This window comes from Erwinia billingiae Eb661, assembly GCF_000196615.1.
GTDB classification, from domain to species: Bacteria; Pseudomonadota; Gammaproteobacteria; order Enterobacterales; family Enterobacteriaceae; genus Erwinia; species Erwinia billingiae.
In genome coordinates, this window is sequence record NC_014306.1 from 574,809 (window position 1) to 688,478 (window position 113,670).

Sequence of the window (113,670 nt, forward strand, 5' to 3'; positions counted from 1 at the left end):
CTCGACACCTTCGAAGATCACGATCTCATCTTCTTCTTCGGAGGCGATACCGGCAACGATCCCGCGCGCTTTCAATGCTGCTTTGAGTTTTTCATTGGCAAACAGATCGAGCTTCATCTGCTGCTCGCCCTGAATGTTCTCTACGCCGGAGGCGCCGAGAATATCCACCAGACCGGCTTTGTTGATATCACGGTGGATAATCTTCGCGCCCAGTTTGATGGCTGAAATCAGCGCCGTCAGTTCACCTGTGGCGTGAGGAAAGTCGTGTTGCTTCTCGACGATGAATTCGCCTAACGTTTTCATAACACTATCCCTGAATCTGCGGTTGAACAGCAGCCTGATTTACAAACTGCCAACGTATGCGTAAGCAGTCTAGCCGATTGGACACTAAAGAACATAGGGCAAATCCGTTTCTTCCTCGCGATGAGGACGCTACACTGTGCGCCGGACTTTCCTGTTAACGGATCATTTTATGCGTATTCATATCCTCGGTATCTGTGGCACCTTCATGGGTGGCCTGGCCGTACTGGCCCGGGCACTGGGCCATGAAGTGACGGGTTCAGATGCGAACGTTTATCCGCCGATGAGCACGCTGCTTGAAAAACAAGGTATTGATTTAATTCAGGGTTATGATGCTTCCCAGCTCGATCCTGCACCGGATTTAGTGATCATCGGTAATGCGATGACGCGCGGAAATGCCTGTGTTGAAGCGGTACTCGAGCGCAACATTCCTTACCTCTCAGGCCCGCAATGGCTGCATGATTTCGTGCTGCGTGACCGTTGGGTCATCGCGGTGGCCGGAACCCATGGAAAAACCACCACGGCGGGGATGGCGGCATGGATTTTACAGGCGTGCGGCCTCGAACCGGGCTTCGTAATCGGGGGCGTGCCGGGAAACTTCGATGTCTCGGCAACTTTAGGAAAAAGCCCATTCTTCGTGATTGAAGCCGACGAGTATGACTGCGCCTTCTTCGACAAGCGTTCCAAATTCGTGCATTACTGCCCGCGCACGCTGATCCTCAACAACCTTGAGTTTGATCACGCGGATATTTTTGACGATCTGAAAGCGATCCAGCGCCAGTTCCACCATCTGGTGCGGATCGTCCCAGGCCAGGGCAAAATCCTGATGCCGGATCACGACGTCAACATCAAGCAGGTGATGGCGATGGGCTGCTGGAGCGAACAGGAAACCGTTGGCGACTCCGGTCACTGGCAGGCGAAAAAGCTGACGCCGGACGCCTCACGTTGGGAAGTCTGGCTGGACGGTGAGCGCGTGGCGGAAGTGAACTGGGCGCTGGTGGGCGAACACAACATGCATAACGGCATGATGGCGATCGCCGCCGCACGTCACGTCGGCATTAAACCGGAGGATGCCGGTCTGGCGCTGAACGACTTTATCAACGCCCGTCGCCGCCTGGAACTGCGCGGTGAAGCCAACGGCGTCAAAGTCTATGACGACTTTGCCCATCACCCAACGGCGATCCTCGCTACCATGACCGCCTTACGCAGCAAGGTTGGCGGCACCGCCCGTATTCTGGCCGTACTGGAACCGCGTTCTAATACCATGAAAATGGGCATCAGTAAGGACGACCTGGCGCCGGCGCTGGCGCGTGCGGATGAAGTGTTCCTACTGCAGCCGCACCATATTCCGTGGCAGGTTTCAGAAGTGGCGGAAGCCTGCTCGCAGCCGGCGCACTGGAGCCCGGATGTGGATGTGCTGGTTGAGATGATTGTGAAAGTGGCGCAGCCGGGCGACACCATTCTGGTGATGAGCAACGGTGGCTTTGGTGGCATTCATCAGAAGCTGCTGGACAGACTGGCGAAGTAATCAGGCGAAAACCCTGGCAGGAAAGTCTCTTGCCAGAGTTCAGAAGCGCAACAAAAGGGCGGAACGGTTTCCGCCCTGTTTATTTGGCTTCGGCAAGCTCACGCAGATACTGGAAGATCTGGCGGAAGGCTTTTGGCGGTTTATTAGCGGCTTTCTCTTTCTGCGCATTGCGGATCATCGCGCGCAGCTGCTGACGGTCGGCCTCGGGATAGAGCGCCAGCACGTCCGGCACCACCTCATCACCTTCGGCAACCAGACGATCGCGCAGCACTTCCAGCTTGTGGAACAGCGCAACCTGCTGGTTGTGACGGTTCTTCAGCTTATCCAGCGCCAGGCGGATCGGCTCTTCATCGCGGGAGCGCAGCATTTTACCGATCAGCTGAAGCTGACGGCGACGCGCTTCTTTCTTGATCTTCTGAGCCAGCTCAATGGCGGTGCGCAGGTCTTCATCCAGCGGGATTTTATCCAGCGAGTTTTTGCTCAGTTCCATCAATTCTAAACCCAGGCGCTTAAGCTCCTCGGCGTCACGTTTGATTTCACTTTTACTGACCCAGATAATCTCTTCGTCTTCTTCTTCTTTGTCATCTGGTACATCATCAAGCCAGTCGTCAGGCTGTTTGGTCATTGGGGGCTCCCTAAAAAAGAGGCTCATGCTATCAGGTTACGTGGCTACTGCGAAATTGTTCTCTGAGTCTGTTAGACTCAAATGAACCTTAATCACTAAAGAGTCAGGCAATCTGGCGTTTTACCCGCTCCAGAAAAGCCCTCTGTTAATTATATGGTAGGTCGATGAAATTACTCTCCCAAGTTGCAGAACAGCGTAAAACCCTCGAACAGGCGGTAGCAACAGCACTCGAACTGGCAAAAGTCAGCACCGATGGAGCGGAAGTCGCCGTGACCAAAACCACCGGCATCAGCGTCAGCACGCGCTTTGGCGAAGTGGAAAACGTAGAATTCAACAGCGATGGTGCCCTTGGCATCACCGTCTATCATCAGAACCGCAAGGGCAGCGCGTCCTCTACCGATCTTAGCCCGGATGCGATCAAACGCACCGTGCAGGCCGCCATCGATATCGCCAAATTCACCACTGCGGATCCGTTTGCCGGTCCGGCGGATCGTGAGCTGCTGGCCTTTGACGCGCCGGATCTCGATCTGTTCCATCCAACCGATCTCGATCCGGATCGGGCGATCGAACTGGCGGCCCGCGCAGAGCAGGCCGCGCTGAAGGCCGACAAGCGCATCACCAACACCGAAGGCGGCAGCTTTAACAGCCATATCGGCATGAAGGTGTTCGGTAACAGCCACGGCATGATCCAGGGATACTCCTCCAGCCGCCACTCGATCTCCAGCAGCGTGATTGCTGAAGCCAATGGCGATATGGAACGCGATTATGCCTATACCATTGGCCGCGCGATTGAAGATTTGAAATCCCCGGAGTGGGTCGGTGAAGAGTGCGCCCGTCGCACCCTGTCCCGTCTTTCTCCGCGCAAGCTGTCCACCATGAAAGCACCGGTGCTGTTTGCTGCGGAAGTGGCCACCGGCCTGTTTGGTCACCTTGTGGGGGCCATCAGCGGCGGCAGCGTCTACCGCAAATCCACCTTCCTGCTCGATTCGATGGGCCAGCAGATCCTGCCGGAGTGGCTGACCATTCAGGAACAGCCGCATCTGCTGAAAGGGCTGGCCTCGACGCCGTTCGACAGCGAAGGCGTGCGCACCCAGCAGCGTGACATCGTCAAAGATGGCGTGCTGCAAACCTGGCTGTTAACCAGCTACTCGGCGCGCAAACTGGGGCTGCAAAGCACCGGTCACGCCGGCGGCATCCATAACTGGCGCATCGCCGGTCAGGGCGACAGCTTCGATCAGCTGCTGAAGAAAATGGGCACCGGCCTGGTGGTCACCGAGCTGATGGGGCAGGGCGTGAGCGGCATGACCGGCGATTATTCTCGCGGGGCGGCTGGCTTCTGGGTTGAAAACGGCGAGATTCAGTATCCGGTCAGCGAAGTGACCATAGCGGGCAACCTCAAAGACATGTGGATGAACATGGTCACCGTCGGCAGCGATATTGAACTGCGCAGTAACATCCAGTGTGGATCGGTGCTGCTGCCAGAAATGAAAATCGCCGGGCAGTAATTTCGTCATTTTTGCGTATTATTATGGGGTGGCCTTTGGGTCACCCTTTTTTGTCGTGCTTTTCAAATAAAAATTGTCTTACTTCTCATATAACAAGAAGGAAATGAGCAATGCGTAGAGCCTTATTAGCCGTGATGACCGCCTCCCTGTTATTCTCCAGCGTGTCGGCGATGGCCAGCCTGGAAGACGATATGGATACCCTGAATGCAGGTTTACATACCGTCAGTAAAACCGACGATGTCGGTGAGTTTAAAAAAGCCCTGACCAGCATGCGCGGTGCGGCGGAAGATGCCAAAACGCAAACCCCGGATAAGCTGAAAGGCAAACCTGCGGACAGTGCCGAAATCAAAGATTACCACGCGGGCCTCGACACGCTGATTGGTCAGATTGACAGCAGCATGAAGCTGGCCGACGCCGGCGATCTGGCCGGTGCGAAAGCGGAAGCGAAGAAATTTACCGCCACCCGCAATGAGAACCACAAAAAGTTTCGTTAATTTCCCGGGCTCTCAGGAGCCCATTTATTTACGCCGTGACTGCACGCCTGTAAATAACGCCTTTTATCCTGCCGATATTCTCCCGCATCGCGCCATTGTCCTGCTGAACGATGGCTGAAATATCCCTGAGATAAGTTTTTCCTATATCACTGACCTCTTCAGACGCATTTTTCGCTGCAAAAAATTCCCATCAATGCATTGGCTTAGCGAATATCAGCCCTGTTCTGTGACTTTCCTCTCATTTCCTCCTCTTTTATGCATGAATTAACGATTCTGTGGCACAAGCCACACCGCTCGGTGCTATTTCCACTTCGAAGTGGAAAAAGTCGGTCTACACAGTTGCCTGCCGGAGGACTAATTTGTTTGTAACGCGAATAAACCCCGTTTCAGGCCAGAGTCCGAGCGGAACATGAGGAGCAGAGAGTGAATAATGGAGCGGTATCCGTGAGCACGACCGACGACGATCAGGCTATTCAGGCGCTGGCAGGCAAAGTGATGGCGCAGATTGCCGACCTCTTTGCGGCAAAAGCTATCGTCCCTAACGCTGTGCAGCAGCAGATGCTGGCGTCGCATGTTAAGGCCATGGCGCTGCGCTCACTGTCCGGCGAGCCGCTGCCTGAAGTGGAAGAGGAGCTGTTTGACGATATCTCCCCGGAATCCATGGCTCTGGCGCAACAGGTGGTCGATCTGTTTGGCAATTTGCCAAAAGAAGAGGCCTGGCTGCTCTCCGTCCACTTTGAAGTGGCGAAAGAAAACGACTAACTCCGCAGGGCCTGCCAGCCAGGTCCGCTAAAAATTCAACATTGAGGAATTCACCATGTCACAAGTCATCGTAGTAATCGGCGATCGTTTAGGTAAAGGCCAGAAAGTGGCGGCAGGCGTTGAGAAAGCGGGCGGGAAAGCCGTGGTTGTGCCTGGCGTGGCGGCAGATATGAAGCTGGGCGACGTGATGAAAGCGGAAGGCGCCTCTTTCGGCATCTCCTTCTGCGGCAGCGGCGGCGCGGGTGCAATCACCGCACAGAACAAATATGGCTACAAGGCGAAGCACGGTATGCGTTCCGTCGACGAAGGCGTTACCGCCATCAACGAAGGTGCCACCGTACTGGGCTTCGGCTTTATGGACAAAGAAGAGTTGGGCGAGCGTCTGGTTCAGGCGTGGAACAAGAAGCACGGTAGCTGATCGATGAAGGAACAATTCACTACCACGGTGAACGTCAGCGGCAAAGGCGACAGCAAAGAGCGCGCCTTTGCCGATGCGCTAAGCCGGGTTCAGAACACCGTGCTGAAATCGACCAACAAGGTTCTGCTGCGGATTGAACCAGAGGATGTGAAGGTGGTTCAGGCCCGGGAGAGTGTCAGGCAGGAGAAGTTTTTGTTCTTCTTTCTGGCAAGACAACGGCGGAGTTACAGCGTCGAGCTGGATATTACCGTCAACGTAACGGTGATCGACACTGACAAAGTCAGTTTCGTTTCGCAATAAAGCACTGCCTGTAAGGGCAGCAATAACCTGATTTAAAAACGTTGGCGAAAGCCTGAAAGGAAGACTGATGTTTTTAATTATTCTCTTTAAGTCACTTATTATCGGCGGTCTTGTCGGTGTGGGCGTTGGCGCCGGAGCGGCGCGCATGTTCCATGCGCCAATAACGCAGGGGATGGGGGCATTTCGTACACTGGGTGAACTGAATTCCTGTGAAGGCGATCCTGCTTCTCACTTCTCCTTTGGCCTGGGCTTCTTCTTCAACGCCTGGGCATCGTCCGTTGCAGCCGGTTCTTTCACCCAGGACGTTGACCACCGCATCATCCCACACTGGGGCGCGGCGGCACTGATGGTGAAAAACCGCAACGTGGCAGAAACCCTGCACGACCCGAAAAAAATGGCGATTGCCTGCGGCATCATCGGCATGATCGTGGTGGCCTTCCTCAACTCTACCGCCTCAGCGGTGCCGGCCGCGCTGCAGGTGACCGCAGTGAAAGTGCTGGTGCCTGCGGCTAACCTGCTGGTGAACACCGTGATGCCGGTGATCTTCTGGCTGGCGGCGATCGATGCCGGCAAAAAATCGGGCTTCTGGGCCACCATCTTCGGCGGCCTGGCGCAGCTGATCATGGGTAACGCCGTCCCTGGCCTGGTGCTGGGTATCCTGATCGGTAAAGGCGTCGAAGAAGCCGGCTGGAACAAAGTCACCAAGGTGATGATGGCGGCGATTGTGCTGCTGTTCGTGCTGAGCGGCTTCTTCCGCGGCTTCGATATGAAAGTGCTGCAGTCCTTCCAACTGGGCGTCCCAGGCTGGCTGGATATGATCCACAACTCCCTGAGCGGCAAATAAGAGGAACGGTCAATGGAAGAGTCAAAAAGCGGTTTCTGGTATGCCGACTGGTCTTTCCCGATTTTCGTCGGGTTGCTGTCAGCCGGGGTGTTTGCGGGAACGCACATGTACTACACCTATGGCCTGGGCGCGTTTAACGAAGTGGCCTTCGTTTCAATGCTGCGTTCCGGCATGGAAACCGGCGTGTATGGCGCGGTAGCGGCCTTCGGTGCCAGCTTCCTGTTTGCCCGCATCATTGAAGGTTCGCTGGTCGGGATCCTCGATATCGGCGGTGCCATTCAGACCGGCGTCGGCCTCGGCGTGCCGGCGCTGCTGCTGGGTGCCGGGATCGTCTATCCGGTCGCCAACTTTGCCGCCTCGCTGGTGACAGGCCTGGTGATTGGCGTGGCGATTGGCTACCTGATTATCCTCGCGCGTAAGTTCACCATCAACAACAGCGACTCCACTTACGGTGCCGACGTGATGATGGGCGCGGGTAACTCCTCAGGTCGTTTCCTTGGGCCGCTGATCATCCTGTCGGCAATGACCGCATCGATTCCAATCGGTCTGGGTTCGCTGGTCGGCGCACTGTTGTTCTATCTCTGGAACAAACCGATTACCGGTGGCGCGATCCTCGGCGCCATGCTGCTGGGTGCGATTTTCCCGGTCGCGCTCTGATGTAACGGCGGTTTACCCATCTCGGGTAAACCGCTTAATCGGATGTCATCCCATCCGGTGCAAGAAGGAGTTTGTTATGTATGACCTGATTATTCGCCGTGCACGCCTTGCCGATGGCAGCGTGACGGATATCGCCCTGCAGGACGGCAAAATCGCCGCGCTGGGGGAGGTGACGGGCACGGCCACTGCCGAGCGCGATCTGGCCGGACGTTACTGGCTGAGCGCAGGCTGGATTGATTCCCACGTTCACTGCTACCCGAAATCCCCGATTTATCATGACGAAGCGGATCGCATTGGCGTTGATACCGGCGTCACCACCGTCGTCGATGCCGGCAGCACCGGCGCTGACGATGTTGACGAGTTTTACCGCCTGACCCGCAGCGCCAATACCCAGGTGTATGCCTTGCTGAACATTGCCCGCACCGGGATTGTGACGCAAAACGAACTGGCCGATATGACCCAGATTGATAAGGTTGGCGTGCGCGATGCGGTGCAGCGTTTACCGGCCTTCATCATCGGTATTAAGGCGCGTATGAGCAGCAGCGTGGTCGGTGCCAACGGCATCAAACCCTTGCTCCGCGCCAAAGAGATCCAGCATGAGATTGGCGATCTGCCGCTGATGGTGCATATCGGCAACAATCCGCCCGATCTGGATGAAATTGCCGATCTGCTGACCCGTGGCGACATCATCACCCACTGCTACAACGGCAAGCCAAACCGCATCCTCACCCCCGCCGGCGAGCTGCGTGCGTCGGTCAGCCGCGCCATCCAACGCGGCGTGCGTCTGGATGTCGGCCACGGCAGCGCCAGCTTCAGCTTTGACGTGGCCCGCGTGGCGATTGCACGGGGCATTTTGCCGCACAGCATCAGCTCCGATATCTATTGCCGCAACCGCCTGAACGGCCCGGTGTATAGCCTGGCCCACGTGATGTCCAAATTCTTTAATGTCGGCATGACCCTGCCGCAGATTATCGACTGTGTGACCGTTAACGCGGCGGAAGGCCTGCGTCTGCACAGCAAAGGGCGGCTGGAAGTGGGAAGGGATGCCGACCTGACTATTTTTGACGTCAAAGAGGAAACTTGCCTGTTTACCGACTCCGAAGGGCTGTCAGTTTCGGGTGAGAAGCAGCTGGTACCACTGGCCGCCGTGGTTGGCGGTCAGTGGTTCATTACCGACGAAGGGAAAAAGAATCATGTCTTCGATTTATGAAAAATACGGCTTAAAGCAGGTCATTAACGCCTCTGGCCGCATGACTATCCTCGGGGTGTCTACGCCCAGTGCCGACGTGGTTGAGACGGTCAACTATGGCCTGAATCACTATTTCGAAATGAAAGACCTGGTGAACAAAACCGGGGCTTACATTGCCAACCTGCTCGGCTGTGAAGATGCCGTGGTGGTCTCCTGCGCCTCTGCCGGGATCGCGCAGTCCGTGGCGGCAGTGATCGTGAAAGACGACGACTGGCTGCTGGAAAACCTGCACGCCACGCCGCTGATTGTGCCGCACGACATAGTGGTGCCGAAGGGCCATAACGTCAATTTCGGTGCGCCGGTAGGCACCATGGTGGCGATGGGCGGTGGACGCCTGGTGGAGGCTGGCTGGGCGAACGAATGCTCCGCCGATCAGCTTTCTGCGGCGATCACGCCACAGACCGCGGCCATTATGTATATCAAGTCTCACCACTGCGTGCAGAAGAGCCATCTCAGCGTTGAGCAGGCAGCCGTCGTCGCCCGTAAACACGGGGTTCCACTGATTGTGGATGCCGCCGCCGAAGAAGATTTGCAGTGCTACTACCAGTACGGTGCCGATCTGGTGATTTACAGCGGTGCGAAAGCGATTGAAGGGCCAACCAGCGGGCTGGTGATGGGCCGTAAGCAGTACGTTGAGTGGGTTAAACGCCAGTCGATGGGGATCGGCCGCGCGATGAAGGTCGGCAAAGAGGGCATTCTTGGCCTGACCCAGGCGATTGAAAACTATCTGGTCAACGAGAAAGTCTCGGGTGCGCAGATGGTGGAAAAAATGACGCCGTTTATCAACAGCCTGAACTCGCTGAATGGCATCACTTCGCGCGTGGTCTGGGATGCGGCGGGCCGTGATATCGCCCGTACCGAAATTCATTTCGATGAGGCGGTGATTGGCCACACCACCGGCGAGCTGGTGCAGGCGCTGAAAACCGGCGTCATCGCCATCTACTTCCGCGGCTATAAGGCCAACGAAGGCATCGTCGAAGTGGATGTGCGCAGCGTCTCGCCAGAGCAGCTCAACACCATCTATCTGTGCATTAAAGCCCTATTAGCAGGAGAGAAATAAGCATGACGCTGACCCCGAAATTTTATAAAGACCGCGTATGTCTGAACGTGCTGGCCGGTTCGAAAGAGAATGCCCGTGAGATCTGGCAGGCGGCGGAAGGCCATGTGCTGGTGGGCGTACTGTCCAAAAACTACGACAGCGTGGCCAGCGCGGTGAGCGATATGCGTGAGTACGCGGCGCTGATCGATAACGCGCTGTCGGTGGGGCTGGGTGCCGGCGATCCGAACCAGTCGGCGATGGTCAGCGCCATCTCCGCTGAGATCCAGCCGCAGCACGTGAATCAGGTATTCACCGGGGCCGCCACCAGCCGCGCCTTGCTGGGACAGGATCAGACCGTGGTCAACGCGCTGATCTCGCCCACCGGCAAGGTCGGCTTGGTTAAAATCTCCACCGGCCCGCTGAGTTCCAAAGCCGCCGATGCGATTGTCCCGGTAGAAACCGCCATCGCCCTGCTGAAAGATATGGGTGCCAGCTCGGTGAAATACTTCCCGATGGGCGGCCTGAAATCGATCGACGAATTCAAGGCGGTTGCTAAAGCCTGTGCAGAACAGGACTTCTGGCTGGAGCCGACCGGCGGCATCGATCTGGAGAACTACGAAGCGATCCTGCAGATCGCGCTGGATGCCGGCGTACCGAAGATCATTCCGCATATTTACAGCTCAATCATCGATAAAGAGAGCGGTAATACCCGTCCGGCCGATGTCAGCACGCTGCTGGCGATGACCAAAAAGTTGGTCGGTTAAGTGCTCACGGCGGGCGTTCTGCCCGCCGCTTCTGTAGTCCCCTGACATTTCTTTGCGAGGAACACCATGCGTAACTGGTCTTTGATCTCTGCCGTGTCTGTCGCGTTGATGGCGACGGTTCCCCTGGTGGCACAGGCGCAGTTTGCCTGGGTCGGCACCTATAATCCCAATGGTGAAGGCCTTTACCGCTTCCAGGTTAACCCGGCCGACGGCGCGCTGAGTGGCAAAACGCTGGTCAGCCAGCTGGCCAATCCGGCGCAGCTGACGGCGGATGCCAAAGGCAAGACGCTGTATGTTGCCAGCGAGAGCGAGAAGGGCGTGGTGGTGGCGTATGCCATTGCCGCAGATGGCAGTCTGAGCAAGCTGAATGAAGTCAGTACCCACGGTGCAGGACCGGTTTACCTGTCGCTGACGCCAGACGGTAAATTCCTGCTGGTCGCCAACTATGTCAGCGGCAGCAAAGCGGTGCTGCCGGTGCTGGCCGATGGTCGCCTGGCGGAGGCCAGCGACACGCAGCAGGATCAGGGACCGGCAGGCGCCGCCAAACCGGCAGCCGCCGTTGAGGGCAGCTTTGCGGTCAGCGATCATAACGGCCCGCATGCCCATATGATCGCCACCGATCTGAGCGGTAAGTTTGTCTTCTCCACCGATCTGGGGCTGGATCGTATCTATCAGTACCGACTCAGTGCCGATGGCAAGCTGCAGCCGAATACGCCGGCCTGGATCCCGGCTTCGTCAGCCGGTGCCGGACCCCGCCACTTTGTCTTCCATCCCGACGGTCATTCGGTTTATTTGATCAACGAAGAAGCCTCGACGCTGACTCACTATCTGCTGAACCGCAAAACGGGTACGCTTAGCGAAGCGGCGACCGTCCCGGCGCTGCCTGCGGGCTACAAGGGCACCAGCTTTGCCGCTGGCCTTGTGATCGATAAGGCCGGGAAAAACCTCTATGTCGCCAATCGCCTGCATAACAGCATTGCGCATTTCGCCATCGAGGCCAACGGCACGCTGACGCAGAAAGACGATGTCTGGACGCGCGGCGATTACACGCGCACCTTGACGCTGTCTCCAGATGGTAAGACTCTGTATGCCATGAATCAGCGCAGCGATAACATCACCCGTTTCAAGGTGGATCCCGCGAATGGCGCCCTGTCGTTTACCAACGACTACACCGCGGTTGGGGCTCCGTCTCAACTGGTGTTAACGCCGTAATTATTCAGGGGCCGACGCTGTTCGGCCCTCTGCTTCCGCCCCGCAATCACAGGATAAAGAGTGAGATTCCCAAACCAACGCCTTGCCCAACTGTTCGATCTGCTTCAAAACGAGACGTTGCCTCAGGATGAACTGGCGCGACGTTTTGACGTTTCCACCCGCACCGTCCGCACCGATATCACCACCCTGAATGAGCTGCTGGCCGATCACGGCGTCCGTCTGGTGTTAAACCGGGGCGAGGGCTATCAGCTGAAAGTGGATGATGAGGCGCTTTACCGCCAGCTGCAGGATCAGTCACCGTCACATCTCCGCGTGCCGCGCACCTCCGCCGCCCGCGTACACTATCTGTTAACCCGTTTTCTCACTTCAGCTTTTTCCCTGAAGCTGGAAGATCTGGCTGATGAGTGGTTTGTCAGCCGCGCCACGCTACAAAGTGATATGGCTGAAGTGAGAGAGTGGCTGGGGCGTTACCAGCTGGCGATTGAAACCAAGCCGCGTTACGGCATGAAGCTGTTTGGCAGCGAAGTGGCGATGCGTACCTGCCTGACCGATCTGCTGTATAAAATCGCCCAGGAAGACAGCGAAGATCCGTTGTTGAATCTGGAAGCGCTGAACAGCGGCATGTTAGGCACGCTGCAGCCGTTGCTGCATCAGTGCTTCAGCCGCTTCCATATCCGCATGACCGATGACAGCGAGTTCTATCTGCGGCTGTATTGCGCGGTCGCGGTCAGGCGCATCAGCGAAGGCTATCCGCTGTCTGATTTCAGCGCGGAAGACGTCGATGAAGACGTGCGCGATGCGGCGCGGCATATCATCAACCTGATGCGGCCAATCACCGGCAAGGCGATCTCGCCGTCGGAAGAGGCCTATCTGCGGGTGAATATCGCGGCACGGCGCGTCGAGGAGATTGCGCCCAGCGCCATCAGCCCGGACGACGGTGAGGCGCTGGTGGATTACATCCTCAGCTATATCAACAGCCACTACAATTTCAACCTGCAGAACGATCCCCAACTCCGCGCTGACCTGCTGACGCACATCAAAACCATGATCACCCGCGTTCGCTATCAGATAAATATTCCCAATCCGCTGCTGGCCAATATCAAACAGCACTACCCGATGGCGTATGACGTCACGCTGGCTGCGGTCTCCAGCTGGGGCAAGTACACGCCTTATGTGATCAGCGAAAACGAGATTGGCTTCCTGGTGCTGCATATCGGCGTCGGTCTGGAACGCCATTACAACGTCGGCTATCAGCGGCATCCGCAGATCCTGCTGGTTTGCGACACCGGCAATTCGACGGTGCGGATGATCCAGGCGATGCTGACGCGGAAATATCCGCAAATCGTCCTCAGTCATATCGTCTCGCTGCGGGAGTACGAACAGAAGCAGAGCATCGAGGAAGATTTTGTCATTTCTACCGCGCGGCTGAGCGAGAAGGATAAGCCGGTGGTGGTGATGTCGCCGTTCCCGACGGAATACCAGCTGGAGCAGATTGGTAAGCTGGTGCTGGTGGATCGCACCCGGCCTTATATGCTGGAAAAATACTTCGATGCCAGCCACTTCCGCATCATCGACCAGCCGATGACCCAGGCCGAACTGTTCCAGACCCTGTGCCAGCAGCTGGAGCAGGAAGGGGTGGTCGACAGCGATTTCTGGCCGTCGGTGGAAGAGCGTGAAGCGATCGTCAGCACCATGCTGGGCGAGGGCATCGCACTGCCGCACTCCCTTGGCCTGCTGGCGAAGAAAACCGTGGTGTACACCGTGCTGGCCCCACAGGGCATTGCCTGGGGAGAAGAGACCGCCCACGTCATTTTTCTGCTGGCGATCAGCAAAACGGAATACGAAGAGGCGATGGCGATCTACGATCTGTTCGTTACTTTTATGCGCGAAAGGGCGATGACCCGGCTGCGGGACAGTGGCGATTTTGCCAGTTTTAAAGCGGTGGCGATGGACTGTTTAAGTCGGTTGTAGCGGCAAGGAAGGCAGGAATAAAGTCCGCCCGTGCAGAGGGTTGCACGGGCGGTTAGCGTTTACTTAAGAATAGTAAAGGCGGTGGTGACGTGCTTCACGCCGCTCACCCGGCTGGCAATATCAGCCGCGCTTTTCGCTTCAGTATCGGTCACCAGTCCCAGCAGGAACACTTCGCCGTTCTCGGTTGTCACCTTCACATTGGACGATTTCACCTGGTCGCTGGACAGCAACTGCGAGCGTACCTTGGTGGTGATCCAGGTATCCGAAGAGGCGGTGCCGAAGCTGGCTTTGTCGCCGGTACGAATTTCGTTATACACCTCATTCGCGCCGTCGACACCCATGGTGATCTGCTTCGCACGGCTGGCGATATCCGCCGTTGGCGACTGGCCGGTCAGCAGGACTTTGCCCTGATAGGCCGTGGCGACGATATGGGCGTCATTTTTAATCTGCTGGTCTTTGCCAAGCGCATTGCTGACGCGCAGCTCGAGCGTGCTGTCGTCTACCTGAGTCCCAACGGTACGTGGGTCAGTGGCGGATTTGGTCGCTACCGCTGCACTGCCAATCACCGCAGCCACACAGCCCTGTAACATCAGCGCGGTCAGTACCACGGCCAGAGTTGGTAATACCTTCATTTAAGCTCCTTTAAACGTCCTGGTGGGGAAACAAGGTGTTATCGATTAAATCGCACAGGCAATTCACGGTTAACATGTGCATTTCCTGAATCCTCGCGCTTCGGTGCGAGGGGATGCGAATTTCCACATCCTGTGGTCCCAGTAAACCGGCGAGCTCGCCGCCGTCATAACCGGTAAGCGCGATGATGGTCATGTCGCGCGTTACCGCTGCTTCTACGGCCTTCACAATATCACGGCTGTTGCCGCGGGTTGAGATGGCCAGCAGAATGTCGCCCGCCTGGCCCAACGCCCGGACCTGTTTGGCGTAAATCTCTTCATGCAGACGATCGTTACCGATGGCCGTCAGCAGCACGTTATCCGCACTCAGCGCGATCGCCGGCAGGCTTGGCCGCTCCGTTTCATAACGGTTGATCATGCTGGCGGCAAAATGCTGGGCATTGGCGCTTGAGGTTCCATTGCCACAGCTCAGAATTTTGTTGCCGTTCAACAGCGACTGAACCATGGTCATCGCTGCATTGGAGATGGCATCCGGAAGCGCTTCTGCCGCGGCAATCTGCGTCTGAATACTTTCGGTAAAACATACTTTTATTCTTTCCAGCACTTCATTCACCTGGTCAGTCGTTGGTGGAGTGTCTACTCCGCCGAAAAGGCATTGGGTAACCAGTCAACCTGGGTGCCGGTTATCGCAATCACATCAAAACGGCAGTCTGCGCTATCCAGGCTGCTGTTGCGTCCCCGAAGCCACATCGCTGCGGCGCGCAGCAGCTTACGCTGCTTGATGCGGGTCACGCTGGCGGCGGCGCCACCAAACGCATCGCTACGACGATACCGCACCTCGACAAACACCCACGTCAGCCGGTCGCGCATAATCAGGTCAATTTCCCCGACGCGATAGCGGACGTTGGCCGCCACAAAGGTTAACCCTGCGTGCTCCAGCAGGCGGCGGGCCTGAAGCTCATAGCCCGCCCCCGTTTGCTGGCGACTCAGTTTGCCGGAACGATTTGCCCCTGGCGATACTGGTTCCATGTCAACTTCCTGTTGATAACACAGTCCTGAGTTGCGCTCAGGTTGCCGGTTTCCCCTTTCACCTGGAAGCCTGGCAGCTGGCGCATTTCGTTAAAGTGGTTTGCCAGTGTCCAGGCATCCACGCCCATGGCATACAAACGAACCAACGAGTAATCGTTGTTGAAGTTTTTAGCGGCCTGCTGCAGCAGGGCCGGGTTTGAACCGGACAGCAGCGGCGCATCGCTGAACTGCAGACCTTCCATCTCCAGACGGTAGTCCGGGCCGGAACCGGCCTGGAAGCTGCGGGAGCTGGCATACATCTGCACCATGCTGCGGCTGCTGACGCGCATAGAGATCATCGGTTTGATCAGCGCCATTTCACCTTCGGTGGCCACAATGTAGACCGCGTCGACGCTGCCGCCATTGCCCGACGTTGCCGCCACTGGCTCGGGCTGCGTCGGTGCCGGAATGGTCAGCCCGGCAATGGTCACACCCTGCGGCTGAGCCGGTTCGGTGGTAATTGGCGTGCCGGTCAGTTGCAGGCCTGCACCGCTGTTGATGCCCTGCTTCAGTTCACCGGTCGAGCCAAACTGCTGTTGCAGTACGGTGCTGCCGCCCAGCTTCTGCCATTCGGTGGCGAACGCCTTGCTGACGCGGTCACCCAGCGAGCTGCGTGGCACCATCAGCAGTGGCGAGCGCTTGCCCTGATCCCACATATGATGAGCGGCATCACGGGCTTCGTCTTCAGGAGAAAGCGCAAAGTAGCAAAGATTCGGATGGTTCTGTACCGACTCCGGCTCGTTCAGCGCAAGGATATTCAGCGGGGTTTGCAGTGAAGAGAGCTTCTCGACGTTGCTTTTGATCAACGGGCCGACCACCAGCGTGGCGCCATCTTTCTGTGCCTGCGCCAGCACCTGGTCAATCGGCTGGGTGCTGGTGTCATACACCTGGACCTGAGTTGCGCTCGACGGTGGCGCGGTTTGCGCGACGTTGCCGGACTGAGCAGCAGGCTGCGCCTGAGCGGCATTGGCGTCTGGCGTCGCACTGGCGTTCTGATTAGCTTCCACTGGCGCTGCGGATGGGCTGACCGCCGCGGCCGGATCGGCTGGATTGGTCGCCGCCGCCGGCTGTGCGCTGCCATCGGCGGCGGGTGTGCTGGCCGCGGCAGGTGCCGGGGCGGCCGCCTGGGTCAGCACGCCGTTTTTCGCGTCGTTAAAGCCTTTCTGAATGGCGTTGGCAAAGATCTGCGCCTGACCGCTTAATGGCAGCAGCAGGGCAATTTTACCGGTGGTCGACTGCTGGAAGTTCTGCACCTGGCTCAACGCCGTTGGCAGCATTTTCGCCGCCGGGTTAACCGGGTAGCGGGTCTGCCAGTCCTTCAGACCGGCTTTCAGCATGTCGGGATCGTTGCTGTTGGCCTTATACACGCTCAGCAAATCCAGCCAGCCTTGCAGCGTATTCTCGTCAGCGTTGATCACCATGTTGCTGACCTGAGCAGGCGACATCTGCACCAGCGTCTGCCAGGTGGCATCAATGTTCTTCTGTTTGTCGGCCGGATTGGTCAACAACGGCTCTTGCGCGATGTATGCACGCAGCACGTCCAGCGAAGGACGACCCTGGTTCGCGGCAATCTGCAGCTGGTAGTAACGGGCCTGCTGCTCTTTCGATAACGCGCTAACATCAACCTGTTTTAACAGGCCCGCCGCGCCATTCACGTCCTGCTGAGTCAGCTTAACCTGCGCCTGTAACAGCAGCGCTTCCTGACGTTGGGTATCGTTTAACGTCTGCGGCAGACTGGAAAGCTGGTCGTTGGCCTGAGGGAACTTCCCTTCGTTGAGCAGCGCTTTGATTGCGAGTAATTGCCAGTCAACCTTGTTATCATCTGAACTTTGCTGCATTTGCTGCAGATAATAGTCAGAGGTGCCTGTAGCTGCGCCTTGCACATTCGCCTCTGGCGTTTGCGGACCCTGGCTTGAACACCCCGCAAAGAACAGGGCGGCCAGTAGAACAGGCATGCAGCGTCCTGCTTTGTTATGAATGACTTTCGAAGGAAGCATACTGTATCCAGTGATGTTTTTTTCTAAGATGCTCAATATTAAATCGGCAATTCGGATCACACAATGAAACAACGCGATGATATTTCTGCCAGCACGCTCTATATCGTTCCAACCCCGATCGGTAATCTGGGCGATATCACCCAGCGTGCGCTGACGGTGCTTGCGGGCGTCGATCTGATCGCAGCGGAAGATACACGTCATACCGGACTGTTGCTACAACATTTCGCCATCAATGCGCGCCTGTTCGCATTGCACGATCATAACGAACAGTACAAAGCCGAAACGTTGATTGCCAGGCTGCAGGAAGGCCAAAGCATCGCCTTAGTTTCTGATGCCGGCACGCCGTTAATCAACGATCCTGGCTACCATCTGGTGCGTCGTTGCCGTGAAGCCGGTATCCGCGTCGTTCCACTGCCTGGCGCCTGCGCCGCGATCACAGCATTAAGCGCAGCGGGGTTACCGTCCGATCGATTCTGTTACGAAGGATTTCTACCGGCCAAAAGCAAAGGACGTTGCGATACGCTTCGCGAGCTGGAACAGGAACCGCGCACGCTAATCTTTTACGAATCCACCCACCGTCTGCTGGAGAGTCTACAGGATATGGTGACGGTTTGGGGACCGGATCGCTATGTTGTGCTGGCCCGCGAGATCACTAAAACCTGGGAAAGCATTCAAGGCGCGCCGGTGGGCGAGCTGCTGGCCTGGGTTCTGGAAGATGAAAACCGCCGTAAAGGCGAGATGGTATTGATTGTCGAAGGTTTCCACGCCGAGGAAGACGCGCTGCCGCCGGAAGCACTGCGCACCCTGGCGCTGTTGCAGAAGGAGCTTCCGCTGAAAAAAGCCGCGCAATTAACCGCCGAAATCCACGCTGTGAAAAAAAATGCGCTGTATAAATACGCTCTGGAGCAGCAAGAGGGGTGACAAATCGCGCGGGATCCCCTATTATCCGCGCCGAAGCTGACCAGGCAGTCGCCGCTTTGTTGCCGTCCTCCTTCGGGGGAGACAGACAGAGGGGAGGAAAGTCCGGGCTCCATAGGGCAGGGTGCCAGGTAACGCCTGGGGGGCGCAAGCCCACGACCAGTGCAACAGAGAGCAAACCGCCGATGGCCCCCCCAATAGATTTCAGGTTGCAGCAAGGCAGCAATCGCTTGAGTCCTCAGGAGCTTAGGTAACTAAGTGACTGGGGTGAAAGCGAGAAGCTAACGCAGCAGCGGCCTGAAAGATGCAGGGGATGTGGGATCAGGTAAGGGTGAAAGGGTGCGGTAAGAGCGCACCGCGCGGCTGGTAACAGTTCGTGGCACGGTAAACTCCACCCGGAGCAAGGCCAAATAGGGGTTCACCAGGTACGGCCCGTACTGAACCCGGGTAGGCTGCTTGAGCCAGTGAGCGATTGCTGGCCTAGATGAATGACTGTCCACGACAGAACCCGGCTTAACGGTCAGCTTCAACTCATTCAAATAAAAACCCCGCTTCGGCGGGGTTTTTTGCTTTGTGGCCGATGAATGACTGTCCACGACGCTTTTTATGAAAAGAAAGCGGCTTAACGGTCAGCTTCAACTCATTCAAATAAAAACCCCGCTTCGGCGGGGTTTTTGCTTTGTGGCCGATGAATGACTGTCCACGACGCTTTTTATGAAAAGAAAGCGGCTTAAGGAGGAAGTCAGTTTTGAGTAAACACTAAACCCCAGGTTTAGTGTTTACTCAACCTCAGGTTGAATGCGCTTAGGCAACCCTATAGAATAAGCGTACTGCAAGAGCATTCGCAGGGGGCGTCAACCAGTAATTGGCCTTCTGTGCCGGGCAGTCAGATGACTGGTCATCTGCCGGGTAGTTACGACGTCAGTCGGTTTCTGAACCCTATGTGCTAAGGAAATGCTGCGGCTACCAACACATTCCTCTAAAGGCGCTTTTAGCGCCTTTTTTATTTAAGTGTGCCAATCAATACCCCGTGTGCTCTCCGGCTTGTGTACGCCGTCACCACAACATAAATCCACCCTGAATCAGTCTCAGGTGCCTCTCTGGGTTCAAGTATCACAATACCTAATGATGACTTCAAAACTGTCGGCCTGTGTTTCCCACCAGGATGATTAAACTCACAATAAATTGCTGAACCGGGCCGGATGATATCCCGTACAAAACGCACCACATCGTCAACCGTGGTATAGCCTAATCAGGTCAGTTCAGTTTGATGCTCAGCCCATATGTGACGAACGCCAAACCCTCTGTTGGGGCCGGTATGCCTGCCAGCACACAGGAAAATCTCACCGGCAGGAATAACATCACCCTGCGTATTAATTTCGGGAATCCTACCATAACATTCAAGCCCGTCAGGATGGGCTATCGCGCTGTTGGGAGACCCGACAACGCCAAATTCATTAAGAGGCATTTGATGATCCCTATCAAAACCAAGGCAAGCATATTATCAGCAGATGATCCCGGAGTGAAATGGCAGGCAGGTTCCTGATTTAACCCCCAGCTTCAACTATCATGGTGGGTACACTGGCAGCAGATTTTAATAAGGACATGGTTATGCTCAACAAAGACACCCAACTCTGTATTTCCCTTTCCGCCCGGCCCAGCAACATCGGTACCTGCTTTCATAACTACCTGTATCAAAAGCTCGATCTGGATTTTATCTACAAAGCGTTCTCCACCCAGGATATTGAACATGCGGTGAAAGGCGTTCAGGCGTTGGGGATCCGTGGCTGTTCAGTCTCCATGCCGTTTAAAGAGAGCTGTATTCCCTTCCTCGACACGCTGTCCGACTCGGTCAAAGCCATTGATTCGGTCAACACCATCGTCAATGACAATGGGCATCTGACGGCGTACAACACCGACTATATTGCGGTGAAAACGCTGATTGAGAAGAACTTCCCGGACAGCAACCAGACGGTGATTATTCAGGGCAGCGGCGGCATGGCGAAAGCGGTGGTGGCAGCGTTCCGCGACAGTGGCTTTAGCCAGGTGACGGTGCTGGCGCGCAATGAAGAGAAAGGCGCCGCGCTGGCCAACAAATATGGCTTCCGCTGGAGCAAAACGCCTACCGGCGAGCAAGCCGATATCCTGGTCAACGTCACGCCGGTTGGCATGAGCGGTGGCGCAGAACAGGATCAGCTGGCATTCAGCAAAGAGGACGTGCAGGCCGCTACTTTTGTCTTTGACGTGGTGGCCTTCCCGGCAGAAACGCCGCTGATCGTGCTGGCCCGGGAATATGGCAAAACCGTGGTGACGGGTGCGGAAGTGATCGCCCTGCAGGCGCTGGAACAATTCGCCCTGTATACCGGCGTGCGTCCCGATGAAGCCTTGATGCTGGAAGCGTCGGCCTTCTCACGTTCCTGAGCCCAGCGCTCAGCACCGCTGCCTGAACCTTTCCGTCAGCAAAGGGTCTTTTCTGGTAAGCTTGAGCGATTATGGCCGCAAAAATTGAAGGATCTGAGGAGAACAGCATGAACAGTGGACCGCTAAACGAAGAAGAGCTGGAGTGGCTGGATGAGGCGCTGATGAATCACGGCAGTGAGAATTCCGTGCTGGATATCTCCGAACTGGACGGCATGTTTACCGCCATCCTGTCAGGCCCGACTAAACTGCCTTCTTCAGTCTGGTTAACCGCGCTGTGGGGCGGCGAACAGCAGATCCCTCTGTGGCCGAGCGATGTGGATGAAAACCGCTTCAACGACCTGATCTTCCAGCATCTCAATGACACGGCTGAACGTCTTGCGACCGCGCCAGACCAGTTTGAACCGCTGTTTGGCTTCAGCACCATCGATGATGAAGATTACGAAGTTGTCGAAGACTGGTGCTTTGGCTATCTGCGCGGCGTGGCGCTGGATGACTGGTCCGGCTTACCGGACAGCCTGCAACCGTCGCTGGATGCGATTGCGGTCCACGGCGATGAAGAGCAGTTTGCGAAGCTTGAAAAGATGACGCCTGATGAATATGTGCTGGCGCAGCAGGCGATCCGCCCGGCGGCGCTCAAGCTGTATGAATACTGGACCGCGAAGCGCGCGCCTGAGTAACGCTTCACGATGATGCCAGAAACAGAAAACCCCGCTTCGGCGGGGTTTTGCGGTTAAGGACTTTCCCTGATGCCGGCTTAAATTAAACAGGCAAATCAATTACCAGCGCGCGCAGCGGCGTCTCGGCCATCAGCGTTACGCTCACTTCTTCACGAATAAATGCGCCATCTCCGCAGACCAACGCTTCTTTTGCCTGCGTTCCGGTCACCGCATTCAGGCCACCGTGAATCGACTGCAAATAGGCGCGCGGCCCATGAAGTTTAATGGTCTGCGTCTCGCCAGGTTCAAGCACCACATGATGCACCCAAACCTGCTGACGCAGTTGCAGGCTGTTTTCCGCGCCATCCGGCGAGGCCAGCAGCGTATAACGGGCGTTTTCTGGCATCTTCACTCGCTGTACCGCGGCGTTCTCACGCTCGGGACAGGCATCCAGCCAGAGCTGCATACGCGTCAGTTCCTGCTCTTTACTGACGTTAAATTCGCTGTAACTGATGCCGGGTTGCGTCGAAAGCAGCAGCGCTTCGCCCTGTTGTGCGAATGCGTGGTTGCCCTCGCTGTCGCGATACTCTGCCTCGCCCTGCAAAATCAGATTCAGTACGTCGACCTTTGGATAGGTTCTCGGTTGGAAGGAAGCCCCTGGTGCCAGCACTTCCTGATTGAGCACGCGTAACGACGCGTAGCCCAGTAATTTGGGGTCAAAATAGTGGCCAAAGGAAAAGGTATAGCGGGCTTGTAACCAGCCATAATCAGCCTTGCCACACTCTTGCGCGGTGCGACTGGTAATCATAAATCCTCCCCGGTCGATGTGTTTTACCCGACCGTTTATTCTGCATCTATAGTAAGTTTCTGGACGCCGGATTGTTAGCCAGTTAATCTGCTCGGTATATTCAAAATTCCTGACAGAGAACCGCAATGGCTAAAGACCGCGCCCTGACGCTGGAAGCGCTGAGAGTGATGGATGCTATCGATCGCCGCGGCAGTTTTGCTGCCGCAGCGGACGAACTGGGTCGGGTGCCTTCCGCGCTCAGCTACACCATGCAGAAGCTGGAAGAGGAGCTGGACGTGGTGCTGTTTGACCGTTCCGGCCACCGCACCAAGTTTACTAACGTCGGCCGGATGCTGTTAGAGCGTGGCCGGGTGCTGTTGGAAGCGGCAGACAAGCTGACAACCGATGCCGAAGCGCTGGCGCGCGGCTGGGAAACGCACCTGACCATTGTCACCGAAGCGCTGATCCCCAGCGAATACCTGTTCCCACTGATCGGCAAGCTGGCCGATAAAGCCAATACCCAGATTTCGCTGGTGACGGAAGTGCTGGCCGGTGCCTGGGAACGTCTGGAGCAGGGCAGAGCGGATATCGTGATTGCGCCGGACCTGCATTTTCGCGCCTCGTCGGAGATCAACACCCGCAAGCTGTACAGCATGATGAGCGTGATTGTCGCCAGCCCGGATCATCCCATTCATGACGAGCCGGAACCGCTGTCTGAAGTGACCCGCGTGAAATACCGTGGCATCGCGGTGGCGGATACCGCGCGCGAGCGTCCGGTGCTCACCGTGCAGCTGCTGGATAAACAACAACGGCTTACGGTCAGCACCATCGAAGACAAACACCGTGCCCTGCTGGCCGGACTGGGCGTGGCGTCGATGCCGTATCCGATGGTGGAAAAGGATATCGCCGAAGGACGCCTGCGGGTGGTCAGCCCGGAATACACCCGCGAAATTGACATTATCATGGCGTGGCGGCGTGACAGCATGGGCGAAGCGAAGGCCTGGTGCCTGCGCGAAATCCCGAAACTGATGGCTAAACGCCAGAGTTAACCGGCGGCATCATTTCACTGCGTTCCGCGCAAAAAAAACGGCCCCTCACTGAGGTGGCCGTTTTTATTTCAGCAGGCGACGACTAGCGGAAGCGCAGGTCACGGCCGTGCGGCTCGTCCCAGTTAAAGGCGGGTCCGATCGAGATTACCCCGGACGGGTTAATCGTTTTGTGGCTGCAATAGTAGTGATGGCGGATATGCGCCAGATCGACGGTTTCGGCCAGGCCCGGCATCTGATAAATCTCCCGCAGGAAACCGTTCAGATTCAGGTAGTCACTGATGCGGTGCTTATCGCATTTAAAATGGGTGACATACACCGGATCGAAACGCACCAGCGTGGTCCACAGACGCAGATCGGCCTCGGTCAGGCGATCGCCAGTCAGATAACGATGTTGCCCCAGCATTTGCTCCAGACGATCCAGCGAGCTGAACAGGGCGGTGACCGCCTCATCGTAGGCCGGTTGCGAGGTGGCAAAGCCCGACTTGTAGACGCCGTTGTTCACCGTGTCGTACACCCAGCTGTTCACTTCATCAATTTTTTCGCGCAGATCGGCAGGATAATAATCCCCGGCCCGCGCGCCAACCGCATCAAAGGCACTGTTTAACATGCGCAGGATATCGGCGGATTCATTGCTGACGATGGTGTTTTGCTGCTTGTCCCACAGCACCGGCACGGTGACGCGGCCGGTGTATTCATTATCGGCATGCAGATAGAGCTGATACAGGTACTCGTTCTGATACAGGCTGTCGCCGGTGGCCGCCGGGAAATCATCGTCGAAGGTCCAGCCGTTTTCCAGCATCAGCGGATGCACCACGGAGACGGAAATCATCGATTCCAGCCCTTTCAACGCGCGCATAATCAGCGTGCGGTGCGCCCAGGGGCAGGCAAGAGAAACGTACAGATGATAACGGTCTGCCTCAGCACGGAAGCCGCCTTGGCCGGTCGGGCCTGCTTCGCCATCGGCGGTGACCCAGTTACGGAAGGCCGATTCAGAGCGTTTAAAACGGCCGCCGGTGGATTTGGTGTCATACCAGTTATCGTGCCAGACACCGTCAATCAGTTGTCCCATATTTCCTCCAGTCCCTAAGTGAGAAAGCAACAAAGCCCTTAGTTCTCGCGTTGCCGGGGCGTTAGCTGCCTTCCTGCAAATCGAAATCTAAGGGCTATCAGCATCGTCGTCGCTTTGATGCTACTGAGTATAGCGGGTGTTTCTTACCACTTTTTATTCAGCAGGCGATCCAGGCTGATTGCGCCAGGGCCAGTGATGAACAACAGCAGGTAGCCACCGGCGATGCTCAGGTTTTTCATAAAGTTGATCGAGTTACCTTCTACCGAGAAATCGATGTGGAACACCATCGCGGTGATCAGGGTGAAAATAACGGTCACGATAGCGGTAAAGCGCGTCAGGAAACCGAACAGGATGGCCAGGCCGCCGCCAAACTCAAGCAGGATGGTCAGTGGCAGCAAAAAGCCAGGGACGCCCATGTGCTCCATATACTGCTGGGTGCCGGCATAACCGGTGATTTTGCCCCAGCCCGCCACGATGAACAGCACAGGCATCAAAATACGCGCAACCAAAAAGCCGATATCTTCTAATTTTTTCATGATTCACCCTAACAAGTTTTATCTGGCAGGAAACATTCCCAACCGCATTAAGTTCAGGCCTGAAGCGTCTTAAGCGCTTAGTACCGTTCGTTGCAGAAGATAATATTCGCGAATCGGAATCATTGTAAGCGAGATAAACTGTCGATGTTTATCAGGAAAATTGAACAGGAAGGGTAGGACCAGAAATAACTGAGGGTGGTGAGACGGCGGGCAAAAGAAAAGCCCCAGTCAGCGAGGGCTGAAGGGGCTAGCGACGAGGGAGATAGTTGCGGACCATCCGCCAGGTGCTCCACACGCCGATGCCGCGTTTGGCCCAGCGTGAGAGGCGACGCGGATTACGCACCGACCAGATTGCCATCAGGCCGCTGCCGACGGCGACATAGCGACGCAGACCAATCAGCGTCAGCCAGCCGTGATCGTAGCGGGCTGTGCTTTCCAGAAAGCGCTTCTTACCGGCACTCAGGTCAAGCCGCTGCTGCTGGATCTGGCCTAGCAGCTCGGCTTTACGTGCATCACGCTCGCGGCTCATCAGTCATCCTCCAACAGCTGGCGGTCAGACTTCAGTTCTTTACGCGTGGCGCTCAGTAAGGTGGAACGACGTGATTTTGCCAGGGTCCACAGACCGAAGATCAACGCCAGGGCAAACAGCACTGCGGTGGTTATGCCGATCGCCATCAGACGATACTGCGCATCCACAGCCCAGATGATTAACACCATCAGGCTCATCAAGCCAAAAGCGGTAAAGAGCATGGTAAGGCCAATCATCAACAGCATCTGTATCAGATTGGCCTTCTCTTCCTCAAGCTCAACCACTGCCAGCCGCACGCGCGTTTCCACAATCCCCACCAGGGTGGTGACAATGCGCTGTCCAATGTTAATGACCCCTTTGCCGGGGCCGTGGCTTTGCTGAGAATCTGCCATTATTAACGACGCGTCAGCAAGACACCCAGTACCACACCAATGGCGGCACCGATACCTACGCTGGTCCATGGATTTTCACGCACATAGACATCAGCGTGGTCAGCCACTTCGCGAGAGGTTTTGGCAATACGATCGCCAGAGTCACCCAGACGGGCGCGCGTGTCTTTCAATGCGCTCTGTGCTTTGCTGCGCAGTTTATCCAGCTCATTCTTTGATTTCTCGCCGGTGTTGCTCAGCACTTCTTCCAGCGTATCGGCCAGGTTTTTCAGTTCAGCGCGCAGATGTTCAGATGTAGTATCTTTTGACATAACAAACTCCATTGATGTTCAGTAATTAGAGCCCGGCTCAGTAAGGGGCGGCCTGGACTTCTTTCAGTTCATGTTTTGCTTCTGCCAGTTTTTCTTCACGCTTAGCGATTTTTTTACTGTCATCGCCATCCGCTTTTTCCTTTTCCAGCTCTTTCTGACGCTCAACCACCTGCTGCTTGTGGGCAGCAATTTTTTCCTGATGCTGAGCCTTCAGCTTTTCGTCGGTACAGCCCGCTTTCGCTTCCGTTAATGCACGCTCCAGACCGGTCACACGACGTTGGTTGTCATGCTTTTTCGCCAGTTCAATTTCATGCTGGATCCCCTGTTCTTTCTGCATGCACAACGAATCTGCCGCATGGGCAAACGTGGTCAGCGAGAACAGAGCGAGTCCAAGGAGAGTGCGGGTTTTCATGCTAATCGTTACCTTCCGTTGTGTTGGGCCGCAGGACGTCCCGTTAATCCTGTAAACAGTCTTCGGGGATACTGGCATAGTAAGCATAGACAGAAATCCCAAAAAGCTCAAAAAGAGAGAAGATTCTTAGGGATAGCGCCGGAAAGCCGGATAAAAATCAACCAACGGACTGTTTGCGCAGGCTCAGGCGATTCATTAACTGCGAAGAACCCGACGGATCCATCTGGCCAATATCAAAGCCATACGGCAGCAACTGATGCAGCACTTTTTCCGCCGCCATGCTCTGTTCTTCGGTGTCGAAACGGATTACCAGCGAGTCGTTATCCGGGGTAATACTTTTGATGCGGATCCCTTCCGCATTCAGGCGCTGATAGACATAAAACCCGTCCGGCAGCGTGGTGCCCTGACGGGAGGCGCGAATTTGCAGTGCGGTATCGTTGCGAAACAGGGTCGGGATAAAAGCCACCAGCATCAATGCCGAGAAGCACACGACCAGCACGCAGAGTACCCGCGTGGAGAGATAGGGTCTGAGTAGGGCGAGCATTATAAGTTTCCTTTCTCATTGTTCACGCCGCGCTTTTTGCGCCACAGCACGAACAACGAGCCAAACAAACCAAAGACCAGCAGCACCAGCGGCAGCATCATCAGGCAGAACATCATCTGATCTTCGTATTTGCGAAAAATAGGGGTTTTGCCGAGCGCAAAGCCGATAACCGTCAGGATTAATACCCAGAGCAGCGCGCTTACCCAGTTAAAGAACTGGAAACGGGCATTGCTCAGGCCGGAAAGGCCTGCAATGGTCGGCAACAGCGTACGGACAAAGGCGATAAAACGGCCGACCAGCAGCGCGGAAAGGCCGTGCTTATGAAATAACTGGTGGGCGCGGACGTGGTACTGGGCGGGCAGGTGCGAAAGCCATTTTTGCACGGTGGGCGTATTGCCCAGCCACTTGCCCTGAATATAACTGCACCAGCAGCCCAGACTGGCCGCAGTGGTAAGAATAAACAGCGTCATCGGGAAGCTCAGCGTGCCTTTGGCAATCAATACGCCAACCAATACCAGCAGGCTGTCACCCGGTAAGAAAGCGGCAGGAAGCAGGCCGTTTTCCAGGAAAAGGATCATAAACAGGACAAAATAGATTGCCCAGACCAACGTAGGGTCTGAAAGGGTTTCGAAATCTTGTTGCCAGAGGGCGTGGATTAGGGCTTTAAAAATATCCATAGGGTATTCCCTTAAGACCGTCTCAAACGGTAAGAAAAGGCGCGTAACTGTAACAAAATACCGGCGAATGAGACAGGAGAAACGTGTCGCCAACGTTGTTTTACAGGGGCAAGCGAGAAGGGAAAAGAAGCTTTACACAGGCTGACATTATAGCACTGTTTCTGCGGCTTGCTGGGCCACTGTTACGCCAAGAAAAATCCGACTTATCGGCGATTGGGACAGGAAAATGGCTGACCGCCTGATTTTAACCACTTTCACAATTTTACATTGAAAAGGTGATGGCTACATTTCCACCGTTTCGGGTTTTTATACAGGATTAAAACCTGATTTTGTGACCCGGCTGGCAATTAGTCGCTGACAGCAGGGACAACCCTTGCCATACCTCTTAAAGATGAGGGCATTCGTCAGCGCAGGTGATGCGGCTGACTTCGCTTGTTACCCCGATTAAGGATCTGGCAATGTCGACGCTCAATCGCAGGGAGTTTGCTGGCCGGACTCACCCGACAAAAATCATTCAGTTTGGCGAAGGCAACTTCCTGCGTGCTTTCATTGACTGGCAAATCGATCTGTTAAACGAACATACCGACCTGAACGCCGGTGTGGTGGTGGTGCGTCCGCGTAACAGCCAGACCACCCGCAGCCTCAACAGCCAGGACGGGCTCTACACCACGCTGATCCGCGGCGTTAACGATCGCGGCGAAGTGGTCAGCGAACCGCGGCTGATCCGTTCGGTGAATGAGGAAATTCATCCGTGGCGGCAGCACGAGGCGTTTCTGGCGCTGGCGCGGGAAGCGGAGATTCGCTACGTCTTCTCCAACACCACTGAAGCGGGCATCCAGTATGACCCGGCCGATCGGCTGGACGATAAGCCTGCCAGCAGCTTCCCGGCAAAGCTAACCCAACAGCTGTACGCGCGCTGGCAGCACTTCTCCGGCGCGAAAGGGAGCGGCTGGGTGATGTTGCCGTGCGAGCTGATTGATGACAACGGTGAGGCGCTGAAGGCGCTGGTGCGGCGTTACGCGCAGGCGTGGCAGCTGCCCGCAGCGTTTATGCAGTGGCTGGAGCAGGAAAATACCTTCTGCTCGACGCTGGTCGACCGCATCGTCACCGGCTATCCGCAGGAAGCCCGTGCGATTGAAGCCGAACTGGGCTATCAGGATGCCTATCTGGTGGCCGGTGAGGTCTATTACCTGCTGGCGATCCAGGGGCCGGCGTGGCTGGAGCAGGCGCTCTGTCTGGATCGCTATCCGCTGAATATCCGCCTGGTTGACGACATTAAACCGTTTAAGGAGCAGAAGGTTGCGATCCTTAACGGCGCGCATACCGCCATGGTGCCGGTGGCGTACCTCGCCGGGCTGGATACGGTGGATGACGCGATGGCCGATGCCGATATCGCCGGGTTTATCGACCGCACCCTGCGGCAGGAAATCATTCCCACGCTGTCGCAGGATCCGGCTGAATTACATGCCTTTGCCGATGCGGTGCTCAACCGCTTCCGCAATCCGTTTATCCGCCATCAGCTGCAGGCGATTGCCCTCAACGGCATGACCAAATTCCGCACCCGTCTGCTGCCACAAATTCTGGCCAGCTGCCAGCAAACCGGTGAGGTTCCGCCGCGTCTGAGCTTTGCCTTCGCGGCGCTGCTGGCCTTTTATCGCGGTAAACGCGGCGACGAAGTTTATCCCCTGCAGGACGACGCGGCCTGGCTGGCGCGCTTTGCCGAACTCTGGCCGCAGGTCGACAGCGGCAAGCTGGCGCCGCAGCAGCTGGTTGACGCCGTTTTCCGCGACTCTGCTCACTGGGGCTGCGATCTGAATACGGTACCGGGCTTAACCGCTGCCGTCACCGAACACCTGCAACGTATTGTCGGCTGCGATATGCGCCAGGCACTGACGCATTTGAACTGAGGAACACCACCATGCAGCGTTATATCAAAATCCATCCAAACGACAATGTGGCGGTTGCCCTCGCGGAACTCGCCGAAGGGGAAACCGTCAGCGTCGGCGAGCAGAACGTGGTGCTGAAGCAGGCCGTCGAGCGCGGCCACAAATTTGCGCTGCTGCCGCTGGCGGTGGGCGAACTGGTGATCAAATACGGTTTGCCGATTGGGCACGCCACGGTGCCGGTATCGGCAGGTGAAATCCTGCATTCCCACAACACCCGCACCAATCTCAGCGATGTGGACGAGTATAGCTATCAGCCCGATTTCGCCACGCTACCGGCACAGGCCGCTGACCGTGAGGTGCAGCTGTTCCGCCGCCGCAATGGCGATGTGGGCATCCGTAACGAGCTATGGATTTTGCCCACGGTCGGCTGCGTTAACGGCATCGCCAAACAGATGGTTAACCGTTTTCTGAAGGAGAGCGACGACGCGGCGGGCATCGACGGCGTGCATCTGTTTACCCATCCTTTCGGCTGCTCCCAGCTGGGCCAGGATCACGAGAACACCCGCACCATGTTGCAGAATATGGTGCGTCATCCCAACGCAGGCGCGGTGCTGGTGATTGGCCTGGGCTGTGAAAACAATCAGGTGGATGTCTTCCGCGAGACGCTGGGCGAATACGATGCCGATCGCGTCAGCTTTATGGCGTTGCAGCAGCATGATGATGAAGTGGAAGCCGGGCTGGAACACCTGCGCCATCTGTATGCCGTCATGCGCGATGACCAGCGCCAACCGGGCAAGCTGAGTGAGCTGAAGTTCGGCCTGGAATGCGGCGGCTCGGACGGGCTGTCCGGCATCACCGCCAATCCGCTGCTGGGCCGGTTCTCCGACCAGATGATTGCCAACGGCGGCACCACGGTGCTGACGGAAGTGCCGGAAATGTTCGGTGCCGAGCGCATTCTGATGAGCCGCTGCCGCGATGAGCAGACCTTTGAAAAAACCGTCAGCATGATCAACGACTTCAAACGCTACTTTATCGATCACCAGCAGCCTATCTACGAGAACCCGTCGCCGGGCAACAAAGCGGGCGGCATCACCACGCTGGAAGAGAAGTCGCTGGGCTGTACGCAGAAAGCCGGGCAAAGCCAGGTGGTTGACGTGCTGAAATACGGCGAGCGCCTGCATCAGCCGGGTCTGAACCTGCTTAGCGCACCGGGGAATGACGCGGTCGCCACCAGCGCGCTGGCTGGCGCAGGCTGCCATATGGTGCTGTTCAGTACCGGACGCGGCACCCCTTACGGCGGCTTTGTGCCGACGGTAAAACTGGCCACCAACAGCGAGCTGGCGGCGAAAAAGCCGCACTGGATTGATTTCGATGCGGGTGCGTTGATCAAGGGAACCGACATGTCGGTGTTGCTGGAGAACTTTGTCGATACGCTGGTGGACATCGCCAACGGCCGTCAGACCAAAAATGAGCTGAATGACTTCCGCGAGCTGGCGATTTTCAAAAGTGGGGTGACGCTGTAGGGAAGGGAATACGGACCGGCTCGCCAGGCAGCGAGCCGGTTAACGCCATCAGGCGCGTTGCTGTTCTTCCTGACGCTGGTCGGCCATACAGGCCGCCGCGGTAAACAGGATATCCGCTGAGGAGTTCAGCGCGGTTTCCGCCGAATCCTGCAGTACGCCGATAATAAAGCCGACCGCCACTACCTGCATCGCCACTTCATTTGGAATACCAAACATATTACAGGCCACCGGGATCAGCAGCAGCGAACCGCCCGCCACGCCGGATGCACCACAGGCACAGATCGACGCCACCAGGCTCAGCAAGATCGCCGTACTGACATCAACCTGAATGCCCAGCGTATTCACCGCCGCCAGCGTCAGCACGGTGATGGTGATCGAAGCCCCCGCCATACTGATATTCGCCCCCACCGGGATCGACACCGAGTAAGTGTCCTCATCCAGCCCCAGCTTTTTCGCCAGCGCCATATTCACCGGAATATTGGCGGCGGAACTGCGGGTGAAGAAGGCGGTCACGCCGCTTTCACGCAGGCAGGTAAATACCAGCGGATAGGGGTTGCGGCGGATTTTCCAGTACACCAGCAGCGGATTGAACACCAGCGCCATCAGCAGCATACAGCCCAACAACAGGCCCAGCAGATGCGCGTAATCCCACAGCGCGGAGAAGCCGGTGGTCGCCAGAATCGAGGCCACCAGTCCGAAAATGCCCAGCGGCGCAAAGCGGATCACCAGCCGTACCAGCGAGGTCACGGCGTTCGAGGCATCGTTGAGGAAGGTGCGGGTGGTGTCGCTGCTGTGACGGAAGGCGAAGCCGAGGCCAATTGCCCACACCAGAATGCCGATATAGTTGGCGTGCATCAGCGCATCAAACGGGTTAGCCACCATGCTCATCAACAGGCCGTTCAGCACTTCCAGAATGCCGGACGGCGGGACGATCTGCTGGTTAGCGTCGCTCAGCGTCAGGGTTTGCGGCAGTAGATGGCTGAAGACGACGGCCACCACGGCGGCACAGAACGTGCTGAGCAGATAGAGAATGACGATCGGGCGGATACTGGTTTTGCTGCCGTGCTGATGGTTTGCAATCGAGGAGATCACCAGCACCATCACCAGCAGGGGAGCAACCGCTTTCAGCGCGCTGACAAACAGCGTACCCAGCAGGCTGACAGAATGGGCGCCTTCTTTTGAGAACCACGCCAGGGCAATGCCGGCGATCAGACCGATCATAATTTGAGTGACCAGGCTGCCCTGCATCAGACGCTGCATCAGCCCAGGACTTTTTTCCATACGCATAGTAAAAAACCAGTGTTGTTTTCGATAAATAACAATGCGGCGCTTCAGCATCGTGTGTGCTGAATGGGACGGCATTGGTGTGTTTGCGCGGGTGAGTATAAGGAAATGTGATGGCAGGGGAAGGGAAAAGTCGTGAAAAGTTCGGCTGACGAAAAGAAGCGTGCGGCTAAACAGAATCTCCAGCGGGAAATTGACACCGGGCCGCGGTGAAGCAGCCCGGTGTCAGGCAGCGCGTTACTGACTCAGCTTCTTCTGGTCGTTACGGTGATTAACCCAGGCATTAACCAGCAGGGTGATGGCCAGAATGCCGCCGACGGTACCCAGCGAGATCGACACCGGAATGTGGTAGAAATCGACGATCAGCATCTTCACACCGATAAACACCAGCACCACCGCCAGACCATATTTCAGCATATGGAAGCGTTCCGCGACGTTCGCCAGCAGGAAGTACATCGCACGCAGGCCGAGGATTGCGAACAGGTTAGAGGTCAGAACGATAAACGGGTCGGTGGTGACCGCGAAAATAGCCGGAATGCTGTCGACGGCAAAAATCACGTCGCTCAGCTCGACCATAATCAGCACCAGCAGCAGCGGCGTAGCGAACAGCACGCCGTTACGACGCACGAAGAACTTCTCGCCTTCCATGGTTTCGGTCATGCGCATTTTGCTGCGCAGCCAGCGGACGACCGGCTTGTCGCCGACGTTGCCTTCATCGTCACCGCCTTCCATCGCCATTTTGATGCCGGTAAAGATCAGGAACGCGCCGAAGAGATACAGGATCCAGCTGAATTCAGAGACCAGCCAGCTGCCGGCAAAGATCATCCCGGTACGCAGCACGATAGCGCCGAGGATGCCGTAGATGAGTACCCGACGTTGAATGGCGGCCGGCACCGCAAAGTAGCTGAACAGCATCAGCCAGACGAAGACGTTATCCACCGCCAGCGCTTTTTCCAGCACGTAGCCCGTCAGGAAAGCCAGGGTTTGCGTATTCGCGATCTCACGGCCGACATTACCGTCGAGGTACCACCAGAAACCGGCAGCGAACAGCAGAGAGAGGGAGATCCACAGCAGCGACCAGAGTGCCGCCTGTTTCATTGACATGGTTTGGGAGCCGCGACGACCCTGCAAAAACAGGTCGATAGCCAGCATAATAACCACGATTACCGCGAAGCTGCCCCACAGCAGAGGCGTGCCAACAGAGTGCATAGACGTATCCTGTAAAATGAAAAATGGCCGACAGAAACAGGGCTGTTTATTTCATCATAGATGACAAACAGGCCGATTCCTTTAACGCCAGGTCTCACTCACAGCAGAACCCGTGGTTCTGTTGCCCAACGACCGGGTATCTTGGATACCGTGCTGACGATCGGTTGGCGTAAAAGTTACTCCCCTATGCTGCGGCAGAAGATACGGTCCGCCGCGGCACAGGTCAATCATAACTGGACATATTTAGAAATATTTACACAACCACGTCATCTGGCAGCTCATCCGCCGGGAAGACCACGCCGGTCTGGCGACGAATGTCGGTCAGCAGTTTCGCCGTGGTACGTGAGGTTTGCAGGCCCGGATGATTCACTTCGTTGCTCTCTACCAGCCGGGCGAAGGTCTCGGCTTCATACAGCATGGTATTGATATGCTGAGGATGGCTGAGGTCCTGCGAGCGGGCGCCGCGCGGCACAAAGCTGACGCGCTGGCATTCCGAAACGTGCTCAATAACCAGCGATCCCTCTTCGCCCTGGATCTCACTTGGCAGGCCAGACTGGCTGACTTTCGAGTGCAGAAGGGTAACGTCAAAATCGCCGTAATCCATCACCACCGTGCCGTGGGCATCCACGCCGCTGGCCAGCAGCGACGCATTCGCCGACACCTTATGCGGTTCACCCCACAGGCTGACCGCGGTCGCCAGGCAGTAATAACCGATGTCCATAATCGAGCCGTTCGACCAGGCCGGATTAAAGGTATTGGGATTCTCGCCGTCCAGATAGCGCTGATAGCGCGAGGAGTACTGGCAGTAGTTGATCACCGCTTTACGCAGCTTGCCCACTTTCGGCAGGGACGCTTGCAGGATCAGGAAATTGGGCAGGCTGGCGGTTTTAAAGGCTTCAAACAGCACTACCTGATTTTCTCGCGCGCAGGCGATCATCGTCTCGACTTCACGCAGGTTAGACGCCAGCGGCTTCTCACAAATCACATGCTTTTTATGCTGCAGGAAAAGCAGCGATTGCTGGCAGTGCAGGGCGTTCGGGCTGGCGATATACACCGCATCAATGTCGTCCGACTCGGCCATTTGCGCCAGCGAGGTAAACAGATGCTGCACGGGGTAATCGGTGCTGAAGGCCTGAGCCTGGTCCAGTGAACGGGAGTAAACGGCGGTGAGCTTCATTTTGCCGGTTTCATGCGCGGCATCGACAAACTGGCGGGTGATCCAGTTAGTCCCTACAACAGCGAAGCGGATCATGGCGTGTTTTGGTCTCCACACGTTTATGGCGGGAGTGGCGCAGCGCGTTTGCCCTGCCCACGGCGATAACCTTCAGAGTAGCATGTGAGTTCCCGCATGCCGTTTGATTTTTCCTGTATCCTCTTTCACCCTAAGAGGAAAGATTCTCCACCGGGGCACACTGAAAACATGACGACGGGCAGTAAACACGCACTGAACTGGACCAGCATTCTGGTCGCGATCCCGGTTGGCCTGGTGGCGACGCTGGTGACGCTGGGCTTTCGTCAGGCGATTGAGCTGATTAACTCGGTGGTGTTTGGCACCCGGCAGGATGTGACCCAGGCCATCGGCGTCTATCCGTGGTATCTCTGGCCGCTGGTGGTGGGTATCGGCGGGGTGATTGCCGGTTTTTTCCTGCGTTATGCCACGGCGATTGAACAGAAAGAGACGGTTCGCACCGATTATCTGGAAGTGATCAACGCCCGACTGGATGCCGTGCCGACCAAAACCTCGCTGTTCCGCGCGCTCTCCTCGATTGCCAGTATCAGCAGCGGCGCCTCGATTGGTAAAGAGGGGCCGATGGTGCAGCTTTCCGCGCTGAGCGGCAGCCTGATGGGCCGGCTGTGTTTCGCTAAGCTCGCGCTGCGCAACAGTGACATTGTGGCGATGGCCGCCGCCGCCGGGCTGTCGTCGGTTTACCATGCCCCGCTGGCCTCGGCGATTTTCGTGGCGGAGATTGCTTTTGGCATCTCGGCGCTGCAGCGCCTGATCCCGCTGATCATCTCCTCAGGCGTGGCGGTGCTGACCATGTGGACGCTGGGCTACCGTTCGGCGATTTATCCCTTCTCCCATGCGCAGTTTGATTTGACGGTCGGCAACATGCTGCTGACGGTGATCGTCGGCCTGGCGGCCGGTCTGGTGGGCTGGGCGATGATCTGGCTGATCAATCAGAGCAAGCAGCGCTTTGGCCGCATCAAAAACCTGCCGTTCCGGCTGGGATTAGGCGGCGTGCTGGTGGGCGTGATGGCGATTGCCAGCACCAATATTCTCGGCAACGGCTACGAAGTGATTGTCGAAATCATGGCCGGCAGCTTCGTGCTGAAAGGGCTGATTATCCTGCTGGCGCTGAAGATGATTGCCACGGCGGTGTCGGTCGGCTCTAACGCGGTGGGCGGCCTGTTCACGCCCTCGTTGCTGATTGGCGCGGTGCTGGGCGTGGTGATCGCCACACTGGCGAGCCTGGCCGGCTGGCCGGTCAGCAACACCGTGGTATTCGCAGCGGTGGGGATGGGCGCGGTACTGGCGTCGGTCAGTCAGGCACCCTTGATGGCGATGCTGATGGTGCTGGAAATGACCCTCAACAGCAGCCTGTTGTTCCCCACCATGATTGCCTGCGTGCTGGCATCAATGACCGTCTACCGTTTGCAGTCCAGCAGCACCTATCCGGTGATCAAAAACCACTTCAGCCGCTCCGATGCCAAGTTCGATTTTGATAACGGCATCATCTCGCAATTTATCGTTTCTGGCGCGGCGCTGAAGCCGGAAGATACCGTCGGCAAGGCGCTGGCGGTCAGCACGTTAAAACGCGAGCGTTTTGTCTATGTGATCGGTGATGTTGGGCAGTTTCTGGGCGCGGTATCGATTCACGATATTTCCAGAAAAGTGCTGGATAAAGAGATCACGCTGGACTCGCCGGTCAGCTGCGTGGTGGACGAGGCTTTCCCGTTTATCTACGAGAATCAGACCATTACCGAAGGCTGGGAAGCCTTTGCCCGCATCACGCTGGAGCGCCTGCCGGTGCTGAATAATCCGGTGGAAAGGAAATACCTCGGCGCGCTGACCAAAACCAGCCTGATCCAGAAAGCCAAAGACTTCCTGTAAGCAGGGGCGCCCGTGGCGGGAACCCCTTGCGGATTACAGGCCGTCGGCCGGGTATTCGACCTTCTCGCTCACAGTTCCTCCCGCACTTTCATCACCGCCGCCATCAGCTCCGCCACGCGGCGCGCATCGACCGGTTTCCACCACTGTCCGTCTTCCTTCAGCCACTGGCCGATAATCGCGCCATCGGCGGAGGCAAACAGCGCCGGCACCTGAGACGGTGACAGGCCAGAGCCGACAATCACCGGCAGATTGGTGCCGCTTCGCACCTCGTTGACCTCGGTGTCGCTGGTGGGGTTGCCGGTGCGGGTGCCGGTGGCGATCAGCACGTCGGCATCAAACCATTCGGCGTCGGTCGCCTGCTCGGGAATGCTGCGGTCGGCGGTAATGGCGTGGGCGCCAAACTTGACGTGAACATCGGCGAAAATGGCGACATCGCGCGCGTCGATCATCGCGCGATAGCGCATCGCTTCCGGGGCCGGGCCGTTGATAAAGCCTTCGTTAGCGATATAGGCATTGGCCCATTGATTGACGCGCACCCAGCGGGCACCGACCGCTTTGGCAATCGCCAGCGCCGGAATGGCACCGTTGGCGACACAGGTAATGCCGATGGGCGTATCAACGGCATTTCGTACCGCGAGGCAGGCGGCGGTTAACGCGGCCACCGTCTCCGGACCGATATTTTCCGGGCGCGCGAAGGGCAGGTCGCTGGCGTTTTCGACAATAATGCCGTCCACGCCGCCGCGTGACAGCGTCAGCGCATCGGCCACGGCGGCGTCATACACCTCTTTCATCGCCTGGCCGTTATAACGTGGCGCGCCGGGCAGCGGCTTCAGGTGGATCACGCCAATCACCGGTTTCTTCACCTGAAACAGCGTCTCCAGGGCATTACTCTTCTGCGGCAGAACTTGGGGTGCGGCCATATCACTCTCTCTGTAAACGTGCTTGATGGGGTCAGAAGGTCAGCGCAGGCTGGCCTGTTGAAAGGCAGCGAGCTGCTGCCGGTCAGGATAAGAGGGCTGAGCGCCAGCCCGTTCGCAGCTGTAGGTGGCGGCAAACACCGCTTCGGTCAGCGCCGCGTCGGGCGATTTTCCGGCCAGCAGGCAGGCGATAAACCAGCCGGCCAGGCAGTCGCCTGCGCCGGTGGTGTCCACCAGCGTTGGCGTCAGCGGGTAGCGTGCTTCGAGGTGATCCGTGTCGGTGGTGTAGCTGGCGCCTCTGGCACCCAGCGTGGAAACCACCGCGTTTACCCCAGCCGCCAGCAGCTGTTGCACCGGGTTGTCGCCCAGTTGCGCCAGCGCGCGCTGATTGCAGAACACCACTTCCGCACCCGCCAGCAGCGATTCGATCGAGGCAATGCCGTTGCTGAAGGTGGCGGGTTCCAGATCCAGCGACCATTTGCAGCCGCGCTGACGCGCCTGCTCAATCAGCGGCCACGCGCCTTCGCCATACACCGCGGTATGCACCCAGTCGATGCCGTCTAAGGAGAGGGATTGCACCCATTCAAGGGAGGGATAGAGCGACACGCCCGGCTCCAGCAGCAGTCGCTTCTCGCCGTGCGGTTCAATCAGCACGATGGCGCGGCAGGTGCGGCCAGGCATCTTGCGGCTGACGATCTCAATGCCCGCCTGCTGCAGGCTGATCAGCAGGGAGTCGGCAAACAGGTCATCGCCGGTTTCCACCGCCAGCACCGGGTTGCCGCCGGCCAGACGGCAGGCGAGGGCGGCGTTGCTGATCACCCCACCGGCAGATTCGTTATCAATACGCACGTGCAGCTTTTCATCGGGCTGCGGGATGTGGCCCAGCTGCAGGGTGGTGTCGAGGCTGATATCGCCAACAAATAAGGCCTTTCCCGTCGCCATCAGGTGCGCACCAGATCGATGGCGAAGGCATAGCGGTCGGCGCGGTAATGCACCACTGCATACTCCACCGGCTGCTGTTCTGCATCGTGACTGAGGCGGCGGGCGACCAGGCTGGCGGAGCCTTTCGCCACCTTCAGGCGTCGGGCCAGTTCCGAGCTGACCAGCGCGGCACCGATGGTTTCCTGCGCGCCGGTAATCCGGCAGTCGCAATGCTGTTCCAGCCAGTCATACAGCGAATGGCGGTCCAGCTTGTCGCTGCCCGGCGGCGCATGCAGGTCGAACAGGCCGGGTTTCAGCCAGCTGTAGGAGAGCGCCATCGGCTGGTTATCGGCATTGAGTAGGCGCGAGATGGCATAGGCCTTCTCATGTTCGCCCAGCCCCAGCGCGGCGGCGGCTTCTGCGGGCGGCGTCACCATGCGGGCGCTGAGGGTTTTATAGCTGGCGATAAAGCCGCGACGGCGCATATCTTCGGCAAAGCTCGACATCTGGCTCAGCGGCTGGATAACCTGCGGCGGCAAAACGATCGAGCCTTTTCCCGCCCGGCGGCTGATCAGCCCTTCCTGCTCAAGCTTATCCAGCGCTGCTCTGGCGGTGGTGCGGCTGACGCCAAACACCTGATTGAGGGCCGCTTCGGACGGCAACACGTCGCCCTGCTTAAAGCCGCCAAATTCGATTTCACGGCGAAGCCGCTCGGCGATTTGCCACCAGAGAGGTTGAGTACCGGCAACAAGCGCCTGTTGATCCCATTGCATAAACCCGATCCTGTCCGAGTGAAGTTGGCTCGATAATCAAATGACATGACAACCGTGTCAATACGCGGGGGAACGGGGAAAAACGAGAAGAATCAGGCACTTTTGTCGAACTGGTTGGTATGACATTTGCCGCTTTGTCACCAGTTAACAAGCAATTAGCAGCAGACATTCAGCGGCGCTGAATTTGGCGAATATCGGGCAAAAAACAGCCATACGGAATTTGTATGACGGCGCGCGCGATCGACCCTCGCGCGGCCATTTTTTGGCGTCTGTTAAGCCGGTTTGGAGTCCGCCAGCACGCGTCCAAGGAGGTCAAAAATCCGCTTATCCGCGCACTGGGAGACGTTAAAGCGCATAAAATCGCCCGCGTTTTGCAGCTGGCTAAAGGTATTGCCCGGCGCCAGCACCACCCCTTCCTGCAGGCAACGGCGCGAGACGGCGGCGGCATCGGTGCCGGTGGGCAGCTGGCACCATAAAAACATCCCGGCCTGCGGCACCAGCCAGGGGATGATCCCAAGGGGTTTGAGCTGCGCCACGGTGTCGGTCATCGCCTGCGCCAGCCGCAGCCGCACGGTTTCCATATGCCGCCGGTAGCCGCCGTCGGTCATCGCGGTCAGCAACAGTTCGGCCGCCATGCGACCGCCGCTAAAGTTGGTGGCGATTTTGAAATCGGTCAGGCTCTCAATCCAGTCGGCGCGGCCGGTGATAAACCCACAGCGCACCGATGCGGTAACCGTTTTTGAAAAGCTGCCGATAAAAATCACCCGCGACAGTCCGTCAAACGCGGCCAGTCGTGGCGCGGGCGTGACCTCCAGATCGGCAAAAATATCATCCTCGATAATCACCAGATTTGCCGCATCGGCCAGCTTCAGCAGCCGGTGCGCCGTGACCGGAGAAAGCGTGGCGCCGGTGGGGTTCTGGATACCGGAGTTGGTCAGATACAGCCTGGGCGCATGCTGCTGCAACGCCTGACTGAAGGCGGTGAGATCCGGGCCGGTGGCGGTATAAGGAATGCCGACGACGTTGACCCGATGCGCCTTCAGCAGCGCATGGAAATTGAAGTAGCAGGGATCGTCCACCAGCACGGTATCGCCCGGCTCCAACAGGAAGCGGCAAATCAGATCGACCGCCTGGGTGCCGGATTCGGTCAGCAGGATGCGGCTGGCTTCGGTCTCAACGCCTTCCAGCGCCAGCTTGCGCGCCAGAAACTGGCGCATCCCCGCATGGCCCAGCGGCGTGGCGTAATCGGTCAGCAGCGAGGCGTCCGATCTCGCCAGCGTGCGCATCGCCCGACGGATGCCTTCTTCAAACATCCACGAGGGCGGAAGCCAGCCGCAGCCGGGCTTCAGCATACTGTCATCGGCTTCCAGCGACTGACGAGACATCCACAGCGGATCGATATTTCTGTCGAGTCGCGGGCTGATTTGCGCCAGATCCAGCGGTGCCACCGGGCCACTGACGAAAAACCCGGCACCGGGCCTTGCCAGAATCACATTCTCCGCCGCCAACCGTTCATAGCCCTCCACCACGGTCGATACCGACACGCCCAGCGTCTTCGCCTGGGCGCGAACCGACGGCAGCCGCGAGCCGGGCAGATAATTTCGGGCGGCAATTTTGCTGCGCACGTCCTGCATCACCATCGCGATACGCGTGAGGTTTTCCGACATCGGGCACTCCAGACTGTAGGGGAAAGTGAACCAGTACAGTTCGTTTGAATTGTACTTGATTGTCTCTGGCCCGGCGGTTTATTTCAATGCTTCAATGCGGCTATCTGCAACAGGGAGAACGCGTGACATGAATCTGAAATCAAATGGCTGGATCAACGGTTTTATCGGCATGGTGATATTCGCCGGTTCGCTGCCGGCAACCCGCGCGGCGGTGGCCGATCTCGACCCGGTTTTCCTCACCTGTGCCCGCGCCACCATTGCCGGATTACTGGGGCTGGCGCTGCTGATGGCTTTCCGCCAGCGGCGGCCTGCAGGTCAGGATATCGCCTCGCTGGCGATCGCTGCGATGGGCGTGGTGGTGGGGTTCCCGCTGCTGACCGCGCTGGCGGTGCAGCATGTCTCTTCCGCCCATTCGATTGTGTTTCTCGGGCTGCTTCCGCTTTGTACCGCCACCTTTGCGGTGCTGCGCGGCGGCGAGCGTCCCCGTCCGGCGTTCTGGCTGTTCTCATTGCTTGGCAGCGCCGCCGTGGCGGGTTATGCGCTGATCGGCAGCGCGCAGGGATCGTTGCGTGGCGATATCTGCATGCTGGCGGCGGTGATTATCTGCGGTCTGGGCTATGCCGAAGGGGCGCGCTTATCACGCCGGCTCGGCGGCTGGCAGGTGATTTGCTGGGCGCTGGTGCTGTCGCTGCCGGTGATGCTGCCGGCGACATACCTGACGCGTCCCGATTCCTTTGCCAACGTTGGCCTGCCTGCGTGGCTCGGATTTGGTTACGTCTCGGTGTTCAGCATGCTGATTGGCTTTATCTTCTGGTATCGCGGCCTGTCGCAGGGTGGCATTGCGGCGGTCAGCCAGCTGCAGCTGTTTCAGCCCTTTATCGCGCTGGGCCTGGCCGCGCTGCTGCTGCACGAAACCGTCAGCTGGTCGATGCTGCTGGTGACCCTGGCCGCCATTGTCTGCGTGGCGGGCGCGAAGCGATTCGCGGTGTGACGGCCGGGCGCTATTCGCTGTCCCGTCCGCGCAGGGACTGCTCGGTCAGCCACAGGCGGGTATCGAACTCCAGCTGGTGGTATTCCGGCTCCATATGGCAGCAAAGCTGATAGAACGCCTTGTTGTGATCCTTCTCTTTGATGTGCGCCAGCTCGTGCACCACGATCATTCGCAGAAACGCTTCCGGTGCCTGTTTAAAAATGGTGGCGACGCGGATCTCCGCCTTGGCTTTCAGCTTGCCGCCCTGCACGCGCGAAATGGCGGTATGCAGACCGAGCGCGTGCTTCATCACTTTTATTTTGCTGTCGTAGATCACTTTGTTCAGCGGCGGCGCTTTGCGTAAGGTCTGGTTCTTTAAATCCAGCGCGTAATCGTACAGCGCTTTATCGCTGGTGATGCTGTGGCTGGTGGGATAGCGCTTCTGCAGCACTTCCCCCAGACGCTGCTGATCGATCAGCGTTCTGACCTGAGAAAGCAGGGATTCGGGGTAACCTTGCAGGTAAATAAGCGACGACATGCTGACTCCAGGAAAGAAAAAAGTTTACTGTTAGCCCGTTTTAGGGGATAAATCGCGGGAATTTTACCACGCCGGAGATCCCATGAGCCAACTCGAACTGAGCCACCGCACGCTGACGCTGCACCGTTTCCCCCAGACGCGCGAAGAGAGCCCGTTACAGGCCTGGGATGCTGCCGATGAATATTTGCTGCAACATATGGCCGATATTCAGACCAATGGCCCCGTTTTCCTGTTCAACGACACCTTTGGCACGCTGGCATGCGGACTGTACGGTGAAGAGCTTTACAGCATCAGCGACTCGGTGATGTGCGAGCTGGCCACGCGTCAGAACCTGAATGAAAACGCGATGGACGAAGGGGACGTGAAGTTTATCAACAGCCTCGCGCCGCTGACCATCACCCCTGCCGTGGTGCTGATCAAGATCCCTAAAACGCTGGCGCTATTAGAGCATCAGTTACGCTCACTGCGCAGCGTGGTCACGCCTGAAACGAAAATTATTGCCGCAGGCAAAGCGAAAGACATTCACACCTCCACGCTGAACCTGTTTGAACGCGTGCTGGGCGTCACCAAAACCTCGCTGGCGGTGAAAAAAGCGCGTCTGATCTTCTGTGAACCGACGCTGCCGGCGCTGGCCGATGCGCCAATGACCTCGATCTGGCCGCTGGACGACACGCAGTACGAAATCCACAACCATGCCAACGTGTTTTCCCGCAGCGGTCTGGATGTGGGCGCGCGCTTCTTTATGGCGAACCTGCCAGAAGGAATTGAAGGCGAGATTGCCGATTTGGGCTGCGGTAACGGCGTCATTGGCCTGACCGCGCTGGATCAGAACCCGGCTGCTGAAGTGCACTTTATCGATGAATCCTGGATGGCGGTCGCCTCCAGCGAGATGAACGTGGAAGTGAACCGCCCGGATGATCTGGATCGCTGCCACTTCTCGGTGAACCATTCACTGGCGGGCTTCCCGTCGAATACCTTCCATGCGGTGCTGTGCAATCCGCCGTTCCATCAGCAGAACACGCTGACCGACTACATTGCCTGGCAGATGATGCGTGATTCCTATCGCTGTCTGCAGGAAGGCGGCGAGCTGCGCGTGGTGGGTAACCGCCATCTGGACTACTACCGCAAAATGAAGAAGCTGTTTGGCAACTGCACCACCGTGGCCTCTAACCAGAAGTTCGTGATCCTGCGTTCGGTGAAGATGCGCTAGCGCTGTTGCGACAGACAAAAAAGGCGGCACCTGCAACGGGCCGCCTTTTTTTATGCGCTTAATCCTGCCTGCGGATCCACGAAAAACGCTGCTGATAGCCGTGATCGAAGTGGCTGTTGCGGCGGTAGCTGGCCTGCGCTTCCGCCATGCAGTAAGTGCATATTTCGCTCAGTTCAATCTGTGCTTCCGGCACCCCTTCACGCATCGCCATCCTCTTAGCCAGCAGCGGCAGATCAAACCACACTCCACCGGTGGTGCCTTTCGCCTGTGCGCGAACCGCATCGCGGTTAACCGGCTGCACGGTTGAGAAGGCGATCAGCCCGGCGAGATCATGAGGGTTCTCCTGCTGGATGCCCGCAATGCGTTCGTCACCCAGCTCATAGCAGCAGGGACAGATTGCCGGACCAATGGCCATCATCAGGCTGTCCGGCGTGGCGCCGCGTTCACACAGGCGTCGCAGGGTATTGATCAACACGCCGCCCAGCGCGCCGTTCAGTCCGGCATGGACGGCGGCAACCTGCTTGTGTCGGGTATCGGCAATCAGGATCGGCAGGCAGTCGGCGGTATACACCGCGACCGGCCGCGTGCCGGTGCCAATCAATCCGTCCGCCTGCTGGCTTTTGACCGGCAGCGCTTCGGTGTCCAGCACCACGTTGGGGCTGTGACGCTGATGGTTATAGATGCTCTCTTCCGGCGGACGCTCACCGGCGGGCAGAAAAGCGTGATCGAGCCAGCTCAGCGAAGAGAGCAGGGGAGAGCGATAGGGTTGCGGCATGTTCCAGTCCTTTACGTCATCAGCAGGCGAACAATCTCTTCACATTACGGGGGAGATGCTACATTTTTAAGGCGTTAATTCGAAAGCCTTTCTATCCCTTTATTCTGGCAGGAGATCACCACCCTTGAAAATGAAAACCACCACCACCTTAAGTGCCGCCGTGCTGATGGCGCTGGCGCTGTCTGGCTGTGCCCCTCACAAACAGGATGCTGCCAACCAGCTGAATCAGCAGTCGGTGATGGCGCTTAACTGGTTCCAGCAGTCGGGTGAGTATCAGGCGCTGGCGTACCAGGCGTTTAATTTTGCCACGCTGGCGTTTGATAAAGCCCCGTCGCTGACCGGCAAGCCGAAGGCGGTGATCGTCGATCTGGATGAAACGATGATCGATAACAGCGCCTACAGCGCCTGGCAGGTGAAGGCGAACCAGCCGTTTGCCGATAAGAGCTGGTCACAGTGGACCCAGGCAAAACAGGCCACCGCCGTACCGGGCGCGGTGAATTTTGCTAACTACGTTAACAGCCACGGCGGCACCATGTTCTATGTCTCCAACCGCGACAGTAAAGATGCGGCGGCCACGGCGGCAAACCTGACCCAGCTGGGCTTCACCGGGGTGAACGATAAAACCCTGCGCCTGAAGAGCGACAGCTCAAACAAGCAGGCGCGATTTGATGCGATCAAGGCGGAAGGCTTCGACGTGGTGCTGTATATCGGCGACAACCTTAACGACTACGGTGCCGCGACCTGGCATCAGGGCAACGCCCAGCGTCGTGCTTTTGTGAACCAGAACAACCGCCTGTTCGGCACGCAGTTCATTATTCTGCCTAACCCGCTGTACGGCGACTGGGAAAGCGGATTGGGCGAAGGCTATAACAAGCTGACGCCAGAGCAGAAGCTGCAAACCCGTGACGCCAACCTCAAGGCGTGGAGCGGTAAATAAGCCGCTGAACCGCCAGGCAGGATCGCCTCTGCCAGGCCCGTAAAACGCCGTCGTTTAGATCGACAGCGCCAGCTGGGTGCCCTGCGCAATCGCGCGGCGGGCATCCAGCTCCATCGCCACATCCGCTCCGCCAATAATATGCAGCGGCTTACCCAGGCGGGTGAGCGAGGCTTCCAGCTGACGGTTAGGCTCCTGACCGGCGCAAATCACCACGTTATCGACTGCCAGCAGCAGCGGCTCGCCATCGCGCAGAATATGCAGGCCGCGGTCATCAATCTTCAGATACTGCACGCCGCCCCACATTTTCACCGCCCGCATTTGCAGGCTGGCGCGATGGATCCAGCCGGTGGTTTTACCCAGTCCGGCCCCCGGTTTGCCCGGCTTGCGCTGCAATAACCAGATCTGCCGTTCCGCCGTCGGCAGCACCGGCGGCACCAGTCCGCCGGGCTGTTGCAGGGTGCGATCGATGCCCCATTCCTGGCAAAAGGCGGCAATATCCAGGCTGGTGGACGGCCCGTGTTGGCTGAGGTATTCGGCGGTATCGAAACCAATTCCGCCTGCGCCAATCAGCGCCACGCGCGGGCCGACCGGCTTTTTATCGCGCAACACGTCCAGATAGCTGAGCACGGAAGGGTGATCCAGGCCGGGGATGTCCGGCAGCCGCGGGGTAACGCCGGTCGCCAGCACGATCTCATCAAATTCGCTCAGTTGCTCAGCGCTGGCCGCTTCATTCAGCCTCAGAGTCACGCCGGTCAGCGCCAGCTGGCGACGGTAGTAACGCAGGGTTTCGCTGAACTCTTCTTTGCCAGGGATCTGCCGGGCAATATTGAACTGGCCGCCAACCTCAGCCGCGCGGTCAAACAGCGTCACCTGATGGCCACGCGCGGCGGCATTGACCGCAAACGCCAGCCCCGCCGGACCGGCGCCAATCACCGCCAGCCGTTTTACGTTCTGCGTCGGCGTAACCGGCATCTCGGTTTCATGGCAGGCGCGCGGATTCACCAGGCAGGAGGTGATACGTCCTGCGAAAATCTGATCCAGACAGGCCTGATTACAGCCGATACAGGTATTGATCCGGTCGCTGTGCCCGGCGCGGGCCTTGCTGACCCACTGCGCATCGGCGAGGAACGGCCGCGCCATCGAAATCATATCCGCACAGCCCTCATCCAGCAGGGCTTGCGCCACGTCAGGATGATTAATGCGGTTAGTGGCGATCAGCGGAATGCTCAGGTGCTGGCGAAGTTCCCGGGTGACCCAGCCAAACGCGCCGCGCGGCACCGAAGTGGCGATGGTGGGGATCCGCGCTTCGTGCCAGCCGATGCCGGTGTTGATCAGGCTGGCACCCGCGCGCTCAATGGCTTTCGCCAGCCGGATGCTCTGCGGCAGGGTGTTGCCCTGTTCGACCAAATCCAGCATCGACAGGCGGAAGATAATGATAAATTCCCGGCCCACCGCTTCCCGCACCGCCTTAACAATCTCCACCGCAAAGCGCATACGGCGGCTGTCATCACCGCCCCAGTCGTCCTGGCGCTGGTTGGTGCGTGCAGCCAGAAACTGGTTAATCAGATAGCCTTCCGATCCCATGATCTCCACGCCGTCATACCCGGCCTCTTTCGCCAGCGCGGCGCAGTGCGCAAAGTCGCCGATCAGCGCCAGAATATCGTCGCCATTAAGCTCATGCGGCTTAAACGGGTTAATTGGGGCCTGCAGCGGCGAAGGGGCAACCAGCGAAGGCTGATAGCTGTAGCGTCCGGCATGCAGAATTTGCAGCGCGATTTTGCCGCCGGCCTGATGCACCGCATCGGTGACCGGGCGATGATGCGCCAGCTGGTCCGGATGATTAAGCACCGACGCGCCGGCCATCACCACGCCTTCCGCCGACGGCGCAATGCCGCCGGTAACAATCAGCGCCACGCCCGCCGCCGCGCGCTCGGCATAGAAAGCGGCCAGACGGCGCGGTCCGTCCGGGTGCTCTTCCAGCCCGGTATGCATGGAGCCCATCAGCACGCGGTTCTTCAACTGGGTAAAACCCAAATCAAGCGGAGAGAACAAGGAAGTGTTCATAAGACCCTGAAAGTGAGTGGTCGGATGAGTGCTACTGTAGCGATGAAAAGCCCATTGTTAAAGTGTTGTTAACCGGAGTGTGATGTGCCGCCAGGTATTGCGCTTTTTCAGCGGCGTAGCACGAAAGAAGCAACTACACCTAATGCATCCTCTGACTCTTTTCTTCAAGGAATTAGCATGCCTGTAACCATCATAGCGGTTGGTGTGATCCTGCTTCTGGTGCTGATGATCGTCTTCAAAGTGAATGGCTTTATTGCGTTGGTGTTTGTCTCGGCGGTGGTCGGCGTGGCGGAAGGCATGACGCCGCTGGCGGTGGTGGCCTCGATCCAAAAAGGCATCGGCGGCACGCTGGGCAGCCTGGCGATGATCCTCGGGTTTGGTGCCATGCTCGGCAGGCTGGTGTCCGATACCGGCGCGGCGCAGCGGGTGGCCACCACGCTGATAGCCGCCTTCGGTAAAAAGCATCTGCAATGGGCGCTGGTGGTCACCGGGCTGATTGTCGGTCTGGCGATGTTTTATGAAGTGGGCTTCGTGCTGTTACTGCCGCTGGTGTTTACCATCGTGGCGGCGGCGCAGATGCCGCTGCTGTACGTCGGCGTGCCGATGGTCGCCGCCCTGTCGGTGACCCACTGCTTCCTGCCGCCGCACCCGGGCCCGACGGCGATCGCCACCATCTTTGGCGCCAATATCGGCACCACGCTGCTGTACGGGCTGATCATCACCATTCCGACGGTGATCGTCGCCGGGCCGATTTTCTCCCGTTTCCTGAAAAGCTTCGAGCGCGAACCGCCGGAAGGCCTGTTCAATCCGAAGATCTTTGAAGAACACGAAATGCCGGGCTTCTGGATCAGCATCTTTGCGGCGGTGATCCCGGTGATCCTGATGGCCATCGCCGCGATCTGCGAGCTGACCATGCCGAAAGAGAATGCGCTGCGTCAGTTCTTTGAATTTATTGGTAATCCGGCCGTGGCGCTGTTTATCTCGGTCGTGGTGGCGGTGCTGACGCTGGGCCTGCGCAACGGCCGTAAGATGGAAGAGGTGATGGAGATGTGCGGCAGCTCGATTGCCGCCATCGCCATGATTGTCTTTATCATCGCCGGCGGCGGGGCGTTCAAGCAGGTGCTGGTCGACAGCGGCGTTGGCAACTATATCGCTGACCTGATGAAAGGCTCGTCGCTGTCGCCGTTGCTGATGTGCTGGACCGTGGCGGCAATGCTGCGCGTGGCGCTGGGGTCGGCCACCGTGGCGGCGATCACCACCGCCGGGATCGTTACGCCGATTATCGCCATCACCCATACCGATCCTGCGCTGATGGTGCTGGCGGTGGGATCCGGCAGCGTGATCGCCTCGCACGTCAACGATCCGGGCTTCTGGCTGTTTAAGGGCTACTTCAATCTGACCGTGGTGGAAACGCTGAAAACCTGGACGGTGATGGAAACGCTGATCTCGTTCCTCGGCCTCGGCGGGGTGTTGATCCTCAACGCCATTATTCACTGATGATTCCCGCCCGATCTCCCCTCGGTGGGACGATCGGGCAGTAACCCCTAAGGCTTATCCCCCTGGCCATACACCGGCGGCGAGGCGAGTTTCGCTTCCTGCCGACGTTCAGCCACCTGCTTTGCCGTTACCGACGCAGCCGCCGGATTGCCGAACTCGCGGCTGACAAAGTTGGCGACGTCGGCCACCTGTTCATCGCTCAGCTCCGGCGCAAACGGCGGCATAAACACTTCGCCCTGGCTCATCTTGCGGTGGACGCCGTTCAGCACCACCGAAATCAGATTGCGGCTGTCCCACGCGCCGGTGGTGGTGTGGTGGCTGAGCGAAGGATAGGCGCCAAAGCCTGTACCCGATCCGCCGCCCGACGCACCGTGGCAGCTGGCACAGTTGCCGGCAAACACCACTGCGCCGGCGTTCTCACGGCGCCAGGCGTCTGAGCTTCCCCGCAGCTGGCTGACGGTGGCGGTGGGCTGCCCCCAGTCATCGCGAGGCCTGGTCTGCTTATCATCGCCAACCGGCTTCACGCTGCGCAGGTACAGCGCGATATCCTGCAGGTCACTGTCCGGCAGATATTGCAGGCTGTGCTCAACGGCTTCCGCCATCGGCCCGGAGGCGCTGGCGCGTCCGGCAACAAAGCCGGTTTTCAGGTAAGTGACCAGCTGCTTTTCGCTCCAGTCACCGATACCGGCGTTTTTATCCGGCGTGATGTTCCACGCCATCCAGCCGCCCAGATCGCCGCCGGACAGCGGGCTGCCATTATCCATGCCCTTGGTGATATTGCGCGGCGTATGGCAGGTGCCGCAGTGCGCCAGCGCTTCCACCAGATAGCGGCCGTTGTTCCACTGCGGGCTTTGCGCCGGATCGGGCTTAAGCGCGCCTTTGTCCAGGTTCAGCCATTTCCAGAAGCGCAGTCCCCAGCGCTGGTTGTACGGGAAGCCGAGCTGCGTTTCCGGCGAGGCGACATGCACGGCGGGCAAGGCGAGCAGGTACGCGCGGATCGCCAGCACATCTTCGCGGCGCATTTTGCTGAAGGCGTCGTACGGCATCGCCGGATAAAGCTGCTTGCCGCCTTTGCCAACGCCGTCGCGCACCGCCGCGACAAACTCGTCTTCGCTCCAGCTACCGATGCCGTACTCGGGATCGGAGGAAATATTGGTGCCGTAAATCTGCCCGAACGGCGTGCTGACCGCAAAGCCGCCGCCAAAGGGTTTGCCGTTGGTCGCCGTGTGGCAGGCCGAGCAGTCAGCCGCCGTCGCCAGGTATTTGCCGCGCGCGATCTGGGCCGGATCGGCATGGGCGGCAGCGCAGACCGCCGCAGTCAGGGAGAGTGCCAGCAGAGTGCGCTTCATGCGGTTGCCCCCAGGCTCTTCAGCACCGTATCGGCCATCCGCAGTGCCAGCGCGGTGCCGGTCAGCGTGGAGTTCACCGTCGAGGCCGACGGCATAATGCCGGTGCCGGCGATATACAGATTCGGGTGATCGTGGGTGCGACAGTCCGCATCCACCACCGAATCTGTCGGATCGCTGCCCATGATCATCGTGCCGGTAATATGCTGATTGTTATCGTAAACGCCGCGCTTGCTGTACACCGCCTCCGTGCCGCCCATCTCTGCCACCATCTTTTTAAAATCCTGCATCGACTGGTCATAGCCACGGTGAACGTAGTCCGGGAAGCGGTAATACACTTCCAGCCGGGGAATGCCCCAGGCATCCTTTTCGGTTTTGCTCAGCACCACGCGGTTTTCCGGTTCCGGCAGCATCTCCAGCAGGCATTTCAGCTGCACAAAACGTTCGGCCTGCCAGCGCAGCTTGTCGTTCAGTGCCCGGCCGTAGAAGCCCTGTTTCACCAGCCTTTCGGTGAGATAGCGCACCGGCGAGGTGTTCGCCAGATCGACACGCAACGCCGAACGATCCTTGCGGAAGTCACCATCACGCAGGTTGTTGATGCTGCCAGGCCGCATCGGCCCACGGCCAAACCACACCGGCTCGTCGGCATAAAATTCAACGGACGAACCCGGATGATCCATCAGGTTGCGGCCGACCATGCCGGAGCTGTTGGCGATGCCGTTGGGATAGCGATCGCTGGTGGAGAGCAGCAGCAGTTTCGGACTTTCAATGCCGTTGGCGGTCAGTACGAACTGCTTGCCGGTGACCCGATGGCTGGCTTTATTGCGGTCAAGGTAATGCACCGCCTGGATCACGCCTTGGTCGTCGGCCTCAATCTTGTAGACCACCGCGTTGGCGATGATTTTCACCCCGGCATCCAGCGCCTTCCGCGCCGAAATGCCGCCGTGATACTGCGCGTCAATCGGGCAGACCGGCATACAGTTGTTGTTGCCGCAGCAGGCCGGGCGACCATCGTAAGGAATGCTGTTGCGCGCCTGCGGGCCAATCCCCACGTCGTAGCCCAGCGGCGCCAGACGGGCTTTTAGCCGCTCAAAGCCGTAAGGCAGCGGAATGCCCGGCAGCGGATAGGGACGCGAGCGCGGCGAGTTGAGATCGTCATCGCCCGACACGCCCATCTGGGCTTCCGCATCGCAATAATAAGGTTCCAGATCGGCATAGCTCAGCGGCCAGTCGCGCCCGACGCCGTACAGCGTGTTGAGGCGGAAATCGTTGGGCAGCAGGCGAAATGCCTGACCCGCCCAGTGCCAGGTGGTGCCGCCGGTGCCGCGCAGGTATTGCGCGCGATAAGGATCCGGCCCTTTCTGGATCAGATAGTGATTATCCACCGGGATAAATTTGGGCTGCGGTGCCCAGGGTTCCGGCGGATAGGGTTCGGTGAAATCGCCCTTGAACGGCGAGTGACGGAAATACTCCACGGCCTGGTCCCGTTTGATTTCCGGGCCGGATTCCAGCATCAGCACCGAAACGCCCGCCTTGACCATTTTCAGGGCGGCCAGCGAACCGGCAATCCCGGCGCCAATCACCACCACATCTGCGCTTAAATTCTCAGCCATGTGCAATGCTCTCCTTGCCTGGCGGTTGCGTCCAGAAGTTGGCTTCACCCGGCGCATAGCTCGGAGGAAGCAACGAGGTCTGAACCACGCGATAACTGACGATATTCTCAAACGCCACGCATTCCGGCTTCTGGCGGTTCACCACGCCGAGATACCAGCCGGAAACCAGCGTCTGATAGAGTTCCTGCACCGCCGCCGGCTGGTCAGCCATCGCCGCCAGCAGCGCATCGCCCTGCAGCGCAGGCTGGCGATTAAGCAGGTCGCTCAGGCCGATCAGCTGGTTGTCCAATCCGTCGATCCGCTGATGCAGCCAGCTGTACAGGCGCTGCGCCAGCAGTGCATCAGGCCGATCCATGCCGGTCAGCGTTTGCGACAGCGAGACAAAATTTGCGGGCACCGTAATGGCCGACGCCAGCGGCGCACGGGCAAATGCGGGCAGCCACTGGCTCAACGCGCCAGCAACCAACAGGCCCGTCGAGCCGACTAACAGTCGGCGACGTGTAAGCGACATAAGGTGAAATCCTTTGCGGGTTGCGCCTAATTGAGCGCGGTAGCGGCCGACTCTGAGGCCTGATTATCCAGTTCCTGTTTGGGGGTGCTGACGCCAACCGCACCGACAATCTCACCGTGCAGGGTCAGCGGGAAGCCACCGCCAAGGGCGACCGCCTGCGGGATTGCCAGCACGGTGGTTTCGCCCTGTTGCAGGCGCTGCATAAACTTCAGCGACGGCGCGTGGTACAGCGCGGAGGTGCGGGCCTTGCCGATTGAGGCGTTCACGCAGCCCGGCGGCGCGTGATCAAAACGCTGGAAGGCGACCAGCAATCCACTGGCATCGACCACCGCCACACAGCCGGTGCTGTTGGCGGTAGCAAGACTGCCTTTGACGTGGTTGAGCACCTGGTTAGCCTGGGCGGCATTCAGGCCTGCGGCGGCGCAGGAACCTGCCGAGGCCAGCAGCAGGCTGGCGGCGAAAAATAACGGTTTCATATCAGTCCTTAACGTAAATCCGGTCCAGCGTGTGCTGCCAGACAAAGGGGGTAAGCTGTTGATAGTTGAGGTCACGTTGCGCCAGCGCATCGACCAGCCCTTGCTGTGTGGTGACGATGCCCTGGCTCATCGCCGGGACCACGTTGACGTCCTGCAGGGTTTGCACCACTTCGCGCATCTCTTCTGCCCGGCGCTGGCCATGCTCCGCCACCCGGCTAATCAGGTAATCCGGCAGAGCGCCATTCCAGCCCAGCGACGGGAAGCTGGCATGCAGCGAGTCCAGCACCGCCTGTTCCACACCGTACTGACGGGCGGCGCTCAGGCATTCGGTGGTCAGCGCTTCCAGCCCTTTGATCATCACGCTGCGGCACATTTTGATCGCGGAGGCTTCGCCCACGTCGCGGCTGCGGTACTGGCTGTTCATCCCCAGCGAGCGTAGCGTGACGTTCAGGGCTTCCGCCGTTTTGCCGCCAATCAGCAGCGGCGTTTTCAGCCCCGCCGGTGGCACCGGGGCCATCACCGCCACATCGATATAGTCCGCGCCACGGGCCTCAATCAGCTCGGCGGCCGCCAGTTTGGTGGCCGGTGCCACCGAGTTCAGGTCGAGGAAGGTCTGGCCGGGGTGCAGATCGGCGGCGGCGGCCATCGCCACGTTCAGCGCTTCAGAAGCGGTGACGGCCGAGAAGATCAGTGCGGCCCCGTCCAGCGCATCGCCCAGCGAGCGGGCCACGCGCACACCCGCGCCATCGGCTTTCTCCATCATCGCCGCGCGGCATTCGGCGCGATCGAACTTGCGGTCCCACACGGTGACTTCAGCCTGTTTCGCCAGCGCCGCGGCGAGGATCCCGCCCGCTTCACCAAAGCCAATAAAGGTCATTTTTGTCATTACAGCGTCTCCTGTGATGAGGAAAGCGGCCAGACGGACGCCGGGATCATCACCTCACCGGCAAAAATCAGTCTGGCGGTGCGCAGCAGTCCGGCGCCGGTCAGCTGAAGGCGATCATCGCGCTGCAACAGCACGCTAAATTCGCCGCCGGGATGCTCGACGCTCAGCCGCTGATCGCGTGCGGTGCCGACCCGGGCGAGGCCGTTGGCGACGCTGCCCGCCACCAGGCAGGCGCTGGCAACGCTCACCGCGCCCAGCACGCCAATCGAGGCGTGGCAACGGTGGGGAATAAAGGTGCGGCTGTTGATGGTGCCGCCCTGGCGTGGTTCCGACAGCAGCGTCATTTTCGGCACGGTGCGCTGGCTGACGTCGCCCAGATTCATTAACGGACCGGCCTGCAAACGGATGGATTCCAGCCGCTGCTTCAGTTCAGGATCGTTGTCCAGCTGCTCGCGGCTCTCGTAGCCGGTACGGCCCAGATCGGCGGCCCGCAACAGCACCACCGGCATGCCGTTATCGATGCAGGTCACTTCGATGCCGTCGAAAACATTGCGCGGCTGGCCGGTTGGCAGCAGCGAGCCACAGCTGGATCCGGCGATATCGCTGAAATTCAGCAGTACCTCCGCCGCCGTGCCCGGCACGCCGTCGATCTTCAGATCGCCGTCGTAGCAGACTTCGCCGTCTGGCGTGGCGATCTGCGCGACCGCAATCTGCCCGGTGTTCTGCATAAAGATCCGCACTTCGGTGAGCGGATCGCCGGCCTTAACCAGCCCGCGCTCAATGGCAAACGGACCGACCGCCGCCAGCACGTTGCCGCAGTTCTGGCCGTAATCGACGATGGCCTTGTCGACGTTGACCTGGGCAAACAGGTAATCGACATCGGCATCGGCGCGTTCGGATCGCCGGACGATCGCCACTTTGCTGGTCAGCGGATCGGCACCGCCCAGCCCGTCGATCTGGCGGCTGTCCGGCGATCCCATTAGCGCCAGCAGCACGCGATCGCGACGATCCGCGTCTGAAGGCAGATCGCTGGCCAGCAGGCAGGCGGCTTTTGAGGTTCCCCCGCGCATCAGCAGGCAGGGCAGGCGGCGCTGGCGCATATTAGGTCTCCAAATCGTCAAGGGTGTCCAGGTAGCGCAGGCCTTTCTCGGCCAGCCGTGGGCGCATCTGGTAGATGTCCAGACCCAGTTCGCCCGCCGCCATGCGCACGCGTTTACTCTCTTCCAGCGCTTCGCGCTTGCGGGCGCTTTCCGCCACCTGCGCCGCTTCGCCGCGCGCCACCACCACCACGCCATCGTCATCGGCGACAATCACATCGCCGGGATTGACCAGTTGCCCTGCGCAGATCACCGGCACGTTGACCGAGCCGAGCGTTTCTTTCACCGTGCCTTGCGCAAACACCGCGCGGGACCAGACCGCAAAGCCCATCTCACGCAGCGTGCGCGAGTCGCGAACGCCGTGATCGGCAATCAGGCCAATCACGCCGCGCGCCTTCAGCGAGGTGGCAAGCAGATCGCCGAAGAAGCCATCCACGCACGGGGAAGTCGGCACCGCCACCAGAATGTCGCCGGGTTGACACTGCTCAACCGCGACGTGAAACATCCAGTTATCGCCCGGTGCCAGCAGCACGGTGACGGCGCTGCCCGCCACCGATTTGTTCTGCTGAAGGGGACGGATGGTGTGATCCAGCAGCCCTTTGCGGCCCTGCGCTTCATGCACCGTTGCCACGCCGGATGTCGCCAGCGACGCGATATCAATGTTATCCGCGCGCGGGATATTACGCACGACAACGCCTTTTTGACCGATCGCACTCATGCCAGATCCTCCGTCACGCGGGGGAAGATGCTCTGATAGCCCTCGCCGTAAATGATGTCGCGGGCGGCGGTGATACCGACATTGCGTTTCGCCTGCACGCCACGCTGCTGGGCCACGCGGGTGTAGTACTCCCACAGGTGCTCCTGCCCGGCCATGCACTGGATTGCCGCGTACTTTTTGTCCCAGACGCGGGTGATATCCAGCAGCACGTCCGGCTTCCAGTTGCACTGCTCGGGCTGGTGCGGCTCAAAGCAGTACACCGGCGGTGCGGCAACGATCTTCTCGCCCGGACGGTAGCCTTCGGCCTGGGCGATAATTCGCGCTTCCTGCGCCAGATTAGTCGCCATCGGATGGTCGTAGTTGTAGGGATCCTGCAGGGAATGGGTCAGCACAAAGTGAGGCTGCACGCGGCGATAGACGTCCGCCAGGCGGAACAGCGTCTCTTTGTCCGCACGCAGCGGGTAGTCACCGAGATCGAAAAATTCGATGCTGGCACCGAGGATTTCGGCGGCGGCCTGCGCTTCCGTGCGGCGGGACGCTTTGACCTGCGCTTCGGTCATCGACGGCCCTTTACGCCACAGCTTGGCCGATTCGCCGCGCTCGCCAAATGACAGGCAGACGATATGCACCTGATAGCCCTGTTGCTGATGCAGCGCGATGGCGCCGCCGGCACGCCAGACGAAATCGGCAGAGTGAGCGCTGACCACCAGAGCGGTTTTCGGGGAAGTTAACTCAGTCATATTCGGGTTCCTTTGCGTTTTTTTTCATGCTGTCACGCAGGCGTATCCCCGGATAATTCATTTGATTGCAGTGGGTATGCGTTTTATTTATAGTTTGGCTTAGATCACAGGTTGAGAAGGAGCGGAAATGGCACAGGAAATCACCCGGCAGGAACTGACAAACCTGATGCAAATCAGGGCATTTAGTCAGGTTGTGGTTCAGGGAAGTGTCTCAAAGGCAGCCGATGAATTATTTCGTACCCAGTCGGCGATCACCCGCGCCATTCGCGATCTGGAACTCACTTTAGGCGTGCCGCTATTTGAGCGTCATGCGGGCGGTATGCGCCTGACCGACCTGGGAAAATGCATTCTGCCGCGCGCCGAACGGGCGATAGATGAGCTGCACGCCATCCCGTTATTGCTGAGCAAGCTGCAGGGCAAAGGCGGCAGGGCGGAGTCAGAACCGCTGTGGCTGTTCAACGTCCGTCGCCTGCAAATCTTCGTCAGGCTGTGCCAGACCCGGCATATGCAGTCGGTTGCTCAGCAGTTGGGGCTCAGCCAGCCGGCGGTCAGCGCCGCGCTCAAGGTGCTGGAAAACGGCGCGGGCATCGCACTGCTGGAACGCACGCCGCACGGGATGATCCCGTCGCTGGCGGGACGGGAAATCGAGCCGAACATTCGCCGTGCCCTCAACGAGCTGCGGCATATTCCGGCGGATATTGCCGCCCGCAAAGGGGTGCTGGAAGGGACGGTGCGCGTGGGGGCCTTACCGCTCGGCCGCACAAGACTGCTGCCGCAGGCGATCGTGCGGCTGACCGCGCGGTATCCGGGCATCAAGGTGGTTACCAGCGAAAGTGCCTGGGGCATGCTGACGTCTGAAATGCGATCCGGCGAGATCGACTTTATCTTTGGTGCGCTGCGTAACACCGAAGAGATCAACGATATCAGCAACGAACCGCTGTTTGCGGAAGAGATGGTGCTGGTGGCCCGACGCGATCACCCGCTGGCGCAGGCACCGGTCAGCACCCAGGCGCTGCGCGAGGCGCGTTGGGTGCTGCCGCGTTCCCATACGCCCGCCCGCAATCTGCTGGATAACTGCTTCCTGGCGATGGGCATTCCGACGCCGGACCCGGTGGTCGAGAGCGGCGATCTGGCGCTGGTGCGTGGCCTGCTGCGTGATTCCGATATGCTGGCCGCCGTCTCCGCGCACCAGCTGGAGTTTGAGCTGGCGTCCGAAGAGCTGGTGGTGCTGCCGATCGCCTTGCCGGATACCCGACGGGCGATTGGGCTGAGCTATCGCACCGGCAGCCTGCCGTCACCGGCGGCCGACGCGCTGATCGGCTTTCTGCGCGAGGTGTGCCACGGCAGCGAGCCGCACTTATAAAGAACGGGCCGCTTCAATCAACGCATAGCGGTAGCCACGAATGCCGTAACCACAAATCACGCCCTGCGCCACATCCGACAGGAACGAGTGATGGCGGAAGGCTTCGCGCTTGTGCACGTTGGTGATGTGCACTTCCCACAGCGGCAGAGCCACGCCGGTCACCGCGTCGCGGATCGCCACCGAGGTGTGCGTCCAGGCGGCCGGGTTAATCACCAGCGCATCGGCCTGCAAACGCGCCTGCTGGATCCAGTCGATCATTTCCCCTTCATGGTTGGTCTGGCGAAACTCAAGAGCGATATCCAGTTCGGCAGCGGTATCGCGGCAGAGCTTTTCCACCGTTTCGAGCGTGTCGGAGCCATAGGTTTCCGGCTCGCGGGTGCCCAGTAAATTCAGGTTCGGGCCATTCAGAACATAAATGGTTTTCATGCGTTTTCCTCAGTCGTGGAAGCCAAACAGGCGCTTTGGGGTATCCCACAGGATTTTGCGGCGGGTGTTTTCGTCGGGGATCATTTTCTCCAGCAGCAGCAGCTGGGTGCCCATGTCCATCCGTTCGGTGGCGCGCAGGAACGGCCAGTCGGAACCCCACAGGCAGGCATCTGCGCCAAAGGCGTCGAGCAGTGCCAGCACATACGGCTGCGCATCGTGCCATGGGTAGCGCTGCTGCGAGAACTTGGCCATGCCCGACAGTTTGACCGACGTCCGATCCTGACCCGCCAGCGACAGCAGCGCCTGGAACGCCGGCTGCGACAGCCCGGCGTTAACGTCCGGTCGCCCGGAATGGTCGAAGATCAGTTTGGTGCGGGTGCGGTTCAGCAGCGGCATCAGCGCCAGCAGCTGCTCATCCTGCACCTGGATCTGCGCAAACATCTCCAGCTCTGCCAGCCTCGCCATCAGATCGTCGAGCTGTAAAAAAGGGCCGGTGCCGAGCATCGCGACATTAAAGGCAATACCGACCACGCCGCGATCCTTCAGGGCCGCCAGCGTGTTGCTGTCGACGTCACGCGGCGTCACCGCAATGCCTTTCGCCCGGCCACCGGACTGGCGGATCGCCTCCAGCATGCAGCGGTTATCGAGGTTATAGGCCGACGTCGGGCCGACCATCAGCGAATGGCGGATGTTGTAGGCTTCCATCACCGCCTGATAGTAGGCCGGGGTGGCCAGCTCGTGACCGTCCGGGTGGTAGCCGCTGTTGGCATCATAGGGAAACTGCGCCGGATCGAATACGTGATGGTGGCAGTCAATAATGGGCAACGAGGTCATCAGGACGCTTTCCCCGCAACAGAGTAGAGCACCTGCTGATTGCGGGTTTGCTGGAACTCTTCCAGCGACACGCCGCGCATCGCGGAGTAGATATGCAGGTTGGAGACGCCGACCACCGCACCCAGTTTCTCCAGCAGGAAGAAGCTGACGCCGTAATGGATCATCCCGCGCCAGTCCAGCGAGCTAATCAGCGTGCGCTCTTCTTCGGTCAGTTTTGATTCGTCATACAGCGCCTCGGGTTCGTTGCGGAAGCGCTCACGCCACGCGGGCTGGATCATCTTGTGCAGGAATTTGTTGATGCGTAATGCCTTCAGGCTGCGCGCCTGAGTGAACGGATAGGTGCCGGGCAACTTCTCCACGCCGCTGAGCTGCAGGTTGATCTTATCGCGCTGGCGCTGATGCACATCCACCGGCGCTTCCCTCGCCTGGTTTTCAAGGATCAGCGTGGCGATGCCGGTCATCGACGGCAGATAATAGGCCTGATGCAGCTTTTCCACGTTGGCAGACAGCGCGCCGCGCATCACCAGCCACATAATCACTTCCGACCCTTCCAGCCCGCCCAGCGTGGCGTATTCGGCCAGAGTGATTTCGGTCAGACGCTGCGGATCGTTGACGATCATATCGACAAACTGCGCATCCCACTCCGGGTTGTTAAAGCCGCAGCGTTCACCGTGCACCTGATGAGAAACGCCGCCGGTGGCGACGACCGCCACCTTCAGATCTTCCGGGAAGCTTTCCACCGCGCGGCGCAGCGCCTGGCCGAGTTTGAAGCAGCGGCGGGCAGACGGGATCGGGAATTGCAGCACGCCAATCGCCAGCGGAACCACCTGCATAGGCCAGCCGTTATCGCAGGGTGCCAGTGCGGACAGCGGTGAGAACAGGCCATGATCCAGCGGCTTGTCCTGGAAGAACGACATATCGAATTCATCCGCCATCAGGCTGGCACCAATGTGCTGCGACAGGGCCGCATGCCCCTGAACCGGCGGCAAATCGCGCGGGCCGCCGCCTTCATCCGCCACCGCATACTGCTCATCAATGCCCAGCGTAAAGGCCGAATAGTGATCGAAGAAGAAGGAGGTGACGTGATCGTTAAACACGTACAGCAGCACGTCCGGTTTCTTCTCTTCCAGCCAGCGTTGCATAGGCGCAAAGCCGTCGAAAATAGGCGCCCAGGCCCCTTCCTGTTGCTTGTTATGGTCGACTGCAAAGCCAATGGTTGGCGTGTGTGAGACGGCCAGACCGCCGATGATAGTAGCCATAGTTCTCTTCCTTCACTTATCGGTTATTCATACTGCGCGAGAGGGACGGCAGGTCGTTGAGATCAACCCCTTTCAGCTGTCTTGCCACCTGCGCAGGCTTATGTTGCGTAATCGAGAGCGCCGCCAGCAGAGCCGGGATCGCTAACACAATAAAGATGCTGGTTTGCCCCGGGAACACCCCGAGCAGCACGCCGCCCAGCGAGGAGCTGATAATCGCGCCGCTGCGGCCAATGCCGTGCATCCAGCACACGCCGGTGGCGCGCATTTCTGTGGGATAAAAGGCCGGTGAGAAGGCCTGCAGGCCGGTCTGCGCGCCGTTAATACAGAGCCCGCTGACAAACACCAGCAGCGCCAGCATGTCCGGACCAAAGCCCCAGACGCCCTGAGAGACCAGGCAGAAACAGCCCAGCAGATAAAAGGTCGCGATGACATATTTCGCCTTCAGGCGATCCATCAGGCTTCCGACCAGCAGGCCGCCGACGGTGCCACCCAGCTGGAACAGCCCGGCGACGATTGCCGCGCGCTCCAGCGTGACGCCGCCCGACCGCATAATGGTCGGCAGCCAGCCGTTAAGCAGGTAGATGACAAACAGGCCCATAAAGTAGGTCAGCCACAGCACGATGGTGCCGCCGGCATAGCCCTTGCTGAACAGCTGCAGCACCTGCGCTTTTTTCGGCACAATCGGCGTCGACAGCACAAAGGCGGTGGTGGCAGTAAAGGTGCCGCCCATGCGGTTCAGCACCGCGGCAATTTTTTCGCGGCTGACGTTGCGCACCACCATAAACATTGCCGATTCCGGTAATACCCAGATCAGCACCGGCAGCATCAGCAGCGGCATCGCGCCACCAAACAGCAGCACCGATTTCCAGCCAAAGTGCGGCAACATGCCGGCGGCGATAAAGCCGCCCATCCCGGAACCGATATTAAAGCCGCTGTACATCAGGGTGATCATCAGGCTGCGGCGACGTTCCGGCATATATTCCGACACCAGCGTCACGCAGTTTGGCATCACCGCGCCAAGGCCCAGTCCGGTCAGAAAGCGCAGCAGCGCCATCTCCATCGGCGAACGGGCAAAGGCGCTGCCCAGACTGAAGCAGGCAAAGCAGGCAATCGAAATCAGCAGGATCTTCTTGCGGCCAAATTTATCCGACCACGGCCCGGCGACCAGCGCGCCAATCGCCACGCCGAACATTGCGGCACCGAGGATCGGGCCCATCTCAGCGTGGGAAATGCCCCAGTCTTCAATCAGGGCAGGGGCAATAAAGCCCATTACGGCGGCGTCATAACCGTCGAACAGGATAATTAAGAAGCACAGGGCCAGGATCAGCCATTGCTTCCCCGAGATGGCGCGGGAATCAATCCATCCCTTTACGTCGACAATGTCGTGGTTGCTCATAGGGTACGCTCTCTGTTTTTTTTATTAATCCGTGACCGGGTTAAAAAAAAATCCACTCACCTGGGATTGACGGGTGGTGTTTTTATCTGTTTTTGAGGTAAGTCTGTTCTGTTTTTTTATTATAAAACAGCCAGTTATATTGTTGTTGTTTTGTTGTGCCAATACCAACTTAAGCAGGGGCAGCGGCTTTGTCTGCCATAAAATGGTTATAGAGGCATGAGTTTTATTTATTCTGTGAGGTGTGCCGTAAGATGAAACCGGGGCAGGGCGGCAAATCGACAATGTAAAGATGTTCAAATATTTCAGTGTGTTTCTGACGTTTATTGATAAATCGCGTTATTACTCGCCAGCGTATTTATTCTTAGAGAAATAAAACCTTTCAGTGATTTAGCCAGTGGATCTATTTATTCACCCCACAAAAAATAATGATAAAGCGGTATATTAAAGAGACGACCATCCCTTTTATGGCTAATTGAGGCCATAGGAAAAGCTTATGCTTAATTAATGCATCAGGAATGCATTAATAATCATATTATTGATTATTATGGGTTTTAATTGATTACTTTAGTTTATTTAATTGGCTGTAAACGCGTGTACTGAGAAATCAACGGCAAACAGGTTAATTTAATAAAAATTACATTCGCTTATTTCATCTGACTTAAGAATAATCTTAATAATTAATACCAGTCTAAAATATCAGAACTTATTACAGCAGATGTGTACATACTTAAACGGAGGCAGTTCCTCTGTTAACACTTATTTCCATTTATTTGGCGCTCAGGTTTATTCCTGTCGTACTTAAAAGAGAGAATGTATTTTGACGACACTAAAACCCCTGTTAGCGAAAAACCGCAGTTGGGCCTTACAGCGCCGCCAACGCAATCCTCAATACTTTCGCCAAAACGTCGATTCCCAGCAGCCGCACTCGCTGTGGATTGGTTGCTCCGACAGCCGCGTTCCCGCCGAAGTCCTGACCGGCGCGCATCCCGGTGAACTCTTTGTGCACCGTAATATCGCCAATATGGTGGTGGCCGGTGACGATAATTTTATGAGCGTGCTGCAATACGCGCTGGAGTACCTGAAAGTCTCCCGCATTGTACTCTGCGGCCATTACGGCTGCGGTGGCGTGCAGGCGGCGATAGCCTTACCGAATATTCCGTTGTCTGACGAAAACTCGCCGCTCGCCCGACGCATCACGCAGCTGCGTAACGCGCTGGCACCGGGACTGGCGGACGCCGACGGTATTGAGGATGAAAGCGAAAAGCTGAATAAGCTGGTGGAGGCCAACGTCCTCGCCCAATTTTCTCACCTGATCGCCGCTGAGCCGGTGCTGAATATCTGGCGATCCGGCGTGGAACTGGATGTGTTTGGCTGCGTGTATGACCTGCAGTCCGGGCATCTGAAAGAGTTAATCCAGCAAAGTGCAGAGGGTAAATCGCCATGAACTTAAGTCATCTACGTCGGGATATCCCGGCTGGCCTGGTCGTGTTTCTGGTGGCGCTGCCGCTCTGTCTGGGCATTGCGCAGGCCAGCGGCCTTCCGCCCTTCGTTGGCCTGCTTACCGGGGTGATTGGCGGGCTGGTGGTCACCACCTTCAGCCCGTCTAAATTCGCCGTCAGCGGCCCGGCCGCCGGTCTGGTGACCATTGTCACCGGCGCAATTGAAACCCTTGGATCGTTTTCCGCCCTGCTGTTCGCGTTAATCATCGCCGGCGTGCTGCAGTTTATGCTCGGCGTGATGCGCGCCGGACGCTTTATCACCCTGGTGCCAGGCACGGTGATCAAAGGTATGCTGGCGGCAATCGGTATTTTGCTGATTATGCAGCAGATCCCGGTGGCGCTCGGTGCGGCAGAAGAGAGTGAACTCAGCTCGCTGGTCACCGGCGGCGCGTTTAGCGTGTCGATCCCGGCGATTGTGGTCTCCGGCATCGGCCTGTTTATTCTGTGGTTCTGGTCGACCAACACCGTCAAAAACATCAAGGTGCTGAGCTGGGCGCCAGGCCCGTTGGTCGCGGTGCTGTTTGGCTGTATGGCGACGGTGGTCGGCGGCAAAATGTTCCCGGACATCGTCAGCAACCTGCCGCGCATTTCGTTGCCTTCCTTCGACAGCCTGGCGGCGTTGACCGGTGAACTGGAACGCCCGGACTGGAGCGTCTGGCAGAATCCGGCGGTGTATATGATTGCCGCGACCCTCGCCATCGTCGCCAGCCTGGAAACCCTGCTTAGCCAGGAAGCGCTGAAAAAGCTGCGTCCACAAAATCCACCGCCGTCGCCGGATAAAGAGATGCGCGCGCAGGGTATCGGTAACCTGATCAGCGGCTTCCTTGGCGGCTTGCCGATTACCGCGGTGATTGTCCGCAGCTCGGTCAACGTCAGCGCCGGTGCGCAGAGCAAGATTTCAATCCTGATCCATGGCGTGTTGCTGCTGGTGTGTGGCCTTTACTTCAGCAATCTGCTGAACGCCATTCCGCTGGCCAGCCTGGCGGCGGTGCTGCTGTATACCGGGTATAAGCTGGCGACGCCGCGGCTGTTTGTCGAACACTTCCGCCAGGGCGCGCAGCAGGCGGTGCCGTTCCTTGCCACCATCGGCGGGATTCTGGTGTTTGGTATGCTGGCGGGGATTGGTATTGGCCTGGCCACGCAGATCCTGTTCAGCATCTATAAGAGCCATCGCGGGGCGATGTTGCTGACGCGCTACGACGATCACTTTGTGTTGCGCTTCCAGCAGAACCTGACCTTTATGCATAACCCCCGGTTGAAAGGCCTGCTGGCGGAAATCCCGGAAAACAGCGTGGTGATTGTCGATCATGACAACGCGGAGTACATCGATCCGGATGTCAAAGCGGTGCTGAAAGACTTCGGTGAAGGGGCGCAGAAACGTGGCATCGTGCTGAATCAGTGGCCGGTGAAACTCGCCTGATGTGACAGGCCGTTAAATGAGCGTCAGTCTTTTGTTGCAAATGCGAAATTGCGTTCTATGCTTCGGGAGCAAAATTGCGCATTAGAGGGACTGACATGAGATTTAACGGCCTGGCAAAAGGATTTTTCATCCTGATCCTTTTTATCGTAACAGTGGCTTTTCTTGATGTACTGGGGCCGTACTACTCTTCGGTATTGTGGGCTGCGATCCTCGCAGTGATCTTCCACCCAATGAAAACAAAACTCCGCCAGATGATGGGTGACCGTAATGGATTAGCCACCTTTGCCACGCTGGTGGTGATCTGCTTAATCGTCTTCACCCCGTTGGCCATTCTCGTTTCGTCGATGGCGATTGAGTTCAATGTGGTTTACACCAAGCTGCAGAGCAACAATATGCAGCTGCCGACCATCATGGCTGACGTGATGCAGCATTTGCCGGGCTGGGCCAGAAGCTTCCTGACCGAACACCAGTTGGACACCGCCGCGCAAATCCAGCAAAAGCTTTCACAGGTGGCGATGCAGGGCGGACAGTATCTGGCGGGCAGCGTATTCCTGATCGGTAAAAGCACCTTCGGTTTCACCGTTGGTTTCGGCATCATGCTGTATCTGCTGTTCTTCCTGCTGAAAGACGGTGCTTACCTGGTCAATCTGATCCTTGAAGCCTTGCCGCTGTCCAGCTACGTGAAGCATCACCTGTTTATGAAGTTCGCAGCGGTTTCCCGTGCGACGGTCAAAGGCACGGTGGTGGTGGCAGTGGTGCAGGGCGCGCTGGGTGCGCTGGCATTCTGGATCACCGGCATTGATGGCATCCTGCTGTGGGGCGCACTGATTGCCTTCCTGTCCCTGATCCCGGCGGTGGGGTCGGCGATTGTCTGGGTGCCTGCGGCGATCTTCTTCTTCGCCTCGGGCGTGTTGTGGAAAGGGCTGTTTATCGTCGGCTTCTTTGTGGTGGTCATTGGCCTGGTGGACAACATTCTTCGTCCGCTGCTGGTCGGCAAAGATACCAAGATGCCGGATTACCTGATCCTGATCGCCACCCTCGGCGGCATGGAAATCTACGGTATCAACGGCTTTGTGATCGGTCCGCTGATTGCCGCGATGTTTATTGCCTGCTGGAATCTGCTTTCCGGTCGCGATAACCGCGAAAACAGCGATGAGATCGATGAAGAGTTTATTGAAGAAGGGAAAGCCCCGCCGGAAGCCTGATCGGCCGGCTGGGTGAAATAAAAAAGCAGCGCTCCGGCGCTGCTTTTTGCTTTATGAGACTACCCCGCCATTTCCCGCTTAAACACCTCCAGCGTATGGGCTTTGACGCGAATAAATTCCGGATGACTCATGATTTCGGCGGTGCGCGGACGCGGTAATTTAAACGGGACGATTTCCGCCACCCGCGTCGGACGCCGCGTCAGCAGTAAGATCTCATCCGCCAGGAACACCGCATCCTCCAGATCGTGCGAGACAATCAGCATCGTCACGCCGGTGGCCTGCTGGACCTGCTGCAGCTTATCGCGGATAAACAGCGTCATTTCAAAGTCGAGCGCCGAGAACGGCTCGTCGAGAAACATCACTTCCGGCTCGGTCGCCAGCGCGCGCATGATGCACACCGTCTGCTGCTGGCCGCCCGACAGTTCGTACGGATAGCGCTGCAGATCGAAGCGGATATCAAACATCTCCGACAGCTCGGCTACGCGCTTTTTCACCGCACCGGCCTTCATTCCCCGGCGCTTTAGCGGATAGGCAATGTTGTTCCAGGCGGTCAGCCACGGAAACAACGCATCGCGGTAGTTCTGGAACACATAGCCGATGGTGGTTTCCGCCAGCGTTTTGCCATCAAACAAAATTTGCCCGCGATCGACCGGGATCAGGCCGGCAATCATATTCATCAGCGTCGATTTACCGCAGCCGTTGGGGCCGAATATCGACACAATCTTGCCGCGCGGGAAGTCGAGATTCAGATCCTGATAAAGCGGTTGCCCGGCGAAGGTTTTATCCAGCCCGCGGATCGTGACGTGGGTATTGGGTTTAGGGTAGGGAGGATGGTTCATGCTTTGCCACTCCAGTGTACGCAGCGCTTTTCAATCAGCAGAAAGCCCAGATTCAGCAGATACCCAAAGGCGCCGGTAATCAGGATCGACGCGTACATGTCCTTAATGTTGAACAGCTGCTGTGCGTCGATAATGCGGTGGCCCAGGCCGGTTTCCGAGCCGATAAACATCTCGGCAACGATCACGATCACCAGCGCCATCGACACGCCGGTGCGCAGGCCGACAAAGGTTTGCGGCAGGCTTTCCATCAGCATGATGTCTTTGAACACATGCCAGCGCGAAACGCCCATCACCTGCGCCGCCATGATGCGGGTCTTTTTGGCATTCATTACGCCGTACGCGCTGTTAAACAGGATCACCAGCACCGCCGCAAAGGCCGCAATGGCGATTTTATTGGTGTCGGTGATGCCGAAAATCAGCATAAACAGCGGGATCAGCGCCGAAGAGGGCGTGGAGCGGAAGAAATCGACCAGGAACTCCACGCTGCGGTACAGGCGTTCGCTGCTGCCGAGCATCACGCCCAACGGCACACCAATCACCGCCGAGACGAAAAAGGCCATCAGCGTGCGGTACAGGGTGGCACCGATATCCTGATTCATGCTGCCGTCGGCCAGCTTGCTGAACAGATAGCTGACGGTTTCACCCGGTGAGGGCAGTAACACCGGGTTCAGCCATTTGGCGCTGACCGCCGTCTGCCACAGCAAAAAGAGCAGCAGCGGCCCGACCAGCGGCAGAAGCTTATAACGCCATGATGACTTCATCTTGCGGCTCCTTATGCTTTGTAGATTAGCGGGGCAACCTGAAGCGGCTTGCTGAAGATCTTCCGCTCGGTAAAGACGTCATAGAATTTCTGGAACCATTGCTGATTCTCGCCGGTGAGCTGGTCATACATCACAAAGCCCGGCAGCGGCACTTCCTTCACCAGCGCGGCTTCGATACCGGTGTAGCCGGCAACATACTGACGCGCGTCGTCCGGGTTTTGCTGAATGTATTTCACCGCTTCGGCATAGGCTTCGACAAACTGCGTCGAGCGGGCCTTATCGGCATTAATAAAGCTGCTGGTCAGCGCCGCCGCGCCACCGAACCACGGTGCGTTGGCATCGCCCAGCACGTATTTCGCAATCACGCCGGTTTCCAGCACTTTGCCCAGCCCTTTCATCCGCGCGACCGTGCCGGTGGGCTCAAGGGTATAAACGCCGTCGATCTGGCCCGCCGCCAGTGAAGGCACATGCTGGCCAATCGGCAGTTCGATCACGTTGGTTTCCGTGAAGCCATTCTTTTCCAGAATGATTTTCGCCATGGTGACGTTCTGAATGCCGGGTCCGCAGGCGATGCGTTTGCCTTTCAGATCGCCGATGGATTTGGCGGTGCTGTTCATCGGTACCAGGAATTCATCCAGCACCATTTTTTCGTTGGACGGGTTGGAGCAGATTATTTTGAACAGGTCCGGGCTGGTCAGCGCGCCCAGTCCCAGTGCGCCGGTTGCCGTGCCGTTGGCACAGCCATGAATGCGCCCGGTGATCATCCCTTCGACCACCTGTTGCGTACTGGCAAATTTCACCGCGCGCACATTCAGGCCCGCCTTTTTAAAGAAGCCTTTCTCAATACCGACATATAAAGGCAGACCGCCGACAATCGGCCAGTAGCCAATCAGGATCTCTTCGTCTGCCGCCATCGCAGGCAGGCTCCCCAACATGCCACTGAGTGCAACGCCGCCTAAAGTCAGTGCCGAATACTTCATGATCTGGCGACGCATCGCATCGATAGTCTGTTTGTCTTTGCTGCTCATGGCTGATGACTCCCAATGTGGCCCGGTATGCGGGCTTGTATACAAGTTAGTGATCAACCAATGCAGGAGTTATGCCAGAACGGCAAAGGCAGGCAGGGCAGGCCCTGAACGGGGATTGTGGCGTAAGGTTCGTTGCGGGTGGTGCGCACGCTGCACCAATCTGGAGAAAATGCCCCTTCATTGCTAGCAGTGCGTTTGTTTTCGTTAGCGTGGCTGCCTGAAAGACGGGCGGTAAAGGGGCGTTTTCAGACCGGGGTTTTTAGGGCCAGTCATGCCTGCCGGTCGGCATCTCTTTCATTGTGCTCAACTTTATTGTGGGCTTAAGGAACATAGCTGGGCAGATGTGATCGTCCGCAGGCGGCTTATTTGTGATCGCACGGTCATTTTCAGCGTTAAAAATAACGAAATGATAAAAAACCTGAGGAAAAAGCGCGGAGTGATAATTTTTTCTAATCAATTCAACCCGATAACTAGCACTTTTTTTTTGAAACGAATGCATGGCGCTTAAATTTTGATCATCCAGAAAGGCAGGTCTGAAGTAAGGGAACCCGCGATCGGCTTATGTAAATCCTTGTAAAACATGCATTATAAATGAGTCTTTGCCATCGGCCTGGCCAGTCGGAATTTTTCTCCCTGTTTTTCTGTCGCCGTCACCTGTCCGCCGCTTTCTGTTTAAAGCTCAAACGCCTGCTATATTTTCAACGGACTCGACGGCGAATTTGGCTTACGGGCATCTCAGAGGGTGACGTTCTTCTCTCTCCGGCACTATCCACTAAATGACCAGGGATGTTGCATGTCTGGTACTTTATTTCCCTTTATCACTCAGGCGTTACAGTCAGTTCCTGGACTGGCTATCTTTCTGGCCCTGACATTTGGCTATGCCATCGGGCAGATCCGCCTTGGGCCGATCCAGCTGGGTGGCGTCTGCGGCACGCTGATTGCCGCGCTGCTGATTGGTCAGCTGAATATTCCCGTCGATACCGGTATCAAAAACATCTTCTTTATGATGTTCATTTTTGCGCTGGGTTACAGCGGTGGCCCGCAATTCTTCGCCAATCTGAATGCCAAAGGCATCCGCCTGGGCGTGTTCTGCCTGATTGAGGTGGTGGCAGTGCTGGCGCTGGTGCTGACCGCCACGGCGGTGATGCATCTGGATCCGGGCACTGCGGCGGGGATGATGGCCGGTGCCGCGACTGAATCTGCCGTGGTCGGCACCGCCACCGACGCCATTTCCCGCCTGGATTTGCCTGCCAGCGACATTCTCCGCCTGCAGGGCAACGTCGTGACCGCCTACTCCATCACCTATATCTGCGGGCTGATCACCATCGTCATCGTCACCAGCCAGCTCTTTCCGTTGTTCCTGCGCGTTAACCTGCGCGAGGAGGCGGACAAACTGTGGCTGGAAATGGGCGGGCGGGTCGAAACCGACGGACAGTCTGCGGCACCAACCATCGTCGGACGCGGTTATCGGGTGGATGCCGGCGCCGGTTATACCGTGGCGGCGATCCAGCAACGGCTGGGCCAGCAAAGCAGCATCGTGCGGGTGCAGCGTCATGGCCGACTGCTGGCGCTGACACCCGAGCTGAAGCTGCGCCGGGACGATCGCGTGCTGCTGGTGGGCTATCGCGGATCGCTGATTGAGACCGCCGCAATGCTGGGCCAGGAGATGCCGGACACCACCTCGATGGCCGCTGCGCTGGAAACCTACCATGTGGTGCTGCTGGCACCGGCGATGGCCAACCGGCCTTTGCAGGAGGTGACCTTGCCCGCTGGCCTGCATGTGGCCGCCATTCAGCGCGGTGACGCGATTATGCCGGCCTTACCCGCAACCCGCTTACAGCTTCATGACATCCTGCAGATTTACGACACCACGCCAGGCGGTGGCCGCAGCTCGGGCGCCCAGCTCAGCCATATCGGCAAAAGGATGCCCGACAAGCTCGCCAGCAACCTCGGCATTGCCGGGCTGGCGATTGCCCTCGGCACTCTGCTGGGCAGCTTTAGCCTCAACATCGGCGGCATTCCGTTCTCAGCCGGGACCGGCGGCGGCGTGCTGGTGGTCGGACTGGTGCTGGGCTGGTATCACGCCCGTCGTGCCGATCTGCATACGGTGAATGCCGATGCGCTGGCGCTGATGAAGGATTTGGGCCTGGCGGGCTTTATTGCCGGGGTTGGCCTGTCATCGGGTCCGCAGGCGATGGCGCTGATTATGCAGTACGGCTTTAGCTTGCCGCTGCTGGGCATTGCCATCGCGGTGATCCCGGCGTCTCTCTCCCTGTTGGTTGGGCACTTTTGGCTCAAACTCAGCGCCCCGGTGTTACTCGGGGCCATTGCCGGGCAACAGTGCAGCACGCCTGCACTGAGTGCCATCCAGAGTGCCTGTGGAAATTCCACGCCGCTGCTGGGTTACACCATCACCTACGCAATTTCGAATGTCGTGCTGCCCCTGATGGGGCCGTTAATTGTCGGGCTGGCCAGTTCTCTCCAGCCTGTTTAGCTGTCAGAACTCTTCATTTTGGTAACTGAGGTAGGCATATGAACTGGTTGCATGAGTTGTTCCAAAAGTCTCCCGAAATCGCGCTGTTTCTGTCGATTGCGGCGGGGTATTACCTCGGCAAGATCAAATTTGGCAAGTTCCAGCTGGGCGGGGTGGCGGGTTCGCTGCTGGTTGCCGTGCTGGTCAGTCAGGTGGGCGTGGAGATCGATGCGGGGGTGAAATCGGTGATGTTTGCCCTGTTTATTTATGCGGTGGGGTACGAGAGCGGGCCCGATTTCTTCCGATCCTTAGGCAAGCAGTCGATCAAAGAGATCATTCTGGCGGCGGTGCTGGCGATTACCGGGCTGCTGACGGTGGTGGTGTTAGCCAAAGGCTTCGATCTGGATAAAGGGCTGGCGGCTGGCGTCGCGGCGGGGGCATTAACCCAGTCTGCGATTATCGGGACCGCTGGTGACGCCATCACCAAGCTGGGGCTGGGGGCCGATGAGGTTCAGCGCTTACAGGGCAATGTGGCGATCGGCTATGCGGTCACCTACGTCTTCGGCTCCTTCGGCGCCATTCTGGTCTGTGTGAATTTGCTGCCGAAGTTTATGGGCCGCAGCATCAAAGAGGATGCGTTAAAGGCCGAAAGCGCCATCCAGTCAGGCGTGCAGGTGTACGGACCGGGGCAGGAAGCCGCCGCGCCCGATCTGGTTGGCAGGATCTTCCAGTTGCCACCAAATACCGCCACCACGATTTCCGCCCTGGAGAATGCGTCAGATCTCCCGATCACCATCGAACGGGTGAAGCGGGAAAAACAGGTGATGGAGCCGACGCCGGACCTGCAGTTGCTGGGCGGGGATATTGTGCTGGTGGTCGGCAAACGTACCGCCGTGGTCACCATCGCCCCCAGCCTCGGCAAAGAGCTGCACGCCGAGGAAGGCATGGAACTGACCATGCAGCGGCGTGAAGTGGTGATCACCAGCAAGAAACTTGAAAACCGCACCTTTGGCGATATTCGTGCTGCCGCCGCGCAGGACGTGCGTCATGGGATATATGTCTCGCAGATTACCCGCCAGGGTAAAGCGCTGGCGCTGGAGCCGGAAACGGTGCTGATGCTGGGCGATGTGGTCACGGTATTTGGCGCGGAACAGGACGTCAAACGCGTGGTGGACCTGATTGGTCATGCGATTGTGCCGAGCGCCAAAACTGACTTCGTTTATATGGGTGCAGGCCTGGTGGTTGGCCTGCTGGTGGGATTACTGACCGCCAGAATCGGCTCGATTCCGCTGACGTTAGGCAGTGGTGGCGGGGCATTGCTCTCCGGCCTGCTGTTTGGCTGGTTCCGCTCCCGTCGGCAGTCCTTCGGCTATATGCCGTCCGGCGCGGTGCAGATCCTGAAAGATCTGGGTCTGGCGGCATTTGTGGTGGTGGTCGGGATCTCTTCCGGCCTGCAGGCGGTGCAAACCGTCGAAAGCCAGGGGCTGAAGCTGCTGTTGATCGGTGTTGTGGTGACCATCCTGCCATTAGTGCTGACCATGCTGTTTGGCCGCTACGTGCTGCGCTACAACAACACCGCCATTTTCGCTGGGGCGCTTAGCGGCACCCGCAGCGCTAACCCGGCCTTTGGTGAGGTGCTGGATAAAGCCGAAAACACCGTGCCAACGGTGCCGTTCGCCATTACCTACGCGCTGGCCAACGTGTTCCTGACCCTACTGGGGCCGCTGGTTGTTGCACTGGTTTAACGAGATGTCGTCTTACAGGTAGCCTGCCCGGGCGATCCCGGAAGGGCAATTTGCTTTGTCAATGATGCTTCAAGGAGTAGTGACATGAATTTTAGCGACCCGGAAAAGCTCGCGCTGTTGAGCCCTTTTGAACTGAAAGATGCTCTGATGCAGCGGGCGGTTCAAAGTAACCAGTTGATGTTGAACGCTGGCCGTGGGAACCCCAATTTTCTGGCTACCACCCCGCGCCATGGTTTTTTCCAGTTTGGTTTGTTTGCAATGACCGAAGCCGAACGCTCCTACATGTATATGGATCATGTCGGCGGCTTTCCGAAACGTGAGGGCATCGAAGCGCGGTTCGAACTGTTTGCCAAGCAGCATGAAAGTGTCCCAGGCGTGCGTTTTATCGAATCGGCCGTGTCGTATATTCGCGACCAGATGGGCCTGAATGCCGGCGATTTCATTTATGAAATGTGTGAGGCCATTTTGGGCTGTAACTACCCGGTACCGGACCGCATGCTCAAGATGAGCGAAGAGATTATCGGTAAGTACATCCACACCGAAATGATCGGCACCTATCCGTTTGTCGGTAAGTTCGATATGTATGCGCTGGAAGGCGGCACGGCGGCGATGACCTATCTGTTTGCCAGCCTGAAGGCCAACCATGTGATCAATGAGGGCGACACCATCGCGCTCGGTATGCCGATCTTTACCCCGTACATTGAGATCCCCGAGCTTAGCGATTACAACCTCAACACCATCCATATTGACGCGCCGCAATCCAATAAATGGCAGTACACCCACGAAGAGCTGGATAAGCTGCTGGACCCGAAAGTGAAGGCGTTCTTCCTGGTGAACCCAAGCAATCCACCGTCGGTGAAAATCGATGAGGACACGCTGCAATATATCGCCGAGATCGTGAAGAAGCGGCCTGACCTGATCATTCTTACCGATGACGTGTACGCCACCTTCGCCGACAACTTTGTCTCGCTGTTTGCCATCTGCCCGTATAACACCATCCTGGTGTACTCCTTCTCGAAATACTTCGGTGCCACCGGCTGGCGCATGGGGGTTGTGGCGACCCACGAAGACAATATTATCGACGCGGCGATTGCCCGGTTACCGGAAGCCAAAAGTAAGCAGCTCGACAAGCGCTACAGCTCGATAACTACCGATCCGCGTAGCCTGAAGTTTATCGATCGCCTGGTCGCCGACAGCCGTACGGTGGCGCTGAACCATACCGCCGGGCTGTCGACGCCGGTGCAGGCGCAGATGACGCTGTTCTCGATTTTCTGCCTGATGGACGAGCCTGGCGCTTATAAAGCCGAAATGAAACGCATCGTGCTGCGCAGGAAAGAGGCGCTGTATCGCGAACTGGGCCTGCCGATGCCGTATGACAACAACTCGGTGCGTTACTACCATCTGCTGGACCTGGAAGAGCTGGCCGAGCAGATGTACGGTGCCGAGTTTGTTAAATGGATGCTGGGTCAGTTGAAGCCGAATCAGGCCCTGTTCCGCCTGGCGGAAGAAACCGGGGTGATCCTGCTGCCGGGCCGCGGGTTCGGCACACCGCACCCGTCATGGCGCGTGTCGCTGGCTAACCTGAATGAGTATGATTACGCCAATATCGGTAAAGCTATCCGCAGGCTGTCTCTGGAATATTATGAGAAGTTTGTCGAAGCGACCCATGCCGACGTCCCGTCGCCTGCCGCAAAAGCGGTAAAAACGGTGAAAGCGACCGGCGCAACCCCGAAACCTAAGGCGAAGAAAAAGTCATAGTGGTTTAGGGCTAAAGTGATGCTGGCAGCTCCATGTGGGGCTGCCTTTTTTTATGGGGTGCGGGAGGTGAAATCAATTGATGGCGTCATCGCAATGCCGTCTGAGGTGTAAAAGACCGAGCTGGTGAACTGGTAGACCTTGCCGCTGAGGTTGATACTGACCCGGTTTCCCCATTTGTTGACCTTGGCATCCGCGGTATCCGCCGTCAGGAAGGGGGCAATATGGCCGAGTGCTTTTAGCGGCTCGGTTTTTAATTCCGCTGAAAGGTAGTAACGGTAGACATCTGACACCGTCGCGCCGCCCTGATACTCCGTAATATAAAGCCAGCTGTCCGGGCCGATCTGTTTCGCTGATAGCAATGCATCGTCATAAGGCGGGCCCATTGTGCGCTGATAGGCGAAATAGCCAAGGACTAATAGCAATAGGAGAAGCGTCAGGATTCGGTGCGTCCATTTAATAACCGTGCTGGGTGACATAATCTATTCCTTGAATTATCCATCGCTGATCCAGAGGATCATCTCCATGGGGGGATTGGCCGTGCCAGTCTCCCCATTCAGGCTTGGTTGTTCCCGCCCGACTTTGCGCAAACCCTGCTCCCATTAACAATATCTCGGCAGGAATACCGGCGGTATAACCAGTCGCACCATAATTGAAATTTCCAAAGTCAGCCCAAGCTCTGTTTCTTTGCTTGTAATCCCATGGCCCACGGTTTCTTACTTTGAGATAGAACCAGTAGTAAGTTGATGGTGTTGCCATATTTCGACTTGAACCACGACTTTTGGCTTCCATGATATTACGATAAATTAGACTAAAGCCCCCCGGGGGCATGATAGGTATTATAGCCATCAGCATGTCCCTAAGCCGTTTTACGTTCATTCCATGAATCGGAAAAAATCAAATTGCCATCACAATGTTTCCATGTGATTTTTTCGTATCTTAATTCAATGTTTTCAATATGGTTTTGATGTTGTGCGGCCGGATCTTTACAGTCATGCATAATCGGGGAAACTGAAACTACTTTCACATTTTCAAGTAGCATATTGAAGTATTCTGCTTCTTGCCCAGCATCATTGATTTTGTACCACTTCAATTCAGCAGATTTTAATGTTTGGCCTGAAGCTACCGCTTTGTACAGATAGGTAGATGAACTATCAAATTCTTTTTCGAGGATAAAAGCGCCATGTATGCGATTTCCAGTGATTTTCCCTGTGTTATTATCCGTAGGGGTATAAACACGATGAGTAAAAGCATTTATCTCAATACTTCCTTCCCTGTAACGTACGTCCACAGAGCCTTTAATGTCTGCGCCACCATCGTCTTTCAGCCATAAGTAAGCTGGAATTGCCATTTAAAAACTCCTTTTATAAACAATTCTCCTGAAGCTACCCTCGAAAAACTTTATGTTAATTGACTTGAATCAAGTTAAATGCGCTGAGCTATTAAAATGTTTGTAGGCACCGTGATACCAAGTTCGTTAGTGGTTATTTTGTTTTGTTCAGATTTGTATATAAATTAAATTAATGTTAATTGTGTTATAAAAAATTCTTCCATAACAAATATTTTTGGATGGTTGAAGTTATTGTTTTAACTTACTCTTAAAATGAATTAAATAATTTCACCATCATTTTTAATTTCAAGAATTTCTCGCTAAAAATGAAAGTCACTTTATCGGCTAGTTTAAGTCTTAATACTCGTGCGACATCATATTTAAGTTCGGTAGCTCTAGTTTTCCCGATAAGTGCAAGGCACGCTTTTCTCTTAACCTATTGACCCTCAATATTTTTTTGAAATAACTTCGGTTAAAGTACTCACCTCACTCAGTGATAAAAAAATCATAAATCTCCAGAAATTATACTGTGTTTATTTGCAGTTCTTCTGGCTCTGAAGGATGAAATGGAGGACGCTGGGCAGCGTATGCCTGTAAGGTCGATACCATCATCAGCTGTCAGGAAAAAGATTATGAACAAGTAGCAGCCCTTACTTTACTTAGCGCTCTGAATAAGTCCATCCCTTACGTGGCTGACAACCCGGACCACTTGCCCTTGTTCGTAGACAGCGGTCAGCTGGTTGCAATGTTTGCTGCGTCCATGTCGTGGGGATAACGCTAGACGCTGAATGTGGTGATCACCGACTTCACCAGTGACCAGAACCTGCTGATGGCCCAGTGCTCTTGTGGCTGCGGGAAAATCAGTCCGACCCGCTGCAGAACAGGGAGACGCGCGTAAAGCTGATTTCGTTTGCGGTAGATATTCTGGCTAATGACCGCGGCGACATCAGCAGGTATCTAAAGGTGACCGAACTCCTGAGAGCAACCGTTGATTGCAGTAAGGCCAGTATTGAAGCGGTGCTGGAACCGGACTTACCGGAGGAATACTGGACGGTGAAGTATGGCAGAACTGAATGAAGTGGATGTCTGACTGACCGAGTTACTGTTGCAACTGGAACATGCGTCCCGGAAAAAGATGTAGCTAGAAGTGGTGCGCAATGTCCGAAGCATTCATCATACAAACATGACGTCACAGCGTGCACCCGACGGTAGTACATGAGAACTTAGGCGCGTGACTGCCCGGGCAAAATCGGGGGTGCATAAAGCGTAAAATGTTTGTGAAACTCAAAACAGCAAAATACCATGAAATGAATGTTAAAAAAGATCAGGCAGAAATTTTTTCAACAAAAGATGTTTTTCAGATAGCTCGGAACCATCATTACGGTTTGAGATAAATGGTGAAAAAACGAGGAAAGTTAGTCAAGTACTCCGAACGCAGACTTTTAGGTTTTAGTTCCGGGGTGGTGGATCATATCAGATACCTCATGCTACATTATACTACCCTTTACAAATAAATTTTGAGGTCAGTCGTGGAAATTCAAGTCGAGCTTAAAGAAGCTAAAAGAGAGATAGTTAAAGATAGTTTTGATATGTCAATTGGTGAATTGACAAGAATATATGAAAGAGATGAACTAATTATAAACCCCGTTTATCAAAGATTATTTCGATGGGATGAGTCACAAAAGACACGTTTTATAGAGTCAATTCTCTTAGGTATTCCACTGCCACCTATATTTGTTTTTACCGATGAGAATGGACGATGGGAAGTAATCGATGGCCTGCAGAGGCTATCAACTATCTTTGAATTTGTAGGGTGTTTGAAGAAAGATGATACTATAGCTCCTGCATTTATACCTTCCGGCACCCACCTTTTACCATCTTTAGACGGGATGAGTTGGAGTGATAATGACGACGCGAGAAAGACAATGCCACTCGCTGTTAAATTGGACTTTGAACGCTCACGTTTAAGAGTGGAAATATTAAAAAAAGAGAGTGATGAAAAGACAAAATATGAACTATTTGAACGTTTGAATACAGGCGGCTCAATTCTAACTGAACAAGAGGTTAGGAATTGTGTCATGATAATGTTAAATAAAGAATTGTTCGACTTATTCACACTGTTAAGTGAGCACCCTGAGTTTAAGCAAATAACTTTGCAAACTGAGAAGTCGATTTCAGAACAAAAGCCATTGGAGTTAACTCTAAGGTTTTTAGCTTATAGGTATTCCCCATTCGACAAAAGTACTGATATTAATGAATGGCTAAATACTATATCAAGAGCTATCGCAAGCGATCCGGATTACAACATAGAAAGAGAATCTGCAATATTTAAGCGAACTTTTGATCTTTTGGCTAGAAAAGTAGGTACTGACGCTTTTAAGAAATTTGATGGTCAAGTTTTTTCAAGAGGTTTTTTGATTTCGGCTTATGAAGTTATAACTCACGGTGTTTCTAAAAATATCGACGTATTAGAAAGTGTAGATGATGGTTATTTAGTCGAAAAAATAAAAGAGCTATGGAGTAATGACGGTTTTACAAAGTATGCTCGTGCTGGTGTAAGTGGGCCAACAAGGCTAGTAAATACCCTTCCAAATGCGGAAGTTTGGATGCGCTGAAATGGAAATTAGAACGGTTGATAAATTAGTTAGAGAATTATCTAATGAGCTATCATGGCGAACAAAGGAAATCTCTCACTTGAGAGTCGAAGCTAAAGCTAAAAATGGTAGCTTAAAAGATACGATTTTACGTTCGGGTGTGGCAATAACATATTGCCACTGGGAGGGTTTTATCAAAATAGCTACAGAGCTTTTTCTCAATTATCTAAATTATCAAAAGATTTTGATTTCCGACCTTCAATTAGTTTATGTTACTCATGCAATGAAAAAAGAGATTCACTCTTTTTCTGAAACAAAAAGTGTTGATGCCTGTATAACATTTTTGAATGCTCTTTTTGTGCGTCAAAGTTCAGTTGCGGAAATAAAACATGAGAACTACGTTGACACTCAATCAAACTTGAGTTCGACAGTATTTGACAATATCGCAAAATCAATCGGGATCGACACTACACCTTATAAAGATTACTACCCTTACATAGATGAGAACATTGTTAATGCTAGGAATGATATTGCTCATGGTCAAAAGTTGATGATTGATGAAAAGGTTTTTGACCAATTGGCCGATAAAGTTTCTAATTTATTAAGAATGTATAAGGATGATATAGAAAATATAGTGGCTTTGAAAAGTTATCTTCTTGTTTCTCATCAGAAAGTTGAACCGTCTAACACACAATAGCCACATCTTTAGTGTTTGTGTTTTTTATTTAATCATTAAGACATGAACACTAAACTCACCGAAATCATGTGCCTTATGACCTCTGAACTGCCCCGGGGCAGTCTCGGAAGTGGATAAGGATAAATAGCTGTTCCGGGTGATAACGGGCGACCCTGAAACCAACTGGATTAACTGGCTGAAATTACGCGCAGGTAATCCTGCACCTGGTGGAAACCTTCACGAGGTGAGCGGGTAGTGCTCCTGAGTATCTGGAAACCGCCTTCGGGCTGGCCGCCGTTTATTACGATGCTTTCCCACCACCTTCAAAATAAGAAGACGGCAGCGTGGCGGAGTACCCAGACGGCGACTGGCTTGGGTATGAACCTGCCACCAGGCGCTGGTTGATAAAAGGCATTAAGAGCGTGCTGATTGAAGCTTCGGGCTGCAAAGAGCTAAGAACAGGCGCGTTCATAGTCACTACTGACCAGACGCAAATTAAGAGTGAGGTTGTCATCAATGGTGGCGTGACGCAAGGCGGCTCGATGTCTTCCTACGGCATCGTGGCGGACGTGCGCACACATGATGGAGCTCAGAAAGGTAGCGCAAATACCGGAGGGCCGTGCTGATGATGTATCTGGCCAGGAGCCGGGACACCGGCGAAGCTATTACCGATATGATCCCTCACAAATCAACCCGCTAAGCCAAGTTCTTAATTACCAGTAAATCTCTGCTGCCATTTTGCTGCCACTTATATCACACCAACAAAAAAGCCACCCTCTAAAAGGTGGCTTAATATCCTGAATTAACAGGGAAAATTTGGTGGCCCCAACTGGACTTGAACCAGTGACCAAGCGATTATGAGTCGCGTGCTCTAACCAACTGAGCTATGGGGCCTGAGGCGCAGGATTATAATGTAACTCGGTGGTGCAATCCAGCAGTTATCATCCGGTTGGCTAATTTCCAACCAGGAAAACGGGTGGAATAACAACCTCTTCGCCCCTTAACCTTGTCCCGACAACGGTTTTCGCTACGTCACTAAGCCACAGCTATCCCCATTCAGGGTACTCGTTCCCCGCACCCAGCATCCCTTAGCGATAGCGAGATGCAGACTGGCTCAGCGATAAATCCGGCAGCAGCGCGGCGCGGGCGGCATCGTAGGCTTCCCAGTTTTCATATTTCTCCAGCGATGGGATGGTCACGCTCTCGCCTAAATCCAGCCCGGCCAGTGCCGCATCCACCATGGTGTCGACTTCCATCAGCATATGCGCCGGCAACTCATCGGTGGAACGGCCGGAGCGTTCGAAGATTTCGGTGCGGGTTAACCCTGGTAACACGGCCTGCACACGTACGCCGTGAGGTTGCAGCGACGCTTCCAGCGAACGGCTGAAGTTCAGCACGAAGGATTTGGTGCCGTTATACACGCCGTTAGACATTTCATGCACCAGCGAAAGCACCGACGCGATGTTGATAATCGTGCCCTGTTTGCGGTCCTTAAAGGCGTTGGCCGCCGCATGCGCCAGTCGGGTAGGGGCGAGCACGTTAAGGATGATCATCCGCTGTACGCTGTCGATGTCGTTATCCAGGAAGTCGCCGGCGACGGTCATGCCTGCGTTATTCACCAGCAGCGTGATGTTGGCATCGCTGCTCAGCCGTTGTTCGACGCGCGCCAGATCCTGTTGATCGATCAGATCGGCGGCCAGCACCTCGGCTTTCACGCCGTAATCTGAGGAAAGTTTTGCGGCCAGCGCCTCAAGTTTCGTTTTGTCGCGTGCAATCAGCAACAGGTCATAGCCGCGCTGCGCCAGGCGTTGTGCGTAAAAAGCACCAATCCCTGCCGATGCGCCGGTGATCGCTGCTGTGCCTTTAGATGCGTTCGAATGGGTCATGATGCTCTCCTGAATATGATGGTTATCATTTGGTGTTGAGGCTTAATATGATGGTCATCATATTTGCTGTCAATAGACCCAAAATGCCGCTTTATCCCGTGCTTCATCCATCCAAAAAATTTTATCTAGCGCTTTCATCAAGATAGGCGCTCACCGCCCAACGCCACATTGAATATGATGGTCATAATAATTATTATGATAGTCATATCCTGTTAAGCGCTGAGCTAAACTGCCTGTATCTGGCTCACGCGTTCAGCCGCACAATTCAGCGCAAGCCGATTACCGATCCCGTCCCGGAGGCCCCATGTCAGAAGTCATCCCCCATAAAGAACGCACCCGTCAGCGAATCCTGGACGAAGCGGCCGCCATCATGCGCGTCGTGGGCACTGAGGGCATCGGTGTGGCGGCGCTGATGAAGCGCGTTGGGCTGACGCACGGCGGGTTTTATGCGCACTTCACCTCGCGTGATGATCTGGTGGCGAACGTTATCGACCGGATGTTTAACGAAACCGGCGAACGGCTGAATGCCTTGTCGCCGCTGCCGGAAGGCGCTGCGCGGCTGACTCGCCTGATCGATCTCTACCTTTCCCCTGAAGCCCGCAACGCACCGGAGCACAATTGCCCGATGCCTTCGCTGGCGGGGGAAGCCAGCCGTTTGCCGGACGAGGCGCGGGCACGCTTTACGCTGGGCATTCAGGAAATGCAGGCGCTGATTGCCCGTTCGCTACAGGCGATGGGGCATGCACAGCCGCAGTCTCTGGCCTCCTCGGCGCAGGCCGAGTTGATTGGCGCGATGGCGATGGCGCGAGCGATTCAGGATGACGCGGTGGCTGAGCAGTTGCTGGCGGATTCCCGCAGCCAGCTCAAGCTTAGGCTGGGCCTGAACGGTGATGCGCATGGCTGAACATCAGGCGTTGAAAACCGAGCAACGGCGCAAGAAAATGGCGGCGCTGATTACCCGGCTGGCCCCCAATAACGGCTATACCCGCTCCGCGCTGGATGATGTGCGCCTGCTGCGTTCCGACCGGCCGCTGGACCATACGCCGGTGCTGTATGAACCCTCGATTGTCATCGTCTGCCAGGGCTGCAAGCGCGGTTATTTGGGGGATAACGTCTATATTTACGATGCTCAGCATTTTCTGGTGGTCGCGGTACCGCTGCCGTTTATCAGCCAGACCGACGCCAGTGCGGATGAGCCGATGCTGGCGGTGGCGCTCAGGCTGGATTTTACGGTGCTGGCCGATTTGCTGCTGACCTTAAAATTGCCGGTTCCCCGCCGTCATGACGCAGTCAGCATGCTCTCTTCGCCGCTGGATGAGGCGTTGGGTGACAGCGTCATCCGTCTGCTGGAGGTGCTGAGTTCGCCGCAGGAAAGCCAGGTGCTGGGCGCGGGGATCGTGCGGGAGATTTACTACCGGGTGCTGGTCGGCGATCAGGGCGGCACGTTACGTGCGGCGCTGGCGCAGCAGGGGTATTTTGCGCAGATTGCGCGGGCATTACACATCCTGCAAAACCGTTATAGCGAACATTTTGAGGTGGCCGATCTGGCAAGCGAAGTGGGCATGAGCGTGGCTACTTTCCATGCCCATTTCAAAACGGTGACCCAAAGCTCACCCATTCAGTACCTGAAATCCACCCGACTGCATCAGGCCCGACTGTTGATGGTGCGTGGCGGAATGTCTGCGGCCACGGCTTCTGCGGAAGTGGGTTACGAAAGTCCTTCGCAGTTCAGCCGCGAGTTTAAGCGCTTCTTTGGTCGCAGTCCGGTGCAGGAAGCGCTGTATATGAAAGAAATCCTGCGTCTGGAACCGGCCATTGAGATGGCGGGTTAAGCCTAAAAAAAGCCCGCCCGTTACGGCGAGCTTGAAGCGGATCAGTAGGGGCTGGCGGTGGGACGCACCACGATCTCGCTGACATCCACGTCCGCCGGTTGCTCAATGGCATACACCACGGCACGCGCGATGGCATCCGGTTCCAGCGCTACCCGCCGGAAGGCTTTCATCGCTTCGCGCGCCGAGTCATCGCTGATGCTGTCTGCAAGTTCCGACGTCACCACGCCCGGTGAAATCACCGTCACCCGCAGTTTATCCGTCTCCTGACGCAGCCCATCCGATAAGGCCCGCACCGCGAACTTGGTGGCACAATACACCGCCGCCGTTGGCGAGACGCTCAGTCCACCAATCGACGAAATGTTGATGATATGGCCGTGCTGCTGCTGTTCCATCAGCGGTTGTGCGGCTGCAATGCCGTAGAGAACGCCACGGATATTGACGTCAATCATGCGATCCCACTCGTCCACTTTACGGGCCGAAAGCGGCGATAGCGGCATCACGCCAGCGTTGTTAATCAGCACATCCAGTCCGCCAAAATGCTGTTGTGCTTCGGCGATAAAGCGCTCCATCTCGCTGAGGTTGGTGACGTCAAGCGAGGTGAAATGCGCTTCGCCGCCAGCGGCACGGATCTCTGCAACCACCGTCGCCAGACGATCGGTACGGCGCGCGCCAAGCAAAACACGCGCGCCTTTGGCCGCCAGCAGTCGGGCGGTGGCTTCGCCAATACCACTGCTGGCACCGGTGATCGCCACGATTTTATTGTTCAGTTCAGACACAGGACTCTCCTTACCAGGGCTTGCTGAACGGCTTGTCCGTCAGCGAAGTTCAGGGTAAAGCCTTATCCCCTGGCTGCGAATATCCGGGCCTCTCTCAAGCTTGCCTGTTCCTCTGAAATGCCGATCAGCGGCCCACATCGGTCGAAAAGGCGATCTCTTTCTGCGCTTCCAGCGCCGCCAGTCGTTCGGTCAATGCGGCATGAACCAGCGTGTATGCATCGCTTCCCAGCGTCAGTCGGCGTGGTGCAGGGGAGCGATCGACGGAGGCAATCATTTCGCGCACCATCTTTTTCGCCTCGCCGACGGTTGGCCAGTTCTCCATCAGCTGCCGCATCGGGCTCCGATCGTAAGCCGCAAGCGGTTCTGCCATCTCCATTCCCTGGGTAAACCCCGTCTGGGCGGTGCCTGGCTCAACCAGCGTGAATTCAATATTGAATGCCGCCACTTCCTGCGCCACCGTTTCGACAAAGCCTTCCATCGCAAATTTGCTGGTGTGATAGAGGCTCAGTCCCGGGAAGGTAATCTGCCCGCCCATCGAAGAGAGCTGCAGGATGCGGCCACCGCCTTGCTGGCGCAGATGCGGTAAGGCCGCGCAGATCAGCTGGATCGAGCCGAGCACATTGGTGTCCAGCAGGCGTTCAATCTGCGCATCCGCCAGCTCTTCGGCGGCGCCGCCCAGACCGTAGCCCGCGTTGCTGACTACCACATCAATGCGGCCTAATTCCGCAAAGGCCCGATCGACGACCATGCGCACGCTTTCGGCGTCGGTCACATCCAGCTGCGCCAGCCACAGCTGCTCGCCATAACGCGCTTTCAACGCCTGTAGCACGGCGGGTTTGCGCAAGGTGGCCGCCACGCGGTCGCCGCGTTCCAGCAGGCGTTCAGTCATTTCCAGGCCGAAGCCAGATGAGGTGCCGGTAATAAACCAGGTTTTAGACATGGGGTTTCTCCTGTTGAGTGTCAGGTAACCTTACGCCGCTGGAATTGATGCTACTATCCGTCCAATCATGCATGAGTTGGTGAAAATGACCCATGAATAGCAAACCCGATCTCTCCGCGCTGCAGGCCTTTGTGCTGGTCGCCACCCGCCGCAGCTTTCGTCAGGCGGCCGACGAGCTGGGATTATCGCCGTCCACCCTCAGCCATATGCTGCGCGCGCTGGAAGAGAAAATGGCGGTGCGGTTGCTGCACCGCACCACCCGCAGCGTCTCGACCACCGAAGCCGGCGAGCAGTTGCTTAACCAGTTGAAGCCGGTGCTGCAAGGGCTGGAGAGTGCGCTCAGTTCGGTGGAGGCATTTCGCCAGCAGCCGACCGGCACCTTGCGGATCAATGCCAGTGAGAGCGCTGCCCGTCAGCTGTTGCAGCGGGTTGTGCCGCTGTTTTTGCAGCGCTATCCGGCCATTTCGCTGGATGTGGTGACCGAAGGGCGGTTGATCGATATCGTCAGCGAGCAGTTTGATGCCGGCGTGCGGCTGCTGGAGGATGTGCCGCAAGATATGGTGGCGGTGCCGTTTGGCGGCGATCTGCGCTTTATTGCCGTGGCCTCGCCCGCTTATGTCGCGAAAAGCGGCGAACCCGCCACGCCCGACGATCTGTTAACCCATCAATGTATTCGCTTCCGCTTACCCAGCGGCAAGCTCTATCGCTGGGAGTTCTCGCGTCGTGGCGTGGAGCGGCATATAGAGGTGAAAGGCACGCTGATGCTGGATCATCTGGAACTGATGGTCGAATCAGCGGCGCAGGGGTTGGGTATCGCCTATGTCCCGAGCAGCGTGGCGGAGCCGTGGCTTCAGAGCGGCAAGCTGCAAATCGTGCTGGAAGAGTGGAGTCCGCCTTCGCCGGGGCTGGCGCTTTACTATCCTGGCCATCGCCATGTGCCTGCGGTGTTAAGCGCCTTTATCGAGGTGCTGAAGTCGCCCGTTACAGCATTCCCGGCGGAATAACCGGCGGATGATAAATGGCGGCGCTCCAGTGCCGGCTGCTGGCATGTTTCTCCGCCAGCCAGCCCTCTTTACGCAGATGGCGGGCGATCATTTTATTCATGATGCCGTGGCCCAGCAGCAGCACGTTGCCATGCTCCGACAGGGAAATCAGTCGGTTAGCGGCCTGACTGGCGCGCAGTTCCGCCTGCTGGAAGGATTCGACCGATCCGGCATAGCCGCACAGCCACATCAGGCGCAGTAACGAAAGCCACAGCGATGGAGGAAGGTGGGGATAGGCAAGGCGCATGGTAGGCAGGGACACTTCGCTGAATACCGCATCGATGCAGGCCGGTTCCAGCCCCAGCTTTTGCAGTGACGAGCGCTCGCGGGGAAGGGGACTGGTCACCACGTAGTCGGCCATCGCCGCCACCCGAATACTCTTATCCGGCGGACCATCCTGCACGTTCGACATATCATAGGCTTCACACCACTCTGTCATCGCCAGCGCCGGTAAGCGGCCGCCCACCGTATGGTCCGGCTTACCGTGACGCATCAGAATTATGGTCATTACCTTCCCTCAGGTGTTTTTTTCAAGAGTAAGCTGACGTTCAGGTTAAGACAAATAAGCGGGCTGATTTTAAGATTTGCCCGGCAATGGGCGAGGATTCATCTGACTGCAATAATCTGCCGTTTAGAATGCCCACGACTGAGCCAGTCAGACGTGAGTGAAAACTGAACTTTAGTACAGTTTATTCGGTGTATTGTAGTGCAATATCAGAGCGATAAATTAAGTTATTAATTCAAGTTAATGTATTTTATCGCTTTTATCTGGAGTTGCGCTTTCCAAATGTGAAGTGACACTAATTTATTTGCGCAGATCTATTGCAAAATCTACGCGCGTAGATACAATAGCCCTCGTAGTAAAAATTCGCGACGCATGATGCTTATCTGCCCAGTGAAGGTCACTTTGTTTCACCGTATGGATGCGATTGGTTACTTAAAACCGACGACCGGGAAACGAATATAACTCTCCCAACACCAGGGAACCTGTTCTGACCTTAACCATGGCTCAGCAAAAGAGCGTCCTAACTTGCGAATTTTTCCTGACTCTCAGGACACGCCAGGGAAGGCAAATTAGCACTCTGTATTTCAGGGAACTTTCATGTCCACTCCTCAAAGCACTCAGCATGAGGCTTCACGTTCCGCATCCTCTGCGGCAGATGAACGCCTGACTACCCCAGAAGGCCGTAAAGATTTTTGGCGCGCCACCTTCTCCTGTTGGCTTGGCACCGCGATGGAATATGCGGACTTCGCCCTCTATGGTCTGGCCGCCGGTATTATCTTTGGCGACGTCTTCTTCCCCGAATCCACCCCAACCATGGCGCTGCTGGCGACCTTTGCCACCTGGTCCGTTGGCTTTATTGCCCGACCGATTGGTGCACTGTTCTTCGGCTGGCTTGGCGATCGTAAAGGCCGCAAAGTGGTGATGGTGTCGACCATCATTCTGATGGGCGCGTCGACCACATTGATCGGCGTTATCCCGAGCTATGCGTCTATTGGCCTGTGGGCACCGGCCTGTCTGGTGGTGTTGCGCTTCAGTCAGGGCTTTGGTGCTGGCGCCGAGCTGTCTGGCGGCACGGTGATGCTGGGTGAATATGCCCCGGCAGAAAAACGCGGCCTGGTCTCCTCGATCATTGCGCTGGGATCCAACAGCGGCACGCTGGTGGCCTCGCTGGTGTGGCTGGCGGTGGTGCAGATGGATCAACAGCAGCTGCAGGATTGGGGATGGCGTATCCCGTTCCTCTGTAGCTCGCTGATTGCGCTGGTGGCGCTGTGGATCCGCCGTCATCTGAAAGAAACCCCGGTATTTGAACGCAAGAAAGCGGAACTGCTGGCGCAGCGTGAAAGCTCACGCGTTGCTCAGCCGTTGCCGGTCGATACCCGCAGCTTCTGGAAACGCAGCCGTTCGTTCTTTGTGATGGTTGGCCTGCGTATCGGTGAGAACGGCCCTTCGTATCTGGCTCAGGGTTTTATCATCGGCTACGTGGTGAAAGTGCTGGCTGTCGATAAGTCGGTTGCCACCACCGCCGTGTTCCTTGCCTCTCTGCTCGGCTTCCTGATCATTCCTTTCGCTGGCTGGCTTTCTGACCGCTTTGGCCGCCGCATTACCTACCGTTGGTTCTGCCTTTTACTGATCCTTTATGCCTTCCCGGCCTTTATGTTGCTGGATTCTCGTGAGCCAGTGATTGTGATCTCGACTATCGTTGTCGGTATGGGTCTGGCGTCACTCGGTATTTTTGGTGTGCAGGCGGCGTGGGGCGTTGAGATGTTCGGCGTGCATCACCGCTACACTAAAATGGCGACGGCGAAAGAGCTGGGATCGATTCTCTCTGGCGGAACAGCTCCTCTGGTTGCTGCTGCGCTGTTGTCATGGACTGGCCACTGGTGGCCGATCGCCACTTACTTTGCGGCGATGGCGGCCATTGGCTTCCTGACCACGTTTGTTGCCCCGGAAACCCGTGGGCGAGACTTAAATGACCCGGATGACGCGATCTGACGGGACCCAGGCGAACCGTCGATCGCTCGGCGGTTTGCCTCTGGAAAAGGCAATAATTTGGTAAAAAGCACCGTAAATCGTGCCACCCGCAGCGATGTCGCCAAAGAAGCGGGCACCTCGGTCGCCGTGGTGAGCTATGTGATGAACAATGGTCCGAGGCCGGTTGCGGAAGCAACGCGGCTTCGCGTGCTTGAGGCCATCAAGAAAACCGGATACCGGCCCAACAGCGTGGCCCGTGCTCTGGCGTCGGGTACCACGAAAACCTACGGACTGGTGGTGCCCAATATTTCCAACGCGTTTATCGCGTCATTTGCCCATGCGTTGCAGCAGGAAGCGTTGAGCAACGGCATGGTGATGCTGTTGGGCGATGCAGGTGACAGCCGTCAGCGCGAGCTAGAGCTGATCAACAATCTGCTGAGCCGTCAGGTCGATGGACTGTTTTATAACAGCGTCGATCGCCACCCTTATATCGATGTGATTCAGGCCACCGGCACGCCGCTGGTGATGCTGGACCGGGTCGATCCCAGCCTGAAAGTGAATATTCTGCGCGTGGACGAGCGCGAGGCTGCCCGTCAGGTGACCTCGCATCTGTTGAGCCACGGCTACCAGGAAATCGGCATTATCTGCGGTCCGCTGGAGCGTTTTAACACCCAGGATCGTCTTGCGGGCTGGCGTCAGGCGCTGGCCGACTTTGGCATTACCGAACGGCCAGAGTGGATATTCCCAACGACCTATACCCGCGAAGGCGGTTATGAGGCCGGACAGCAAATGCTAAAAAACGACGCGTTACCTCGCGCGCTGTTTGCCAGCAACGAAGCACAGGCCATTGGCTGTATTCGGGCGCTGTCGGAACACAACATTACGGTGCCAGAGCAGGTTGCTCTGGTCTGTTTTAACGGAACGGACCAATCAGCGTTTCATGTCCCTTCATTAACCACCGTGCGACAGCCGGTAGGGGAAATGGCAAAAAGGGCCATCGCAATGCTGACAGCCCCGGAAGGCGAGGCACAGCTGAGTGAGTTTGCGCACCAGCTGGAAATAGGCGAATCCTGTGGCTGTTGCTTTAACGACAGCCGCAACGCCGCACAAAAATGATAATAAAAAAATGAAAAGATTGATTATTGATTGTGACCCAGGAAACGGCATCGTCGGTGCCAACGTTGATGATGGTCTGGCCATAGCGCTTGCGCTGGGGTCACCCAATATCTCGCTCGAGTTGATTACCACGGTCGCCGGCAACACGCCGTGCGAGCAGGGATTCAACGTAGCGAAAGATTTGATTGAAAATTTAGGCCTGACTATTCCGGTGTTGAAAGGGGCGACCCAGGCACTGGCCGAACCGCCACAGCCGTGGCGTGACGCGCTGGACAATCGGGTGCATGGCAACAAACTGGCGCATTTGTGGCAGGGCGTTCGTCAGCCGGAGGCCTTTGTGGCACCGGAAGAGGACGCGGCCGATGCTATCGCCCGGCTGATTTGTGCCAATCCCGGCGAGATTACCCTGGTGGCGATTGGGCCGTTAACCAACGTGGCGCTGGCGATGGAACGCTATCCGGAGATGGTGGAAGCGGTGCAGGAGATCGCCATTATGGGCGGCGTGTTTGCGCTGGATGACTATATCAAGGACACCAATTTCGGCCTCGATCCTGAAGCCGCGCACAAGGTGCTGAACAGCGGTGCGAACATCACCTTAGTGCCGATGGACGTCACCACCCAGACGCTGATGACGCACAGCGATCTGGACCGGATTGCCCGACTGAACACGCCGCTGGCGCGCTTTGTCACCGAAACGCTCAGGCCGTGGATGGATTACTCGATACAAACCCGCAATCTGCCGGGCTGCTGGATCCACGATGCGCTGGTGGTGGCCTGGCTGCTGAATCAACAGGTTGCCAAGGCCGCGGATTACTACGTCAATGTGGAGTTGCGGCCGGGACAGACGCGCGGGAAATCATGGCGCTATCGCCCGCCATTGCGGGTCGACGTGGCGATTGAGCCTTCAACGGCGGGACTGGTTCACGTACTGCAAACGGTGGATAACCGCCTGCTGCTCTCGATGCTGGAAAAAGCGCTGGCTTAAGGCTGTGCTCCCCGTCGCGGAAGACGGGGAGCCAGTTCATTTGACTCAGGCGACCTTCACCGCACGCTGCCAGCGAATGGCATCAATCACCAGCATCACCACCAGACTGATGCCCATCAACGGCAGGCTCAACGCCAACGCCACGGTAACCACCGACACCGCAAAACGGCCGCTAAGCGACAGCTGTCGCCAGTGATAAATCAGCGTTTCTGCCGGATGCGGGCCTTGCCCGGCGGCCGGACGGCGCAGCCACCATAAGCGATATCCCATCACAATCATTACGCATAATCCCAGCGCAAAAGCCGCCAGAATCAGCTGGTTCGGCAGGCCAAACAACACCCCCATATGGGCATCGACGCCCCAGCGCGTGAGTTTGGCCAGCAGGCCAAATTGCGCAAACTCCACCTTATCCAGCAGGGCATAGCTGCGCGGATCGACCGACACGCTGTCGACCTGGGTTGGCCAACGGCGGTCAATCTCGCTGACGGTCCAGGCCTTATCGGCGCGGGTGGTGGGACGGATTTCAATCTTGCCGGCTGAAATCCCCGCCGCGCGGGCGGTATGCACCACCGCATCAAACTGCTCCGGTGAGATGCTGACCGACGCCGCCGGATTGTCCGGCTTCTTTATGCCTGACTGTATGTGTTCAGCATGTTCATCGGCAGGCATAGCGTGTCCGGCGTGCTCATCGGCAGGCATGTTCATCCCTGACATCGCCTGATCGGCATGTGCATCAGCAGGCATGATCATACCCGGCATGCTGTCATCGGCCGCTTCCGCGTTTGGCGTCAGCGCGGTATTCACCGCAGGCGTCAGCCAGCCAAAGTGGGCACGCATCGACGAAATATTGTCGCCCGCCCAGCGCGACCAGGTCAGGCCGGTGGCCGAGAAGAAGATCAAACCCAGCAGCAGCGCCACGCCCAGCGTGCTGTGCCAGTAGCGGCTTCGCAGCAGGCTTTGTCCGCGAGAACGGCGGCCTTTTTTGATCCGGCCCGGCGCCCGGCTGGTGGCCCACAACAGCAGTCCGCCTAATGATGCCACCCATAACCAACTGGCGGCCAGCTCGCTGTAGTTCCGGCCAACGTCGCCCAACAGCAGATTCTGATGCAGATAATCCAGCCAGGTGCGCAGCGGCAGCACGCCGCTGGTGCCGTAAACGTTCAGCATGCCGCGTACTTCTAAGGTCTGAGGATCGACGAATACCGCGGTGGTGGCACTGCCGCCGTCTGGCGTGGTGAACATCACTCGCGTGGTTTCCCCGGCAGCGGGCGCCGGGCGCAGGGCGGTGATTTTCGCCTGTGGGCCAATAAACGACTCAGCGACCCGAACCTGATCGGCAAGAGAGCGTTCCGGCCCCCGGCTGTCGGTGAACAGCTGATGTGAGTAGAGCGCGTTTTCCAGCTGCGGCGTCATCACGTACAGCGTGCCGGTGAAGGCTGCGACGAAGATAAACGGACCGATAAACAGCCCGATATAGAAATGCAGACGACGCAGTAATGGCAGCAGGGCGCTGCGCGATTGTTCGGCGCGTGCAGACTGCGCCAGGATTTTTTCTGACATGATATTTTTCCATCCGCCTGTTTCCAGGCATGAGCAGGTGCCTGCCGCTATAACGACAGGATATTTTTAGTGTTTAACCGGCTCAGTAAGTGGGTGGGGCGCGCGGATGGAAAAACTGCGGAATAAACCGTGCCACAGCAGGGCGGAACGGCGGTGAATCGGGAAGCCTGGCGGCCTGAAGTGAAGACCACAGCACCGGGAAGTTGGTCAAATCTAACGGCAGGTGCGCCAGTAACACGCAGTAGCCACAGGCGCTGTCATCCATCATCGACATCGGATGGTGCTGCATCATGCGGGCATGTTCAAGCGGCGACATCGTGGCCATGTTCATGCCGTCCATCGGCATCTCATCATCCATCGCCATGTCATGATCCATGGCCATTCCCGGCATCATCATCGAATCACGCGCAGCATCACTCACCAGGGATTTGGAAATCACCGGAGCAATAAACAGCAGCAAAATGGCCACCACCGCCAGCCAGGCCGCAAAGCGGTTGGGCGAACGGTGCATCTGAATCAGCGACAAGCCTTGAACATCCTGGTCAAAAATCCACGGCGGGAGTGTAGCAAATAAACAATTAGCGCCGAAGCATTAACATCGCGGCAGCACCTTACCTCGGCTAACTATCAGGCGGGTAATGAAGTGTTACGCCGGTTTACAGCTTGAATCTTGCGCTGACAAAGACGCGAAGATCGCTATTTACTTACATGCTATAAACAAATAGTTAACATTTCTTGACCCGATATCCGGGCCTTGGCCGCAGCAAGACAGGATAACCCTATGTTCAACTGGACTTCGACCCAGCGCAATGTGGCTTTCGCCAGCTTTGCCAGCTGGACGCTGGACGCGTTCGACTTTTTTATACTGGTCTTCGTGTTGAGTGATATTGCTACCAACTTCCACACCGAAATTTCGCACGTCTCGCTGGCGATCATGCTGACGCTGGCGGTGCGACCGATTGGCGCGCTACTGTTTGGCCGCCTGGCCGAACGGTTTGGTCGTCGACCCATTCTGATGGTCAACATCCTGATGTTCTCGATTTTCGAATTGCTGTCCGCCTGGTCCCCGACCCTCGGCACCTTCCTCGCCTTCCGGGTGATCTACGGTATTGCGATGGGCGGCGTCTGGGGCGTGGCCTCATCCCTGGCGATGGAAACCATTCCTGACCGTTCGCGCGGGCTGATGTCGGGGATCTTCCAGGCGGGTTATCCCTGTGGCTATCTGCTGGCGTCGATTATCTTCGGCCTGTTCTATGCCTCCGTCGGCTGGCGCGGCATGTTCCTGATCGGCGCGTTGCCGGTGCTGCTGCTGCCGTTTATCTATTTCAAAGTCCCTGAATCGCCGGTATGGCTGGCGGCACGGGAACGTAAAGAGAGCACCGCGCTGATGCCGGTGCTGCGCAGCCACTGGAAGCTGTGCGTCTATCTGGTACTGCTGATGGCCTGCTTTAACTTCTTCAGCCATGGCACGCAGGATCTCTATCCCACCTTCCTGAAGGTACAGCACGGCTTCGATCCGCATACCGTCAGCATCATCGCTATCTGCTACAACATCGCCGCGATGCTCGGTGGCGTGTTCTTTGGCACGCTGTCAGAGAAAATTGGCCGTAAGAAAGCGATGATGATTGCCGCCTGCCTCGCGCTGCCGGTGATCCCGCTGTGGGCATTCTCAACCGGTTCGGTGATGATCGGGCTGGGCGCGTTCCTGATGCAGTTTATGGTCCAGGGCGCATGGGGCGTGGTGCCAACCTACCTGACCGAGCTGGTGCCGGCCAATACCCGCGCGGTGCTGCCAGGCTTCGTTTATCAGCTGGGTAACCTGATTGCCTCAGTCAATGCCACGCTGCAATCATCGATAGCGGAAGCGCATGGCAACAACTATGGCCTGGCGATGGCGATTGTCGCCGGCACCGTGGCGGTGTTGATCTGTGTGTTGGTGGCTTTCGGCAGGGAAACGCGCGGGGTGGAGATATCGTCCTCACCCGGCAAGGTGAGCGAGCAGTCCCGCTAGGGGAGTAAGCGAAAAGGGCGGTTCTCAGAGCCGCCCTTTTTTGTTGCCGTCAGGCAGGGATCTCGCAGACGTCGACCCATTTGGCGTCGGTCAGTTGCGCCAGCATCTCGGGCGAAATACGCACGGCGCTGTTAATCGATCCGGCTGCAGGCAGCACTTCTTCATAACGCTTCAGCGAGATATCGCACAGGATCTGTAAAGGGGTTTCCAGTCCGAACGGGCAGACGCCGCCGACCGGATGACCGGTCCAGTTCACCACTTCATCAGTGCTGAGCATGCGCGCTTTGGCACCCAACGTCGCTTTCAGCTTACGGTTATCCAGGCGGGCATCGCCGCGAGTCACAATTAATACCACCCGATCTTTCACCTTCAGCGACAGGGTTTTGGCAATCTGGCCAGGCTCCACATGGTGTGCCCGTGCCGCCAGAGCGACCGTTGCCGTGCTCTCGGCCAACTCGATAATGCCAATATCAGGGGCGCGCTCGGCAAAGAACTGCCGTACAGACTCCAGGCTCATGCTTTTCTCCCACATAACGAAGCGCATAAAGTTGCCACAGAGCAGACTGACTGTAAACGGGAAGGCGTTAATTTAGCTTAGCGTGCAGTTTCCGCAGCGCTCAACTTCCGGCAGGCGATAGCGCTGGCAGCAGGTACGTCGCTGCATTTCACCGTCACGCGGGAGCATGGTGCGATAGAAAGGGTTGTCGGAACCGTCCAGCAGGGTTTTGCTGAAGAAGAAGGCGTGTTCGAGTTCGGCGTGCAGGGATTTGCCCAGCAGAGGGGCCAGTTCACCGAGGAACCAGTGCACGGCGAAGCCGGTGTTGCTCCAGATAAGCTTGCCGTTGATATCACCGTGCTGCTCAATGGCGCGCACCGCCGGGATCAGATGCTGTTGGATCAGGCGATCCATACGACGTTGTGGGCTAAGGAAACGGGCTTCTTCATCTTCGCGCACGTCAAACCAGAAGGTTGCCGGGCGGCCGGTTTCATGGAACTCAACGTGGCAATGCTCGGGTGAGCAGTCCAGCGGGCGGTTTTCAATCAGCAGTGCCATCATCATCGGCGGCAGCACCAGGCCGAAATACCACTGCGCCCAGAGCGACTGCAGCGGCTTGTTTTCGCGTTCCATCTCGCCCTGCTCACGGTAGATATAGTCACCGTACTGCGCGTTAAGGCGGGCGAAATTCTCCGGTGTCGACCAGCGGTCCAGCGTCATGCTGCTGGCGGGCGCTTCTTCCCCCAGCTTCACGCTATCCAGGAAATAAGCACGGTGTTCACTGAACAAGGCGCGCAGCGAAGACGCCAGCGAACGATTGCTCTGCAAAAAGATCAGCGGATGTGAACCATACTCAACTGCCTGACGGACGATGGTGGCCATGGGATTTCCAGCGTAAACCGAATACAAAAACAAATGATAATCGTTCTTGATTCTATCTGAGGCCATACGCACAAACAAGCAGCAAATTGTGCGCCGGGTCTGGAAGGCAATTGATAAGCAACCTGGCTGAATTTTGATCGCATTGGCCATAATAACAGCAGGGATTACGCTGTAGATTAACAGGCAGGCGTTATTGACGGCTTTATAGCAGCTTATTCCATAACCGGGACGTTTCCCGGCATTGTAGAGTTAATTCCAATTATAGGGAATAACAATGGCTGGGTTATTTGCTGTTATCACCTCCGCCGAAGAATGCATTATTGCCATTTTTTATTAACAACAATTTTTCATTCATCGGCTTAATGAATAGGGAATAAAAGCGCAGGTCATTATGCCAAATAAACCCGTCAGGCCTGGGATTTGTATTAAGGAGAGCGATAAATTAATTCAACGTATTGGCCCGGGCGTCCGGGCCAGTTAAAAATATCACATTGCATCTGCGGGGTGGTTAAGCGGACTTTTCGTTATGTCTTCAAAGGAGAGGATCGTATTACGTCCACGGCCTTTTGCCAGATAAAGTGCGCGGTCGGCATTGGCCAGCGCCGTATCGAAATCTTCTTCGATTAAGGGCGCAAACCCGGCGCTGATGGTGACGTGGGTAGCGACCCGGTCATTAAACAGATGCGGGATCTCCAGATTCAGCACGTACTGGCGGATGCGCTCCGACAGCTTACGGGCAATCGACTCATTGACGTTGGTCAGCAGCACCAGAAACTCTTCGCCGCCATAGCGGGTCACAATGTCCCTTGAACGCACCGCATCCCGTATCGCCACCGAGACACGCGCCAACGCCTGATCGCCCATCGCATGGCCGTAGTTGTCGTTGTAGGCCTTGAAGTTGTCGATATCCAGCAGCAGTACGAAGTGGCTGCCCGCGTGGTTCTCGAGGATGTTCTCCAGCCGGTTTTTCAGCCCACGGCGATTGTACAGGCCGGTCAACGGATCGAGCATGCTGAGGTCGCTGTAGGTCTCTTTCTCTTCATACAGCTGACGCATCAGGCGCAGGGTAAAGTTGTCCCTGCGGCGCTGCATCAGGTGGTGCAAGGTGAAGCCAATCAGCGGCAGCGCAATGGTAAACAGGATCAGCAGCGTGTTCTGCCCGTGGTCCAGCACCAACACCGCGACGGAAGGCGGAGCCGTATGCAGGCAAAATGCCAGCAGATGGTCGCCCAGCGCGATGGCACTGATAAAAAACACGCTAATCAGACTGATTACTAAAAAGCTGCCGTCGAAATAAAATACCCTTTCGTACTTATCGTAAATTTGCCACGTCCACAGCAAACCGGTAATTACCGCGACCAGATTTAATATCGGAAATTTCCCTGACGGCTTTAAAAGCATCCACGCGATGATCACCGCACAAAATAGTGCGATGGCAACCGTGGGAATTGAAAACTGAACCTGTCCCAGTTTCCCTTTAGTGCTACATAAACAAAATAAAGATGTTGCTGTGTTTAAAAAGAGAAAGAGCATCAGCGACAGCCGATGCTTGCTGTTAAGCAATTCATCATAGCTTTGTAATTTCATTATTTTCTACTCGTGACTGCAATGAATAAACCCGCACCATTAACCTAAATTGGCGGACTACATTCGCGCGTGGAATAGTTTCTTTCTGTTATTATTTGGAATTTCTTAATAGTGAACGCTGCCAATTTACCACTTAACATTCGGAGTGTCATCAGCGCGGGCAAAGTTTCAACAGCGGCTCGGTAAATTATGCTGCAAAGTGATAAATATTCTTATATGCTATTGGTAATCATTATCATTTGAAAGGGTGTGGGTACGACAATGCTGATAGCACTGGTCACCGCATGTGGACTTTGGGGGGTAAGCTGGATGTTCGGAAAAAAACTGGATAGCGCCTGGGGCGTGTTGCTGCCCTGTGCAGTGATGCCGCTTATCGCCCTGATGAAACTGTCATTCAGCGAATGGCGGGTGATCATGGTGATTGCGCTGTTGGCCACCGTGGCGATGCTCTATCACAAACGTCTGCGTCATTACCTGCTGTTACCTTCCTGCCTGGCACTGGCGGGCGGCATGGCGGCCATATCCGTCAATTTCGGCATGCTTTAACAGAACAGGGGACGGTGAGTCGCAAAGGAACAGCGGATCAAACAGATGAAAATCGGATTGCAGCGTGAAAACAGAAAGTGATTCAGAGAAAGGCCGTGCAGAGATAATCGGGGAGATGATGCAGGGAAAAGCAGTGAGCCAGTTTCAACGTGGTGCGAAGAGAGGGACTTGAACCCTCACGTCCGTAAGAACACTAACACCTGAAGCTAGCGCGTCTACCAATTCCGCCACCTTCGCATTCTGTTGAACTTAACTTTTTATTCATATCACCGCATTGGTGCGAAGGGAGGGACTTGAACCCTCACGTCCGTAAGAACACTAACACCTGAAGCTAGCGCGTCTACCAATTCCGCCACCATCGCTCGAATGCTGCGTAATATGAACAACGTGATTTATGGTGCGAAGAGAGGGACTTGAACCCTCACGTCCGTTAGGACACTAACACCTGAAGCTAGCGCGTCTACCAATTCCGCCACCTTCGCATACCATCAACACAGGTAAACTGTATTGCAACCACGGAGGCGCATTCTAGAGATTTTCCAGTCTACGTCAACAGTTATTTAGCCACCTTCCCGATGAACGCTGTAAAAAGCGACGTTATCACGGCCAGGTTGGCGAATCAGGCACTTGCTAAGCAAAAAGCGGCGAAATAATCGCCGCTTTACGGATTAACGCTTGGCTTTCGCCGCGCGCTGCAACACGGCACGGTAAACCTTAAAACGGCCATTTTGTAACAGCACTTCATGGCTGCCAAACGTCTCATCCAGAATCTGCGGATAAGGCAGGAAGGCGTTGGCCACGATGCGCAACTCGCCGCCCATGTTCAGGTGCTTCACCGCACCGCGGATCAGCGTCTGTGCTGCGTCCAGGCTGGTTTGCATGCCATCGTGGAACGGCGGGTTGGAGATAATCATGTCGTAACGCCCGTTGACGTCGGAGTAGACGTTACTGGCAAACACTTCACCTTCCAGATCGTTCGCTGCCAGCGTCGCTTTACTGGCTTCGATTGCCGCTGCATTTACATCAGTCATAAACAGGCGAACTTTCGGCGAGAAGCTGGCGAGCATGGCGGAGAGCACACCGGCGCCACAGCCCATATCCAGCACTTTGCCTTTCATATGGGGTTTCAGCGTGGAGAGCAGCAGGTTGCTGCCGGCATCCAGACCGTCACGGCTGAACACGCCTGGCAGGGTTTTGATGGTCAGAGGGCCGAGCGGATATTCGTCCCAGTACTGCTCAACATCAAAGGTCGGCTGAACATCCAGGCTGCCATGATACAAACCACAGCGACGTGCGCTGTCGATTTTGTTCATTTTTGCCCACGGCTCCAGCATCTGTTCTGCACTGCGAACGCCGCTGCGGTTTTCGCCGACCACGAACAGATCGGTGCCCACCGGCAGCAGCGACAGCAGGTTTTCCAGCTGGAACAGCGCTTCCGGTTTGTTCTTCGGCCAGAAGTAGATCAGCGTGTCGCACTCTGCAACGTCGTCGGCTGTCGCCACCAGTCCGTAGCGCGCGTTGTCTTCCAGCGTGCGGCTCAGGATCTGCCAGTGATGATATTGTTGGGTATGCACCCGACTCAAAACGGTGTCCAGTTGGGCGGGCAGGTCATCCTGCAGATCGCCAGCAAACAGTACGCGGCGTTGAGTAAATTCATCACTGTGGCGCAGTATCACTTCACTGGCCGGGCTAAATGCAGACATCGGTGGCTCCTTACGAATCAGAGCGGCGATTATACCCAAATTAGCCAGAGTTGCAGCACTGCCCGCCGCATTCCGTTGTTTTGTGCTGTCAGCCGGCGTGCGAAGGGTGGCTTTGTTGGCGCAGAACCGATGGGTTTGCTAGCATAGCGACGCAATCGGGCGACCAGACAGGAATAAAGATGTCCTCCAGACGTGACTGGTTATTACAGCAAATGGGCATAACGCAGTATACGCTGCGGCGTCCGCGTGCCTTACAGGGTGAGGTTGCGGTGTCACTGCCGGAACAGACTCGCCTGCTGATTGTGGCGGAAGTGCCGCCTCTGCTCTCAGATCCGCTGATTAGCGATGTGCTCCGCGCGATGCTGATGCGCGAGCAGGAGGTGGTGGTGCTGACCCCGGAACAACTGGCGATGCTGCCAGACGATACCCGTTGTGCGAGCTGGTGTCTGGGTGTAGAACCCGCCGCCATGCCTGACGGTTCACAGATCGCTTCGCCTGTTCTTGCGGAGCTCTATCATAATGCCGGTGCCAAACGCGCGCTGTGGCAGCAGATCTCCCACTATGAATCAGATTTCTTTACTGACCCCGCACGATCTTGAGACCGCTTTTGCCATTGAGCAGCGCAGTCATGCTTTTCCCTGGACAGAAAAAACCTTCTCCAGCAATCAGGGCGAACGTTACCTGAACTATCAGCTGACCGTCGGTGAGCAGATGGCGGGATTTGCCATTACTCAGGTGGTGCTTGATGAAGCCACGCTGTTTAACCTGGCGGTGGATCCGGCTTTTCAGCGCCAGGGCATTGGCCGGGAACTGCTGGAGCATGTGATCGTCGAACTCGAATCACGCGGCATCCAGACGTTATGGCTGGAAGTGCGCGCCTCAAACCGTCCAGCGATTGCGCTCTATGAGCAGCTGGATTTCAACGAAGTGTCGGTGCGCCGTAATTACTACCCAACGGCGGACGGCAAAGAAGATGCCATTATTATGGCGCTGACGTTATAAGGACCGACTGAAAGATGCTTAAAGACTGGGATTGGATCTTATTTGACGCTGACGATACGCTGTTTCACTTCGATGCGTTTGCCGGTTTACAGCGTCTTTTTCAGCAGTATGACGTGGCCTTTTCTACGGCCGATTACGATGATTATCAGGCGATTAACAAGCCGCTGTGGGTTGATTATCAGAATGGCGCCATCAGTGCCTTGCAGCTGCAGCATCAGCGCTTTGAAGGCTGGGCCGCGAAGCTGCAGGTGACGCCGCTGGACCTTAACGAAGGCTTCTTAGCTGCGATGGCCGAGCTGTGCGTGCCGTTGGCCGGCGCGGTAAACCTGCTTAACTCGCTTAAAGGCAAGGTGAAGATGGGCATCATCACCAACGGCTTTACGGCATTGCAGCAGGCACGGCTTGAACGGACGGGGTTCCTCGGCTATTTCGACCTGTTGGTGATCTCGGAGCAGGTTGGCCACGCTAAACCGCATCCGGCCATCTTTGATTACGCGCTGGATCAGATGGGCAATCCTCCGCGTGAGCGGGTGATGATGGTTGGCGATAACCCGGATTCGGATATTCTCGGCGGCATTAATGCCGGTCTGGCGACCTGCTGGCTCAACGCCGACAATCGTCCACGTCCTGAAGGCATCCAGCCTGGCTGGCAGGTAAAAACGCTACAGGAACTGGAAGTGATTCTAAATACTTAAGTTTGATATTTTTGGTCAAAAACACCCTCACTCTCTGAATGCCAGCACAAATCGCTGGCATTCAGCTAAATAACCCCATTTTTAGATATAAAAACCTGTAGACTCCTGTCTCAAAAACCCCACCCGATAAAATCCTAAAAATTAGTGCCAATCGATAATTTTACTTTATGATATTTGGTTATTAAAGATATTATTTATATTCCATATTGTTTTAAAAAAGCCAAATATTGAGCGAACTCCTGGAAATGTCCTGGGTTTTTTCGCCTGAATATGCAGAATTTTCCTTAATTTTGTAACATTAGATTTTCTTACGTTAGTGGCAGCGTCTGCGTAGCGTTGAATAATCGATTGGACTCTGTAAACTTGCCGAAAATTTCACAATAAACTGTAACCAATGTCACGGGCGTTTTGCGTTTGCATCAGCTCGTGCGGTAGCTATGGTAGTAGGCCTGTTTTTTAATCTATATATAACAGGCAATTAAAGTGAAATGTTATTGAAACAAGTAATGAGTATAGGGACTTTGCGTAAGAAGAGTGGAGTAATTCACTACAGTATTATTCACTTCTTTATGTAGGATATTTGGAAAGGGCTTGTAGGGTAAACGGAGTTTAACCCCATTTTTGTTCGATAAGTGAGCGATATGGTCGGCTGAATCGATCCTGTTGCTACACTATTAACCTGCTAATAAAGCCCTTCATCTCGTTTCAATGTTACTCAAGTGAATAATCTGCGTTACTAAGCTGTGAAGCGTGCTTTCGGCTATAAAGTGAAACGGATAAATGTTGACCTGTTTTAATGACTGGTCCAGTTAAGCCGTGCTTCATTTGCCTGCCTCGCTCTTCCTGCTTGTCGTTACGGTCTGCTTCCTGCTGACCCAGACACCCTCTCTATTCTGTACACGCGTATTTCTGAGTTGTCGTACGCCTTTCATTCCAAAAAAAACTTCATGAGGATCATGGTGAAAATTCGAATTGCACTGAGTCTGCTCTTTGTCCTGACCGTTGCAGGTTGTAAAGCGCCACCGCCAGCAATGACGGATGACACGATTATTTCCAGCACTGTCGATGGTGTGAAGCTGACTTACCGTCACGCCGTTCAGCCGCCGACGTCGTTCACGCCGGTGAATGAAGAGTACCGCGCGCTGTATGACGCGTCGGTGATGAACCGTCCTGACTTCGGCGGCAAGCTGGTGAGCAATCTGGAGAACGGCAAGCCTTATACCGTGCTGGGCTCGGTCGAAAACAACTGGTTCGCCATTGCCGAGCAGGGACAGGAGCAGCTGATTGGCTACGTTCCGCTGCGTGCCGTGGTGAAGAGCGATCTGTACGACAAAACCGTCAAAGCCGACTCCCGCCGTAAGCGTGTGCGCGCCGCGAGCAAAAAAACCTGCGTTGCCGCGGGTGACAGTAAAGCGTGCCAGAACAGCAACAGCGGCACCTGGATCATCGACTGATAACGGGTTAATGGCCGCCTGACTATGAAAAGACATTCATTTTTGCGCCTGAGTCTTCAGGCGCTTTTTCTGATAGCAGTCAGCCTTGTTGCTGGCTGTGGTTCGTCTACACACAGCAATCCTGCTCACTACAACCTGGTTTTCCAGGCGCATCCGCAAATCAATGACGGCGCTCCGCTCAAGATCAGGGTGCTGTTAATGAAGTCGGATGCGGATTTCATGTCTGCCGACTTCTATTCGTTGCAAAACAGCGCGCCCGCTCTGCTGGGCAACAACCTGATCACCAGCGAGCAGTTTTTCCTGATGCCAGGTCAGCTGAATAAAGTCCTCCAGGGGCAAACCACTTCAGAGGCGCGTTATATCGGGATCCTCGCGGAGTATCAGTCTCTGGATGGCAAAAAATGGCGTATCTCATTGCCGCTGCCGGTACCCAATGACCATTCCTACGCATTCTGGCAGGGGTCTTCTGACGAACTGAAAGCCGACATCATTGCTGACATCAGCGGTCTGCGCACCGTGAAACCGTGAGCATTGCCTGACAACGGAAGCCATTATGAATAAAGCAGAAAAAGTGGTCTGGACCGAGGGCATGTTCCTGCGTCCACACCATTTCCAGCAAGCAGAGAGCTATCAACAAAGCGCGCTTCGTAACTGGGGACTGACCCAGCGGCCTTATCTCTGGGGCTTTTTAGATTATGAAATCGACGAAGCGATGTTGCGGCAGGGGAAAGTTGCCCTCAGCTCCGCCAGTGGATTGCTGCCTGACGGCACCTTTTTCTCTTTCCGCGATGCGCGTAACGGGCCGCCGCCACTGGCTATCCCGGATAATCACGTCAATGAGTTGGTGGTGCTGGCCCTGCCTGCCCGCCGTAATGGCCGTGAAGAGGTGATCTTCAGCGAGTCGGCGGATTCGCTGGCGCGTTATGTCACCTTTGAACAGGAAGTGGATGACTTCAATGCGCTGTCGGTGGGCGGCGCTGCCGTGCAGTTCGGCAAGCTTCGTCTGCGGTTGATGCTGGAAAGCGAGCTGTCAGCGGAATGGACGGCGATGGCCACGTTGCGCATCACCGAGAAGCGCAGTGATAACCAGGTTCGGCTGGATGAAAACTTCATTCCGCCGATGCTTAACTGCGTCGCGCACAGCAAGCTGTATGAGTATCTCAGCGGCATGCATGGGCTGTTACAGCAACGCAGCCAGGAAATCGGCCAGCGTCTGCAACAGCCTGGCCGCTTTAATTCGGCCGATATGGTCGACTTTATGCTGCTGGCGCTGGTTAACCACCACGTTGGCCACGTCAGCCATCTGAAAGATCTGCCGCTGCTGCATCCTGAACAGCTGTTTTCCACCTGGCTGGCCTTTGCGACAGAACTGGCCACCTACACGCCTCAGCGCTTCCCGGACAGCGAACTGCCGACCTATGACCATGACGATCTGGCCTTTTGCTTCGGCAAACTGATGCTGATGCTGCGTCAGGGGCTGTCGCAGGTGATGGAAGAGAACGCCGTTCAGCTGATGCTGACCGAACGATCGCACGGGCTGAACGTCGCCACCGTGACCGAAACCTCGATGGTCCGTGAGTTCGGCTTTGTGCTGGCGGTGCGCGCCAATGTGCCCGGCGAGGCGCTGCAAACGCACTTCCCGGCGCAGATGAAGATTGCGCCGGTGACCAAAATTCGCGATCTGGTGCAGCTGCAGCTGCCGGGCATGGTGCTGCGGCCGTTGCCCGTCGCGCCGCCGCAAATTCCCTGGCACACCGGTTACAGCTACTTCGAGCTGGAGAAGGGCAGTGAGCTGTGGCAGGAGATGGAAAAATCCGGCACCTTCGCGCTCCATCTGGCAGGGGATTTCCCCGGTCTGAAGATGGAATTCTGGGCTATCCGTAACCACTCAGTCTGACGCAGGGAGCGAGCAACATGCAGCAACAACAGGCTTTTGCCCAGGGCGATGTGTTCTCGGGCGCCAGCAATAACAATCCTCTGGTGGCCGCGGCGAACGGGTTATTAAATTCGATTCCGCAAATCCGCCATTCGGTCAGCCATGCCGATCCGGCCGCGTTACGCCAGCGTTTGATCGACGAAATGCGCCAGTTCGAGATGAACTGCCAGCGGGCCGGACTGGCTTATGAAGTGATTATTGGCGCGCGCTACTGCTTATGTACCGCACTGGATGAAGCCGCTGCGCTCACGCCCTGGGGCAGTCGCGGCGTCTGGCCCGGCCAGGGATTGCTGGTCACCTTCCACAATGAAACCTGGGGCGGCGAGAAGTTCTTCCAGCTGCTGGCCAAACTTTCACAGAATCCGCGTGAACAAATCGTTCTGCTGGAGCTGATCAACTACTGTCTGCAACTGGGCTTTGAAGGGCGCTATCGCGTGCTGGATAACGGCCGTTCCCAGCTGGAAACCATCAAACAGCGCCTGCTGCAGATGATCCACTCCGTGCGCGGTGGCTATGCGCCGCCGCTTTCACCGCATCCTGAAGATCATCCGGTCACGCGCAAATTGTGGCGGCCGGTGGTGCCTTTGTGGGCCTGCACGGCGCTGGTCGGCTTCCTCGCCTGCCTGTTCTATATCCTGCTGAACTGGCGGCTGGGCGATGTCACCTCGCCGGTGCTGGCTGCGGTCTACCAAACGCCGTTACCGGAAATCACCATTCATAACCCGGCACCGCCGCCGCCAGCGGCGTTGAACCTTAAGGCGTTCCTGCGTCCTGAAATCGAACAGGGCCTGGTGGCGGTAAAAGATGAAGCCGACCAAAGCGTGGTCACGCTAAAAGGCGACGGTCTGTTTACCTCGGCGTCCACCTCGGTTCGCGGGCGTTATGAAGAGGTGCTGGATCGTATCGCTCAGGCGATGAACAACGTTAATGGCCGCATTCTGGTGATTGGCTACAGCGATAACGTGCCGATCCGCAGTGCGCGCTTCGCCTCTAACTATGAGCTTTCGCTGGCCAGGGCACAGTCCGTGCAGGAGCGTCTGCAACAACATCTGTCACAGCCGCAACGCGTGAAAGCGGAAGGGCGCGGAGAGAGCAATCCTCTGGTGCCGAATACCACCGCCGAAAATCGCGCCCGCAATCGCCGGGTGGACATCACGCTGTTAGTTTCGCCGCAGAACACCCGCGCGGAAGTTAACGGTTTGCAGCAAGGAAATTAACGGATGCTGAATATTCTATTTTCCATCATGACCAGCCGTCTGATGTGGGGTTTTATCGGCATCACCGCGCTCTCCTTTATCATCTGGGTGATTGGGCCGGTGTTCTCGATTGCGGATTCTCGCCCACTGGAGCCGGAAGTGAACCGCCAGATCAGTATCGGGCTGCTGTACGTGGCGTGGGGACTGAGCAATCTGGTGCCGCGCCTGTATAACGCCTGGCTGAACCGCAAACTGATGGGCAGCCTGAAAACCACGCCGGGCGAAGAGGGCAGCGCTGACAACAAGCGTCTGACCAGTGAAGACCGCGTGCTGTCCGAGCGCTTTACCGAAGCCGCCGAGATGCTGAAAAAGGCCCACTTCAGCGGCGCGGGCAATAAGCGCTGGACCCAGCGCTTCAGCCGTCAGTATCTGTATCAACTGCCGTGGTACGTGATTATCGGCGCACCGGGCGCGGGCAAAACCACCGCGCTGGTCAACTCCGGGCTGAAGTTCCCGCTGGCCGACCGCTTTGGTAAAGCGGCGCTGCGCGGCATTGGCGGCACCCGCAACTGCGACTGGTGGTTCACCAATCAGGCGGTGCTGCTGGATACCGCCGGACGCTACACCACCCAGGAAAGCGAGCAGCAACAGGATGCCAGCGAGTGGGGTAACTTTGTTGGACTGCTGCGGAAATATCGCGGTCGCCAGCCGATCAACGGCGTGATTGTCACCATCAGCGTCTCCGATTTGCTAACGCAATCGGCTGAAGCGTCGCGTCAGCAGGCGCTTTCGCTGCGACAGCGTCTGATGGAGCTGCATGAGCAGCTGGGTATCCGTTTCCCGGTTTACGTAATGGTCACCAAAACGGATTTGCTAAAAGGCTTCCGTTCGTACTTTGCCCGTTTTGATAAGGCGCAGCGCGATCAGGTCTGGGGCTTCACCTTCCCGTGGGAACGCTCGAAGCTGGCCGATTTCGATCTGTTAAGCGCCTTTACCCAGGAATATGCTCTGCTGCAACAGCGGCTGGATGCCGGTCTGCCGGACACGCTGTTACAGGAAAGCGACGGCAAAGCCCGGGCCGAAAGCTACCTGTTCCCGCAGGAGTTTGCGGCGCTGCGCCCGCTGCTGAATGACTATCTGGAAACCGTCTTCAGCCGCTCCAATTTTGAAACGCAGTTCTCGCCACGCGGCATCTACTTTGCCAGCGGCACTCAGGAAGGTCTGCCGTTTGACCGGGTGATGGGCGAACTGAACCGCGCGCTGAATCTGCCGCAGGAAGAGGGCGGCAACAGCAAAGCGTGGGATCAGGTGGATAAAGCCGCGCCGATCCCGGCCAACAAAGGGCAAAGCTACTTCCTGAAAGACCTGCTGCAAAACGTCATTTTCCAGGAAGCCGGGCTGGCGGGCAGTAACCGCTGGTGGGAGCTGCGCAATCGTGCCGTTCTGTGGTCCGGCTATCTGCTGCTGGCCGCAGCGCTGATCGTGGCCGGCGTGCTGTGGATCACCAGTTACAACAATAACAAAGCCTATTTGCAGGAAGTGCAGGCGAAAGTGCCGCAGGTGGTGAAGCTCAGCCAGAACCTGCAGGCCAACGATCTGACCGATCTGTATGCGCTGCTGCCGTTCCTCAATGGCGTGCTGCATCTGCCGGAGAGTGAGGACTTCGATCTGAACGATCCGCCGATCACCCGCCGGATGGGGCTGTATCGCGGTGTGGAAGTCAGTGATGCGACGTTGTCGCTGTACCAGAAATCCCTGAAGCAGCTGCTGATGCCGCAGGTGGCTCAGCTAATCACCACCTGGCTGCGTAATGACAACGGCAGTGATGCGGATTACAGCTACGAAGCGCTGAAAGCCTATCAGATGCTGTACCAGCCAAAGCATTACGACGGCAAATTCCTGCACGCCTGGCTGATGCTGAATATTCAGCGCAACCAGCCGCAGAACATCACCCAGCAACAGATCAAGCAGCTCGACTGGCATCTGATGCAGCTGCTGGAGACGCAAATTCAGGCGTCGCCGTATGCGCGGGATGATGCTCTGGTAAAGCGCGAGCAGGCGCTGATTAATCAGATGCCGCTGTCGCAGCGGGTCTATGGACGCCTCAAGCGCCTGCTGGAAAGGGATGATGCACTGAAGTCGGTATCGCTGGCTTCACTCGGGGGGCCACAAAGCGAACTGGTCTTCTCACGTAAAAGCGGCAAGTCGATTGGTGAAGGCATTCCGGGGCTGTTTACCCCAGACGGTTACTGGAACAGCTTCGACAAAAACATCGACAGCGTCACGGCGGCTTTGCATGACGATGACCAGTGGGTGCTGGGCGGACAGGTGCAGGGCGAGACAAAGGAGCAAACCGATCTGGCCGTCCGCCAGCTCTATATGGCCGATTACATGCGTCAGTGGGATGGCTTACTGCAGGACATCCAGCTGAACAACAGCGCGGATTTATCGCAACGCATCAATGCGGCGCGTCTGCTTTCCAGCAGCAATTCGCCGCTGCGCAAACTGGTGATTAACCTCAGCCACTATCTGGTGCTGGAGAAAGCGGCCCCGGAAGAGGATACGGCGAAGGCCGGCGAGGACAAGCAGGAGAGCAGCGCCAGCAGCACGCTGAGCGCGCTGTTCCGCTCACGCCAGGCCAGCACCGCCGCCAGCCAGCAGCAGCAAACGCCGGAGCAGTCAGTAACCGCTCACTTCGCACCGGTGATTGAACTGGCTCAGCCACTGGAGAAAGGCGGCAAAACCATCGCCTTCGATGATTTCCTTAAGCAAATCGACGACCTCTATCGCTACCTGACCGCGGTGCAGGATGCGGCCAACAGCGGTATGCCGCCGCCAGCCAGCGATTCAATCAGTCGTCTGCAGGCCAGCGCCGGTCGCCTGCCGGGCTCACTGCAAAACATGTTCACCAGCATGGCGGTGGGTGCCAGCAGTGATACCCAGCGTCGCGATCTGGATAACGTGCGCAAGCGGATCAATGTCGAAGTGGGCAGCTTCTGCCGTCAGGCGATTGCCGGGCGCTATCCGCTCTCCCGCAGTGGCCGTTCTGAAGTGACGCCTGACGATCTGGCGCGGATGTTTGCACCGGGCACCGGTTTGATGGACAGCTTCTTCCGCGACAATCTCGCCAACAAGGTCGATACCACGCAGTCGAGCTGGCGCTTTACGCCGGGCATCGACGGCAAGACCTTGCCAGGCGGCGAAAGTGTGCTGCGCCCATTCCAGCAAGCGCAAAGTATTCGTGATGCCTTCTTTGCCAATGGCGCGACCACGCCTTCATTCCGCGTCACTGTCCGCACCGTGCAGATGGATAACAACATCCTGACCTTAACGCTGGATGTGGATGGACAGCTGCTGCGTTACAGCCACGGGCCGCAGGCGGTCCAGCTGATGAACTGGCCGGGCCCCGGCGGCACCAACCAGGTGCGTATGCAGCTGGGGCTGGCGGATGGCACCACCGCCACGCTGGTCACCAACGGCGCATGGGCACTGAATCGCTTCTTTGACCGCGCCGAACTCTCGCGCGGCAGCAGCAGCCTCAGCCGCCAGGCGGCCTTTAACGTCAATGGTCATCGGGTGACGCTGGAGTTCACGCCAAACAGTATCCGTAATCCGTTTCAGCTTCCCGGGTTCTCATGCCCCTAACCGCAAGGCAAGGATTTGATAATGAACCAGACTCCTGCGATTGGCTGGTACGGGAAATTGCCCAGTGCCGGTGACTTTCTTAAGCGCCGTTTTCCCGAAACGCTCTGGCAGCAATGGACCCACTGGTTTCAGGTGGGCTTGCTGAACTGGCAGCAAAATGAAGATCAACGCGCCGACGGAGACCGATCGTTCAGCGCCGCGCCGGTGTGGAATTTTGTGGTGCCGCCGATGCTGGGCAGTCAGCTGGTGCAGATGGGCTGCCTGCTGCCCGCGCGTGACAACGTGGGCCGACAGTATCCGGTCTGCGCCTTGCTGACCTTTTCCCCGCAGAGCTGGACGCAACCGCAGCTGGCGCTGGCAGGAGAATGGTATCAGCAGGTGGGGCGCACGCTGCTGAACGCGGTGCGCAACGCGTACAGCGCTGAGCAGCTGGATCAGGCGTTGCTGTCAATTCCCGCACCGGTGCTGCCTGCCGCAGAGTCGCGCTCCGACATTCTGGACGTGATTGGCTATGCCGATCGGCCCTGCACGCTGAGCTGGCGGCAGGTCTCGGACTGCTTCGATCCGCAGCACTACACCAGCTTCTGGTGGACCAATCAGACCGATGGCTATCCGCTTTATACCCACGTGCACAGCGGCAACTTTACCGGTCAGCTGTTCTCGATGCTGTTTGACCCGGCAGCCGGCGCCAAACCCGGTCGCCACGGTCTTTATCCGCCGATGTTTGAGTAATAACGCAAGGAAATCCTATGAATATCGATGCGCTACTTGAGCCGATAAGCGCTGACAAGCCCTGCGGCGAGAATCTGGAATACGACGCCGATTACATGGCGATGGAGCAGGCCTGCGCGGGCAAAGCCGAGCAGCAATTTGGCAGCACCATCATTCCTGCCGAGCCTGCGGACTGGAACAAAGTCGAGCGGCTGGCCAGCGACCTGCTGAGCCGCACCAAAGATCTCCGCGTGATGCTGGCATTGACCCGCGCCTGGACGCAGCTGAAAGGGCTGCCGGGTTACGCCAACGGCCTGGAGCTGATCAAGCAGTCTTTGCTGCGTTACTGGGAGCCGCTCTGGCCGGTGCTGGAGGAGGACGGTGAGCGCGATCCGTTTTACCGCGTCAATGCGCTGGCGGCGTTAAGCGATAAGTCAGCACTCACTACCGCAGCCCGTCAGGCCCCTTTAATTCGCAGCGCCTCAGATGAGATTTCGCTGCGCGATGCCTGCGCACTGCTGGACGGCAGCAAAACCGAATGCCCGGAGTATCCCGGCGGTCTCGCACGGCTGACAGATGAACTGGCGCGTGCAGGTCAACCCGGCGTGGAAGCCATCCTGAGCATAAGTGAGCGGTTACAAACAATTCGTCAAACGCTGGTGGAACACCTTGGCGAAACCGGCGTGCCGGAGATGGAGCAGCTGCAAAAAACGGTGAACACCGTCGCGCAGGCCTGTGAAGTCACCGATCTGGCGAGCCTGATCCCCGGCTTAACGCCAGCGAGTGATGAAGTCCCGCAGCCATCGCCAGCCGCAAGACCGGCGCGTGCCGATATGGACTGGCGCACGATTCAGCCTGGCTCGCGTTCTGATGCCCAGCTGATGCTGGAAAAAGTGAAGCAGTACTTTGTGCAGCACGAGCCAAGCCATCCGGCTCCGCTGATGATCGACCGCGTACAGCGGATGATCGCGCTCGACTTTATGGACATCATCCGTGATTTGGCGCCAGACGGCGTGCATCAGCTGGAAAATATCTTCGGACGCCGCGATAACTGAGTTGCGCGTTCATTCACGTTTTACCGCGAATACCAATGGAGAACCCCATGGCAACAAGTAAATCCAGTGGGCAGAAATTTATCGCCCGTAACCGTGCGCCACGTGTGCAGATCGAATACGACGTGGAGATCTATGGCGCGGAACGCAAAATTGAACTGCCGTTTGTGATGGGCGTGATGTCCGACCTGGTCGGTAAATCGGTCGAAGGCCTGCCGGCCGTAGACGAGCGCAAGTTCCTTGAAATCGATATCGACAACTTCGACGAACGCATGAAGGCGCTGAAACCTCGCGTGGCGTTCCAGGCGGACAACACCTTGACCGGCGAAGGGCGACTGAACATCGATCTGACCTTCAACAGCATGGAAGATTTCTCGCCGGATGCGGTGGCGCGTAACGTTGAGCCGCTGAATCAGCTGCTGGATGCACGCACACAGCTTTCCAACCTGCTGACCTATATGGACGGCAAAAACGGCGCGGAAGAGCTGATCTCCAAAATTCTGCAGGATCCTACGCTGCTGAAATCACTGAGCCACCTGCCGAAGCAGGATGAAGCCGCTAAAAGTGGGGAGGAATAACCGATGAGCAATCCTTCACTACAGTCCGAACTGCAGGAACAGCAGGCTTACAGTCAGGATGAGTTCAGCGCGCTGCTGAATAAAGAGTTCCGTCCTAAGACCGACTCTGCGCGTGCCGCCGTGGAAAGCGCGGTGAAAACGCTGGCGCAGCAGGCGCTGGAAAATACCGTCACCGTTTCCACCGATGCCTACCGCACGATTCAGGCGCTGATCGCGGAGATCGACGAGAAGCTGTCTCAGCAGGTAAACCAGATCATCCACCACGAAGACTTCCAGAAGCTGGAAGGGGCGTGGCGTGGCCTGAGCTACCTGGTGAACAACACCGAAACCGACGAGATGCTGAAAATCCGCTTTATGAGCATCTCCAAGCAGGAACTGGGCCGCACGCTGAAGCGTTATAAAGGCGTCGGCTGGGACCAGAGCCCGATCTTCAAGAAGGTGTACGAAGAAGAGTATGGCCAGTTCGGTGGCGAGCCGTTCGGTTGCCTGGTCGGCGATTACTACTTCGACCACAGCCCGCAGGACGTTGAGCTGCTGAGCGAAATGGCGCGCATTGGCGCGGCTTCACACTGTCCGTTCATCACCGGGACTGCGCCGGGCGTGATGCAGATGGAATCCTGGCAGGAGCTGGCGAACCCACGTGACCTGACCAAAATCTTCCAGAACAGCGAATATGCCGCCTGGCGCAGCCTGCGGGAATCGGAAGATGCCCGTTATCTGGGCCTGGTGATGCCACGCTTCCTGTCGCGTCTGCCGTACGGCATTCGCACCAACCCGGTGGACAGCTTCGACTTCGAAGAGCAGACCGACGGTGCGAACCACAGCAATTACACCTGGACCAACGCTGCCTATGCGATGGCGGCTAACATCAACCGCTCCTTCAAAGAGTACGGCTGGTGCACCTCAATCCGTGGCGTGGAGTCAGGCGGTTCGGTAGAAAACCTGCCTTGCCACACCTTCCCAAGCGATGACGGCGGCGTGGATATGAAGTGCCCGACCGAAATCGCCATCAGCGACCGTCGCGAAGCAGAGTTGGCGAAAAACGGCTTTATGCCGCTGGTTCACCGCAAGAACTCCGACTTTGCCGCCTTTATCGGCGCACAGTCTTTGCAGAAGCCTGCGGAATACCACGATGCCGATGCCACCGCGAATGCCCGTCTGGCATCGCGCCTGCCGTACCTGTTCGCCTGCTGCCGCTTCGCGCATTACCTGAAGTGCATCGTGCGTGACAAGATCGGATCCTTCCGCGAGCGTGACGAGATGGAACGCTGGCTGAACGACTGGGTGATGAACTACGTCGATGGGGATCCGGCTAACTCTTCGCAGGAAACCAAATCCCGCAAGCCGCTGGCATCTGCAGAGGTGCAGGTTGAAGAGATCGAAGACAACCCCGGCTACTACGCCGCCAAGTTCTTCCTGCGCCCGCACTACCAGCTGGAAGGCCTGACCGTGTCGCTGCGTCTGGTATCAAAACTGCCTTCTTTGAAATCTAACGATGCGTAATGGCTATGCGGAGTAATGATTTACTCCGCACAATTTCATCTGTTCTTTTGGTTTCTTGCTTTAACTATTAACCAAATAGCCGTTAAGCAAAGGGTGGTGAACACAATTTCGCCCAGCATAAAACCCAAAAATGATACAGATAAATGCTCATATCTTATGACCATATAGAACGAAGAGAGAATATCTAAAATTGAATATATTGATACGATCGATAACAGGGAAATAAAAATGATTGAGATGATCCTTTTCAATTGTTGATCCTTTTTCGATTATGATTATGCAATGTATTCCGGGTAATGTAGCGCATGAATATATCCGTTGTCTATTACCTGACAGAGCTTAAGTGATTCATTCAATATTTTTAATTAGGTTTGAGCAGTTTTTCGCCTTAAGTAAAGTTGACGTTACTTAAGGCACAACAATAGTTATACCGCCGGGTGGCGGGTAACTATATTTCTGGATAATCCCATGTAGCGATATTCAGAAGCGAGGCAGAGGTAAAATATGGACTGTTTTATTCAGCCCCATGCTTTCCTGTTTGCCATATCAGTGCTTTATCTAAAGCAAATTTTAACTAATGAAGAGTAGATAATCATGGCTATTGATATGTTTATGAAAGTTGACGGTGTGACTGGCGAATCAAAAGATTCAAACCACACCGGTTGGACCGATATTACTTCTTTCTCCTGGGGCGCTTCACAGCCAGGCAATATGTCTGTGGGCGGCGGCGGCGGTGCCGGTAAAGTGAACTTCAATGATTTGCATGTTGAGGCATTGATCGATAAGTCAGTAACTGCTCTATTGAAAAATTGCGCGAGTGGTAAACATCTTACTAAAATCGAACTTTCGATCTGTAAAGCGGGTGGTACTCAGGTTGAGTATGCACGCATTACTCTCGAAGATGTCCTGGTAACCACAGTAAATTATAATGGTGCTGACAATGGCGACTTAGTAGGAATGTCGTATTCATTCCAGTCCTCTAAAGTTAAACAACAGTATTGGGAGCAGAGCTCCTCGGGTGGTAAAGGCGCAGAAAGTAGCGCAGGTTGGAATATTAAAGAAAATAAAGAAGCGTAATAATAAAGCCTCCCGGCATAGGGAGGCTTAAATATTATATTCATATATC

At 56.8% G+C, this 113,670-nt stretch carries 107 protein-coding genes, 4 tRNA genes, 1 other RNA gene and 2 pseudogenes (1 of these 114 cut by a window edge); 57 read left to right on the plus strand and 57 right to left on the minus strand.

The genetic code is table 11. From position 1 onward, the window contains the following. A protein-coding gene (gene fbp, locus EBC_RS03965; RefSeq protein WP_013200516.1) for a class 1 fructose-bisphosphatase crosses the window boundary here: on the minus strand, positions 1-303 show its start. The gene continues 696 nt to the left of window position 1, outside the view; only the first 303 of its 999 coding nucleotides appear in the window; the start codon lies at positions 301-303; the stop codon falls past the left edge of the window. Positions 304-472: 169 nt separating this feature from the next. On the opposite strand from fbp, the gene mpl reads away from it, so the two are divergent. Next, complete coding sequence (gene mpl / locus EBC_RS03970) at positions 473-1,828, plus strand: UDP-N-acetylmuramate:L-alanyl-gamma-D-glutamyl-meso-diaminopimelate ligase (RefSeq protein ID WP_013200517.1); 1,356 nt, start codon at positions 473-475, stop codon at positions 1,826-1,828. A gap of 79 nt (positions 1,829-1,907) precedes the next feature. Here mpl and yjgA read toward each other — a convergent pair whose 3' ends face one another. After that, positions 1,908-2,453, minus strand: coding sequence for a ribosome biogenesis factor YjgA (yjgA, locus tag EBC_RS03975; protein WP_013200518.1), 546 nt, complete (start codon positions 2,451-2,453; stop codon positions 1,908-1,910). 164 nt (positions 2,454-2,617) lie between these two features. Between yjgA and pmbA the strand changes: the two genes are divergently transcribed. The 12 genes from pmbA (at position 2,618) to EBC_RS04035 (ending at position 13,668) form a co-directional block, all read left to right on the plus strand. Then, positions 2,618-3,958 (plus strand): metalloprotease PmbA, encoded by a 1,341-nt coding sequence (gene pmbA, locus EBC_RS03980; protein WP_013200519.1) that lies wholly within the window; start codon positions 2,618-2,620, stop codon positions 3,956-3,958. Between the two features lie 110 nt (positions 3,959-4,068). Continuing rightward, the gene (cybC, locus tag EBC_RS03985) at positions 4,069-4,452 is read left to right on the plus strand and encodes a cytochrome b562 (RefSeq protein WP_013200520.1); all 384 of its coding nucleotides are present in this window, start codon (positions 4,069-4,071) and stop codon (positions 4,450-4,452) included. A 444-nt stretch (positions 4,453-4,896) separates the two neighbouring features. Then, positions 4,897-5,214, plus strand: coding sequence for a glycine dehydrogenase (locus tag EBC_RS03990; protein ID WP_013200521.1), 318 nt, complete (start codon positions 4,897-4,899; stop codon positions 5,212-5,214). Between the two features lie 55 nt (positions 5,215-5,269). Then, on the plus strand, positions 5,270-5,632 hold the full coding sequence (locus tag EBC_RS03995; protein ID WP_013200522.1) for an SFCGS family glycine-rich protein: 363 nt from the start codon (positions 5,270-5,272) through the stop codon (positions 5,630-5,632). Between the two features lie 3 nt (positions 5,633-5,635). Next, positions 5,636-5,932, plus strand: a complete 297-nt coding sequence (locus EBC_RS04000) for a DUF4312 family protein (RefSeq protein ID WP_013200523.1) — start codon at positions 5,636-5,638, stop codon at positions 5,930-5,932. Positions 5,933-5,999: 67 nt separating this feature from the next. Beyond that, positions 6,000-6,776, plus strand: coding sequence for a DUF4311 domain-containing protein (locus tag EBC_RS04005; RefSeq protein ID WP_013200524.1), 777 nt, complete (start codon positions 6,000-6,002; stop codon positions 6,774-6,776). Between the two features lie 12 nt (positions 6,777-6,788). Beyond that, positions 6,789-7,433, plus strand: coding sequence for a DUF4310 family protein (locus EBC_RS04010; RefSeq protein ID WP_013200525.1), 645 nt, complete (start codon positions 6,789-6,791; stop codon positions 7,431-7,433). A gap of 76 nt (positions 7,434-7,509) precedes the next feature. Further along, the gene (locus tag EBC_RS04015) at positions 7,510-8,643 is read left to right on the plus strand and encodes an amidohydrolase/deacetylase family metallohydrolase (RefSeq protein WP_013200526.1); all 1,134 of its coding nucleotides are present in this window, start codon (positions 7,510-7,512) and stop codon (positions 8,641-8,643) included. Beyond that, on the plus strand, positions 8,627-9,742 hold the full coding sequence (locus EBC_RS04020; RefSeq protein WP_041691878.1) for a DgaE family pyridoxal phosphate-dependent ammonia lyase: 1,116 nt from the start codon (positions 8,627-8,629) through the stop codon (positions 9,740-9,742). Before EBC_RS04015 ends, EBC_RS04020 begins: the two co-directional genes overlap by 17 nt. Positions 9,743-9,744: 2 nt before the next feature. Continuing rightward, the gene (dagF, locus tag EBC_RS04025) at positions 9,745-10,485 is read left to right on the plus strand and encodes a 2-dehydro-3-deoxy-phosphogluconate aldolase (RefSeq protein ID WP_013200528.1); all 741 of its coding nucleotides are present in this window, start codon (positions 9,745-9,747) and stop codon (positions 10,483-10,485) included. Positions 10,486-10,551: 66 nt separating this feature from the next. After that, positions 10,552-11,697, plus strand: a complete 1,146-nt coding sequence (locus EBC_RS04030; RefSeq protein WP_013200529.1) for a lactonase family protein — start codon at positions 10,552-10,554, stop codon at positions 11,695-11,697. Positions 11,698-11,757: 60 nt separating this feature from the next. Continuing rightward, complete coding sequence (locus tag EBC_RS04035; protein WP_013200530.1) at positions 11,758-13,668, plus strand: BglG family transcription antiterminator; 1,911 nt, start codon at positions 11,758-11,760, stop codon at positions 13,666-13,668. Between the two features lie 59 nt (positions 13,669-13,727). On the opposite strand, the gene dolP is transcribed toward EBC_RS04035, so the two are convergent. The 4 genes from dolP to EBC_RS04055 are packed head-to-tail and all read right to left on the minus strand — an operon-like array spanning position 13,728 to position 17,362. After that, positions 13,728-14,300: a division/outer membrane stress-associated lipid-binding lipoprotein gene (gene dolP / locus EBC_RS04040; protein ID WP_013200531.1), complete on the minus strand. Its 573-nt coding sequence runs from the start codon at positions 14,298-14,300 to the stop codon at positions 13,728-13,730. Between the two features lie 10 nt (positions 14,301-14,310). Further along, the gene (diaA, locus tag EBC_RS04045; protein WP_013200532.1) at positions 14,311-14,901 is read right to left on the minus strand and encodes a DnaA initiator-associating protein DiaA; all 591 of its coding nucleotides are present in this window, start codon (positions 14,899-14,901) and stop codon (positions 14,311-14,313) included. Positions 14,902-14,933: 32 nt separating this feature from the next. Continuing rightward, the gene (locus tag EBC_RS04050) at positions 14,934-15,326 is read right to left on the minus strand and encodes a YraN family protein (RefSeq protein WP_041691879.1); all 393 of its coding nucleotides are present in this window, start codon (positions 15,324-15,326) and stop codon (positions 14,934-14,936) included. Further along, on the minus strand, positions 15,284-17,362 hold the full coding sequence (locus EBC_RS04055) for a penicillin-binding protein activator (protein WP_041691880.1): 2,079 nt from the start codon (positions 17,360-17,362) through the stop codon (positions 15,284-15,286). The genes EBC_RS04050 and EBC_RS04055 overlap by 43 nt, the downstream gene beginning before the upstream one ends. 63 nt (positions 17,363-17,425) lie before the next feature. Here EBC_RS04055 and rsmI point away from each other — a divergent pair, with 63 nt between their 5' ends. The 4 genes from rsmI (at position 17,426) to EBC_RS04075 (ending at position 21,378) form a co-directional block, all read left to right on the plus strand. Beyond that, positions 17,426-18,283: a 16S rRNA (cytidine(1402)-2'-O)-methyltransferase gene (rsmI, locus tag EBC_RS04060; protein ID WP_013200535.1), complete on the plus strand. Its 858-nt coding sequence runs from the start codon at positions 17,426-17,428 to the stop codon at positions 18,281-18,283. A gap of 32 nt (positions 18,284-18,315) precedes the next feature. Beyond that, an RNA gene (gene rnpB, locus EBC_RS24770) (RNase P RNA component class A) lies at positions 18,316-18,812 on the plus strand. 1,079 nt (positions 18,813-19,891) lie between these two features. Next, positions 19,892-20,701, plus strand: coding sequence for a shikimate 5-dehydrogenase (locus EBC_RS04070; protein WP_013200536.1), 810 nt, complete (start codon positions 19,892-19,894; stop codon positions 20,699-20,701). Positions 20,702-20,808: 107 nt separating this feature from the next. Continuing rightward, on the plus strand, positions 20,809-21,378 hold the full coding sequence (locus tag EBC_RS04075; protein ID WP_106381826.1) for a UPF0149 family protein: 570 nt from the start codon (positions 20,809-20,811) through the stop codon (positions 21,376-21,378). A gap of 82 nt (positions 21,379-21,460) precedes the next feature. Here the strand turns inward: EBC_RS04075 and EBC_RS04080 are convergent, their stop codons facing one another. Further along, positions 21,461-22,165, minus strand: coding sequence for a pirin family protein (locus EBC_RS04080; RefSeq protein WP_013200538.1), 705 nt, complete (start codon positions 22,163-22,165; stop codon positions 21,461-21,463). A gap of 125 nt (positions 22,166-22,290) precedes the next feature. On the opposite strand from EBC_RS04080, the gene EBC_RS04085 reads away from it, so the two are divergent. Continuing rightward, positions 22,291-23,193: a LysR family transcriptional regulator gene (locus EBC_RS04085; protein ID WP_013200539.1), complete on the plus strand. Its 903-nt coding sequence runs from the start codon at positions 22,291-22,293 to the stop codon at positions 23,191-23,193. Between the two features lie 82 nt (positions 23,194-23,275). Here the strand turns inward: EBC_RS04085 and EBC_RS04090 are convergent, their stop codons facing one another. The 8 genes from EBC_RS04090 to EBC_RS04125 all read right to left on the minus strand — a co-directional run bounded on the left by EBC_RS04090 (position 23,276) and on the right by EBC_RS04125 (position 27,660). After that, positions 23,276-24,262: a glutathione S-transferase family protein gene (locus tag EBC_RS04090; protein WP_013200540.1), complete on the minus strand. Its 987-nt coding sequence runs from the start codon at positions 24,260-24,262 to the stop codon at positions 23,276-23,278. 143 nt (positions 24,263-24,405) lie between these two features. Then, entirely contained in the window at positions 24,406-24,798 is a 393-nt protein-coding gene (locus EBC_RS04095) for a DoxX family protein (RefSeq protein ID WP_013200541.1), read from the minus strand. A gap of 247 nt (positions 24,799-25,045) precedes the next feature. Next, positions 25,046-25,327: a YqjK-like family protein gene (locus EBC_RS04100; RefSeq protein WP_013200542.1), complete on the minus strand. Its 282-nt coding sequence runs from the start codon at positions 25,325-25,327 to the stop codon at positions 25,046-25,048. Next, complete coding sequence (locus EBC_RS04105) at positions 25,327-25,719, minus strand: phage holin family protein (RefSeq protein WP_013200543.1); 393 nt, start codon at positions 25,717-25,719, stop codon at positions 25,327-25,329. The genes EBC_RS04100 and EBC_RS04105 overlap by 1 nt, the downstream gene beginning before the upstream one ends. 2 nt (positions 25,720-25,721) lie before the next feature. Further along, positions 25,722-26,027: a DUF883 family protein gene (locus tag EBC_RS04110; protein WP_013200544.1), complete on the minus strand. Its 306-nt coding sequence runs from the start codon at positions 26,025-26,027 to the stop codon at positions 25,722-25,724. A gap of 37 nt (positions 26,028-26,064) precedes the next feature. Beyond that, a complete protein-coding gene (locus EBC_RS04115) occupies positions 26,065-26,439 on the minus strand; it encodes a DUF1090 domain-containing protein (RefSeq protein ID WP_013200545.1) in 375 nt (124 codons plus the stop codon). Positions 26,440-26,596: 157 nt separating this feature from the next. Continuing rightward, complete coding sequence (gene mzrA / locus EBC_RS04120; protein WP_013200546.1) at positions 26,597-26,983, minus strand: EnvZ/OmpR regulon moderator MzrA; 387 nt, start codon at positions 26,981-26,983, stop codon at positions 26,597-26,599. Then, on the minus strand, positions 26,983-27,660 hold the full coding sequence (locus EBC_RS04125; RefSeq protein WP_013200547.1) for a DedA family protein: 678 nt from the start codon (positions 27,658-27,660) through the stop codon (positions 26,983-26,985). Before EBC_RS04125 ends, mzrA begins: the two co-directional genes overlap by 1 nt. Positions 27,661-28,118: 458 nt before the next feature. On the opposite strand from EBC_RS04125, the gene EBC_RS04130 reads away from it, so the two are divergent. Continuing rightward, complete coding sequence (locus EBC_RS04130) at positions 28,119-29,567, plus strand: tagaturonate reductase (protein ID WP_013200548.1); 1,449 nt, start codon at positions 28,119-28,121, stop codon at positions 29,565-29,567. Positions 29,568-29,578: 11 nt separating this feature from the next. After that, positions 29,579-31,069 (plus strand): UxaA family hydrolase, encoded by a 1,491-nt coding sequence (locus EBC_RS04135; protein ID WP_013200549.1) that lies wholly within the window; start codon positions 29,579-29,581, stop codon positions 31,067-31,069. A gap of 48 nt (positions 31,070-31,117) precedes the next feature. Here EBC_RS04135 and sstT read toward each other — a convergent pair whose 3' ends face one another. The 3 genes from sstT to EBC_RS04150 form a co-directional block, all read right to left on the minus strand. Further along, on the minus strand, positions 31,118-32,350 hold the full coding sequence (sstT, locus tag EBC_RS04140; RefSeq protein ID WP_041692199.1) for a serine/threonine transporter SstT: 1,233 nt from the start codon (positions 32,348-32,350) through the stop codon (positions 31,118-31,120). A 240-nt stretch (positions 32,351-32,590) separates the two neighbouring features. Next, positions 32,591-33,562: a TerC family protein gene (locus tag EBC_RS04145; RefSeq protein ID WP_013200551.1), complete on the minus strand. Its 972-nt coding sequence runs from the start codon at positions 33,560-33,562 to the stop codon at positions 32,591-32,593. A 253-nt stretch (positions 33,563-33,815) separates the two neighbouring features. Then, positions 33,816-34,814, minus strand: a complete 999-nt coding sequence (locus tag EBC_RS04150) for a Gfo/Idh/MocA family protein (protein ID WP_013200552.1) — start codon at positions 34,812-34,814, stop codon at positions 33,816-33,818. 168 nt (positions 34,815-34,982) lie between these two features. Here EBC_RS04150 and EBC_RS04155 point away from each other — a divergent pair, with 168 nt between their 5' ends. Continuing rightward, a complete protein-coding gene (locus tag EBC_RS04155) occupies positions 34,983-36,674 on the plus strand; it encodes a chloride channel protein (RefSeq protein WP_013200553.1) in 1,692 nt (563 codons plus the stop codon). A gap of 68 nt (positions 36,675-36,742) precedes the next feature. Here EBC_RS04155 and EBC_RS04160 read toward each other — a convergent pair whose 3' ends face one another. The 4 genes from EBC_RS04160 to EBC_RS04175 form a co-directional block, all read right to left on the minus strand. Further along, on the minus strand, positions 36,743-37,594 hold the full coding sequence (locus EBC_RS04160) for a BtpA/SgcQ family protein (RefSeq protein ID WP_013200554.1): 852 nt from the start codon (positions 37,592-37,594) through the stop codon (positions 36,743-36,745). 39 nt (positions 37,595-37,633) lie between these two features. Then, complete coding sequence (locus EBC_RS04165; RefSeq protein ID WP_013200555.1) at positions 37,634-38,533, minus strand: carbohydrate kinase family protein; 900 nt, start codon at positions 38,531-38,533, stop codon at positions 37,634-37,636. Next, positions 38,533-39,285, minus strand: a complete 753-nt coding sequence (locus EBC_RS04170; protein ID WP_013200556.1) for a GntR family transcriptional regulator — start codon at positions 39,283-39,285, stop codon at positions 38,533-38,535. The genes EBC_RS04165 and EBC_RS04170 overlap by 1 nt, the downstream gene beginning before the upstream one ends. A gap of 272 nt (positions 39,286-39,557) precedes the next feature. Further along, positions 39,558-40,952, minus strand: coding sequence for an aminotransferase-like domain-containing protein (locus EBC_RS04175; RefSeq protein WP_013200557.1), 1,395 nt, complete (start codon positions 40,950-40,952; stop codon positions 39,558-39,560). Between the two features lie 127 nt (positions 40,953-41,079). On the opposite strand from EBC_RS04175, the gene EBC_RS04180 reads away from it, so the two are divergent. Then, positions 41,080-41,943 (plus strand): DMT family transporter, encoded by an 864-nt coding sequence (locus EBC_RS04180; RefSeq protein WP_013200558.1) that lies wholly within the window; start codon positions 41,080-41,082, stop codon positions 41,941-41,943. A 10-nt stretch (positions 41,944-41,953) separates the two neighbouring features. On the opposite strand, the gene EBC_RS04185 is transcribed toward EBC_RS04180, so the two are convergent. Then, positions 41,954-42,460: a M48 metallopeptidase family protein gene (locus tag EBC_RS04185; RefSeq protein ID WP_013200559.1), complete on the minus strand. Its 507-nt coding sequence runs from the start codon at positions 42,458-42,460 to the stop codon at positions 41,954-41,956. Between the two features lie 82 nt (positions 42,461-42,542). Between EBC_RS04185 and rlmG the strand changes: the two genes are divergently transcribed. Further along, positions 42,543-43,670 carry a 23S rRNA (guanine(1835)-N(2))-methyltransferase RlmG gene (rlmG, locus tag EBC_RS04190; RefSeq protein ID WP_013200560.1) on the plus strand — a complete coding sequence of 376 codons (1,128 nt, stop codon included), beginning with the start codon at positions 42,543-42,545 and terminating at the stop codon, positions 43,668-43,670. A 58-nt stretch (positions 43,671-43,728) separates the two neighbouring features. On the opposite strand, the gene EBC_RS04195 is transcribed toward rlmG, so the two are convergent. Continuing rightward, positions 43,729-44,445 carry a polyphenol oxidase family protein gene (locus tag EBC_RS04195; protein ID WP_013200561.1) on the minus strand — a complete coding sequence of 239 codons (717 nt, stop codon included), beginning with the start codon at positions 44,443-44,445 and terminating at the stop codon, positions 43,729-43,731. A 130-nt stretch (positions 44,446-44,575) separates the two neighbouring features. On the opposite strand from EBC_RS04195, the gene EBC_RS04200 reads away from it, so the two are divergent. After that, a complete protein-coding gene (locus EBC_RS04200; protein ID WP_041691881.1) occupies positions 44,576-45,382 on the plus strand; it encodes a 5'-nucleotidase, lipoprotein e(P4) family in 807 nt (268 codons plus the stop codon). A 54-nt stretch (positions 45,383-45,436) separates the two neighbouring features. On the opposite strand, the gene EBC_RS04205 is transcribed toward EBC_RS04200, so the two are convergent. Further along, complete coding sequence (locus EBC_RS04205; protein WP_013200563.1) at positions 45,437-47,446, minus strand: NADPH-dependent 2,4-dienoyl-CoA reductase; 2,010 nt, start codon at positions 47,444-47,446, stop codon at positions 45,437-45,439. A 177-nt stretch (positions 47,447-47,623) separates the two neighbouring features. On the opposite strand from EBC_RS04205, the gene EBC_RS04210 reads away from it, so the two are divergent. After that, positions 47,624-48,943, plus strand: a complete 1,320-nt coding sequence (locus EBC_RS04210; RefSeq protein WP_013200564.1) for a gluconate:H+ symporter — start codon at positions 47,624-47,626, stop codon at positions 48,941-48,943. A gap of 47 nt (positions 48,944-48,990) precedes the next feature. Here the strand turns inward: EBC_RS04210 and EBC_RS04215 are convergent, their stop codons facing one another. Genes EBC_RS04215 through galB form a run of 8 tightly spaced genes read right to left on the minus strand, consistent with a single transcriptional unit; the run spans position 48,991 to position 56,330 of the window. Beyond that, positions 48,991-50,292: a cytochrome c gene (locus tag EBC_RS04215; protein WP_013200565.1), complete on the minus strand. Its 1,302-nt coding sequence runs from the start codon at positions 50,290-50,292 to the stop codon at positions 48,991-48,993. Further along, complete coding sequence (locus EBC_RS04220; RefSeq protein WP_013200566.1) at positions 50,289-51,902, minus strand: GMC family oxidoreductase; 1,614 nt, start codon at positions 51,900-51,902, stop codon at positions 50,289-50,291. The genes EBC_RS04215 and EBC_RS04220 overlap by 4 nt, the downstream gene beginning before the upstream one ends. Beyond that, positions 51,895-52,413, minus strand: coding sequence for a sugar dehydrogenase complex small subunit (locus EBC_RS04225; RefSeq protein ID WP_013200567.1), 519 nt, complete (start codon positions 52,411-52,413; stop codon positions 51,895-51,897). Before EBC_RS04225 ends, EBC_RS04220 begins: the two co-directional genes overlap by 8 nt. Before the next feature lie 26 nt (positions 52,414-52,439). Continuing rightward, positions 52,440-52,889: a GlcG/HbpS family heme-binding protein gene (locus tag EBC_RS04230; protein ID WP_013200568.1), complete on the minus strand. Its 450-nt coding sequence runs from the start codon at positions 52,887-52,889 to the stop codon at positions 52,440-52,442. A gap of 1 nt (position 52,890) precedes the next feature. Next, a complete protein-coding gene (locus EBC_RS04235; RefSeq protein ID WP_013200569.1) occupies positions 52,891-53,775 on the minus strand; it encodes an NAD(P)-dependent oxidoreductase in 885 nt (294 codons plus the stop codon). Beyond that, entirely contained in the window at positions 53,775-54,875 is a 1,101-nt protein-coding gene (locus EBC_RS04240) for a 4-oxalomesaconate tautomerase (RefSeq protein WP_013200570.1), read from the minus strand. The genes EBC_RS04235 and EBC_RS04240 overlap by 1 nt, the downstream gene beginning before the upstream one ends. A 1-nt stretch (position 54,876) precedes the next feature. Further along, positions 54,877-55,590, minus strand: a complete 714-nt coding sequence (locus tag EBC_RS04245) for a 4-carboxy-4-hydroxy-2-oxoadipate aldolase/oxaloacetate decarboxylase (protein WP_013200571.1) — start codon at positions 55,588-55,590, stop codon at positions 54,877-54,879. Beyond that, positions 55,587-56,330, minus strand: a complete 744-nt coding sequence (gene galB, locus EBC_RS04250; RefSeq protein ID WP_013200572.1) for a 4-oxalmesaconate hydratase — start codon at positions 56,328-56,330, stop codon at positions 55,587-55,589. Before galB ends, EBC_RS04245 begins: the two co-directional genes overlap by 4 nt. Before the next feature lie 127 nt (positions 56,331-56,457). On the opposite strand from galB, the gene EBC_RS04255 reads away from it, so the two are divergent. After that, positions 56,458-57,693, plus strand: coding sequence for a LysR family transcriptional regulator (locus tag EBC_RS04255; RefSeq protein WP_013200573.1), 1,236 nt, complete (start codon positions 56,458-56,460; stop codon positions 57,691-57,693). On the opposite strand, the gene aroQ is transcribed toward EBC_RS04255, so the two are convergent. Genes aroQ through EBC_RS04275 form a run of 4 tightly spaced genes read right to left on the minus strand, consistent with a single transcriptional unit; the run spans position 57,688 to position 61,608 of the window. Further along, positions 57,688-58,119: a type II 3-dehydroquinate dehydratase gene (gene aroQ / locus EBC_RS04260; protein ID WP_013200574.1), complete on the minus strand. Its 432-nt coding sequence runs from the start codon at positions 58,117-58,119 to the stop codon at positions 57,688-57,690. The genes EBC_RS04255 and aroQ overlap by 6 nt on opposite strands. 9 nt (positions 58,120-58,128) lie before the next feature. Then, positions 58,129-58,953 (minus strand): amidohydrolase family protein, encoded by an 825-nt coding sequence (locus EBC_RS04265; protein ID WP_013200575.1) that lies wholly within the window; start codon positions 58,951-58,953, stop codon positions 58,129-58,131. Next, positions 58,953-60,212, minus strand: a complete 1,260-nt coding sequence (locus EBC_RS04270; protein ID WP_013200576.1) for a gallate dioxygenase — start codon at positions 60,210-60,212, stop codon at positions 58,953-58,955. The genes EBC_RS04265 and EBC_RS04270 overlap by 1 nt, the downstream gene beginning before the upstream one ends. 16 nt (positions 60,213-60,228) lie before the next feature. Then, positions 60,229-61,608, minus strand: a complete 1,380-nt coding sequence (locus tag EBC_RS04275; RefSeq protein WP_013200577.1) for an MFS transporter — start codon at positions 61,606-61,608, stop codon at positions 60,229-60,231. 817 nt (positions 61,609-62,425) lie between these two features. On the opposite strand from EBC_RS04275, the gene EBC_RS04280 reads away from it, so the two are divergent. The 3 genes from EBC_RS04280 to EBC_RS04290 all read left to right on the plus strand — a co-directional run bounded on the left by EBC_RS04280 (position 62,426) and on the right by EBC_RS04290 (position 65,732). Then, the gene (locus EBC_RS04280) at positions 62,426-63,052 is read left to right on the plus strand and encodes a carbonic anhydrase (RefSeq protein WP_013200578.1); all 627 of its coding nucleotides are present in this window, start codon (positions 62,426-62,428) and stop codon (positions 63,050-63,052) included. Next, positions 63,049-64,527, plus strand: a complete 1,479-nt coding sequence (locus EBC_RS04285) for a SulP family inorganic anion transporter (protein ID WP_013200579.1) — start codon at positions 63,049-63,051, stop codon at positions 64,525-64,527. The genes EBC_RS04280 and EBC_RS04285 overlap by 4 nt, the downstream gene beginning before the upstream one ends. A 95-nt stretch (positions 64,528-64,622) precedes the next feature. Further along, a complete protein-coding gene (locus tag EBC_RS04290) occupies positions 64,623-65,732 on the plus strand; it encodes an AI-2E family transporter (protein WP_013200580.1) in 1,110 nt (369 codons plus the stop codon). A 59-nt stretch (positions 65,733-65,791) separates the two neighbouring features. On the opposite strand, the gene EBC_RS04295 is transcribed toward EBC_RS04290, so the two are convergent. Genes EBC_RS04295 through EBC_RS04305 form a run of 3 tightly spaced genes read right to left on the minus strand, consistent with a single transcriptional unit; the run spans position 65,792 to position 68,360 of the window. Next, entirely contained in the window at positions 65,792-66,571 is a 780-nt protein-coding gene (locus tag EBC_RS04295; protein ID WP_013200581.1) for an ABC transporter ATP-binding protein, read from the minus strand. After that, the gene (locus tag EBC_RS04300; protein ID WP_013200582.1) at positions 66,568-67,332 is read right to left on the minus strand and encodes an ABC transporter permease; all 765 of its coding nucleotides are present in this window, start codon (positions 67,330-67,332) and stop codon (positions 66,568-66,570) included. Before EBC_RS04300 ends, EBC_RS04295 begins: the two co-directional genes overlap by 4 nt. A gap of 11 nt (positions 67,333-67,343) precedes the next feature. Continuing rightward, positions 67,344-68,360 carry an ABC transporter substrate-binding protein gene (locus EBC_RS04305; protein WP_013200583.1) on the minus strand — a complete coding sequence of 339 codons (1,017 nt, stop codon included), beginning with the start codon at positions 68,358-68,360 and terminating at the stop codon, positions 67,344-67,346. Positions 68,361-69,153: 793 nt separating this feature from the next. On the opposite strand from EBC_RS04305, the gene aspT (EBC_RS04315) reads away from it, so the two are divergent. From aspT (EBC_RS04315) to EBC_RS04325, 3 genes are all read left to right on the plus strand, one after another. Continuing rightward, positions 69,154-70,854: an aspartate-alanine antiporter gene (gene aspT / locus EBC_RS04315; RefSeq protein ID WP_013200584.1), complete on the plus strand. Its 1,701-nt coding sequence runs from the start codon at positions 69,154-69,156 to the stop codon at positions 70,852-70,854. A gap of 38 nt (positions 70,855-70,892) precedes the next feature. Next, positions 70,893-72,578 carry an aspartate-alanine antiporter gene (aspT, locus tag EBC_RS04320; RefSeq protein WP_013200585.1) on the plus strand — a complete coding sequence of 562 codons (1,686 nt, stop codon included), beginning with the start codon at positions 70,893-70,895 and terminating at the stop codon, positions 72,576-72,578. Positions 72,579-72,662: 84 nt separating this feature from the next. Next, positions 72,663-74,336 (plus strand): bifunctional aspartate transaminase/aspartate 4-decarboxylase, encoded by a 1,674-nt coding sequence (locus EBC_RS04325; RefSeq protein WP_013200586.1) that lies wholly within the window; start codon positions 72,663-72,665, stop codon positions 74,334-74,336. Between the two features lie 50 nt (positions 74,337-74,386). Here the strand turns inward: EBC_RS04325 and EBC_RS04330 are convergent, their stop codons facing one another. The 3 genes from EBC_RS04330 to EBC_RS04335 are packed head-to-tail and all read right to left on the minus strand — an operon-like array spanning position 74,387 to position 75,684. Further along, a complete protein-coding gene (locus EBC_RS04330; RefSeq protein ID WP_041691884.1) occupies positions 74,387-74,812 on the minus strand; it encodes a hypothetical protein in 426 nt (141 codons plus the stop codon). After that, positions 74,790-75,182 carry a polymorphic toxin type 44 domain-containing protein gene (locus tag EBC_RS24980; protein ID WP_071822136.1) on the minus strand — a complete coding sequence of 131 codons (393 nt, stop codon included), beginning with the start codon at positions 75,180-75,182 and terminating at the stop codon, positions 74,790-74,792. The genes EBC_RS04330 and EBC_RS24980 overlap by 23 nt, the downstream gene beginning before the upstream one ends. A gap of 10 nt (positions 75,183-75,192) precedes the next feature. Then, complete coding sequence (locus EBC_RS04335) at positions 75,193-75,684, minus strand: Hcp family type VI secretion system effector (RefSeq protein ID WP_013200588.1); 492 nt, start codon at positions 75,682-75,684, stop codon at positions 75,193-75,195. 589 nt (positions 75,685-76,273) lie between these two features. Here EBC_RS04335 and EBC_RS04340 point away from each other — a divergent pair. The 4 genes and pseudogenes from EBC_RS04340 (at position 76,274) to EBC_RS04355 (ending at position 79,559) form a co-directional block, all read left to right on the plus strand. Next, positions 76,274-76,740, plus strand: a pseudogene (locus EBC_RS04340) (phage tail protein). A gap of 452 nt (positions 76,741-77,192) precedes the next feature. Further along, positions 77,193-78,278 (plus strand): DUF262 domain-containing protein, encoded by a 1,086-nt coding sequence (locus tag EBC_RS04345; RefSeq protein WP_013200590.1) that lies wholly within the window; start codon positions 77,193-77,195, stop codon positions 78,276-78,278. A gap of 1 nt (position 78,279) precedes the next feature. Next, complete coding sequence (locus EBC_RS04350; RefSeq protein WP_157868003.1) at positions 78,280-78,954, plus strand: MAE_28990/MAE_18760 family HEPN-like nuclease; 675 nt, start codon at positions 78,280-78,282, stop codon at positions 78,952-78,954. Between the two features lie 42 nt (positions 78,955-78,996). Further along, a pseudogene (locus EBC_RS04355) lies at positions 78,997-79,559 on the plus strand (phage baseplate assembly protein V). Positions 79,560-79,750: 191 nt separating this feature from the next. Here EBC_RS04355 and EBC_RS04360 read toward each other — a convergent pair. Beyond that, positions 79,751-79,827 (minus strand) — tRNA-Ile (locus EBC_RS04360). A 194-nt stretch (positions 79,828-80,021) separates the two neighbouring features. Next, positions 80,022-80,819 carry an SDR family NAD(P)-dependent oxidoreductase gene (locus EBC_RS04365; RefSeq protein ID WP_013200591.1) on the minus strand — a complete coding sequence of 266 codons (798 nt, stop codon included), beginning with the start codon at positions 80,817-80,819 and terminating at the stop codon, positions 80,022-80,024. A gap of 304 nt (positions 80,820-81,123) precedes the next feature. Between EBC_RS04365 and EBC_RS04370 the strand changes: the two genes are divergently transcribed. After that, positions 81,124-81,723, plus strand: a complete 600-nt coding sequence (locus EBC_RS04370; protein ID WP_013200592.1) for a TetR/AcrR family transcriptional regulator — start codon at positions 81,124-81,126, stop codon at positions 81,721-81,723. Continuing rightward, complete coding sequence (locus EBC_RS04375) at positions 81,716-82,651, plus strand: AraC family transcriptional regulator (RefSeq protein ID WP_013200593.1); 936 nt, start codon at positions 81,716-81,718, stop codon at positions 82,649-82,651. The genes EBC_RS04370 and EBC_RS04375 overlap by 8 nt, the downstream gene beginning before the upstream one ends. 41 nt (positions 82,652-82,692) lie before the next feature. On the opposite strand, the gene EBC_RS04380 is transcribed toward EBC_RS04375, so the two are convergent. Both EBC_RS04380 and EBC_RS04385 read right to left on the minus strand, forming a co-directional pair. Beyond that, a complete protein-coding gene (locus EBC_RS04380; protein WP_013200594.1) occupies positions 82,693-83,427 on the minus strand; it encodes an SDR family oxidoreductase in 735 nt (244 codons plus the stop codon). A 124-nt stretch (positions 83,428-83,551) separates the two neighbouring features. Further along, positions 83,552-84,367, minus strand: a complete 816-nt coding sequence (locus EBC_RS04385) for an SDR family oxidoreductase (protein WP_013200595.1) — start codon at positions 84,365-84,367, stop codon at positions 83,552-83,554. A 92-nt stretch (positions 84,368-84,459) separates the two neighbouring features. Here EBC_RS04385 and EBC_RS04390 point away from each other — a divergent pair, with 92 nt between their 5' ends. Beyond that, positions 84,460-85,371 (plus strand): LysR family transcriptional regulator, encoded by a 912-nt coding sequence (locus tag EBC_RS04390; RefSeq protein ID WP_013200596.1) that lies wholly within the window; start codon positions 84,460-84,462, stop codon positions 85,369-85,371. Here EBC_RS04390 and EBC_RS04395 read toward each other — a convergent pair. Then, the gene (locus EBC_RS04395; protein WP_013200597.1) at positions 85,349-85,918 is read right to left on the minus strand and encodes a histidine phosphatase family protein; all 570 of its coding nucleotides are present in this window, start codon (positions 85,916-85,918) and stop codon (positions 85,349-85,351) included. The genes EBC_RS04390 and EBC_RS04395 overlap by 23 nt on opposite strands. A 594-nt stretch (positions 85,919-86,512) precedes the next feature. Here EBC_RS04395 and EBC_RS04400 point away from each other — a divergent pair. Genes EBC_RS04400 through EBC_RS04410 form a run of 3 tightly spaced genes read left to right on the plus strand, consistent with a single transcriptional unit; the run spans position 86,513 to position 89,987 of the window. Then, complete coding sequence (locus EBC_RS04400; protein WP_013200598.1) at positions 86,513-87,907, plus strand: MFS transporter; 1,395 nt, start codon at positions 86,513-86,515, stop codon at positions 87,905-87,907. Positions 87,908-87,964: 57 nt separating this feature from the next. Beyond that, positions 87,965-89,002, plus strand: coding sequence for a LacI family DNA-binding transcriptional regulator (locus EBC_RS04405; protein WP_013200599.1), 1,038 nt, complete (start codon positions 87,965-87,967; stop codon positions 89,000-89,002). 10 nt (positions 89,003-89,012) lie between these two features. Further along, entirely contained in the window at positions 89,013-89,987 is a 975-nt protein-coding gene (locus tag EBC_RS04410; protein WP_013200600.1) for a nucleoside hydrolase, read from the plus strand. A 45-nt stretch (positions 89,988-90,032) separates the two neighbouring features. Here EBC_RS04410 and EBC_RS04415 read toward each other — a convergent pair whose 3' ends face one another. Both EBC_RS04415 and EBC_RS04420 read right to left on the minus strand, forming a co-directional pair. Continuing rightward, positions 90,033-91,547: a PepSY-associated TM helix domain-containing protein gene (locus tag EBC_RS04415; protein ID WP_013200601.1), complete on the minus strand. Its 1,515-nt coding sequence runs from the start codon at positions 91,545-91,547 to the stop codon at positions 90,033-90,035. 82 nt (positions 91,548-91,629) lie between these two features. Then, on the minus strand, positions 91,630-92,058 hold the full coding sequence (locus EBC_RS04420; protein WP_041692202.1) for a DUF2946 domain-containing protein: 429 nt from the start codon (positions 92,056-92,058) through the stop codon (positions 91,630-91,632). A gap of 270 nt (positions 92,059-92,328) precedes the next feature. On the opposite strand from EBC_RS04420, the gene EBC_RS04425 reads away from it, so the two are divergent. Then, complete coding sequence (locus tag EBC_RS04425) at positions 92,329-93,558, plus strand: MFS transporter (protein ID WP_013200603.1); 1,230 nt, start codon at positions 92,329-92,331, stop codon at positions 93,556-93,558. 49 nt (positions 93,559-93,607) lie between these two features. Here EBC_RS04425 and EBC_RS04430 read toward each other — a convergent pair whose 3' ends face one another. The 3 genes from EBC_RS04430 to EBC_RS04440 form a co-directional block, all read right to left on the minus strand. Continuing rightward, positions 93,608-94,075, minus strand: a complete 468-nt coding sequence (locus tag EBC_RS04430) for a YbaK/EbsC family protein (protein ID WP_041692203.1) — start codon at positions 94,073-94,075, stop codon at positions 93,608-93,610. 72 nt (positions 94,076-94,147) lie between these two features. Then, positions 94,148-94,936, minus strand: a complete 789-nt coding sequence (gene fhuF / locus EBC_RS04435) for a siderophore-iron reductase FhuF (protein ID WP_013200605.1) — start codon at positions 94,934-94,936, stop codon at positions 94,148-94,150. A 486-nt stretch (positions 94,937-95,422) separates the two neighbouring features. Next, positions 95,423-96,523, minus strand: coding sequence for a GGDEF domain-containing protein (locus EBC_RS04440; protein WP_013200606.1), 1,101 nt, complete (start codon positions 96,521-96,523; stop codon positions 95,423-95,425). A 261-nt stretch (positions 96,524-96,784) separates the two neighbouring features. On the opposite strand from EBC_RS04440, the gene EBC_RS04445 reads away from it, so the two are divergent. Beyond that, positions 96,785-97,069 (plus strand): DUF1435 domain-containing protein, encoded by a 285-nt coding sequence (locus EBC_RS04445; protein WP_041691886.1) that lies wholly within the window; start codon positions 96,785-96,787, stop codon positions 97,067-97,069. Between the two features lie 150 nt (positions 97,070-97,219). Here the strand turns inward: EBC_RS04445 and EBC_RS04450 are convergent. The 4 genes from EBC_RS04450 to rsmC all read right to left on the minus strand — a co-directional run bounded on the left by EBC_RS04450 (position 97,220) and on the right by rsmC (position 98,772). Further along, positions 97,220-97,306 (minus strand) — tRNA-Leu (locus EBC_RS04450). Between the two features lie 38 nt (positions 97,307-97,344). Further along, positions 97,345-97,431, minus strand: a tRNA-Leu gene (locus EBC_RS04455). Positions 97,432-97,464: 33 nt separating this feature from the next. Next, positions 97,465-97,551, minus strand: a tRNA-Leu gene (locus EBC_RS04460). 186 nt (positions 97,552-97,737) lie between these two features. Next, complete coding sequence (gene rsmC, locus EBC_RS04465; RefSeq protein ID WP_013200608.1) at positions 97,738-98,772, minus strand: 16S rRNA (guanine(1207)-N(2))-methyltransferase RsmC; 1,035 nt, start codon at positions 98,770-98,772, stop codon at positions 97,738-97,740. A 179-nt stretch (positions 98,773-98,951) separates the two neighbouring features. On the opposite strand from rsmC, the gene EBC_RS04470 reads away from it, so the two are divergent. The 13 genes from EBC_RS04470 to EBC_RS04530 all read left to right on the plus strand — a co-directional run bounded on the left by EBC_RS04470 (position 98,952) and on the right by EBC_RS04530 (position 113,621). Then, the gene (locus EBC_RS04470; protein ID WP_013200609.1) at positions 98,952-99,371 is read left to right on the plus strand and encodes a DNA polymerase III subunit psi; all 420 of its coding nucleotides are present in this window, start codon (positions 98,952-98,954) and stop codon (positions 99,369-99,371) included. Continuing rightward, positions 99,334-99,774: a ribosomal protein S18-alanine N-acetyltransferase gene (gene rimI, locus EBC_RS04475; RefSeq protein ID WP_041691887.1), complete on the plus strand. Its 441-nt coding sequence runs from the start codon at positions 99,334-99,336 to the stop codon at positions 99,772-99,774. Before EBC_RS04470 ends, rimI begins: the two co-directional genes overlap by 38 nt. A gap of 14 nt (positions 99,775-99,788) precedes the next feature. After that, on the plus strand, positions 99,789-100,469 hold the full coding sequence (gene yjjG / locus EBC_RS04480; protein WP_013200611.1) for a pyrimidine 5'-nucleotidase: 681 nt from the start codon (positions 99,789-99,791) through the stop codon (positions 100,467-100,469). 959 nt (positions 100,470-101,428) lie between these two features. Continuing rightward, entirely contained in the window at positions 101,429-101,923 is a 495-nt protein-coding gene (locus EBC_RS04485; RefSeq protein ID WP_041692204.1) for a hypothetical protein, read from the plus strand. A gap of 24 nt (positions 101,924-101,947) precedes the next feature. After that, entirely contained in the window at positions 101,948-102,451 is a 504-nt protein-coding gene (gene tssJ / locus EBC_RS04490; protein WP_013200613.1) for a type VI secretion system lipoprotein TssJ, read from the plus strand. 25 nt (positions 102,452-102,476) lie between these two features. Beyond that, positions 102,477-103,820: a type VI secretion system baseplate subunit TssK gene (gene tssK, locus EBC_RS04495; RefSeq protein ID WP_013200614.1), complete on the plus strand. Its 1,344-nt coding sequence runs from the start codon at positions 102,477-102,479 to the stop codon at positions 103,818-103,820. Between the two features lie 17 nt (positions 103,821-103,837). Then, complete coding sequence (locus tag EBC_RS04500; protein ID WP_013200615.1) at positions 103,838-105,076, plus strand: DotU family type VI secretion system protein; 1,239 nt, start codon at positions 103,838-103,840, stop codon at positions 105,074-105,076. 3 nt (positions 105,077-105,079) lie between these two features. Beyond that, positions 105,080-108,700: a type VI secretion system membrane subunit TssM gene (gene tssM, locus EBC_RS04505; protein ID WP_013200616.1), complete on the plus strand. Its 3,621-nt coding sequence runs from the start codon at positions 105,080-105,082 to the stop codon at positions 108,698-108,700. Between the two features lie 21 nt (positions 108,701-108,721). Then, positions 108,722-109,432, plus strand: coding sequence for a type VI secretion system-associated protein TagF (gene tagF, locus EBC_RS04510; protein ID WP_013200617.1), 711 nt, complete (start codon positions 108,722-108,724; stop codon positions 109,430-109,432). Positions 109,433-109,449: 17 nt separating this feature from the next. After that, positions 109,450-110,466: a type VI secretion system protein TssA gene (tssA, locus tag EBC_RS04515; protein WP_013200618.1), complete on the plus strand. Its 1,017-nt coding sequence runs from the start codon at positions 109,450-109,452 to the stop codon at positions 110,464-110,466. A gap of 47 nt (positions 110,467-110,513) precedes the next feature. Then, positions 110,514-111,041: a type VI secretion system contractile sheath small subunit gene (gene tssB, locus EBC_RS04520; protein ID WP_013200619.1), complete on the plus strand. Its 528-nt coding sequence runs from the start codon at positions 110,514-110,516 to the stop codon at positions 111,039-111,041. Between the two features lie 3 nt (positions 111,042-111,044). Beyond that, complete coding sequence (tssC, locus tag EBC_RS04525; protein WP_013200620.1) at positions 111,045-112,544, plus strand: type VI secretion system contractile sheath large subunit; 1,500 nt, start codon at positions 111,045-111,047, stop codon at positions 112,542-112,544. 594 nt (positions 112,545-113,138) lie between these two features. Beyond that, positions 113,139-113,621, plus strand: coding sequence for an Hcp family type VI secretion system effector (locus EBC_RS04530; RefSeq protein ID WP_013200621.1), 483 nt, complete (start codon positions 113,139-113,141; stop codon positions 113,619-113,621). Positions 113,622-113,670 lie beyond the last annotated feature (49 nt).

Bases quoted from the DNA above. Each gene is read 5' to 3' on its own strand.
- EBC_RS04080 (WP_013200538.1), bottom strand. From the start codon at position 22,165: ATGATTACCAGTCGCACCGCGCAAGAGTGTGGCAAGGCTGATTATGGC.
- rlmG (WP_013200560.1), top strand. From the start codon at position 42,543: ATGAGCCAACTCGAACTGAGCCACCGCACGCTGACGCTGCACCGTTTC.
- tssM (WP_013200616.1), top strand. From the start codon at position 105,080: ATGCTGAATATTCTATTTTCCATCATGACCAGCCGTCTGATGTGGGGT.
- pmbA (WP_013200519.1), top strand. From the start codon at position 2,618: ATGAAATTACTCTCCCAAGTTGCAGAACAGCGTAAAACCCTCGAACAG.
- yjjG (WP_013200611.1), top strand. From the start codon at position 99,789: ATGCTTAAAGACTGGGATTGGATCTTATTTGACGCTGACGATACGCTG.
- EBC_RS04265 (WP_013200575.1), bottom strand. From the start codon at position 58,953: ATGACCTCGTTGCCCATTATTGACTGCCACCATCACGTATTCGATCCG.
- EBC_RS04470 (WP_013200609.1), top strand. From the start codon at position 98,952: ATGTCCTCCAGACGTGACTGGTTATTACAGCAAATGGGCATAACGCAG.
- EBC_RS04075 (WP_106381826.1), top strand. From the start codon at position 20,809: ATGAACAGTGGACCGCTAAACGAAGAAGAGCTGGAGTGGCTGGATGAG.
- tssB (WP_013200619.1), top strand. From the start codon at position 110,514: ATGGCAACAAGTAAATCCAGTGGGCAGAAATTTATCGCCCGTAACCGT.
- tssC (WP_013200620.1), top strand. From the start codon at position 111,045: ATGAGCAATCCTTCACTACAGTCCGAACTGCAGGAACAGCAGGCTTAC.
- EBC_RS04270 (WP_013200576.1), bottom strand. From the start codon at position 60,212: ATGGCTACTATCATCGGCGGTCTGGCCGTCTCACACACGCCAACCATT.
- EBC_RS04110 (WP_013200544.1), bottom strand. From the start codon at position 26,027: ATGTCAAAAGATACTACATCTGAACATCTGCGCGCTGAACTGAAAAAC.
- EBC_RS04390 (WP_013200596.1), top strand. From the start codon at position 84,460: ATGAATAGCAAACCCGATCTCTCCGCGCTGCAGGCCTTTGTGCTGGTC.
- tssK (WP_013200614.1), top strand. From the start codon at position 102,477: ATGAATAAAGCAGAAAAAGTGGTCTGGACCGAGGGCATGTTCCTGCGT.
- EBC_RS04135 (WP_013200549.1), top strand. From the start codon at position 29,579: ATGCAGCGTTATATCAAAATCCATCCAAACGACAATGTGGCGGTTGCC.
- EBC_RS04055 (WP_041691880.1), bottom strand. From the start codon at position 17,362: ATGCTTCCTTCGAAAGTCATTCATAACAAAGCAGGACGCTGCATGCCT.
- EBC_RS04370 (WP_013200592.1), top strand. From the start codon at position 81,124: ATGTCAGAAGTCATCCCCCATAAAGAACGCACCCGTCAGCGAATCCTG.
- EBC_RS04440 (WP_013200606.1), bottom strand. From the start codon at position 96,523: ATGAAATTACAAAGCTATGATGAATTGCTTAACAGCAAGCATCGGCTG.
- mpl (WP_013200517.1), top strand. From the start codon at position 473: ATGCGTATTCATATCCTCGGTATCTGTGGCACCTTCATGGGTGGCCTG.
- cybC (WP_013200520.1), top strand. From the start codon at position 4,069: ATGCGTAGAGCCTTATTAGCCGTGATGACCGCCTCCCTGTTATTCTCC.
- EBC_RS04220 (WP_013200566.1), bottom strand. From the start codon at position 51,902: ATGGCTGAGAATTTAAGCGCAGATGTGGTGGTGATTGGCGCCGGGATT.
- EBC_RS04255 (WP_013200573.1), top strand. From the start codon at position 56,458: ATGGCACAGGAAATCACCCGGCAGGAACTGACAAACCTGATGCAAATC.
- sstT (WP_041692199.1), bottom strand. From the start codon at position 32,350: ATGGAAAAAAGTCCTGGGCTGATGCAGCGTCTGATGCAGGGCAGCCTG.
- EBC_RS04500 (WP_013200615.1), top strand. From the start codon at position 103,838: ATGCAGCAACAACAGGCTTTTGCCCAGGGCGATGTGTTCTCGGGCGCC.
- EBC_RS04420 (WP_041692202.1), bottom strand. From the start codon at position 92,058: ATGCACCGTTCGCCCAACCGCTTTGCGGCCTGGCTGGCGGTGGTGGCC.
- EBC_RS03995 (WP_013200522.1), top strand. From the start codon at position 5,270: ATGTCACAAGTCATCGTAGTAATCGGCGATCGTTTAGGTAAAGGCCAG.
- galB (WP_013200572.1), bottom strand. From the start codon at position 56,330: ATGACTGAGTTAACTTCCCCGAAAACCGCTCTGGTGGTCAGCGCTCAC.
- EBC_RS04125 (WP_013200547.1), bottom strand. From the start codon at position 27,660: ATGGATATTTTTAAAGCCCTAATCCACGCCCTCTGGCAACAAGATTTC.
- EBC_RS04230 (WP_013200568.1), bottom strand. From the start codon at position 52,889: ATGAAACCGTTATTTTTCGCCGCCAGCCTGCTGCTGGCCTCGGCAGGT.
- EBC_RS04150 (WP_013200552.1), bottom strand. From the start codon at position 34,814: ATGATCCGCTTCGCTGTTGTAGGGACTAACTGGATCACCCGCCAGTTT.
- EBC_RS24980 (WP_071822136.1), bottom strand. From the start codon at position 75,182: ATGGCTATAATACCTATCATGCCCCCGGGGGGCTTTAGTCTAATTTAT.
- EBC_RS04205 (WP_013200563.1), bottom strand. From the start codon at position 47,446: ATGAACACTTCCTTGTTCTCTCCGCTTGATTTGGGTTTTACCCAGTTG.
- aspT (WP_013200584.1), top strand. From the start codon at position 69,154: ATGTCTGGTACTTTATTTCCCTTTATCACTCAGGCGTTACAGTCAGTT.
- EBC_RS04245 (WP_013200571.1), bottom strand. From the start codon at position 55,590: ATGAGTGCGATCGGTCAAAAAGGCGTTGTCGTGCGTAATATCCCGCGC.
- EBC_RS04235 (WP_013200569.1), bottom strand. From the start codon at position 53,775: ATGACAAAAATGACCTTTATTGGCTTTGGTGAAGCGGGCGGGATCCTC.
- EBC_RS04330 (WP_041691884.1), bottom strand. From the start codon at position 74,812: ATGTCACCCAGCACGGTTATTAAATGGACGCACCGAATCCTGACGCTT.
- mzrA (WP_013200546.1), bottom strand. From the start codon at position 26,983: ATGCTCGCCCTACTCAGACCCTATCTCTCCACGCGGGTACTCTGCGTG.
- EBC_RS04410 (WP_013200600.1), top strand. From the start codon at position 89,013: ATGAAAAGATTGATTATTGATTGTGACCCAGGAAACGGCATCGTCGGT.
- EBC_RS04430 (WP_041692203.1), bottom strand. From the start codon at position 94,075: ATGAGCCTGGAGTCTGTACGGCAGTTCTTTGCCGAGCGCGCCCCTGAT.
- EBC_RS04030 (WP_013200529.1), top strand. From the start codon at position 10,552: ATGCGTAACTGGTCTTTGATCTCTGCCGTGTCTGTCGCGTTGATGGCG.
- EBC_RS04105 (WP_013200543.1), bottom strand. From the start codon at position 25,719: ATGGCAGATTCTCAGCAAAGCCACGGCCCCGGCAAAGGGGTCATTAAC.
- EBC_RS04335 (WP_013200588.1), bottom strand. From the start codon at position 75,684: ATGGCAATTCCAGCTTACTTATGGCTGAAAGACGATGGTGGCGCAGAC.
- EBC_RS04130 (WP_013200548.1), top strand. From the start codon at position 28,119: ATGTCGACGCTCAATCGCAGGGAGTTTGCTGGCCGGACTCACCCGACA.
- EBC_RS04085 (WP_013200539.1), top strand. From the start codon at position 22,291: ATGGCTAAAGACCGCGCCCTGACGCTGGAAGCGCTGAGAGTGATGGAT.
- EBC_RS04090 (WP_013200540.1), bottom strand. From the start codon at position 24,262: ATGGGACAACTGATTGACGGTGTCTGGCACGATAACTGGTATGACACC.
- aroQ (WP_013200574.1), bottom strand. From the start codon at position 58,119: ATGAAAACCATTTATGTTCTGAATGGCCCGAACCTGAATTTACTGGGC.
- EBC_RS04305 (WP_013200583.1), bottom strand. From the start codon at position 68,360: ATGAGCAGCAAAGACAAACAGACTATCGATGCGATGCGTCGCCAGATC.
- aspT (WP_013200585.1), top strand. From the start codon at position 70,893: ATGAACTGGTTGCATGAGTTGTTCCAAAAGTCTCCCGAAATCGCGCTG.
- EBC_RS04225 (WP_013200567.1), bottom strand. From the start codon at position 52,413: ATGTCGCTTACACGTCGCCGACTGTTAGTCGGCTCGACGGGCCTGTTG.
- EBC_RS04445 (WP_041691886.1), top strand. From the start codon at position 96,785: ATGCTGATAGCACTGGTCACCGCATGTGGACTTTGGGGGGTAAGCTGG.
- yjgA (WP_013200518.1), bottom strand. From the start codon at position 2,453: ATGACCAAACAGCCTGACGACTGGCTTGATGATGTACCAGATGACAAA.
- EBC_RS04100 (WP_013200542.1), bottom strand. From the start codon at position 25,327: ATGAGCCGCGAGCGTGATGCACGTAAAGCCGAGCTGCTAGGCCAGATC.
- EBC_RS04290 (WP_013200580.1), top strand. From the start codon at position 64,623: ATGAGATTTAACGGCCTGGCAAAAGGATTTTTCATCCTGATCCTTTTT.
- EBC_RS04400 (WP_013200598.1), top strand. From the start codon at position 86,513: ATGTCCACTCCTCAAAGCACTCAGCATGAGGCTTCACGTTCCGCATCC.
- EBC_RS04275 (WP_013200577.1), bottom strand. From the start codon at position 61,608: ATGAGCAACCACGACATTGTCGACGTAAAGGGATGGATTGATTCCCGC.
- EBC_RS04070 (WP_013200536.1), top strand. From the start codon at position 19,892: ATGCTCAACAAAGACACCCAACTCTGTATTTCCCTTTCCGCCCGGCCC.
- rimI (WP_041691887.1), top strand. From the start codon at position 99,334: ATGAATCAGATTTCTTTACTGACCCCGCACGATCTTGAGACCGCTTTT.
- EBC_RS04350 (WP_157868003.1), top strand. From the start codon at position 78,280: ATGGAAATTAGAACGGTTGATAAATTAGTTAGAGAATTATCTAATGAG.
- EBC_RS04425 (WP_013200603.1), top strand. From the start codon at position 92,329: ATGTTCAACTGGACTTCGACCCAGCGCAATGTGGCTTTCGCCAGCTTT.
- EBC_RS04210 (WP_013200564.1), top strand. From the start codon at position 47,624: ATGCCTGTAACCATCATAGCGGTTGGTGTGATCCTGCTTCTGGTGCTG.
- EBC_RS04095 (WP_013200541.1), bottom strand. From the start codon at position 24,798: ATGAAAAAATTAGAAGATATCGGCTTTTTGGTTGCGCGTATTTTGATG.
- EBC_RS04170 (WP_013200556.1), bottom strand. From the start codon at position 39,285: ATGCAATGGGATCAACAGGCGCTTGTTGCCGGTACTCAACCTCTCTGG.
- EBC_RS04115 (WP_013200545.1), bottom strand. From the start codon at position 26,439: ATGAAAACCCGCACTCTCCTTGGACTCGCTCTGTTCTCGCTGACCACG.
- dolP (WP_013200531.1), bottom strand. From the start codon at position 14,300: ATGAAGGTATTACCAACTCTGGCCGTGGTACTGACCGCGCTGATGTTA.
- EBC_RS04285 (WP_013200579.1), top strand. From the start codon at position 63,049: ATGAACTTAAGTCATCTACGTCGGGATATCCCGGCTGGCCTGGTCGTG.
- EBC_RS04300 (WP_013200582.1), bottom strand. From the start codon at position 67,332: ATGAAGTCATCATGGCGTTATAAGCTTCTGCCGCTGGTCGGGCCGCTG.
- tssA (WP_013200618.1), top strand. From the start codon at position 109,450: ATGAATATCGATGCGCTACTTGAGCCGATAAGCGCTGACAAGCCCTGC.
- rsmC (WP_013200608.1), bottom strand. From the start codon at position 98,772: ATGTCTGCATTTAGCCCGGCCAGTGAAGTGATACTGCGCCACAGTGAT.
- EBC_RS04005 (WP_013200524.1), top strand. From the start codon at position 6,000: ATGTTTTTAATTATTCTCTTTAAGTCACTTATTATCGGCGGTCTTGTC.
- EBC_RS04530 (WP_013200621.1), top strand. From the start codon at position 113,139: ATGGCTATTGATATGTTTATGAAAGTTGACGGTGTGACTGGCGAATCA.
- EBC_RS04175 (WP_013200557.1), bottom strand. From the start codon at position 40,952: ATGTCGGAAAACCTCACGCGTATCGCGATGGTGATGCAGGACGTGCGC.
- EBC_RS04180 (WP_013200558.1), top strand. From the start codon at position 41,080: ATGAATCTGAAATCAAATGGCTGGATCAACGGTTTTATCGGCATGGTG.
- EBC_RS04155 (WP_013200553.1), top strand. From the start codon at position 34,983: ATGACGACGGGCAGTAAACACGCACTGAACTGGACCAGCATTCTGGTC.
- EBC_RS04385 (WP_013200595.1), bottom strand. From the start codon at position 84,367: ATGTCTAAAACCTGGTTTATTACCGGCACCTCATCTGGCTTCGGCCTG.
- EBC_RS04415 (WP_013200601.1), bottom strand. From the start codon at position 91,547: ATGTCAGAAAAAATCCTGGCGCAGTCTGCACGCGCCGAACAATCGCGC.
- EBC_RS04160 (WP_013200554.1), bottom strand. From the start codon at position 37,594: ATGGCCGCACCCCAAGTTCTGCCGCAGAAGAGTAATGCCCTGGAGACG.
- dagF (WP_013200528.1), top strand. From the start codon at position 9,745: ATGACGCTGACCCCGAAATTTTATAAAGACCGCGTATGTCTGAACGTG.
- EBC_RS04395 (WP_013200597.1), bottom strand. From the start codon at position 85,918: ATGACCATAATTCTGATGCGTCACGGTAAGCCGGACCATACGGTGGGC.
- EBC_RS04200 (WP_041691881.1), top strand. From the start codon at position 44,576: ATGAAAACCACCACCACCTTAAGTGCCGCCGTGCTGATGGCGCTGGCG.
- EBC_RS04145 (WP_013200551.1), bottom strand. From the start codon at position 33,562: ATGCACTCTGTTGGCACGCCTCTGCTGTGGGGCAGCTTCGCGGTAATC.
- EBC_RS04375 (WP_013200593.1), top strand. From the start codon at position 81,716: ATGGCTGAACATCAGGCGTTGAAAACCGAGCAACGGCGCAAGAAAATG.
- rsmI (WP_013200535.1), top strand. From the start codon at position 17,426: ATGAAACAACGCGATGATATTTCTGCCAGCACGCTCTATATCGTTCCA.
- EBC_RS04325 (WP_013200586.1), top strand. From the start codon at position 72,663: ATGAATTTTAGCGACCCGGAAAAGCTCGCGCTGTTGAGCCCTTTTGAA.
- EBC_RS04195 (WP_013200561.1), bottom strand. From the start codon at position 44,445: ATGCCGCAACCCTATCGCTCTCCCCTGCTCTCTTCGCTGAGCTGGCTC.
- tssJ (WP_013200613.1), top strand. From the start codon at position 101,948: ATGAAAAGACATTCATTTTTGCGCCTGAGTCTTCAGGCGCTTTTTCTG.
- EBC_RS04165 (WP_013200555.1), bottom strand. From the start codon at position 38,533: ATGGCGACGGGAAAGGCCTTATTTGTTGGCGATATCAGCCTCGACACC.
- EBC_RS04215 (WP_013200565.1), bottom strand. From the start codon at position 50,292: ATGAAGCGCACTCTGCTGGCACTCTCCCTGACTGCGGCGGTCTGCGCT.
- EBC_RS04000 (WP_013200523.1), top strand. From the start codon at position 5,636: ATGAAGGAACAATTCACTACCACGGTGAACGTCAGCGGCAAAGGCGAC.
- EBC_RS04010 (WP_013200525.1), top strand. From the start codon at position 6,789: ATGGAAGAGTCAAAAAGCGGTTTCTGGTATGCCGACTGGTCTTTCCCG.
- tagF (WP_013200617.1), top strand. From the start codon at position 108,722: ATGAACCAGACTCCTGCGATTGGCTGGTACGGGAAATTGCCCAGTGCC.
- EBC_RS04295 (WP_013200581.1), bottom strand. From the start codon at position 66,571: ATGAACCATCCTCCCTACCCTAAACCCAATACCCACGTCACGATCCGC.
- EBC_RS04020 (WP_041691878.1), top strand. From the start codon at position 8,627: ATGTCTTCGATTTATGAAAAATACGGCTTAAAGCAGGTCATTAACGCC.
- EBC_RS04050 (WP_041691879.1), bottom strand. From the start codon at position 15,326: ATGGAACCAGTATCGCCAGGGGCAAATCGTTCCGGCAAACTGAGTCGC.
- EBC_RS04365 (WP_013200591.1), bottom strand. From the start codon at position 80,819: ATGACCCATTCGAACGCATCTAAAGGCACAGCAGCGATCACCGGCGCA.
- EBC_RS04015 (WP_013200526.1), top strand. From the start codon at position 7,510: ATGTATGACCTGATTATTCGCCGTGCACGCCTTGCCGATGGCAGCGTG.
- fhuF (WP_013200605.1), bottom strand. From the start codon at position 94,936: ATGGCCACCATCGTCCGTCAGGCAGTTGAGTATGGTTCACATCCGCTG.
- EBC_RS04240 (WP_013200570.1), bottom strand. From the start codon at position 54,875: ATGCGCCAGCGCCGCCTGCCCTGCCTGCTGATGCGCGGGGGAACCTCA.
- EBC_RS04185 (WP_013200559.1), bottom strand. From the start codon at position 42,460: ATGTCGTCGCTTATTTACCTGCAAGGTTACCCCGAATCCCTGCTTTCT.